The sequence below is a fragment of the Duncaniella muricolitica genome (genome assembly GCF_910574735.1).
Classification (GTDB): Bacteria; Bacteroidota; Bacteroidia; order Bacteroidales; family Muribaculaceae; genus Duncaniella; species Duncaniella muricolitica.
In genome coordinates, this window is the sequence record NZ_CAJTCF010000002.1 from 1 (window position 1) to 109,351 (window position 109,351).

Sequence of the window (109,351 nt, forward strand, 5' to 3'; positions counted from 1 at the left end):
ATCTTCCGCTCGCAAATGCGCGGTGTCCGAGACCGCGATTTCTTCATCTTCCGCCTGGTCAAACTGTACGCTTGAATATTTAACACTTCGGTCTACTCAATTTAACATATGCACTGGAATTTCGGCTTGGGCCACATTGGCTCAAGCCGAAATTCCGGTGCATGTAATTTTCAGAAAATTGTTAAATTTGCGGTATGAAAACATCGGAAGCATTCTGGATGTTCTTGCCCCAGGGGCTGGACGAACTGTTTGAGATGGTGCGCTTCGAACGTACAGAACAAGCATATGACATATGGCTTGATGAGAAAAAGAGACTGTCAGATGAAGACTATCGTAATCCGCACATAGTTGCGCGAGGCTATACAGAATACGTTACAATACAAGACTATCCGATGCGCGGACGCCCCGTATTCCTGCACATGCGCAAGAACAAATGGTGGGACAGGCAGACCAATGAAATCTTCAGTTACAACCTCGAGCTCCCCAACGAGGAAGGCACACGGCTCAGCGCAGAGTTCGTGTCTTTTTTAAAAGATGAAGGTGGAGACGACGGCACTGTCGATTAAGCACATAGCGCAGATGTACTGCGCCAACGGCAAGTATTTCGCGGATTTATACCGCAACAGGATAAGTGGTTATGCCGCCTGGTGCGAACATGAACTTTGCTGCGGCTTTTATTTCAATGCCGCCAATATTGGTCCGTACATGAGCCTTGACGAGACATGCCTGAGCAACGGCGAGGTATGGACCTTCCTGACCAACAAGGACGGCCACGGCGGCAAGGGCACGCTGGCTGCGGCCATCCCCGGCACGAAGAGCGACGAGATTATATCCATACTCATAGCAGCCATGAGTAAGTCAGTCAGGCGCAAAGTAAAAGAGGTTACCTGCGATCTGTCGCCGTCAATGATGCTGATAGCAGGTGAAGTATTCTATAACGCCCATGTGGTCAATGACCGTTTTCATGTACAACAGGTCTATAATGAGGCCGTTGACGAAATCCGTATCGACATACGCCGTCAGCTCATCGCCCGGGAGAACCACCGCGACAGATCAGAGCCGCCGGTAACGTACTCCAACGGCGAGACCATGCGTCAGATACTTGCGCGCAGCAAGCACACCCTGATGATGTCACAGAACAAATGGACTGACATCCAGCGTCATCGCGTAAACATTCTGTTCAAATATCATCCCATTCTCAAGAGTGCATATGCTCTGGCAATGGAACTGAGACGGATTTTCAACGCTAAAATGACACCGACAAAGGCCATCGGGCGGATGAACAGGTGGTATGAAAAAGTAATGACATTGGGCAACAACAACTTCCGCTCTGTCATCAAGACATTCAAGAATCATGCTCCGACCATCCTCAACTATTTCCGCCGACGTGCGACCAATGCCTCCGCCGAAGCCTTCAACTCTAAAGTCAAGATCTTCCGCTCGCAAATGCGCGGTGTCCGAGATCGCGATTTCTTCATCTTCCGCCTGGTCAAACTATACGCCTGAATATTTAACACTTCGTTCTGCTCAATTTAACATATGCACCGGAATTTCGGCTTGAGCCTTTAAATCCACACACTATAAGAGGTTGTGTTATAATCAACACAACCTCTTATATCAGCGGAGAGAACGAGATTCGAACTCGTGGATAGGATTGCTCCCATCGTCGGTTTAGCAAACCGGTGGTTTCAGCCACTCACCCATCTCTCCTTAACCAAGGAAAAACATTCCGGCCGACGCTTCGGCCTCATTTTTCGTTTTTGCTCTGCAAAGGTAGATGTTTTTAATGTCTTGACCAAATTTTTAGCGATATTTTTGACGATTCATTCAAAAAATAAATATTCCGACTGTCTGCTTTCACTAATTTATTATAATTTTTACATTTTTCGCCCGATTTATTTGCAATGTTTAAATTTTATTACAATCTTTGCAAAACGACCAATCATATACACGACTTATAATCTACAAATCATTATGTTCAGATCCATTACCTGCACTTTACGTTCAGTGGCGTGTCTCTTGACAGCACTATTTCTATGCCAGACTATCAATGCCGACGCACAATCGACCAGCCGATTCTTGAAAATAGACAAATCTATGCTTGAAACAATGATTAACTCAGGCACATTCGATTCGGCATTGCCATTTCTTATCGTCGCAGAAGATGAAGGTGTGGCATTAGGCTCAGAACTTAACAGCACATCCACATCAATACTCGCCAAAGCAGTCACCTTACGTGACGGATATGCCGAGACAGACATGGACTATAAGAGCTTTGTCTATGAACCTTATTATATAGGGACGTCCAAACGCTACGACGGTTGGGAGTTTAACCTCTTGAATCCTACAAAATATGAGCTCGGAACCTCGACCAATAAATTCATTTTCAGCACACAAGCGAAAATCATATTTACATTCATTTTTGATGACACTGACGATAGCCGATTGCAGATAAAATCACAATATTATAAAGACGGCACATACTATGGCATCAACTATGTCGGTCCTGGTGACAACGAAGGTTTCAAATTAACTGATGATGACTCAAAAAATCTCTCGCTCTATTGTATTGACTACATGAACGCCTCGTCGGTCGAACATAGCGACAATGATATTACCATAACATTTAATCCTGATAAGGATTTTAGATATAATTGCTATATAAACTACATTCTTAACGACGGTAGCGAAGTGTCCATGTCTGACCTTCTATTATCAACACATAGCGAGAAAATCGACTGGAAAGGCTATAAATCAGGACCGCTTGAAGTCTCACTGCCAAATTATGACCCTGAAGCCACTACATTATGGACTCTCCTGACACTACCTCAATCTCCCGGCCAGACAAATCTCCCATTTGGTCCCATATATCGCGCAACATACTCCGACATCAGCACCGGCCTGACCGCTCCGGCCGTGGCTGACGCTGAGGAGGCGACTCCCGTCTACTATACCCTGCAGGGCATACGCGTCTCTGAGCCATCGGCTGCCGGTGTCTATTTGTGCCGGCGCGGCGCGAATGTGACCAAAATTATTGTCAGATAACACATCGCGACTGCCATATTTGTCAGTATAGTTTAACACTATTTGTCAGTTTTGGCCTTTGGCATTGATTTTGCTATTTGTTATATAGACAACGTATAACACAAACAAAACCACAAATATAATCATGCAGAAAGGACAAATAGGAGTAACGACCGAAAACATATTCCCGGTCATCAAAAAATTCCTCTATTCCGACAATGAGATATTTCTCCGCGAACTTGTAGCCAACGCCATCGACGCCACCCAGAAGCTCAAGACCCTCTCGTCATTCGGCGAATACAAAGGCGAGCTCGGCGAAATGCGTGTCGAAGTCAAGGTCGACAAAGAAGCCGGCACACTCACCGTCACCGACCGTGGCATAGGCATGACTGCCGACGACATCAACAAATATATCAATCAGATAGCCTTCTCAGGCGCGGAAGAGTTTGTAAATAAATACAAAGACAACGCCAACTCCATCATCGGCCACTTCGGCCTCGGCTTTTACTCGGCCTTCATGGTGTCGAGCAAAGTCGAGATACGCTCGCTCTCCTACAAGGAGGGAGCCGAAGCCGTGAGTTGGACATGCGACGGCTCGCCCGAATACACCATGGAGCCGTGCGACAAATCGACACGCGGCACCGAGATAACCCTCTGGATCGACGATGACAACAAGGAATATCTCGAGCAGGCACGCATCGACCTTCTGCTTAAGAAATATTGCCGTTTCCTCCCTGTGCCCGTTGTCAGCGGCAAGGAGCAGGAGTGGAAGGACGGCAAATATGTCGACACCGACCGCGACAAAGTCATCAACGCCACCGAGCCTGCATGGACCAAAAAGCCATCTGAACTCACCGACGAGGATTACCGCAACTTCTATCACGAGTTGTATCCCGGACAGGAGGACCCGCTCTTCTGGATACACCTCAACGTCGACTATCCCTTCAACCTCACCGGCATACTCTACTTCCCCAAAATCAAGAGCAACCTCGACATACGCAAAGACCGCATCCAGCTCTACTGCAACCAGGTGTTTGTCACCGATTCGGTCGAAGGCGTTGTGCCCGAGTTCATGATGCTCCTGCAGGGAGTCATCGACTCGCCCGACATCCCCCTCAACGTATCCCGCTCCTATCTCCAGAGCGACCGCGCTGTCAAAAAAATATCGGGATATATAACCAAAAAGGTAGCTTCACGCCTCGAGGACCTCTTCAAAGCCGACCGTGCCGACTTCGAGTCAAAGTGGGACGACATCAAGATTTTCATCGAATACGGCATGCTCACCGACGAGAAATTCTGTGACGCCGCCCTCAAGTTCACACTCCTGCGCGACACCGAAGGCAAATATTTCACCCTTGAGGAATACCGCACCCTCGTCGAAGCCTCGCAGACCGACAAGGACGGCAACGTGGTCTACATCTACGCCACCGACCCCGTAGAGCAATACAGCTACATCGAGGCCGCCAACGCCAAGGGCTACAACGTCCTGCTCATGAACGGTCAGCTCGACGGCCACTTCCTGTCGATGCTTGAAAACAAGCTCGAGAAGACGACCTTCGTGCGTGTGGACAGCGACGTGGCCGACAACCTCGTGCCCAAGTCCGACAAAAAAGACTCCGGCCTGTCAGCCGACCAGATCTCACTCCTCACCACCATATTCCGCTCCCAGCTACCCAAGCTCGAGAAGAGCGAGTTTATGGTCTCGTTTGAATCACTCGACCCCGCAGCCAACCCCGTGCTCATAACCCAGAACGAGTATATGCGCCGCATGAAGGACATGGCCGCCACCCAGCCCGGCATGGGTTTCTATGCCGAACTGCCCGACAACTATAATCTCATCGTCAACACCTCGCAGCCACTCGTGGCACGCATACTCGGCGAAGCCGAAAAGGCTCTTGACGAAAAAATATCGCCCTTGCGTGCCGCCGTCAACGCTGACAACGAGCAGCTCACAGCCGTCCGCGCCGAGGTCAAGGACAACAAGCCCACTCCCGAGCAGGACGCCCGCGAGAAGCAACTCATGGAGTCAGTCGAAAAATCGCGCAAAGAGCAGGAGAGTATCATCTCCGACTACGCGCACGGCATCCCGCAGGTCAAGCAGATGATTGACCTCGCCCTCCTCGGCAACGGTCTCCTCCAGGGCCGCGAACTCAGCGACTTCATCCGTCGCTCGGTCGAGATGCTCTGACCATGTAGCCAAGCATAGAAATAATCTCTTTGAAACCCGCCTGTGTTTAATCTAATTAACACAGGTGGGCTTTATTTTTGCCCATGCCCGGATATATCTTTGCAGTGTCAACCCCATCACACCCCATCACACCTCATCACCCCCTTTACACACCCCTCTTACTCACCAACCCAACTATCTATCCGCCATGTCAACACCCGTCTACATCTCTCCGCGCGTCATCGACACCGTCACTTCACTTCCCATTGAAGACCGCATCCCCATCAGCAACGCGCTCAGCATGGAATTTATACTCGGCATCGACCCTACCGACACCCTCACACCCATGCAAGGCATGCTCTATGCCATGATAAAATTTTACGTCACACAAGACACCGAGCGCAACCGCGCCGCCACCTCATCGGCCGACCCCTCGTCATTCGAGCCATACCGCTGCGCCCTCGGCTGACAGACCCGTGTAGACACACACCGCGTAGCGGTAGCCTTTCTCCCGGCCGACCTCCATACGGGGCTCATATGTGACTCCGAGCAGAAAAGCAGCATCGATGCCGTCGCCGCTATCGTCCATGGCGTCACGCGGCAACACTTCGACAGGCACGGCATACACCGTGTAACGTCGCGCTCCGGTTGCCGGCCTCCACGACAACTCGCCGTCTCTTAAGCGCAGCCTCTCCACGCGTCCCGCCTCATCCTCCGACCCATCAGCCACACGCGGCGACAGCGACGGAAAGGCAAACGGTCCCCCGGCCAGCACCCCCTCCACCTTGGGCAGAAACTTCGCGCTATATATCATCGTGCCGAGATTACCGTCTACACTCACCCGCCTGTTACACTCTATCTGTCTCAGAAGGTCGGCACGGTGCTCGGCCAGACTCCCCTGTCCGATGCGCTCGAGCGTCACACTCGGATACATATGCGAGCCATAGAGGTTGGCCGACACGTTCCACCACCGCGACAGAGGCTCATAGGGAGCCGTGACATGCGTCGTGGGCCAATAAATCTGAGGCGACACAAAATCGACCGTTCCCTGATACATCGTCCCCAGCGGGTCGGAGTAAATCTCGCCATATTGCCAGTCGGCAGCCTTGACTCCGACATACTCCTCGCCCCATTTGCCGCCCGAAGCGTCAGCCTTGCCGGCCACACCCGCAGGCGAGATGCCAAATCGGACATAAGGCTTCGTGTCGGCAATCATACATTTCACGTCGGCCACTGTCTTATGCACATTGGCCCTGCGCCAGTCACCGAAACTCATCCACGGAGCCTCCGACATGTACAGCCCATAGTCGGGCGCACTCTTGTCCTCGGGTATGCGGTTAGGATAGAAATAGTCGTCAAAAATCAGTCCGTCAATATCATAACCCTCAACAATCTCGCGGCATATATCCACCACATGTTGCCTCGCATCCTCAAGACCGGGATTAAACACCGTATACTTGCCGTGGGTCAGCAGCCATCCCCGCTTCTTCCACTCCCGGTCGGCCGGAGTGTCATAGTCTGTGCCCGACGACCATCTGAACGGATTGACCCACGCATAACACTCCAGTCCGCGGGCATGACACTCTGCCACCACCCACTCCAGCGGATCCCATCCCGGGTCGGTGCCGCGCCGTCCGCTCACAAACGAGCTCCACGGCTCTGTCTGCGAACGATACATCACATCGGCCATCCCCCTCACCTGAAAACACACTGTCGTAAGATTGAGCCTCCGGCACCGGTCCAACAATACACTCATCTCGCGCTGTTGCCGCTCACGCACAGTCGCGTCAGCACCCTGACACGAAGGCCAGTCTATGCCCCACACCGTGGCAATCCACACACCGCGCATCTCTCTCTTGGGCGACGAGGCCGACGCCCCGATACCGACAGCCAGCAGCAACGCCGACAGCAACAACGCGCGCAGTGCGCGCAACGACCTATTCACACTAATTTTAAGCATAATCAATGCAAAATTAACACATTTTTCAACAATTATCGCCCGCATGATTGGCCTTTTTCACAAAAAATGACTAATTTTGCGAGTTGAAACGCAAACGCTCCGGCAAGCACACCATTATAATTATGTACAAATACCTCTTAATACTGCTCGCGGCAATCGCTGTGACATCCTGTGGCGAATATCAGCGCGTGCTCAAAAGCAACGACGCCGACTATCGCCTCGACTTTGCCAAACGGGCATTTGAAGAGAAAAAATACACTCAGGCCGCAACCGCGCTCGAAAACGTCCCCCAGGTATTCAAAGGCTCCGAGAAAGCCGAAGACGCCCTCTTCCTGCTCGCTCTCGCCAACTATGAAAACAAGGACTACGAGACCGCCGGCACATATTTCAAGCAATATTATACACGCTACCCCAAAGGCAAGCACACCGAGCTGGCCCGCTTCTACACAGGCTACGGCTACTATCTCGACTCGCCCGACCCTCAGCTCGACCAGTCCGGCACCATCAAAGCCATACAGGAGCTTCAGGCTTTTCTCGACTACTTCCCGCGCAGCGACAAAGTATCCATTGCCCAGAACTCCATCTTCGAGCTCCAGGACAAACTCACCCTCAAGCAGCTTGAAAACGCCCAGCTCTACTACAACCTCGGCACCTATCTCGGCAACAACTACGAAAGCTGCATCATCGTAGCCCGAAACGCCATCAAGGACTATCCCTACTCCAAATACAAGGAAGACCTCGAGCTCCTCATTCTCAAAGCCAAATATCAGGAAGCACGCGAGAGCGTAAACGAAAAAAAAGCCGACCGATACTCCGAAGTGGTCGACGAATACTACTCGTTTATCAACAACTATCCCGACACCCCCAACCGCGAGGAGGCCGACAACATCTTCAAGATTGCCAGCCGATACATCAAGGAATAGTCACTCCGCCCCCCTTGTCATAGAATAGAAAAAACATATCGTATATACCACACAATGGACTACAAGAAGACCAACGCACCTCTCAACACTCAGACCCGCGACCTCATCTCAATGAGCGAGGACACCGGCAACGTATACGAAACCGTCTGCATCATCGCCAAGCGTTCCAATCAGATAGCTGCCGAGATGAAGCACGACCTTGAGAAGAAGCTCCAGGAATTTGCATCTCTCAACGACAACCTTGAGGAAATCTCCGAAAACCGCGAGCAGATCGAAATCTCACGCTTCTACGAGCGTCTCCCCAAGCCCACCCTCATCGCGACACAGGAGTATCTCGACCACAAGATTCACTTCCGCAACCCCGCCAAAGACATCGACCAGGACTAAACACCCTGAGCTGTCGCAGTGCGACGATGAAAAAAAATCGTCACGCTGTTGCGCAAGTCAAAAATTATCACTAAATTTGCACGCTCTTTTGAGCATAATATATTCATTTTATCCACTTTTAAACATCTGTATCAATGCATTTGAATTCTGATGAAAAAGTAGAAATCTTTGAGAAGTACGGTAAGGGCAAAACTGACACTGGCTCGCCTGAAGCACAGATTGCATTATTCTCTGTCCGTATCGCTCATTTGACCGAGCACCTTCGGTCAAATCATAAAGATTATACGACCGCACGAGCACTCAAGGCTCTGGTAGGTAAGCGTCGTCGTCTTCTCGACTACCTCATCCGCAAGGACATCAACCGCTACCGCGCCATCATCGCCCAGAAGGAGCTCGGCATCAGAAAGTAAATCCCCTCAAAAGGATTCTACTTGAAGATCACACCAACCGCTGTCAAGCCACATGCCTGACAGCGGTTGTCGTATATATATATATTTCACACACATGGCTCAAGCCGAAATTCCGCTATATCATAAATTAATCCCTGAGGAGATACAAAAGTTGCATAAGCTCAATAAGAAACAAAAGTTTTTTTATTTCAGTGCATAAATCGGTTGCCCTCCGCACAGCATCCCATACTGTGACCACACCCTACCCCGCACGGGCGTCCGCGACCGTACAGACATCCCACGCATACTCCCCCCACATCCCGCACGGGCGTCCGCTGGCATTCCAAGCATGCCACATCCCGTCCCGCACGGGCATCCGCTGGCATTCCAAGCATGCCACATCCCGTCTCGCTCGGGCATCCGCTGGCATCCCACGCATACCACATCCCGTCCCGCACGGGCGTCCGCAGGACGCAGATTTGATAGTAACCAGGTACACCGAAGCGCAGCGAAGGTGTGCCTGGAATAGTATACAATAAAAATGATGTCCGACAGGACATCGGTTTACGTGAGAGGATGCTGTATAGCTATCGCACCCGATAATCGGCATCCTGTCGGACGCCATCATTGTATTGAGTCATTAGTCCGAGCACACCTCCGCTACGCTTCGGTGTACCCGGACTACGTCCCGCGGATGCATCAGTCGCTCAATTTAATCCTCAGACATATAACCGACATTTCGGCTTGCATAGTTTTATGATTTATCTGCCTCCGGCGGTCGAGCGGTCGGCATTGGCGTCGACATTAATGAGCTTGTCAGCCCCTCTTTTTTGCCGACCCCACTGCAGGTTATAGCTCACGGAGATATACGGCATACGCATATTTATACGCATATGCTGTTCATTACGATTCCACTTACTCAACGATTTGCTGCCTTGGTCATATTTGCCGAACGGCATAATTACTCCGGCTCCAAACCGCCATGACTTCATGTTATAGCTTAAATCAATAATATTAATATCCTCCCCCCATGAGATTTTCTCACCCCACAGGTCACGCTGCGACCGCTTGTATTGACCGCTGAGGACAAAGCCCCAGTGCGCGAGACCGATTTGAACATCACCGCTCCAAGCATTGCTATGCTGCGTGTATCCCGCACCGCGCATACGCTCCATTCGGAATTGTATATAACCGCTCGCCATAAGCCAATCAGGGATAATCTCGATCTGAGGAGCAAAGAATAATGAAATATTCTGCAATCCCCGGCTGTTCTCATAGGTAGTGATCAACCTGTCATCCATCCAATGCAGCACCGGAGTGATAGCATTGGGCGAGGTAAAAGCCCTGACACCGAAAGAGCCGTTGACACGTGGCAGATTAAAGCCATAGCGAAACGTCAGCATATAAGAGTTGGCGGTCTTGAGCTCCTGATTGCCCACACGCCACTGAAAACCATCAAGCTGCTGTGGCACAATATTGGTTTCGGACAGCGACGGAGAGGATTGCCATGAAGTGAAATTAAGTCGGAAATTATGGTTCTGATTGAGTGAATAGGTGATTGTGGCCTGTGGACGCGGGCTCCAGGTGTGATTGCCTTGATTGGTTTCCTTAAACAGAAAATCGGTATATTGCACACCCATTCCGGCTGTGGCTGTCCATCGGCCGAAATGATGAAAGTATTCGGCAAACAGATAGACTTTATCCTGACGCTGATGAAATATGTCACCACCGAGATTTTCATACTGCGAACGGTTGCGATTGGCCGTATACGAAGCCCCGGCGGTAAATCGGCCGTTGCGCCAGCTCTTGATATAATCAGCCTCTATGGCATAAGCCTGATTGCGGTCCTTGATATTGGTATGAATATCGGTCACATAACCTGCGGCACCATTAATCTGCTCCATATAATCCGAAAAAGAGCGGCCGAAATAAAACGAGCTGTTGAAATTGACTACAAACATCTGCCTGTTGGCAAAGTTCTGTTGCCAGTATAACGAAAGCGATGGAGTGCTGCCATTGTTGCCATGCGAGTCAGTCAACAATATGTTGTCCGAACCGTCGCTAAGCGAGAGCACCCCCCTATAGGTGGTTTTATCCGCGATATTACTGTTCAGATTAAACTCGGCCATAAAAACCGTCGTATCAGGCTTTATGTAATTATATGAAGCCCAGGCGCGGGCCTGACTATTATCCAGCGAGCCGCCTCGCGATGATTCGTTACGTGTTAGCGATGAGCCGTCGGGATAAGTGAACGTCTCGACATAGTCGCGGTGGGTTTTGATTTTATTGGTGAGCTTGTAGTTGCCGCCGACCTCCCATTGCGAACGTCCCACATTGAATTTTGCATCAGCCATATAAGCTCCCCATGCGGCATTGAGAGCCGGGCGCGCCTCAGTCTGCAAAGAGCCGCCGACTGTCGGATTGGCGACAATGAAATTCACCACACAGTTGGCACCGCCGTAACGAAGACCGGGATTGTCAATCCATTCTACACGCCTGATAGTTTCAGGCAACAATGCGCGCACTGCGTCAATTGACGATTCCCTTCCGTTGATGCGCACCTGCACGGATTGTCCGGCCGACTGGATTATGCCAAGCTGGTCACTCACGGTCAGTGAGGGTATCATCAGATTGCTCAGAAGCTGCATACCGTTTCGCGAGTTAGCCACCGCACTCTTTGACGGATGATAGACATCCATATCGGCCTTGCGTATTACCTTTGGTGCCCGGACCACGATCTCACCAAGTTCCCTGACAGCTATTGTATCCGTTGCCGACTGGGCGGATGTGATGACCGGCACCACGGCAGCCGCCATGACAATCAAGAGTTGATTTAAGAAAGTCGTTTTCATATTGCGATATATTTTTATGATTTTACACCGCAAAATTACACCCAAATCCATCTTAACGCCAAGAATAAAAATCTTAACAAGCCCCACATAACACTCTGTAAATCAACGATAGTCTTATCTAAAAGGTTAAATCCGATTCCTCACCACCCAAATATAACCTAAAACAGTGATGCCCGGACAAAAAAACGGGTATACAAAAAAACGGGACTGTATTCTTCATACGAATACAATCCCGTTTTATTCTGTGTCGTATCAGAGTGGGCTTATGCCTGAGCGGGCTCCACGTTGATAAACTTGCGACCTTCCTTGCCCTCGGTGAATACTACTACACCGTCGATGAGAGCGAAGAGAGTGTGGTCCTTACCCATACCCACGTTGAGACCGGGATGGTGAACGGTGCCACGCTGACGCTTGAGGATGTTACCGGCTTTGCAATGCTGACCGCCGAAAATCTTTACACCGAGTCGTTTGCTTTCTGACTCACGGCCGTTCTTAGAACTGCCGACACCTTTTTTATGTGCCATTTCTTTTTAACTGATTTAGGGGGTTAAGCTACAACTTCTTTGATTAACACTTTGGTGAAGCACTGGCGATGGCCGTTCTTGCGACGATAGCCTTTGCGACGCTTCTTCTTGAAGACGATTACCTTCTCGCCCTTTACAAGAGGCTCGAGAATCTGGCAAACCACCTTGGCACCCTCTACGGTGGGGGCACCTACTTTTACTGCGTTGTCGGCTTCAGCGAGGAGCACACGGTCAAATTCTACTGTGTCACCTTCTTTGTGAGCATCGCCGAGATAGTGAACATACAGGAACTTCTCAGGCTCTGCCTTGAACTGCTGTCCCTGGATTTCTACGATAGCGTACATCTGTTATTTTGTTGTATTACAGGTTATACCTTCGGGCGAACAGCCGTCTTTATTCTTTCGGCCGTTACTTAGACATGCCCAGTGAGGCTAAATCGGTTGCAAAATTAGCTATTTATGCCCAATCGGCCAAATATTTAGGCCAAAGAATTTTATTTATGTTAATTTTTTCAGTCATATGACGATTTTTTGGTTACTTTGCATAATGATTCCATAATGAAACCATAGGTGCATGAACAGTAATAATACTAAGAAACTCGAACAGTTGAGCAACGAATCAGTGGGCCGTCTCTTGTGGCGATACAGTCTGCCGGCCGTGGTGGGGATGCTCGTGATGTCGCTCTACAATATCATCGACCGCATATTCATCGGCCAGGGCGTAGGGCCCGAAGCCATCGCCGGACTCGCCATCACGTTTCCGGTGATGAACATCTCGGCCGCCCTTGGCGTACTCATCGGAGCCGGCGGTTCGGCCCGTATATCCATTCTGCTCGGAGCCAAGGACTATCACGGAGCGCGTCGCGTGCTGGGCAACGCCCTGACGCTGATGACAGCCATAGTGGTCTGCTACCTTACGGTGTTTGCCATATTCATCGACGACATTCTCACCATCTTCGGTGCGAGCGAAGTCACATTGCCCTATGCCCGCGACTATATGCTCTACATACTGCCGGGCCTGTTCATGACCAACTTCTCTCATACCTTCAACAACTTCATGCGCGTGTCGGGCTACCCTGTCAAGGCGATGGTGACGATGTTTATCGGTGCGGGAGTCAATGTAGTGCTCGACCCTCTGTTCATATTCCACTTCGGGTGGGGCATCAAGGGTGCGGCCATCGCCACCGACATATCCATGGCCGTGTCGGCACTCTTCGTGATGCGCCACTTCTTCACGTCATCCTCAGTGCTGCACTTCAGCCGCGACCCGTGGATGTATCGTCCCGACCTTAAAGTCATCGGCTCGATTGTCGCCATCGGAGCGGCACCGTCGCTCGTCAACGCGGCCGCCTGTTTCATCAACGTGATTATCAACAAGACCCTCTACACCCATGGAGGCGACATAGCCGTGGGTGCCGCGGGTATATTTACCTCCTACACCTCACTCATGACCATGGTTGTCGTAGGACTATGTCAGGGCATGCAGCCCATCATCGGCTACAACTACGGTGCCGGACTGCTGTCACGCCTCAAGCGCACCTACTGGCTGGCCGTCGGAGCCTCGACACTCATAGTGACGGCGGGCCAGTTGGCCGGACTCATATGCCCGTGGTACATAGCCCGGGCCTTCACGTCCGACCCAACGCTCATCGACCAGACCGTGAGATGTCTGCGCATATCGCTCACAGCCTTTACGGTGGTAGGATTTCAGATCATATCCACCACACTCTTTCAGTCGCTCGGCAAAGCGGGGGCATCGGTATTTCTATCACTCGCACGTCAGGTGATATTTCTAATTCCGCTGCTGTTGCTGCTGCCCGACCGCTACGGGCTCGACGGTGTGTGGATGTCGTTTCCGATGTCCGACTGCCTGGCCACAGCCGTGACGGTGATAATGGTCTCGCTCGAACTGTCGCGTCTCAACCGCGCTGTCAAAGGGCAGACTCAATCCAATCTTTGCACCGATTCTTTGGAATCATAGCGCATAATTTCTTATCTTTGCATCCGCAAAACCCATCAAATTACAATTATGCTTAAGACAATACTTTCCATATCGGGCCGTCCCGGCCTGTACAAGCTCGTCAACCGCGGTAAAGGTATGCTCATCGTCGAGGAAATCTCCACCGGCAAGCGCACACCCGCTTATGCCCGCGACAAAGTGATCTCGCTCGGCGACATCTCCATCTACACCGAGGAAGGCGACACCCCTCTCGGACTCGTACTCGACACCGTAAAGGAGAAAAACGAAGGCAAGGCCGTCGACATCAAGGCTATCGGCAATGACGCCGACCTCCGCGAATATTTCGCCGAGATACTCCCCGAGTATGACCGCGAGCGCGTCTACACCACCGACATCAAGAAACTCCTGTCGTGGTACAACCTCCTTATCGCAGCCGGCATCACCGACTTCAAGCCGGCCGAAGAGGCTTCTGAAGAAGCTTCTGAAGAAGCCTGAGTTTAAGAGAAGTTGAGAGTTTAAGAGTTTAAAAAGTTTAACCTCCCACACGTGAAGAAATCACGCACATTCAGCGAGCAGGACAGTGTCGTAGACCTCATCAACGAGGACTACGACATACTGCCCGTGCTCAGCCGTTTTTCGCTCCCGCTCGGATTCGGCTCCAAGACAATAGGCGAACTGTGCGCGCAGTCAGGCATCAACGTACAGGTATTTCTGCTTATAGTCAATTTTCTGCTGTCGGGTCATATCGACACCTCGCGTCTCTCGGCCGTCTCGGCCCGCGAAGTGGCCAGCTTTCTGCACAATTCCCACGACTACTATCTGCAATATAAATATCCTCACATCCGGGCCAATCTGCTCACCGCGCTCGACCCGGCGCATGCCGACATCAACCCGATAATAGTCAAATATTTCGACGACTATATCCACGAAGTGGAGGCCCACTTCAGATATGAGGAGCAAAAGGTGTTTCCCTACGTCGAGTCACTCTCCGAGGGCAATTACAGCGGGGCTTACAACATCGGCATGTTCACTCGCCGCCATGACCATGAGGTGGAGGGAAAACTCGCCGAACTGAAAAACATCATCCTTCGCTACTATTCCACATCAGTCCCCTACAGGATGTATGACGTGCTTGTCGACCTCTACAACTGCGAGGACGACCTCAAGCAGCACGCGCAGGTCGAGGACAATATACTGGTGCCGCTGATAAGCGAGCTCGAAAGCCGCCTGCGTAAATAACCAACCTTTATTTAGTCTTGTAAGTCATGCGAGTTCACAAAGTCGGATTACTGCTCAGTTCGCCCCTGCTCACAGCCGGGCTGCACGACACGCTGCTCCGAGCGCATGGACTGAATATTATAGACATCACCGAGCGCACCAGTCCCGAGTCATACACACAGCGCGTGTCGGCTGAATCGCCGTCACTGATGATAGTCGACCCCTTCACCGCCCACTATTGCCCGGTCGATGTGCCGTCGATGCTGCTCACCACGTGTCAGGTGCCCGACAATGTGCGCGACGGCCATGTGGCCATAGCCTCGATATATGACAGCACCGAGTCAATCGTGTCAAAGATACGCACCTTTGTCAATCCCTCCGCTACGGGGGGCGACCAGCGCGGCAGCGACCTGTCACCCCGCGAGCGCGACGTGATAATGCACATAGTCAAAGGATTGTCCAACAAAGAGATTGCCGCCCAGATGAATGTCTCGGTCAACACTGTGATGACCCATCGCCGCAACATCGCCTCAAAGCTCGAGATTCACTCGCCGGCCGGTCTGACAATTTTCGCAATCGCCACCGGCATGGTCAAAATCGACGAAGTGGCCATCTGACACCCCTCCCTTATAATAATTATCACATCATCCCCGGATAAAACGCGTCAGGTATATGCTCGAGCGTATATCCGTCGGGCGAACCTACTATAAATATCAGGTCAAAACGTGGGTCAAGCGGCTCACGGAGCGAACTCATATACATGTCGGCCGCCTGTATCATACGCTGACGCTTGCGCCTGTCAACAGCGTCACTCGGGTCGACATAGCCCGAACTGCGCGTCTTTACCTCGACAAAACACAGGTAATTGTCCTTGCGTGCAAGAAAATCGACCTCTATCCTGCCTATGCGTATGTTCACGCCGTCGATGCCATAGCCCTGTGACAGAAGATAGTCACGGGCCACGGCCTCGCCCCAGCGTCCAAGCTCGTTATGCTCCGACATCAGGGGTAACAGCGTTATTCGTCATAATCATAATCGTCCTCGTCGAGCATACGGTAGCCGTAATCCTCGCCCTCAAAGTCCTCGTCATACACATCGTCGTCATCCTCGGGCATGGCGGGAACGTTCTCGAAGATAAACTCGTCCTCCTCGCGCACACGGTGGTGGCCGTCAAGCGGACGATGCGTGATGGGACTGACCTCGATGCGGTTGCGCTCGTCAGTGATTTCACCCCACAGCATATCCTTGAGTTCGGTTATGCCCTGGCCGGTCACAGCCGAGATAAACACGTGAGGGATGCCTTCGGGCAGATGGCCCTCCATCTCGGCACGCAACTCGTCGTCAAGCATATCGCTCTTGGATATGGCCAGCACACGAGGCTTGTCGGCAAGCTGGGGGTTGAATTTCTCCAGCTCGGAGGCAAGTATCTCATACTCCTTCTTTATATCGTCGGCATCGGCCGGCACCATAAAGAGCAGCACGGCGTTACGCTCGATGTGACGGAGAAATCTCAGACCGAGACCCTTGCCTTCACTGGCACCCTCGATGATGCCGGGGATGTCGGCCATGACAAACGAGCGGTCACCGCGATATGACACGATGCCGAGCTGAGGCTCCATGGTCGTGAACGGATAGTCGGCAATCTTGGGGCGCGCGGCCGAGATAGACGAGAGCAGGGTCGACTTGCCGGCATTAGGAAAACCGACCAGACCGACATCGGCAAGGAGCTTAAGCTCCATAATGATACTCTTCTCGATGGCCGGCTCGCCGGGCTGGGCATAACGGGGGGTGCGGTTGGTGGCACTCTTGAAATGCCAGTTGCCAAGACCGCCGCGGCCGCCGCGCAGGAGCTTGATTTCCTCGCCGTCCTCGGTGACCTCGCAGAGAAACTCGCCGGTCTCTGCATCAAAAACCACAGTCCCGCAGGGCACTTCTACAACTACATCCTCGCCGTCCTTGCCAAACGAGCGTCCGCCTGAGCCTGACTGTCCGTTGCCTGCAAAGATGTGACGGCGATAGCGCAGTGGGAGGAGTGTCCACATATGTGAGTTGCCACGAAGTATGATGTGGCCTCCGCGGCCCCCGTCACCACCGTCCGGGCCACCCTTGGGCACATACTTGGCGCGGTGGAAGTGTCGCGAACCGGCTCCGCCCTTTCCCGAGCGGCAAAGCACTTTTACGTAGTCTATGAAATTGGAATCAGCCATCTTGTTGAGCTTAAAAATTTTTACTAATAATGATTAACGTAGCGCATCAGTTCACGGGCATGGGCATAGTCGGCGGGCGAACCTATGTCAATCCATGTGCCGTTGATGGGGAAATAAGAGACCTTACAGCCCGACTCCAGAGCCCGGTCTATCAGGTCGGTGGCATCAGTGCGCCCGTCGGCCGGCAATGAGCGCAGCAGACGGTTGGATATAATGTATATTCCCGCGTTGGCATAGTAGGAATATGACGGTTTCTCTTCGAGCGAAGTCACACGGTTGCCGTCGGTGGCAAGTATGGCATAGGGCACCGACACATTGTATGACACGGCTGCAATCGTGATATCGGCCTTCTCGGCCATATGGTGAAGATACATCTCCTCAAACGATACGGTGGTCAGAAGGTCGGAGTTCATCACAATGGTCTCGCCCACCTCCGGCACATCACACAGGGCCGCGGCCCCGATGGTGCCCATCGCCATAGGCTCGCGCACACATTTCACCTGCACGCCCTCGACCGGAGCGGCGAAATGCTCCTCTATCTGCCCGGCAAGATAATTGACTGTCACCGTGATGTCCGACACACCCACCGCGGCCAGAGCACGGATGTTATGGTCGATGACGGGACGGTCGCCGAGCGGCAGCAGCGGCTTGGGTGTGGTGAGCGTGAGCGGACGCAGACGTTCGCCCTTGCCTCCGGCCATGAGAATAGCACTCACGGGGAGTATCGAGCGCGTCACCGACGTGTCGATTATCCTGACCACGCGCCCCGCGGCATCAAGCACAGGGATGAGCTGAAGGCCGCGCCGGCGCATTTCGCGCAGCCGGCCCACCGACTCCTCCCCCTCGCGCAGCGCACTGTAACCGACATGCATTGCCTGTCGGACAGGAGCGTCGAGACCTACACCGCCAAGCAACGCCCGGCGCACATCGCCATCTGTGAGTGTGCCGCACATGTGCATGTCGCCGTCGGTCACGAGTAGTGTCATCCGGCCGCCCGACAGACTGTTGAGCTTGCCGAGAGCCTCGATGAGTGTGGAGTCACGTGAGATTAAATGCTTGTCCATAGTGTGTAATATCAGTCATTGGAGAGTTGGTTCATGACCTGCTCAAGCACCATCCAGTCGAGCGGCGTGTCAAGGTCGAGCGAACGGCTGCGTGGCATCTCGTAAGGTATGCGGCGGCCAAACCGTCCAAGCTCCATGGCGCGTATCGACGCTGGATTGATTACATAGACCGAGCCGTTGTATTGCCATGCGCGCGGAGCATCTTGCCTGCGGGTAATGAGTCCGTCACCCTTGCTCACACGGAGACATCCGTCCCCGGCGGTCTCGAAGCAGTCATAGTAAGGATTGCACGCTGCCTCTGTGACACTCACCACCATGTCAATATCGGGCGAATAGAGAGCCAGACACGCCTCCACATCACCGACGGTGCGCAGGGGCGAGGTGGGCTGCAACAATACTATCCGGTCATACACGATGCCCGTGCGGTCGGCATAATCCATGACATCGAGTATCACCTCGCGCGACCCCACATTGTCGGCCCCCAGGGCTGCGGGACGGCGATAGGCTACCTCCAGCCCCTCGCTCTCGACGACAGCGCGGATGGCGTCATCGTCGGTCGACACTATCACATGGCTGTCGGGCGCGAGCTGTCGGGCCACCTCGATGGAATAGTGGATGAGCGGATGTCCGGCTATCATCTTGATATTCTTGCCGGGTATGCCTTTGCTGCCTCCACGGGCAGGTATTATGTATAATGTGGAGCAGGAGGTGGTGGTCATCATCTCAGGTCATAAAATTTTTTGGTACGCATCAGCTCCACAGGAGTCTCGGCTATGGCCTTGACTGAGAGAGCGAGAGTGTCGGGACGCACATAGGGATTTTGCGCTGCACGTGCACGCGCCTGTCCCTCGTCCGACAGGGCTTCGGCGATGGCCATGGCTATGTCATCGGCCGAGTCACCGCAATGTATCACACTGTCGGAGCATAGCCGTCCGCGCTGTCTGATGCCTATGTCGACGGTTGGTATGCCCATCGACGGCACTTCTATAATGCCGCTCGACGAGTTGCCCACCACCGCGCTGACACAGCGCAACGCCGAGAGATAGCGTAGCTTGCCGAGCGAGGGGATGACCCTCACACGGTCGGGATTGCTCAAGGCGTAACTCTCTATCATGTCGATTATCACACGGCCCTGCGCGTCATTGTTGGGATAAGTGATGAGCACATGCGAGTCGGGAAACCGGTCGAGTGCTTCCAGCAAGGCACGGCAACGTGACTCGGTGTCGCAACTGTCGAGCGTGGCCGGATGATAGGTCACGAGCAACGACCCGTGAGGCAGACTGAAACCGATAGATTCCTCCAGCCGGTCGCGCGGCATCAACGGTTCGTTGAGCAGATTCCACACCCCAATCGAACCTGTGTTTATGACCCGCCCGGGCTCCTCGCCCATTGCGATGACGCGGCGGCGGTAGGGCTCGGTGGAAGTGAGGTGCAGACTTGCCATCTTGGTAATGGCATGGCGTATGGAGTCGTCAATGGCCCCTTCGGAAATCTCGCCTCCGGCTATATGCACTATCGGGATGCGCATCATCATGGCGGCGGTGGCGGTGGCAAGCATCTCGAAACGGTCGCCGAGTATCACGACAACATCGGGCTTCAATTCGCCAAACGCACGGGCCATGCCTGACATACACGCCCCCATGGCATCGACAGTGCCCGCAGGAGTGTCGCCCGTATCGGGCATCGCGACACTCACCACATCGTCAAAGCCATCGGCCTTGATTTCATTTATGGTCATGCCATAGCGTTGCTGCAGGTGCATGTTGGTAGCCAGCACCGTGACACGGCAGTCGGGCCGATCACGGAGCGCGACGGCAATGCCGCTGAGCAGACCCCAGTCGGCACGCGTACCTGTGGCTATGGCTATATTTCTCATGTTTTTCACACCGTTCGAGCAGGCTCGGCGGGAAGATATTTTTTTGTTAGAGGGTGTTTATCTCGATGGCTCAATATTCGCGTTCGCCAAAAATAGTTGTGCCCACGCGTATCATGTCGGCACCTTCGCTTACGGCTATAGGCCAGTCATGGCTCATGCCCATGCTCACAACAGTGAACGAATCGCATCGGCTCATCACACCCTTTTTCAATGTGTCAAACGTGTGACGTATCAGTCTGAAATCCTCGCGTATACGCTCCTCATCGTCCACATTGGAAGCCATGCCCATGACTCCGGCAATCTCCACATGCGACATCTCGGCGACAAGCTCAGGAGTCACAAGGTCAATAAGCTCGTCGGGCGCGAAGCCATACTTGGTCTCTTCGCGGGCCACATGCACCTGCAGAAGCACAGCCACACGGCGGTCTATGCGGGCGGCCTCACTGTTGATCAGCGACAGCAGACGGGCTGAGTCGACACTGTGGATAAGCGACACATGAGGAAGTATCTGGCGCACCTTGTTGGTCTGAAGATGTCCGATAAAATGCCACCGCACATCGGCCGGCATCACCTTGGCCTTGTCACACAGCTCGTTGGCCCGGCTTTCGCCAAACACTCGCTGACCTGTCTCATATGCCTCGAGCAGAGCCTCGACAGGATGAAACTTTGACACAGCCACGAGTTCGACTCCCGAAGGAACCGACTCGCGGAGCTGACGCAGATTTTCACTTACGCCCATGTCACGGCCTCTTATTCTCCGTCCTTTGAACCCTTGCCGCTGAGATCAGCCTCATAGACGTCCATGATGGGAGTCTCCTGGATGGTGTTGATCTCAAAGTCGGCCATTGTGCCGCTCATGCCTTCCATGAAGTTGTCATAAGCCTCCTTGAACGAGTCGGCGGCCACGAGAAACTGTGTGATCGATTTCTTCTCCACAGCGGTCTTCTCGTCGAGAGTGATGAAAGCCGCCTTGACAAGATACCACTTGTCGCCGGTCTTCTGACGGAATATCTCGGAAATCTTGGAAATCTTCACAGCCGACACATTATATTCGGATGTGAAATGCGCTATCTCCTCCGAGATGCGGGCCTCAGCCTCGGTAAACGACAGCGCGTCCACCATATATGCTTCAGTGACTTTCTTGATGGCTCCGTTCTCCATTGTCTTGTCATAACGGACCTTAGTCTCAAACCAAATTGCCATTGTAATGTATATTGTTACGAGTGATTAAAAAACAAAAATCGAGCTACAAAATTACGCAAAAAATCTCATCCAAATTCCAGATGCCTGTGTTTTTTTATTTTCCATGCCTTATTATACAATTTTCACACTTGCCGTGACGTTACAATAAGGTATAAATGTATCAATCCATTACCGTCACAAGAGATGCGAGTACTCATTGTCAATAAATTTTTCTATCCGCGCGGCGGTGACTGCGTGGTGGCCATGGGCACACGTGAACTGTTAATCGAAGCGGGCCACACGGTACAGGTCTTCGCGATGCATCATCCACTCAACATCAGTCTGCCTGAAAGCGGCTCGTTTGCATCACAGATCGACTTTTCAGGCTCACTCTCTCAGAAAGTAAAGGCCTTCGGACGTCTTGTAGGATTGGGCGACATCTCCGTCGCGTTTCGTAAAGTCCTGCTCGACTTCAAGCCCGATGTGATACATGTCCACAACATCCACTCCTACCTCTCCCCTGTAATATGCCGGATAGCCCATGACAGCGGCATCCCCGTGGTGTGGACTCTGCACGACTTCAAACTCGTCTGCCCGGCCTATACTTTCCGCAAAGGCAACGGCGAGATATGCGACTATGCAGCCACCGGCAAATGCAGCCCCGTAAGAAACAGATGTCTCAAAAACAGTCTGACGGCATCCGCCATGGCTGCGGTAGAAAAACTCCGGTGGTCTATGCCGAGGCTCAACCGCATGACCGACGCATACATAGCTCCCTCACACTTCATGAGCGAAATGATGATGCTCGGTGGAGCCGACAAAGACAAGATGAACGTGATATACAACTTTGTCGACCCCGCCAAACTACGCATTCTCGCTCGCAGTGACTCGCGAAGCGGCGGCGGTGGTGACGACAACCGATATTTTGCCTACACCGGGCGTCTGTCATTCGAGAAAGGCGTCGCCACACTGATACAGGCCGCAATACAGTCGGGCGTAAACCTGCGCATAGCCGGTGACGGACCGATGCGCGCCCAGTTGGAGGCAATGGCCGCCGGTCATAAAGGCATCACATTTCTCGGCCGGCTCGACGCCGAGGCTGTCGCGGCCCTGCAACGTGACGCCGACGCCTGTGTCTGTCCGTCGGAATGGTTTGAGAACAATCCGCTCGCTGTCATCGAGAGTCTTTGTGCCGGCACCCCCGTCATAGGAGCCGACATCGGCGGCATCCCCGAACTTATTACTCCCGGAGTAAACGGATTTCTCTACAAATCGGGTGACACAAATGCTCTCGCCCGAATATTGAATGACTTCTCACCCTCATCATTCGACAAGTGTTCAATAGCCCGCGACGCGACTGAAAAATTCTCCACACGCACACACCTCGACCGAATTCTGAATATATATCAATCCTGCATACGCTAAACTCACCCCGATTATATGAAAATCGCATTTGTGTCCACACGCGGCATCCCCAACAACTACGGCGGTTTTGAACAGTTTGCCGAATACATCTCGGTCGGGCTTGCCCGCAGAGGACATGATGTCACCGTATATTCTCCGCATTTTCATCCCTATAAAGAGAGCGAATACAAAGGTGTCAGGATTAAACACATCCATTCACCCGAGCAATGGATGGGCAGCAGCATCGGCTCGTTTTTCTATGATTTCAAGTGTCTGAAAGACGCCTTGCAAGAAGGGGATTACGATATAATATACGAAGCGGGCTACACATCCATTATCCCGGCCTACATATGGTTTGACATCAAAAAACGCAAGGATGTAATAGTCACTACCAATATGGACGGGCTTGAATACAAACGCACCAAATTTAACCCTCTGGTGCGACGGTTTGTGGAATGGGAGGAAAAAATGGCAGTGAAACACTCTCATTATCTCGTGTCAGACAACACGGGCATAGCCGACTATTTCATGCAGAAATATGGCAAGCCGTCAAAATATCTTGCCTACGGGGCTGACATACACGACAACTATAATCCCGACATTCCGGCCGAATATGGTCTGACAGCCGACGGCTATTACCTGATCATAGCCCGTATGGAGCCCGAAAACAATATCGAGATGGCCATACAGGGCTATCTCGCCTCAAAGCACAAAGGCATCTGTCCGCTCGTGCTTGTCGGAAAGACCAACACACCGTTTGCTAAAAAGCTGATAAAAAAATACGGCTCGGAAAGCGGCATACGATTTATCGGCGGGATATACGACTTCAAGAAAATCAACTCGATACGCCGATACTCTCGCGCCTATTTTCACGGCCATTCGGTCGGAGGCACAAATCCGTCGCTGCTCGAAGCCATGGCAAGCGAGGTGATGCTCCTGGCCCACGACAACATATTCAACCGCGCGGTGGCAGGCGACAATGCGATATATTACCGCGACAGCCATGATGTCACCGAGATACTTGACAACATCGACAACTCAATCTCCGACATGAAATCACGCATTGTCGAGGCCAACCTCACCACCATACGCGAGCGGTATTCATGGCAACATCTCGTTGACCTGCACGAAGACTATTTCAAATGGCTGATAGCTGACAACCGAAAGCATGCCACCAATGGGAATTAGCGTTTTTTTGACGTTAATGAAAGGCAACTTTTGGAAAAGAGGAAAAAATACGCTAACTTTGCGGTGTTTTCATAACACCGACACGGATGCTCGAATGGTGGAATGGTAGACACGAAGGACTTAAAATCCTTTGGTCATTGCGACCGTGCGGGTTCGAGTCCCGCTTCGAGCACTAAATTCAATCCCCGCCGGCCTCTTGTTTTCGAGGGGTAAGCGGGGATTTTTTCAGAAAATACACGTGCATACCAATCTCCGACATCATATCGCGCTCGCAGCTATGACGGCACTGCTGTTATTACTGCCGTCCATATCTGCCACCGCCACGACATCATCGCTGCTATCGGCCGGGCGATGGGTCAAGGTGCACACCGACACCACATCGGTCTACCGTCTGCCCCACTCCCTGCTGCGTGAATGGGGATTTGACAATCCCGACAACATAGTCATAGCCGGCTATGGCAGCGTGGAGCGCGCCCATTCGCTCGACACCGCTCCCGACGATCTGCCCGTGCTCCCTGTGTATCGCGACGACGACGCCATATACTTCTATGCCGAGGGCGACACGCGCCTTACTCTCAACACCATTCCCGGGGGCGGATACACCCCTTTTGACGCCCATTACAACTATTACTCCAAAGGCTCATATTATTTCATAGGCCAACGGGCCGGCTTTTCGTCGCCCGACATGGAGACATCCGACATAACCCCTGCCGACGACTCCACGGCTGTCACAACTCACTACGCGCTCAGCCATCACGTGTATCGCGAGAACCATCCGTCGACCCACGGCCTGCTCTCCTATTCACACAACATCGGAGCCGCCTCGCCGCGCACCATCGGTTTTGACATACCCGGCCAGTGCGGCAATGGCTTCCTGTATTACTCCTATATATGGTGGCACGACAACGCCACTCCCCAATCTGTGGGAGTAAACTTTTCCGACGCGGTAAGCTCGACAAGCGGCACTCCCGACAGACTCACGCGCAACAGCACCATACTCCACCGCCTCTACACTCATAAGGAACAGTCGCGCGTCAATCTCAGCTTTGCCGGGGAGGCCGACAGGTTTTCGGTAACATTCAGCAACCCCTCCGACCTCTTCGGAGTATTTGCCCTCTCCAACCACACGTTTATCTATGAGCGTGCCAGTCACACCTCGGCCGAGCCTTACACGCTTCACATCCCCAACGCCTCGGCCGGCCGGCCGATAACCCTGCGGGGAATCCTGCCCGGACTCGTGGCATGGGATGTCACGCAGCCGCGCTCACCCCGCAATCTCAAAGTACACAGCAGCGAAAACGGTGTCACCACCCTATGCACGGCCACCTCGTCTCCATCGCTCAGTATACACACATTTCTCCCCTCTGCCCACATCCCTGTGCCGGAATATTGCGGGATGACAGCCACACAGGACCTCACGCCGGCCTACGGAGCCGACATGCTGATTGTCACCACCGAAGCCACTTATGACGCCGCACTCCGCCTGGCCGCCGCCCACGAGCAGTGGCAGGGCATGAAGGTAAGCGTAGTCCGACAGAGTGAAATATTCAACCAATATTCGTCGGGCACGCTCCACCCCAACGGACTGCGTCACTTCGTGCGTCGGCTCGCCGCTGATACCGGACGGCCGCTGCGCTATCTGCTGCTTTTCGGCCAAGGCTCACGTGACACACGTGCCGACTTTGACATCTCCGGCACGGAATACATGGTCACCTATGGCACCGAAAGCACCTCCGAGCAGTGTGACGAGACCAAATTTTACTGTTCCGACCTATACTTCGGCACCTTGGCCGACCACATCGCTCCCTCGCTCGCATCCATGCGTGCGGATGCAAGCGTCAGTGTCGGACGCGTGCCGTCGGCCGACAGTGTCTCGGCCGAAGCCTATGTGGACAAATGCATCACCTACCTGTCGTCACCCGTCAAGGCGGGCCACTACAATCACGCCATTATCTCGGGAGGCATAGGCGACGCGAGCCAGCACCTCATGGCCTCGGAAAACATCGGCTCGCTCATAAGCAGCCACACCGCATCGCCCACTCTCAACCGCGCCCACCTCTCGCTCTTCACTCTCAGCAATCCTCAGCTCAAGGAGTCGAAGCAGCTCCACTCCTACCTCACATCGCGTTTCGGGGGAGACTCCCGCCTGTTCAGCTACACAGGCCACAGCTCGCGCGACCATATCTCGCACTATTCCCACACCATGAACCGTGAAAAGACCATGGCCTACGGCTCCCTGCCGGTGGTCTACATGTCGTCGTGCAGCACCACTCCAATCGACATCACCGACAACAGTCTCGGCTCCACGATGATACTCCACAACCCGGGACCGATAGCCGTGATAGGGGCCGGCGACGAGGTGTATCTCAACTATAACATCACGCTCAACAACCGGTTTATCGACCTCTTCTATACATCCGAGGGGGGCGAATGTCTGGGCGACGTGTTCCGCCTCGCGGTCAACAGCACCAAGTCCTCTGTCTCGCAGTTTACCAACAATCTGTGCTACAACTTTCTCGGCGACCCGGCCCTACCCCGCTATCTGCCAGAGGCCACAGTCAATGTCACCTCCATAGACGGGACTCCCCTTACGTCCGAAAATGAAAAAATATCGGTGGCCGCACTGTCAAAGACTCGCTTCTCAGGCAACGTCACCCGCCCCGACGGCTCGGTCGACACCTCGTTCTCGGGCAAACTGTATGTCGACATCTACGCCACCCCCTACATACGAAGCACCCTCAAGCACGACAACAAGGACCTGTCAAAAGAGCTGACTGTCGACGATGATCTCATATACACGTCGGTGGTCAATGTCACCGACGGCTTGTGGAGTTCCGACCTTACTCTGCCGGCCGTATCGGCCACCGGCACCAACCGTATGACTCTCAACGCTATCTCCGACTCACACGTCATCGCCTCGGGCGGATTTGACCGCCTTTCGGTCACCGATCCCGCCGATGATGCCGGCCGCGACACCGATGTAACTCCTCCGGCCATAAACCTGTGGCTCGATTCGCCGGGCACGGCCGACGGAGCCGTGGTGTCGTCATCACCTATATTATATATCGAGATTTCCGACAGCGGGTCGGGCTTAAGTCTCAACAACTCATCTGTCGGCTTGATGCCTGTAGTCGCGCTTGACGGCTCAAGCCTTCCGGCGGCCGCCGGAATCATACACCCTGAGGAGGAGGGTGTGGCACGCGGAGCCTGTCAGCTCGACAACCTCAACGACGGCCCCCACACCATCACCTTACGCGCGCGTGACATCGCCGGCAACTCGGCTTCGGAGACCATCAGCTTTACAGTCGTGACCGTCGACCACACCGCCACGCTCACACCGTCGTCCTCCCTGGTGCGCGATGACGTCACCTTCACGCTGTCACATTCGCTCCCCTTAACTCCACGCTCCGAGCGGCTCGTGATACGCGACATGGAGGGTAACACCGTGCTCTCGACCGACTCCGCACCGTTTCCATTCACCTGGGACCTCACCGCCTCCGACGGACTCGCAGTGCCTGACGGCACTTATCGAGCCTCGGTGATAATCGATGCCCACCCCTTCTACACAGCTACTCCCGAAACATTATTTACAATAGTGAAAAAACAATGACCAAAGAAAATCTCCGCATAGTGTTTCTCGGCACACCTGATTTTGCCGTAGAAAGCCTTGAGGCAATCCTCGCCAACGGTTATAACGTGGTGGGGGTCGTGACAATGCCCGACAAACCTGCCGGACGTGGCCACAAGATGTATCAGTCGCCGGTCAAACTCTGTGCCATGAGCCATGGCATCGAGGTGTTACAGCCCGTCAGGCTTAAAGACCCCGAGTTTGTCGACCGTCTGCGTGCTCTTGAGGCCGACCTGTTTATCGTCATAGCCTTCCGCATGCTCCCCGAAGTGGTGTGGACTATGCCGCGCCTGGGCACATTCAACCTCCACGCTTCTCTGCTGCCGCGCTACCGCGGTGCCGCGCCTATCAATCGCGCCGTGATGAACGGCGACACCGAGACGGGCGTCACGACATTCTTCCTGAAACACGAAATCGACACCGGCGACATTATCTCGCAGGAACGGGTGGAGATACTCCCCACCGACAACGTCGGCGATGTGCATGACCGCCTGATGCATCTCGGCGCGAAGCTCACCGTCAAGACCATCGACGACATCATTGCCGGCACGCTACGACCCATTCCGCAAGACCAGCTCATCGGCGACACCGAACCCACTCCGGCACCAAAAATTTTCAAAGAGGACTGCGAGATATGCTGGAACTCTCCGGCCGAGACAATCCACAATCATGTGCGCGGACTCTCGCCCTATCCCGCCGCGTGGTCTACACTCATATCGGATGATACAGAGCAAGGTGCCGTCAAGATATTCGAGACCGCGATTCTTCACGACATGGCTCCGCTCGCTCCCGGCGAAATAGCCATTCAGGGCGACACGCTCATCGTAGGCACCGCCACTGCTCCCGTAAGCATACTTTCGCTCCAGGCTCCCGGCAAACGTCGTGTCACCACGGCCGAATATCTCCGCGGCGCACGCCTCGTCACTCCGAGATTCAAAGTATAATATCCAGGCACCGGGGGGATACAAAAGGACAAAAGTCTCAAAAGAAACAGAAGTTTTTTATTTTACAGGCTATAAGATTTTCAGCCATGAAAAAATAAAAAACTTCTGTTTCTTTTGAGACTTTTGTCCTTTTGTATCTCCCCTGATTAGGGATTTAGAATATCTTCACGAGCTTGGATGAATAGTTGACCAAAGCCGTCTTGAGAGCTGAGATGACATCATAGTTCGTATCCTCGGTGGCATTGTCGAATGTCCACTGGAAATCACCCTTGTTGAGACGTCCGGCTCCGTAGAATCCCATCACGGTTGCAGGCACTTCGGCAGCAGGCTGTGCAGTGTAGGTGTGCATGAGTGACGGATTGGTGTCAAAGTTGCTGTAGGATGTACTACCAAACTTGGTCACATATGATGCCGGCACCTGCTCGTCGCGCGACGATGCTTCGTAGCAGTCAAAATCGTCGGCCGAGGCGGTGTGGGTGATGACAGTGTAATTGCTCGAAGCACCCTTTTCGGCATACAGGTTGCCAAAACTCTTTATCATGCCGCCATCCTCGCCCGAGAATGTGCCGTCACCCTTACCATCAGTACCCTGCCTGGATATCATCATAGGGTCTTTGGTGTGACGATAGAAATTGCTTTCCACAAATATGCTTGACCCCATGGTGGCTCCTACGCCATATTTGGCCACACCGTCATAATAGTTGTTCCATACATGTGTGGTGATGGTGCGCACGCGAGGATGACGCGAGTCGCTGTGGTCAAACCAGTTGTGATGATAATCGGCATAGTCCTCGGTCAACTCGCTCTTCATGCCGCAAAGTGATGTCTTGCCATTGTCCCAGAAATGGTTGTAGGCCACAGTTATGTAGCGTGTATTGCCTTTGATGTCTACAGTGCCGTCACCCTTGGCCTGGTCGGAGTCACCGCCTATGCTGCCGTAGAAAAAGTCCATGTGATGCACCCAGCAGTGAGCATTTTTGGTGTCAAACGACAAGGCGTCGTCCATACAGCACATATTGGCAAAGTTGCGCATCTCGACTGACGAGCAGTTGCGTATCAGGAATCCGAATCCCCATGTAGTGGCGTCGTCACCGATGCCCTCGATGGTGACATTGACAGGGGCATAAGCGTTTTTACCCTTTATCTGGAGACCTTCGGCTGAACTGGAGAATGAATCCATATCGGTATCCTTGATTGTGCCGACTATACGCACACATATGGGCTCCTTGGCGGTGCCTTTCTGCAAAGCATCCATAATGGCCTGCAGGCCTGTAAATTCCTTATAGGCCTTGTCATGAAACACCTTGCATGTCACGGTCTTGGCTGTCTCGGCTGTGACATAAATCACAGTGGCGTTATCCTTTAGCTCGCCGTTCTCCTTGTACGCACCGATACCCGATCCGTCATAGGGAGCTGTACCTGTGTTGCGCAGGAACGCAAATCCCGAGCGGTCGTGGGCCTTGACACTCATGCCTGTGGCTTCGGAGGCCGAAGCGGTGTCCTCGGTGCCGTCAATCACAGGCACTACCTTGAGGGCATAGACATTTGCGGGCAGTCCCACCATGTCGGCACGTCCATAGGAGCCGTAGTCGCGTACGAGTTCGCGGTCGATGCGTGTATAATCGGCATATTTGCCACCCTTGACATACACATTATATGATGTGGCACCCTCAAACGGGGTCCATTTCACATACGCGCTCTCGAGCCAGCCTTTGGCCTCGGTGATGTTGACACCGCGGTTGACTATCTCACCCTCCGAACCTGTAGGAATCCCCTTGGTGAAGGATATGGTGCTGACGTTTTTGAGATATTCGTCGGTCCAGTCGGCAGCCTTGGGGGTCACCGTCACTTTGCCGACAGTCTTGTCGAGGTCTACGCTCTCAAGCTCGGCTGTATTGTAATATTTCACAGAATTGTCAGCGATAGTGAGCATCATCTGATTGGCCATCGGATTCATGGCCACCGCATGGTCGGGGACAGAGGGAGTAACGGGCTTCTCGGGTTCGGTGGTATTGCCTTCCACGACTATCGTATATATCGCCATACCACCGCCGGTGGTTATGGTTACAGGGCCTGTCGCAGTGACTTTACCGACATTGGTCTGCATATCGGTGGTCGCTTTGAAACCGCTGGTTACCGTAAGATTGCTCGCGCTGACAGTACGGGCCTCGCTTGAATTGGCGGTCTCGCATGTCACGGTAACTGTAGCTCCGGCCGAAAGGCTCGGGGTGGTAATCGAAAGTTTGCCTCCGTTAAGTCTTATCGACACATTTTGGTCTATGCGGACTTTATCAGACGATCCGGCGGTAAATTTAAGGCCCTTGGTCATCTCAAGTTCACTGCCATTGGCAATGAGGGCCTCGCTCGAAAGTTTATTTTTATTGGCCCAGCGCGTAATCTGACCGTTAAGCGACTGAGTCCAGTTGGATGCATCGGCCGCAAGATTAGCCGCATCGGTGTCAGGCATATTTCTGAAATCCCATGTCTGGGCATTTGCGCCAAATGTAATAATAGCGATGGCAGCGGTCAGAAGGCCGCGGAGCGAGAGTAAAGACTTCTTCATTTCACAAGCACTTTTTGACCGTTAACGATATATACTCCCGCTTTGAGTCCCTCGGGGGTGTCGGCCACACGCTGGCCTTTGAGGTTGTAGACCCCGCTCTTTTTCACAGGGTCGGCAATGATTTGGTCAATCGCCGTCTGCTCATCATGCGTAAGATTCACAGCCACTTCCGACATGTCGGCCGACAGGGTGGTGTCGTCAGAGAAATTAAGTATCACATTATCGCCGTCAAAAGTGATACGCACAAGCTCCCTTGTCTCAGGGGTGCCGCCGACGGTGGTGACAATCTTCGAGTCGGCCCACATGGCCACTGCGCCGCCCAACAATAGTGCGCACAATGACATTCTTAAGGTGTTATTCATGGTTATTGAAAGTAAAATAAGTATCAGATTATAAGGGAAATGTACGGACAGCATGAGCCACACGCCCGACTGTCCATACATATTTTGTTTTTTGCTCTGTCCGCAGACTCGGTGTTACTTCTTCTCCTTGAGCAGATCGCGTATCTCGGTGAGCAGCACCTCTTCCTTGGTGGGAGCGGGAGCAGGGGCCGGAGCCTCCTCCTTCTTGCGTTTGAGCTGATTGATGGCCTTGATGGCTACAAATATGCAGAAAGCCACGATAATGAAGTCGACGAGAGTCTGCACCCACGAGCCCCAGTTCATTGTGACCTCGGGCGTGAGCACCTCCTGTGTCTGACTGTCGACAACGGCCTTTTGTATCACCCACTTGTAGTCGGTGAAATTCATACCGCCGGTGACTACGCCCACGAGCGGCATTATGATGTCGTCGACAAGTGATGAAATTATCTTGCCGAAAGCGGCACCTATCACAACGCCGACAGCCATGTCTATGACATTGCCGCGCATTGCAAACTCTTTAAATTCCTTGAAAAATGACATTTTAATACTGATTAAGAGAGGGTGTTGAAAAAAACGAATTTGGGAACAAATTTAGATAATAACAGGCGATTTTTATAATAAGTTTTCTAAAAAAATGTTATACCACATCAAATTCACGACAAATGGTGTGAACACATCCCCACCAATATATAATAATGTATAACGATGCTACTTTTTTCGGTGCAAATTGTTAGATGATTAAAAAATATTTAGTAATTTTGTCGCGCTTATTAGATAGGCGTTTCCAAAGGAATCAAATCAATTCTAAAAAATAAAACCCAATTTATTTTTAAATTATGACAAAAATAGGTATCAATGGCTTTGGCCGCATCGGCCGGTTCGTATTCCGTGCATCCACCAAGCGTGATGACATCGAGGTAGTTGCTATCAACGACCTCCTCCCCGTTGACTATATGGCTTACATGCTCAAGTATGACACTATGCATGGCCAGTTTGACGGCACAGTTGACTACGATTTGGAGAAGAGCCTCCTCATCGTAAACGGCAAGTCAATCCGCGTTACAGCATGCAAGAATCCCGCCGAGATCGGCTGGGGTGCAGTAGGTGCCGAGTACGTAGTTGAATCAACCGGTCTCTTCCTCACCAAAGAGAAGGCTCAGGCTCACATCGAGGCAGGTGCCAAGTATGTGGTTATGTCAGCTCCCTCTAAGGACGATACCCCCATGTTTGTCTGCGGTGTTAACGACGACACCTACGCAGGTCAGCAGTTCGTATCAAACGCTTCTTGCACCACCAACTGTCTCGCCCCCATCGCCAAGGTGCTCAACGACAAGTTTGGCATCACCGACGGCCTCATGACCACCGTACACTCTACCACCGCTACACAGAAGACTGTTGACGGTCCCTCTATGAAGGACTGGCGTGGTGGCCGTGCCGCTTCAGGCAACATCATCCCCTCTTCTACCGGTGCTGCCAAGGCTGTAGGCAAGGTTATCCCCGAACTCAACGGCAAGCTCACAGGTATGTCAATGCGCGTCCCCACTCTCGACGTGTCTGTAGTTGACCTCACCTGCAACCTCGCCAAGCCCGCTACTTACGAGGAAATCTGCGCCGCTATGAAGGAGGCTTCCGAGGGTTCACTCAAGGGTATCCTCGGCTACACTGAGGACGCTGTCGTATCAAGCGACTTCCTCGGCGACACCCGCACTTCTATCTTCGACGCCAAGGCTGGTATCCAGCTCACCCCGACCTTCGTTAAGGTTGTAAGCTGGTATGACAACGAGATCGGCTACTCTAACAAGGTGCTCGACCTCATCGCCCGCATGAAGAAGGTAAACGGCTAATAAGCCACCTCTGACAAGAGCATATGTCCCCCTCGCCCCTCCGGCGAGGGGGATTTTTTTGTTGCCGCGGCCCTATCCCGGTAGAGGGAACAATCCGCACTTCTCTGACGCAACCCGTCGCTGCATCTTTCCCTGACATTCCGCTGTATTCACCCTGCCATCCCCAAGGAGATACAAAAGTTTCATAAGCTCAATAAGAAACAAAAGTTTTTTATTTTAGTGCATAAATCGATCACTCCCGCACGGGCGTCCGTAGACACCCCCACATATGCCACACCCTCAAGGTATCCGCAGGCACACCACATATGCCACACCCTCGTCCCGCATGGGCGTCCGCAGGACGCAGATTTGCTCGTAACCTGGTACACCGAAGCGCAGCGGAGGTGTGCCAGGAGTAGCATATCACAAAGAAATGATGTCCGGCAGGACATCGGTTATCGGGAGAGGGGACTGTATAGCTATCGCGCCCGATAATCGAGGGTGTTGCAAAACGTCTATTAGTAGCCGATTTGTACCCGTCTGGGGCAAGGAAAGGCCCGTAGGGCCTGTGCGAGCTTAGGCCATGGCAAGCACCCGCGCAAGCGGTGCGCTGCCATGGTATAAAGACAGATATAAGACGGTGCGCCGCGTAGCGGTGCTACAAAATGTCATGATGGTAATTCACTGTGACTTAACGTTTTGACATGCTTGTATTGTTGTACCGCTACGCGGCACATGCTATGGATAATTGTTCTGTACCATGGCTGCGCACCGCTTGCGCGGGTGCTTGCCATGGCCTAAGTTCGCACAGGCCCTACGGGCCTTTCCTTGCTACAACAGTCAGCAAATTATCTGCTTTCGGGTGTTTTGCAACACCATCATCATTGTATTGAGTCATTGGTCCTGGCACACCTCCGCTGCGCTTCGGTGTACCAGGTTACTATCAAATCTGCGTCCTACGGACGCCCATGCGGGACGGGAATGGCATGCGTGGGGTGTCTGCGGATGCCCATGCGGGACGGGATTGGCATGCGTGGGATGCCTGTGCCCTGGAGGGTACCTGTGCAGTGGCGGATGTCTGCAAATTGTTAACAAAACTCACTCGCAACCCTATATATGTTAAATAATATTTATTACACGATGTTTTTTAGCATAAAAATTTGCAGATAGCGAAAAACTCCCTACCTTTGTATCAGTTTTTCATGGTATTAGATTTAAGGTAAGAAGATTATTCGTCGGGATGACGGATAATTTTTTTATACTTAGTCCTGAGATGCCCCTGATTCCATATATTTTCAACGACAGGCATCTCTGTTTTTTACTACCACGTTCCAAGAGGTTGCTGAGACTACTTGGAACGTTTTTTTCGCCCTCAGCAAAAAAAATCGTAACTTTGTATATTACACAACATCTCCCGACAATGAACGATAGCCTACAATATATCTCCGTGCGCGGAGCCAAGGTAAACAATCTCAAAGACATCGACGTAGACATACCCCGCGGCAGCCTCGTGGTCATCACCGGCGTGTCGGGTTCGGGCAAATCGTCGCTCGCGTTTGACACCCTCTATGCCGAGGGACAGCGACGCTACGTCGAGAGCCTCAGCAGCTACGCACGCCAGTTTATGGGCAAGATGCCCAAGCCCGAATGCAACGCCATACTCGGACTCCCGCCGGCCATAGCAATAGAGCAGAAGGTCAACACGCGCAATCCGCGAAGCACCGTCGGCACCTCGACCGAAATCTATGATTACCTGCGCCTGCTCTTCGGGCGTGTGGGCCACACTTACTCGCCCGTCAGCGGCATGGAGGTGAGGAAACACACCGTCGACGACGTGGTGGAGTTTGCCACCGGCTATCCCGACGGCACACGTCTGGCAGTGCTCGCTCCGGTCATGCTGCCCGAGGGACGTAGACTCGTGTCGCAGCTCGATGTGTTTCTCAAGGCCGGCTATGCCCGTGTGATGTGTGGCGAAGAGTTTCTGGAGCTGGAAGAGATTATCTCACAGATGCGCGACGACAAATACACCGGAAGTATGGAGCCGTCAGACTACATGCTCGTGGTCGACCGTCTGGCCGTCTCGCACGAAGGCGACGAGCTGAGCCGCCTGGCCGACTCGGCCGAGACAGCTTTCTTCGAGGGTCACGACTCGCTCACCCTGATGGTGTGGGAGCCGGAAGGCGGACGCGTGACGCGCGAATTCTCCAAGAAATTCGAGGCTGACGGCATACGCTTTGAGGAGCCCTCCGACATGATGTTCAACTTCAACAACCCCGTCGGAGCATGCCCCGTGTGCGGTGGTTTCGGGCGGGTGCTCGGCATCGACGAGCGTCTGGTCGTACCCAACACCTCGCTCTCGGTCTATGACGAGGCCGTGGCATGCTGGCGCGGAGAGAAGATGGGCGAATGGCGCAGCGTGTTTATCCACGACGCCATCCAGTTTGGTTTTCCAGTCCACACCCCCTATGCCGACCTCACGCCCGAGCAGAAATCGCTCCTGTGGCACGGCCCTACCCCCGAGCAGATGCGCACGGCCAAGCTGACCTATCCCGAGTTTCCGAGCATCGACGAGTTTTTCAAGATGGTCGACTCCAACCAATACAAGATACAATATCGCGTAATGCGCGCCCGCTATCAGGGCAAGACAGTGTGTCACGCATGTCACGGCTCGCGTCTGCGTCCCGAAGCCGACTATGTAAAGGTGGGCGGACACACCATAGGCCAGCTCGTGAGCATGCCAGTGAGCGACCTTCAGGAATTTTTCCGCACACTCACGCTCAACGACCACGACGCCGGCATAGCGCGCCGCGTGCTCGCCGAGATCAACAACCGCCTGGGCTATCTCGTGGAGGTGGGCCTCGGCTACCTCACCCTCGACCGCCTCAGCAACTCGCTCTCGGGCGGCGAGAGCCAGCGCATCAATCTGGCCACCTCGCTCGGCAGCAGTCTCGTGGGCTCGCTCTACATACTCGACGAGCCGTCCATCGGACTCCATTCGCGCGACACGGGCCGGCTCATCACAGTGCTCAAAAAGCTCCGCGACCTGGGCAACACCGTCGTGGTGGTGGAGCACGACGAGGAGATAATGCGCGAGGCCGACTATCTCATCGACGTAGGCCCCGATGCGGGACGCCTCGGTGGCGAGATAATCTTCCAGGGTGACCCCTCGAGCATCGACGACCTCACCTCGGCCCCCGGAGCCAAGACCAGCTACACAGCCCGCTATCTGAGCGGCGCGCTCACCATCCCCGTGCCCCGCGAGCGTCGCCGCTGGCGCGACTCGATAGTCATCAAGGGTGCGCGCGAGCATAATCTCAAGGATGTCGACGTCACTTTCCCGCTCGGCGTCATGACCGTGGTCACCGGCGTGTCGGGCTCGGGCAAATCAACCCTCGTGCGCGACATTCTCTATCGCGCGCTAAATCGCAAACTCGGCAATCCCGGTGACGCTCCGGCCTTTCACCGCTCGCTCTCGGGCGACATCTCGCGCATAAGTGCCGTGGAGTTTGTCGACCAGAACCCTATCGGCAAGTCGACACGCTCCAACCCCGCCACCTATCTCAAAGCCTTTGAGGAAATACGCAAGCTCTATGCCTCCACTCAGGGAGCCAAGCAGATGGGCTTCACGGCCTCGGACTTCTCGTTCAACTCCGACGGCGGACGCTGCGAGGCCTGCAAGGGCGACGGCTACATCACCATCGAGATGCAGTTTATGGCCGACATCACCATCCCCTGCGAGGAGTGTCACGGCAAGCGTTATCAGAAGGAGATTCTCGAGATAGAGTATCGCGGCAAAAACATCTATGACATCCTCGAGATGACCATCAACCAGGCCATAGAGTTTTTCTCGGAAGAGGCCGGCACGCAGGAAAAACGCATCGTCAAACGTCTCAAACCGCTCCAGGACGTGGGTCTCGGCTACATCAAGGTAGGCCAGAACTCGTCGTCGCTCTCTGGCGGCGAGAACCAGCGCGTCAAGCTCGCGTCATTCTTTGCCGACGAGTCGCGCCAGCCCACTATGTACATTTTTGACGAGCCGACCACAGGTCTGCACTTCAACGACATCGCCACGCTCATGAAATCGTTTGACCGTCTCACTGCCATGGGTCACACAGTACTGATTATCGAGCACAACATGGATGTCATCAAGTGTGCCGACTATGTCATCGACATGGGCCCCGAGGGAGGCGACCGCGGCGGCAACCTCGTCATTGCCGGCACGCCCGAACAGGTGGCGGCTTGCCCTGAATCACACACCGGCCGCTACCTCAAAGAGAAACTCCAATAGCACGGGGGAGAGGGAGATACAAAAGGACAAAAGCCTCCGATGGGGAGATACAAAAGGACATAAGTCTCAAAAGAAACAAAAGTTTTTTATTTCCTGCGCACCGTTTTGTGCCTTGAATATAAAAAACTTTTGTTTCTTTTGAGACTTATGTCCTTTTGTATCTCCTATTGAGACGAAGCTCTTGGATTAGTATACGAGTTCGAGGTCGTCGAGCCACATGGTCGAGCCGACACCACCGGTGAAGTAATCACCGTTACGGCTTGCCGATGCGACAATCATTATATATTTGAAGTCGAGCGAGCCGTTGACATCATCAAACGGTATATAGAACTCTACCATGCCGTCGCCGGATGTAGCTCCCTCAAATACTTTTTCACCATAGGCTACGACATTTGAAGCATCCTTTTTAAATAACTTTGATGTTTTTGTCCTGATGACAACAGGCCATGTATTATATTCGTCATCGCCATTCTCGCTTTTAAGATCATCCGAGAGAAGTGCCATATAGATTATACCTGTATCCATGTCGCCCTTGCTGACAGTTGACATACTTGTATGAGTAACAGCGACAGGCGCATATTTGATATAACCCCTCAGACCCTTTGGACGGACCGGTGTCTCAAACGGACGGCCAAAGCCAAGCACTCCGTCTGTACCATCTGTCTTAAGATATTGGCCAACAAATACATTACCGGCTGCAAATTTACCAATACCAAACATACTCGGATAAGCAGACTCAAGTTTAATCGAATATTTTCCGGAATGTTTGACTGTTTCATCCGGTGTTGTCACGTTTATGTTCATTTTCATAGAACCGTGGTTTCCACAATCCCAGAAGCGGCCATCCAGCTCAGGCACAGCACAAGGAAGCCACAATCCGTTTTTGTTAGACGGAGAAGCCGAACCGCTAAACCAATCCTCAAATCCGGCATTGGGGAGCTGGGGATATGCGACGGTCGAGAATGTCAGCTCATCGGCCGAGGTGTAGTCGTCGACCACGAGACGGTAGGCATATTCGGCTCCGGCCTGAAGGTCGGTGAGATTTACGGTGAGGTTTGTGCCCTCGAGTGTACCCTCGACAAATGTCCAGTCCTCATAAGAGCGAGCCTGACCTAAGAGTTTCACCTCAAAGCCCATGCGTGTTCCCGGTTTGGTCACTTCGGCGGCAATCGTGGCGGCGGTATATGACACGTCGCTCGGCTTAACCTCCACAAGCTGACCGGGAGCATCAGTAATATTGAAGGCCAAGCTCAGCACCGAAGTCTTGCCCTGCGCGTCTGTCGCCTGAATGTCGAGCTGATACTCGCCTGCGGACAGAGTGTTGGTGAGCTGCTCCTCAAGATTGAGACGGAGATTGGTCACCTCGCCCTCCACAGGCTCGTTACGGTTGTCAAACGCCTTGAAGTTGATGCCCTTTTCGGCAAGATTGGCCAGATGGGTGACATTGATATTGCTGTTGAGCAGATCGTAGTCTTTCTCAAGGCCGGCCTGTGTGAGCAGATTGCCCGAGATAATCACAGCCGAGAGGGGCGACGAACCGATAATATGTATCGAGCGGCGGCCAATGTTGCCCGGCTCGCCGAGCACGGGGCGCGAGGCGTCAAAGCCGTCAATGCCTACAATCTCGGGGGCTAGGGCTATGAGCACATCTTCGACCGTACCCTCGACAGGCTCGGGGTTGACCTCGATGTCGAAATACGCGCCGCCAATCTCTATGTCGCCGCCGGTAGCGTCATACTTGACATTGAAATGATATTCGGTGGCACGCGCGAGGTTGGGAGCCTCAGCCACGTCGGGGTCGGTGTATTCGCCCGAGCGTGTGAACTCCTTGCCTGTGTTATCTGTACCTTTGATGGTCCATGTGAAGCCCTTGGTGCGGCTGTTGATCATGAAATAGCCCTTCTCGGCCAACTTGTCACCCTCGAATGTAAGGCTGTGTGACCCGTCGGTGATACCGTCGTTGAGTCCGATGGTGAGGCTCACGTCATGAAGCACATCCTCGAGTCGCTCGCTGAGCGTAAGGCTCACGAGTGTATTGCGCACTGTACACACGATGTCGACCGGTGTGGTCGAGCCGGTGGCGATGTCAAAGGGAGTGGTGCCGTGATAGCGTATGCCGTCCCATGATGCGGGGATGGAGTCGCCCACCCATGCTTCGGCAAGATAGCTGCCCGAGGTGAGATTGAGACCCTCGGCGGGAAATGACGAGAGGCCGTTGTATTTGTACAGCAGATTTCTCTGCGAATCGCTGATCCATATCAGGGCCTTGGTGCAAAGGTCGTTGTGCTGTTCTTCGGTCAGCGAGCGCGACACCACCTTGATGTCGGACATCACCGACGTGCGGAGCGTCATTTTACCCTCGCCTGCGCCATAGCTGATAAGGCTTTCGTCACGACAGCTTGTGGCGGTGAAGCCGAGAAGCATTGCTGCGACGCTATATAATATCTTATTTTTCATTTTTTCAGGTTTTTGATACTCCGTTTTTAGTTCTGGAATTTAAGGTCCTTGATTTTGACATTTCCCATATTATCCCTTACAGTCAGACGGAATGTATGGATTCGGCCCGGCTCGTCATCAAGAGCAAGCAGAGGGATGAATGGCGAAAGGTCAAACGGTATCTCGTACTGTCCAATTACCTCACTACCTATCTTGAATCCAAATCCTGTAAGGGCTGCTGTCAAATCCATATTCTCACTATCGGGATCAGAAGGATCCATCTTGCTATTTTCAGGATATGCAAGATCAAATTTTGACGTAAGTCCGACACTGTTAAGAAATTCGGTAGTCAGATAGGGAGATATTATCTCTACTTCAATATTTGCAAGTGGTTCTTTCGACTTGATTGTAAGTATATACTCTCCGTCTACCGCAGGCGTGACTGCATCCTTATCAAATGTTGCATCTATTTTGATATTCTCATCCGACGGGTTTTCGGGCTGATCGGGGCCGGGCTGGTCAGGACCGGGGCCGGGCTCTTCGGGCCACTCCTCGGTGTCGGGATGCTTGTCGGGGTCGGTCGAGGGTGTCTCGCCGGGACGCACTGTCGAGTTGACATTGCTCTCGATAACCTCAAAGTCGATTTTGATGCCGCTGTCAGCTCCGGTGATGTCGCCAAACTCGTCGGGAAGTATCGGGTTGCCGGTATTGAGCGAGAACGAGAAGATGTAATAGTTGCCGCGCTTGGCATCGGTGACATTCTTTGTGGCCGAGACGGTCTGCCCCTTCACAGTGCCGATGAATGTGGCAATGATTGTGGGATTGTCCTCGGCGGGATAGAAGTAGCCGTAGCGGGTCTCGTTGGCCGCCCAGGTGAGCGAAGTGCCGGCCACACCGGCCACCACGTCGACATGCGAGTCGTCGCTCATGGCCTTGGCGAGCTCTTCGGAGAAACGTATCTCCACCTTGACCGAAGCAAAGTCGCAGGTCACGGTGCCGATATAGGTCACATTGTTGTTGACCACAGTGAAGTCGGCCGAACCCTCATAGTAAGGTTCGCTCCACGCAGCGTCGGCGGGCTCATGACTGCGCACTCTCACGGTGTAGTCGCCTACGGGGAGGGTGAATATCTGGGGCATTGTCGAGTAGGTCCACGAGCACGGTTTGCCCTCATAAGTTGCTATCACGTCCGAGCCTTTCTCGGTCACGGTGACGAGATAGTCGGAGGTGTCGACGATAGCGCGGCCTATGGCTGTGACTTCATCGTTGACTGTCACATCCATTTTTGAGCGTGACACTCCGCCGGTGTTGGCGGGATATGCTCCCTGCTCCGCAGGAGTCCAGTCGTCACACGCGCTAAACGCCACGACTGACATCAATGCCACTAAGAGCGAATATATTCTGGTTTTCATTGTTTCTTATAGATTTAATAGTTAAGCACGATGTCGTCTACTGTCAGAACTGAGCCTACATATTTAGAATCGCTATATCCATTTAATGCGTTTTTGGATCCTTGCACCGATAAAACAGTAGGTGTAGAAGCTGTTGACGAGACAAATACTGTATAAATATGTGTAGCTTTTAGATTATTATCAGTATAAGTCAAAGGAACAGTGACGTCTGTAAATGAATTTTTAGCCTCTCCGGATATTATTTCTCCGCGCGCAATCTCAACGGACTCATTTCCATTTCGATTTTCAACTACAATATAAGCTTTAAATGACTCGCCGGAAACAGGCGCGAACTTATATTTAAACGATAGTGAAACTGGTCGAGAATTAAATGGAATACCATACTCAATAGCTTCATCATCACCTGAACAAGAGTAGGTGCCATTGAATAGCATCCCGGATATCTTCTTTTTAGGAGATCCTGTTTTACCTGATGACGTATGTGTATAAGTTGTTCCTTCACCAAAACCAAGAGTCGAAATTTCAGCAGCCTGGCCGGAAGCACCAGACACAGGAAGGGTTCCACTGAATGATGTATAATAACAAGTGACTCCACTGGTTTGTCCTGTGGTCATTGGATTACGAGTAGCCCAAGCTGTCTCATTTTCAGATTTATTTGCATGCCACCGTTTGATATCAGTCATACCTGTTGTTCCAAAGCTCCACATTGTCTTAGTATAAACATCCGTCGTATACCACTCCTCCATACCGCTATTAGGCAACTGCGCGGCCTCCTCGGTGGTGAGGCTGGCGGTGGCTGAAAACTCGTCGGCAAGTCGTGCACGGAACAAATAATCCGTGGCAGGGTTAAGACCGGAGAATTTGTAGACAGCCGAGCGTTCACCCGCACGTGACGAACTGGCCGAGAAAGTGGCCGATACAAGTTCGGAGGCAACCTCGCTGTAAGTGTTGCCATTGTCGGTCGAGACCTCAAACTTCACATTGTCCTTACCCGCGGCGGCTTCGTCATTGGTAAAAATAATCGAAGCATAGGCCGATTTGGCAAACGCATTGGTCTCCGCATCAATGAGACGAAGCGAGGGCACACGGAGCACATAATCGTCCGACTGCTCATCGCCGGCCTTGGCATAAAGTCTGAGATTGGAATTAAGGGTGATATTGCGTGACTCAACCGAAAGGTCATATGTCCCGGCAAGCGAACCGGGCTTCACGCCTGTGACAGTAAGCTCATCGGTCGTGCCGCGGTCATTATAGGCGGTAAGCACAATGTCAGAGGCCGATGTTCTGTTGTAACGCACCTTGACTGTGGCATGACCGTCAGAGATGATTTCCGAGCCGTCAAGTATCTCGAGGACGAGACGCTCGACGCTGACGCTGAAGAGGTCGAGGGTCTTCTCCTTGCCCTGGAGGTCGGTGACGGTGAGCGCGAACGACGAGGTGTTGTCGGCACCGTCGACATAGAGCAGCTTGGACACAAGACCGCTGAAATCAACGACGGCAAACACCGACTTGTTGCCTGTCAGACCGAGGGTCTTTACGCCATAGCTTTCGAGCAGCGACTGTGCGGCTCCGGGATTGGCGAGGTCGATGCTCTCGGGCCAGCCCTTGGAGCGGAGATAAGCCGAGCCGACATTAAGCACGGCGGTGTCGATCTTGCCGCGGGCCACGATGGTAGTCTTGAGCGAGCCGTCATACGCGCTGCCCGAGACATTGGCTATGACGTCGCCGGCCTCAAAGCCGTCGGTGAGTATCTCGGGAGCGGCTGCAAGCATGGGCAGATTGGCGTCGGTGATGTCAATCTCCACATCCTTGACTTCGGCGATAGTGTCGTCAAAAGTGAGTCGGAGTGTCTCGGCCGATCCGGCTTCGACATCTATATTTATATTGTAGCAGTGACGCGCCTCGGCGGTGAAGGGGTCGACCTGTGCGGTGGCCTGCTTGCCGTTGGGCTTGGTGAAAGCCACACTGACCATTACGCTGCCGGGCTTGACATAGAGACGGCGTGTCTCGTCAGCGGCCCACACATAGTCGGTGCCCGAGGCGGTGGTGACTGTCACGGTGTAGTCAGTCATATAATCGGTGAAGCCTTTGGAGAGTGTCACATTGACCATGGCATTGGACAGGCGCACGGGCAGATTGACAGGTGTGGACGACTCGTTTTTCACAGTGAGCTGCTGCGAGCCGTAATACCAGGGGCTGTCCCAGCCTTCCGAGTCGGCCGAGCCATAAGCGGCCTCGAGTGTGTACTGGCCGGTGTTGACACGCTGCTGCGAGCCAAACTCCGCCACTGTGTAGATCTTTGGGGGGATGGCTCCCGAGGCATGGGTAAGCGTGAGGGTCAGATCGTCAGGGGTGATTTCCAATGAAGTCGCGCGTGAGCGGTCTCCGCGAGGTCCCGTGAGGGGACTTGGGTCAAAGTCGAGGGCGAGCGCGATGTATCCTGCATCGCTCCCCGAGGCGAGTTGGGTCTCCTCGCTACATCCCGTTGTCACAGACCACAGGAGTGTGGCGCAGGCTACGCCCGCCAAAATGTTCTTTTTCATAAATATTTTATGTTGCGCTAACGTGAAGTTAGGATTGGTTTTACGGTATAGCTGGTTTGCTCTAAGCTATGACAAAATTAGTAAAAATTTCCACAATCAACAATCTTTTTAACATTCCGCTGACAAATTATTGGACATTCTGACCAATAAAAGTGGTATACAAAAGTTTCAAAAGGGCAGAAGAAACATAAGTTTTTTCAATATACAAAGACAGGAGTGCGGGTATGCACTCCTGTCCTTATTATTGAGAAAAACTTATGTTTCTTCTGTCCTTATGAGACTTTTGTATCTTTAGGACTTTTGTGTCTTAGAGATTCTGGGCGAGTTCCTTGAACTTGTCGAGCGATACGGTCTCTTTGTCGAGAGTAACGAGCTTCTCGATCTCGGCATAGAGCTTGGATGCGAGTATCTGCTGGGCGAGCTGGTTGCGTATCTCCTCCTTCTCAAGCTGCTCCTTGGCATACTTGGTGATGATTTCGTCGTCTACGCCGGCGAGACCATACTGGGCAAACTGGCGTGCGGTGAGCATCTTGGCTGTGTCGAGCATCTCATTACCCTCGATCTTGATGTCGAGAGCCTTGAGAAGATTGTTCTCGATGATCTCGTGCTTGATGGCAGCCTCCTGAGCGGCATAAGCCTCGTCAGCGTTCTCGGCGTCGGCAAAGAAGAGCTTCTTGATGGTGGCTGCGGGGAGAGTCATGTCGCCATACTTCTCCATCATGGCCTTGTCGAAGGTGTTGCGGAAGAGGATGTGGGTGTTCTGCGAAAGCTCGTTGGAGATAAGCTCCTTGATGGCTGCGCGATACTCCTCCTCGTTGTGTACCTTGTCGGGACCGAAGACGTTGTTGTAATACTCCTCGCCAAGCTCGGCGGGGATGTTGACGATAATCTCGGAGATGGTCATCTCAAAGTCGCTGGTGATGTCGGCGGCGATGGCCTTGTCGACATGGAGCATCGAGGCGAGCTCGCCTGCGTCGCCACCGGCTGCCTTGTTGGGGTTGAACACCACCTTGTCGCCGGGCTTCTTGCCGTCAAACTTGGCTGTCTCCTCCTTGTCCTTGAAGTAGAGGGGGAATACGATGCCGTCGGTCACCTGGATGGCACCTTCGTTGGTGCTGACCTCACCGTTCTCGTTGAGCTGCATGAGCGTACCCTTAACCACGCCGTCGGCAGTCATCTCCTCGCCGGGCTTCTGTGAGCCGAAACGCTTGCGCATGGCGGTGTCCTGCTCGTTGATCATCTCGTCGGTAACCTCGATCTCATAGTAGGGATAGTGATCGTCGGCGGTGGGCTTGATGTCGAGCTGGGGGATGAGCGCGAGGTCATACTTGAACTCCTGGTCGCCTTCCTCAAATGCTTCCTTAACCTCTACGGGCAGGGGATGACCCATTACGTTGAGCTTGTTTTCGGTGATGAAGTCGATAACGGCGCGATATACAGTGTCGTTGATTACGTCGCTGGTCACCTGCTTGCCGAAACGACGCTTGAGTTCACCGAAGGGCACGTGGCCTTTGCGGAAACCGGGTATTGCATGGGTGCGGCCAATCTCCTTGATTTTCTTGGTCACTTCGTCCTTATAGTCATTCTCTGCGATGGCTACCGTGAGACGAAGCTCCACGGGAGAGAGTTCTTCCTTTGAAATGTTCATTTTTATAAGATAATTATCTGAAATATTAATATTTGTCTTCTTTATCCGGCTATCGGCGCGATGAAATATGTAACCACCGCGCCCGTTCAGCGTGCAAAATTAGCATTTTTTTTTAACTTTAGCAAACCAAAGTCAAAGGTTATGAGACAGTTTTAAAATTGAGAATAGCCGACGGCCATAAACTCTAAACTTCTTTCATCTCCGGCAGATGCCAGCCGTAGCGGAGCGCGCCCCAGCGCAGCACAAGTATGGTGACAGCACACACAAGCTGACATACCCATCCGGGACTGCCCAAGGCTCCGGCTATCCAATACATGCCGCCACCGGCCAGACATGCCGTGGCATAGATGTCCTTGCGGAAGAAGAGCGGCTCCTCGTTGATGAGCACATCGCGCAGCACTCCGCCAAACGAACCGGTGATAACACCCATGATTATGGCCACCCACATGGGGTAGTCATAGGCAAGACTTTTCTGTATGCCGGTTATCACGAAGAGTGTCAGACCGATGGCGTCAAACATAAAGAGCGACCTGGAGTCGGAGGTGAGCACCTTTTTAAATGTCATCACTATGATAAAACCAAGCCCGGTCACGGCAAGATACATCCACGACAGCATCCAGAAAGGCGGAGCGTCAAGCAGCAGGTCGCGTATGGTGCCGCCGCCGATAGCCGTGACCACTCCGATGGTATATGCGCCAAACCAGTCGAAGTGTTTGCGCGCCGCCAGACGTATGCCGCTGACGGCAAACGCAAGCGTGCCTATAACCTCTATTATAAACAGCAATGTTGCTTCCAATTTCTATCCTGTGAGTGTGTTAAGATTATCAGTTCTTCTGATTGCGGGCATAGTAGCGACACACCGTGGTGAGGGCACAGTCGAGACATTCGGGCCGGCGGGCCTTGCACACATAGCGGCCGTGGAGTATGAGCCAATGGTGGGCTTTGGGCACTATCTCGGCCGGGATGTGACGCATGAGTGCCTTTTCGGTCGAGAGCGGGGTCTTGCTGTTGGTGGTGAGCCCGAGCCGTTCGCTCACTCTGAACACATGCGTGTCGACCGCCATGGCCGCGCGGTTATAGACCACGGCGAGTATCACATTGGCCGTCTTGCGTCCCACCCCGGGCAGCGACATGAGACTGTCGATGTCGGCCGGCACCTCTCCGCCATATTCCTCCACAAGCCGGCGAGCCATGCCTGCGAGCGAACGGGCCTTGTTGTTGGGATACGAGACACTTTTGATGTAGGGATATATGTCGTCGGCCGTGGCTCCGGCCATTGACTCGGGTGTCGGGAAGGCCTCGAAAAGAGCCGGCGTGACCATATTGACACGCTTGTCGGTACACTGGGCCGACAATATCACGGCCACAAGCAGTTGATAAGGGTTGTCATAGTGCAGCTCGGTCTCGGCCACAGGCATGGTGGCCTCGAATATCTCCATTACTCTGCGGTAACGCTCCTTGACCGTCATAGTATCTTTTGTGCTGAAAATTGTCCTATCAGAAACGCGCCGTAACCGCCTGCAAGCGTCACGGCCATATATGCAAATGCTTTCATCACCTCGCCCCCTCTCACGAGTGTGGCTGTGTCGAGGGCAAAAGTGGAATAGGTGGTGAATCCGCCGAGAAATCCCGTGACAGCCATGAGGCGCAATGTGCGGTAGCCTCCGTGAGTGTCGATGAGCGTCGCCACCAGTCCGATGAGCAGACATCCGAGCAGATTGACTGCAAGCGTGGGCAGTATGCGGTCGGCCGACAGTGCGGACATCTGCTGCACCGCATAGCGGCTCATGCAGCCAAGGGCTCCTCCGACTGCCACGGCAAGATAATCAGTCATCTATGGATTGCCTGGGGTTATTTTGTTGAATGTCGGATTACGGACCATAGTGTCCGTAATCCGACATTCTATTATTTTCAGAACTGTTCGAGGAATCGCTTGTCGTTCTCGGAGAACATGCGCAGGTCGCTGATCTGATATTTCAGATTGGTGATGCGCTCCACGCCCATGCCGAGAGCAAAGCCTGTATATTTCTTCGAGTCGATGCCGCATGCCTCAAGCACGTTGGGGTCTACCATGCCGCAGCCGAGTATCTCCACCCATCCTGTGTGCTTGCAGAATCCGCATCCCTTGCCGCCGCAGAGGTTGCAGGAGATATCCATCTCGGCCGACGGTTCGGTGAAGGGGAAGTAGCTGGGACGCAGACGTATCTTGGTCTCGGGGCCAAACATCTCGCGGGCAAAGTAGAGGAGCGTCTGACGCAGGTCGGCAAACGATACATTCTCATCCACATACAGTGCCTCGACCTGATGGAAGAAGCAGTGGGCGCGGGCCGAGATGGCCTCGTTGCGATACACGCGGCCCGGGCAGATGATGCGGATGGGGGGCTGAGTGTTCTCCATGACGCGGCTCTGCACCGACGAGGTGTGGGTGCGCAGGAGCACGTCGGGGTTGCGCTGTATGAAGAATGTGTCCTGCATGTCGCGCGCGGGATGGTCTTCGGCAAAGTTGAGCGACGAGAACACGTGCCAGTCGTCTTCGATCTCAGGGCCTTCGGCTATGGTGAAGCCGAGACGCGAGAATATGGAGATGATTTCGTCCTTGACAAGCGACAGCGGATGACGCGAACCCAGCGGCATCGGTATGGCGGTGCGGCTCAGGTCGAGATTGTCCTCGACAGTGTCGGTGTTTTCGAGAGCCTCGCGCAGAGCGGCCAGGCGGTCGGTGGCCACGGTCTTGAGCTCGTTGAGCTTCTGTCCGAGCTCACGCTTCTGCTCGGCGGGCACGTTGCGGAAATCCTGCATGAGAGCTGTGATGGCTCCCTTTTTGCTCAGATATTTGATGCGGAGAGCCTCGACCTCCTCCGGTCCGGAGGCTGTCATGGCCTCGATCTCAGCCTTGAGCTGATTTATCTTATCAATCATATTTGATGCGTTTTTGCGTATTTTTTGGGTGCAAATTTAGCAAAAAAATAGTTATTTTTAATGCTATCCGTTATTTATGTGGAGTCTCGTCGGCAAAACGGTTGGGGAAATCTATCTTGACACGCGGACGCTTCAGCGCGTACACCACAAGCGCGATGCCTATGAGTATGAACGGTATGCTGAGCCACTGTCCCATATTGAGAGCCATGGTGGCCTCAAAGTCCACCTGATCGTTTTTGATAAACTCTATGAGGAATCGAGGCAGGAATATTCCGATGAAGAACACGCCGAATATCAGCCCCGGACGCTCCTCGGCATTCTTCTTCCAATACATCCACATGAGCAGTCCGAACAGGGCGAAATAACACAACGCTTCATATATCTGGGTCGGGTGGCATGCCTGACCGTAATATAGCTCGTGCCACTCGCGCGAACGCAGAAACATGAATCCCCATGGCAGTGTGGTGGCGTGGCCGAATATCTCCGAGTTCATCAGGTTGCCGAGACGTATGAGGCCGCCCACCAGCGCGATAGGTATCACCAGTCGGTCAAATGTCCACAGCGGATTGCGCTTGGTGGTGATGAGCGAGTAGAGCAGCACTCCGATGATGATGCCGATAGTGCCGCCGTGGCTGGCGAGACCGCCGTGCCACACGTAGAGAATGCTTATGGGATTTTGCTTATACACGTCCCATTCGTAGAAAAACACGTGGCCCAGACGCGCGCCGATGATGGTGCCGGCGACGGTCCACATGAGCAGGATGCCGAGCCACTTCTCGGGAGCACCCTCGTGACGGTAGATACGCGATTCGATTTCGTAGCCTACAAGAAAACCCACCATAAAGGCGAGACTGTACCAACGTATGGCGAGCGGCCCGATGTGAAACCACACAGGGTCGGCCGTCCATGTGATGAAGTCAAGCATTGTCAAGAAATTCTTAAATTGATTTTTTATGTGTATTATCGTATAACGCGGGATTGACCGGACTGACATGAGTTGTTTTCACAGGTCATGACACCCCCCTCGCGCTAAATTTTCCACAAAATTACTCACATTCGCGGTTATATCAAAAAACTTGAGTAATTTTGCTTATACTAAATATAATGTATATGGAAAAAGACTCATGGTGGACGGCTCCGGCCGAGAGCGAGGACGGACGCCTCATAATGGTCACCGGCCGCAGAGATGTGGAGAAATTTCGCTCCAACCCGCGATTTGGCATACGCATCGAAGTGACCTGGAAATATGACGGCGACAGCTCCGGCATGCCCGACACAGCCACATCGCAGCTCATGGAGCAAGCCCAGGATGCACTCCAGGCTATCCTGCACAAAGACCCCGTAGCCGTGCTCACAGGCATATTCACCGGCGACGACCGACGCGAATGGATATTCTATTCGCTCTCCACCAACATCTTCGGCAAGAAACTCAACGAGGCACTCGCTCCGTTTCCGCTCCTGCCGATTACGGTCTACTGCGAGAACGACCCCGGATGGGAGCAGTATGACGAGATGTCGCAGGCCGAAATCAAGATGGACTGAACCTCTTGGCTGTCTTGCGAAAAAAAGCTAACTTTGCACTCCAAAAGAAATCAAAACATTACACTATATGAGCACCCATGTTTCAGAGCGCGTACAGTCGCTCGCACCCTCGGCCACACTGGCCATGTCGCAAAAGAGCAACGAGCTTAAAGCTCAAGGCGTTGATGTAATCAATCTCTCCGTCGGAGAGCCCGACTTCGAGACCCCGGCCCACATCAAGGAGGCCGCCAAAAAGGCCATCGACGACAACTTTACATTCTACACCCCGGTGCCCGGCTACATGTCGCTGCGCCGCGCCATCAGCGACAAGCTGCGCAATGAGAACGGTGTGGACTACGCTCCCGAGCAGATCACCGTGTCAAACGGTGCAAAGCAGGCCCTCTGCAACGTAATCCTCGCCTCCATCAACAAGGGCGACGAGGTGATTATCCCCATGCCCGCATGGGTAAGCTACGTCGAGATGGTTAAGCTCGCCGAGGGCACTCCCGTAGCTGTCAATGCCGACATCTCACAGGATTTCAAGATCACACCCGCACAGCTCGAGGCCGCCATAACTCCGGCCACCCGCATGATACTCATATGCTCTCCCTCCAACCCCACCGGCAGCGTCTACACCCGTGAGGAGCTCCAGGGGCTGGTAGACGTTCTGGCCAAGCATCCCGAAATCATCGTGCTTGCCGACGAAATCTATGAGCACATCAACTTCACCGGCTCGTTCACATCGCTGGCCTCGTTCCCCGAGATAGCCGACCGCACCGTCATCATCAACGGTGTGTCGAAAGCCTATGCCATGACTGGCTGGCGCATCGGTTACAGCGCGTCCCCCCTGTGGCTGGCCAAAGCTGTCAACAAGCTCCAGGGCCAGTACACCTCCAACGCATCGTCGATAGCACAGAAGGCCGCCGAGGCTGCCTACACCGGTTCGCAGGAGTGTGTGCGCGAGATGAACAAGGCTTTCGAGCGTCGCCGCGACCTCGTGGTAGAGCTCGCCTCGCAGATACCCGGACTTAAGGTCAACCGTCCCACCGGCGCGTTCTACCTCTTCCCCGAAGTCAGCGCGTATGTAGGCACCACCACACCCGAAGGCAACGTCATAGCCTCGTCGGCCGACCTCGCCATGTATCTTCTCGAGAAGGGCCACGTAGCCACCGTCGACGGTGGTGCTTTCGGCATGGAAGGTTACATCCGCCTGAGCTACGCCACAAGCGACGACAACATCCGCGAAGCCATGCGCCGCATCGCCGAGACTCTCGCCACCCTCAAGAAATAATAACCATAAGTTTACTGCAATACATCGCCGGCAATTATCGATTGCTTTATGTAATTGCCGATTACTCTAATTAAAATAAATGGATTTTATTGAAGAACTTACCTGGCGTGGCATGATCCACCAGATGATGCCGGGTACAGACGAACAGCTCAAAAAAGAAATGACCGTGGCATACCTCGGTATCGACCCCACGGCCGACTCACTCCATATAGGCCACCTCGTAGGCGTGATGATGCTCAAGCACTTCCAGCGTTCGGGCCACAAGCCCATCGCCCTCGTGGGCGGCGCGACAGGCATGATAGGCGACCCCTCGATGAAGAGCCAGGAGCGCAAACTCCTGAGCGAAGAGACTCTCCGCCACAATCAGGAGGCCATCAAGCGTCAGCTCAGCAAGTTTCTTGACTTTGACTCCGACGCTCCCAATGCCGCCGAGATGGTCAACAACTATGACTGGATGAAAAACTTCTCCTTCCTCGACTTCATCCGCGATGTCGGCAAGCACATCACCGTCAACTACATGATGGCCAAGGATTCGGTCAAGAAGCGTCTGAGCGGCGAGTCACAGCAGGGCATGTCGTTCACCGAGTTCTCCTACCAGCTCTGCCAGGGCTACGACTTCCTCCACCTCTATAAAGAGAAAGGCTGCCGCCTGCAGCTCGGAGGTTCTGACCAGTGGGGCAACATCACCACCGGCACCGAACTCATACGCCGCACAGTCGGAGGCGAGGCCTATGCCCTCACCTGCCCCCTCATCACCAAGGCCGACGGCGGAAAGTTTGGCAAGACCGAGAGTGGCAACGTATGGCTCGACCCGCGCTACACCTCCCCCTATAAGTTCTATCAGTTCTGGCTCAACGTCTCCGACGCCGACGCCGAGAAGTACATCAAGATTTTCACCTCGCTCACCCGCGAGGAGATTGAGGCTCTCGTAGAGGAGCAGGCCAAAGACCCCGGACTCCGTCCCCTCCAGAAGCGTCTCGCCAAAGAGATTACCACCATGGTACACTCGGCCGAGGACTACGAGATGGCCGTCGAGGCTTCGCAGATACTCTTCAGCAACAAGGCCGGAGAGACCCTGCGCAAGATTGACGAGTCCACACTTCTCGCCGTGATGGAGGGCGTGCCCCAGTTTGAGGTTTCGCGCTCGCTCATCACCGAGGGCGTCAAGCTCGCCGACCTCCTCACCGACCATGCGGCCGTCTTCCCCTCCAAGGGCGAGATGCGCAAGATGGTACAGGGCGGCGGCGTGTCGATCAACAAAGAAAAGATTTCCGACCCCTATGCTCCCGCCACAGAAGATATGCTCCTCAACGGCCGATATATCCTCGTGCAGCGCGGCAAGAAGAACTATTTCCTCATCAAAGTAACTGAATAAACCTTAACCGAATGTTGGATTTTGACTGTCGGTCAGCTTCAGAGGGCTGATTTTGACATTCATAATCCAACATTCTATATTCTAAAACATGCGTAACGATTCAGAGCTTGACGGCGTGACCCTTCTGGGCGACACCCGCGTGAAATATCCCGACCAATACGCACCCGAGGTGCTCGAGACGTTTGTCAACAAACATCCCGGCAACGACTATCTCGTCACATTCACCTGTCCCGAGTTCACATCGCTCTGTCCCAAGACCGGACAGCCCGACTTTGCACGGATACTCATCTCCTACATCCCGCGCGAGCGCATGGTCGAGAGCAAGAGCCTCAAACTGTATCTTTTCAGTTTCCGCAACCACGGCGACTTTCACGAGGACTGCGTGAATATAATAATGAAAGACCTCATCAGCCTCATGGACCCGAAATACATCGAGGTCAAAGGCATCTTCACACCCCGCGGCGGCATAGCCATACACCCGTTTGCCAACTGGGGCGACCCCGACCATCAGCACATCGTCGCGGCCCGCATGCTTGCCAACATGCCATGTGACTTTTAGGTCTCATTTTTCACACCTTTCCTCACACCATTTTTCTACACCGGTTTGTTACATTAAAAAAAGTATAATGAGCAGATATCTACTTGTACTCTCCGGAGGCATGGACTCCGTGACGATGCTCCACGAGTATCGCGACAGCATAGCTGCCGCCGTGACATTTCAGTATGGCTCCAACCACAACAAGCGCGAGGCCCGATGCGCGCGCATCAACTGCGAGAAGCTCGGCATCGAGTGGATAGAGATTGACCTCTCGTTTATGGGACGCCACTTCGAGAGCTCGCTCCTGCAGGGTGCCGACGCCATCCCCGAAGGACACTATGCCGATGACAACATGCGCTCGACAGTGGTGCCGTTTCGCAACGGCATCATGCTCGCCGTGGCCGCCGGACTCGCCGAAAGCCGCAAGCTCGACGGTGTGATGATAGCCAACCATTCGGGCGACCATGCCATATATCCCGACTGCCGCCCCGACTTCATCGCCTCGATGGGCCGGGCCATAGCCGACGGCACCTACGACCATCTGCAACTGCTTGCCCCCTACACTTCACTGTCCAAGGGCGAGATTGCCCTTCGCGGCAAGAACCTCGGCGTAGACTATTCGCTCACATATTCATGCTACAAAGGCGGAGAGCACCACTGCGGCAAATGCGGCACTTGTGTGGAGCGCGCCGAGGCACTCCGATATGCAGGCATAACTCTCACCGACGACTGATCACTCCCATCACCACCTACTCAGCATGACTCCACAGCAACCCACAGCCTCACCCACCCGACATAAACGCAAGAAACGCCGCCGCAAAATCAACCCGCTCAAAGTGCTCAGGTTGCTGTTGCCCGTCATACTTTTCATATTCCTATGTGTGGTGATGTGTGTGCCTTCGCCCGGACATGACACCTCATCCGAGTCAGCCGAAGAGATTGCGGCCGAGCAGGCTCCCATAGTCGAATTGTTCTCCGGGGCCAACGTCTATGACCTCGAGAAACTCGACACCGTGAGCTTCTACCGACGCCATCTCGAGAAGATGCCCGAACCGACCCAACGCATCAAGGTCAACTATTTCGGCAATCTGCGCCCCTATTTCAACGACTCCAACTATGTCCATTGGCAGGAGGCCGAGAGTTACGGACTGCAGCCGCTCTCCGACACCCGCTCTCACTGGCAGCTCAACCGTCCGATAGTCAAGGTCACCACCTGCGCCGACTATTTTCTCGACACGCTCATATTCTCGCGCCCCTATCTCGTGCCCGAAGCGGCCGCCACGCTGCGTGAGATAGGCCACCGTTTCCGCGACACCATAGCCGCCCGCGGCGGAGGCGACTACCGCATCAAGGTCACAAGCGTGCTCCGCACGCCGCAGACCGTAAGACGGCTGAGACGGCGCAACCGCAACGCCATCGACTCGTCGGTCCATCAGCTCGGCACTACTTTCGACATCTCCTATGCTTCTTTCGTAGCATCATCCCCGGCTCCGGCACGAAGCGTCGACGACCTCAAAGGCATACTGGCCGAAGTGCTCAAGGCCATGCGCGAGGAAAACAAAATCTGGGTGAAATATGAAGTAGGCCAGCCCTGTTTCCATATCACCGCCCGCAACCCCGACTCGAAATGACAGACCGTCCCTCCCCCTCACCCGACACTGAAAACACTCCCGCCCCGACACGCAGGAAGTCATCGTTGCCCGTAAAGCTGCTCAAAGTCATCGGCTTCGCGGCCCTTGCGGTCATACTGCTCGTGGCCGCGCTCATCACTGTGGCCGTAAGCTATCTTCAGCCCGAAAAACTGACTCCGCTCGCCGTCAGATATGCCAACGAATATCTCGACGCCGACCTCGAGGCCGACCACATAGAGATCAGCTTCTGGAGCACTTTTCCACGCTTTGACCTCGACATACGCGGTCTGAAACTTCGCTCCAAGGCATTTGACTCACTGCCCGACTCCGTAAGGACACGGCTCCCCGAGTATGCCGACTCGCTCCTCTCGCTTGCCCGCTTCAACGCCTCCATCAACATCCCTCGTCTCATGGTTGGCGGCATAGCCCTCTATGACATCACTATCGACTCGCCCCGGGTCAATCTCGTCAGAGCCACACCCGAGGTGTGGAACTTTGACATCTTCCCTCCATCGGCCGACAAGCCCGAGGAAGACAAGCCGCTGAGCATCCCCGACTTCTCGATGGGCACGTTTCGCATCGACGGTGGTTTCCCTCTGCGCTATCTATCGCTCCCCGACTCCATCGACGCCTCACTGCGGCTCACCACGACCGAACTTCAGGGCGGCGGTGCCCCGGTCTATAAGCTCGACATCGCAGGGCTCACCTCGGCCTCCGTTCCCTCGCTCACCGTCAACCGTCTGCAACTGGGACTCGGAGGCGACATCAACTGGTCGGCCTCTCGCCCGATGCACGCCTCACTGTGCGACTTCCGTCTCACTGTCGGACAGGTAGAAGCCACACTGAACACATCGCTCGACTTTGAGCACGACTTCCGCGTCGAGACACTCGCTTTCGACATGCCTCTTACGCCGCTCGACCGCTTTATCGCGCTCATACCCGTCTCCATGCGCGGCGAACTCGCCAAGGTCGACGCCGACCTCTCGCTCTCATGCGCCATGCGTCTCACTCGCCCCTATTGTCCGGCCGAGGATTCCATCCCGTCGTTTGAGATGCTGCTCAATGTGCCCGAAGGCTCGGCACGCTATGACGGCATGAGCCTCGACCGCTTCGAGCTCCTGGCCACCGCCAAAGTCGACGGCTCTGACCTCGACCGTTCGACCATCGACATCTCGCGTCTCACAGCCATAGGCGAGGGTATGGGCTTCGGACTCACAGGCCACATCACCGACATTATATCCGACCCCGAGGTCAACGGCTCGTTCAAGGGAGGGCTCAACGTGCAGCATCTCCCCAAAAGCCTCCTGGCCATGCTCCCCTGCAAGGTGCAGGGCAATCTCAGGGCCGACTGCAACTTTGACCTGCGCAAAAGCTATCTTGACAAGGAGGATTTCCACAAGATTCAGCTCAATGGCCGGGCCACACTCTCGGGGCTACTTGTGGAGATGCCCCAACTGCCCGCCCACATCTACTCACGCGAGATGGAGCTGCATCTCGGCACAAGTTCGTCATTCAGCAACGATAACGTCAGCGTCGACTCGCTGCTCACGGCCTCGCTACGCATCGACACACTCTCATGTATAATCGAAGGCTACGACATGCGCGGCCGCGGACTCAGCATAGGTGTAGGATGCCGCAACACCATGTCGAGTGCCGACACCACACAGATCAATCCCATAGGCGGACGTCTGCACGCCGACCGCTTCACGCTTCGCACCGACGTTGACTCCACCCGTCTCCACCTCCGCGACGCTACGGTCGGAGGCGCGCTCACACGCTTTCGCGGCAATGCCCGCCAGCCACAGGCCCGGCTAAACATATCCACAGGCTCAGCCCTGTATGCCGACCGCATCAACCGCGCGATGCTCTCCGATGCCAAAGCCTCACTCACCGTCCACCCCTCGGCCTCCGAGCAGGCCCAGCGGCGTTTTGCCCGCTATGACTCCCTGCGCCGCGCCCATCCGGGGCTTCCGGCCGACTCTCTGCGCGCCATGCTCTCGGCCATCACCCGTGCCGAGCGTGCCGCCCGTCGCGCCTCATCATCCGCGGCCGCACCCCGACGCTCCGATGTGACCGCCGAGACCTCGGCCGACATCACGGTCGACCGTCCGCTGCGTCGTCTGCTGCGCAACTGGCAGGCCCAAGGCTCGCTCCACGCCGCACGCATGCGCCTGTTCACTCCTCTCTTCCCTCTGCGCAACCGCATCACCGACCTTGACGTCGACTTCTCGACCGATTCGATACACATCCATGAGACTCACGCACGGGTCGGACACAGCGACTTCGCGCTCAGCGGCTCGATTACCAACATCTCGCGCGCGCTGACCTCGCGCAACGGGTCGCAACCGCTGGTGGCCAACTTCAATCTCAACTGCGACACCATAAATGTCAACGAACTGGCCGGTGCCATCTTTGCCGGCGCGGCCTTTGCCGAACGCGACTCCACCTCGGCCATAGCCATCGTGCCTGTCGACGACAATGCCGACGAGAGTGCACTCCAGTCGTCGGTCGACAAGGCTGCCGCCATCGACTCGACCGCAGTGCTCATCATCCCCTCCAATCTCGAGGCCACCTTTGACATCAGGGCACAGCACATCGTATATTCCGACCTCATGTTTCACGACTTCAAAGGCACTCTCAATGCCTTTGGCGGCGCGCTCAATCTTGCTCAGCTCGGTGCGCGCTCCGACATCGGCTCGCTCAACCTCAACGCTCTCTACACGGCCCCGACAAAACATGACGCCTCGTTTGCCTTCGGACTGAGAGTCGACGGATTTCACATCGCCGAATTTCTCGACCTTGTGCCGGCCATCGACTCGCTCATGCCGCTGCTCAACGACTTCGGCGGTGTCATCAACGCCGACATAGCTGCCACCACGGGACTCGACTCGGCCATGAACATCGACATTCCCTCGCTCAGAGCCGCCGTAAAACTCTCGGGCGACTCGCTCGTGGTGATGGATGACGAGACCTTCCGAACAATAGGCAAGTGGCTCCTCTTCAAGGACAAAGGACACAATATGATCGACAGCATGACTGTCGAGATGATAGTCGACAACTCGCAGATGCAGATGTTTCCCTTCATGTTCAACCTCGACCGCTACAAACTCGGCGTGATGGGCAGCAATGACATGGCCATGAACCTCAACTATCACATAGCCGTGCTCAAGTCTCCGCTTCCGTTCAAGTTTGGCATCAACATCTCGGGCAACCCCGACAACATGAAGATAAGGCTCGGCAAAGCCAAGTTTAACGAGAAAAACATGGCCCGCACCGTCTCTATCGCCGACACCACGCGCATCAATCTCGTGCAGGAAATACGCAACGTCTTCAGCCGCGGAGTGCGCAACGGCAAGCTCAAGAAACTCGAGTTTAACAAAGTCTCCGATGCGATTATCGACATCGACGCCGCCTCCGACACCATCTCGGCCTCCGACTCACTCTACTTCATACGCGAAGGTCTGCTCCCGCCCAAGGAGTGAAACACAACATTTTAAATATTTTTATTTTGACACCCTACCACTCACATATAGTCCGCTTCCTACAGCGTCATCACTACACCGCGGTCAAACCCAAGGCCGCGCTCATCGACATGGACGGCACTCTCTATGACTCGATGAAAAACCACACCGCCGCCTGGCACCGTCTCATCACCGAGGCCGGCATCCCATGCACCCGCGAGGAGTTTTATCTCTACGAGGGACGCACCGGAGCCTCGACCATCAACCATCTTGTCAACCGTGCCTGGGGACGCGACGCCACCGACGAGGAAAAGGCGCGCCTCTATCAGCTCAAGACAGTTTATTTCAACGAACTCCCTCCCGTACAGCCCATGCCGGGTGCCGCCACGATGCTCAGTCTGCTTAAAGAAGTGGGCATGCGGCGCGTGCTTGTCACAGGCTCGGGACAAAACAGTCTCATCTCGCGCATCGACACCGACTTTCCCGGCATCTTCGAGCCCGGCATGCGTGTAACCTCGCGCGACGTGACCCACGGCAAACCTCACCCCGAACCTTTCATCCGCGCCATGCAACTGGCCCGGGTAAGCCCCTCCCAGTCAATCGTCATAGAGAACGCGCCGCTCGGCATCGAGGCCGGCGACCGTGCGGGAGCCTTCACCATAGGCGTCACAACCGGCCCCATACCCGTCGAGGAGATGGAGCGTGCAGGCGCGGCCGTGGTATTCCCCTCGATGGAGGCCTTTGCCGAAGCTCTCCCGGTACTGCTCTACTCTTTGTTGCTCACCCGCATAGACATATAACGCCATGCAAAAAATCCTCTATACCAACGACATTTCCCGCGCCGTAGTCTCGCTTGTCGACGAGATGCACCCGGCGTCGGTCCACATCATCACCGACACCAACGTCCGGGACAAGGTGCTCCCCTCGCTCTCTCTCCCCTATCCCGTCATCCCGACTCCGCCGGGCGACGTGGCCAAAAACATCGACACACTCTCCGGCATATGGGGCAGTCTCATACGCGGCGGTGCCACCCGCAAATCGGTCGTTATTAATATAGGTGGCGGCGTAGTGACCGACATGGGCGGATTTGCCGCCGCCACTTTCAAGCGCGGCATCCGCTTCATCAATGTCCCCACCACACTCCTCTCGGCTGTCGACGCGGCTGTCGGAGGCAAGACCGGCATCAACTTCGAGGGCTATAAAAACGAAATCGGAGCCTTCGCCCCGGCCGACGCGGTGGTCATTTCCACCTCTACATTCTCGACACTTCCGGTCACCGAACTTCTGTCGGGCTATGCCGAGATGCTCAAGCACGGCCTGCTGTCATCGGCCGAGACCTATGACGAACTGCTCGGATTTGACATTGTCAACGCCGACCTCGACCGCCTGCTTCCCCTGCTCGAGAAGAGTGTACGCGTAAAGGAACGCATAGTCACCGAAGACCCCACCGAGAAGGGTATACGCCGCGCGCTCAACCTCGGCCACACTGCCGGTCACGCCTTCGAGTCGCTCGCTCTCGAGCGCGACAACCCCGTGCCCCACGGCTATGCGGTGGCCTGGGGCATTCTCGTCGAGATGATATTGTCACACATGACAGAACGTTTCCCCTCGGCCGAGCTTTACCGCTACGCCACCTATCTCAAGGAGCACTCCTACGGCACGCCCGACTTCACCTGTGACGACTATCCGCGTCTGCTCGCCCTAATGAGCCATGACAAGAAAAACGATACCCCCGACCACATCAACTTCACCCTCCTCTCCGCCCCGGGCTCGCCTCTCATCGACCGCACTGCCGACAATACCCTCATCACCGAAGCCCTCGACATATTCCGCGACCTCATGCAATAATCGCATCTTATCATATGTAAAAAAGGAAAATTCAACGCTGCTCCCGGCAACGTTGAATTTTCCTTTTTTCAGAGATTATCTATCCGTCAGAACTGCCAACCCACCGTGGCCATGAAATCCATCGTATGGGAGTCAGGTCTCACAAGACCTATTGAATTGGCAAGATTCGACATGCCTATATGCGCGCGTATGCCTACCCTCAGATGTCCCGAGAAAGTAAGACCGGTAGCCAGATGCAGGCCTATGTCACCACGGTCATATGAATTGATAAATGCCCTGTGGTCCTTATAGAAATCGGCATCATATTGAGTCACCGACATCATGAGCTGGCCCAACTCATTGCTGCGCGTATCATATATAGTGCTTTTCTGCTTGCCGGCTATTCCGTAACCGTAATACAGACCGCTGTCGACATTCCATCTCACGGCGTCGGACAGATTAAACAAAAAGGTCACATATACGGGAAAGTCCACCTTATAATATGTGTTGCGCTGAAACACGTTCGACACACTCTGTCCTCCGCTACCTATAACAGCCATATCCATATTAAAACCGTTGGAGGTAAAATTTATCTCCGTGCCCAGCCCGATAAAATTGCGGATATTGAAGCGCGCGCCCACACCCGCACCGAAAGCCGGACGCATCGAGGTGTTGAGATCGGAAATGTCGGGATAACACGTCGTGTAATTTTCCGTCATATAGCTTCCGCCCGCAAGCAGGTGGACATCTATATCCAGAAATTTTTCCGCACGTCCGCGGTCCACCATCTCGGGGCCGGAGGCCTTGGCCACACTCCCCCCAAACAAAATTACCAGTATCGGCAATAAAATTTTGTGCATAGTCATAACTTTTTTCATCAGGCTCCACAGGCGAGAATAGCCCGTTTTGGCCCTTTCGACAGCTCAAAATTACGCGTTTTCGGCCCATTTTCCAAAAAAATGCATTTTTTTCAAAAATTTTCGTCCAAAAATTTGCACAGTCTAAAAAAAGTCCCTAACTTTGCAACGCAAAAGAAAAAAAGACGGCTCCTTAGCTCAACTGAATAGAGCATCTGACTACGGATCAGAAGGTTACAGGTTTGAATCCTGTAGGAGTCACCACTAAGAAAAGAGACTTATCAGCCCGGCTGACGAGTCTCTTGCTCTATATAGACATTCCATCAGAAATGACACAACAGGAACTCGACGAAAAATACATGCGCCTCGCTCTCGACGAGGCCCGTCAGGCCTACGAAGCCGATGAAGTGCCCATCGGAGCGGTAATCATATCGCCACGGGGCATGGTGGTAGGGCGCGGCCACAACCTCACCGAAGCACTCGGCGACGTCTCGGCCCATGCCGAAATGCAGGCCATCACAGCCGCCGCATCGACACTCGGAGGAAAATACCTTGACGGATGCACGCTATATGTCACCGTAGAGCCTTGTCTCATGTGTGCCGGCACAATAGGCTGGTCACAGCTCTCGCGCATAGTCTACGGCGCAGCCGACACCAAGCGAGGCTATCGCTCCTTTCTCCCCTCGCGCTCACCGTTCCATCCCAAAGCCACCGTCACCGCCGGCATACTTCAGGAAGAATGTGCCGACCTCATGCGCTCATTCTTCAAATCCAAACGGCCCTGACAAAGCCCCACGGCGCGACCGACAGTGCTAAAAATTACTTATCGGCAAAAAAATAAGTCTATAAATTGTTTATTATAGATAGGTATATAGATTGTTTATTATAGATAATAAAACAGTCCGTCTATAATTACTAATTACTAATTACTAATTACTAATTGAAATGAAGCGTCTCGTAATCTCAACCGGCGCAGGCATCAGTGCGGAAAGCGGCATCTCGACCTTTCGCGACGCAGGTGGCCTGTGGGAAAACTATCCCGTAATGGATGTATGCAGTGCCGACGGATTCGCGCGCAACCCCGCGCTGGTCCACCGCTTTTACAGCGAGCGGCGCAAAAGCCTCCTCAACTGCATGCCCAACGCAGCCCATAAAGCACTCGTACAACTCGAAAAATGGTATGACGTATATGTCATCACCCAGAATGTCGATGACCTCCACGAGCGCGCCGGCAGCAGCAACGTACTCCATCTCCACGGCGAACTAATGAAAATACGCTCGCTCCGACACCCCGAACGTGTCTACACCCTCGACTCCGACAGCATAGTCACCACCCCCGAGACACGTGACCCCTACGGAGACCCCGTGCGGCCCCACATCGTATTTTTCCAGGAAGCCGTGCCTAATATCGAGCCAGCCATAAGACTGGCACAGGAAGCCGACATATTTGTAGTCATAGGCACATCGCTCGTAGTATATCCCGCCGCAAGTCTGCTCCATTACGTGCGCCCCGGCGTGCCCGTCTACTACATCGACCCCAATCCTGCCGCTGTCCCCGACAACGTCACCGTCATCAAGGACAAAGCTACAGCCGGAGTCGAAAAACTCGTCAGCCTGCTTCGGCCCGAGTAACCACTATTATTCCCTTCACCCGTTAAAGAGTGCCACATGTCACCAAATATGGCGGAGACCGATTATATTTAACACTTTTTCACAATCGGGGGGGGGAAATTTGCAAGTTTATATTTACCTTTGCACTCAGTAGGAGAAGGCTGTTTGGATAACAATCTTCTTTTACCGCAAAAGACAAGAATAAGCAATTATTAAAGTCAACAAAAGTTAGGTTAAAAACGAAAGAGCCGACTGTGAAGTTAGCTCTTTTTTTATGCCCATCTCTCCCATACATTCACGATGCTGTCGTAGATAAGTATGGGCAAGTTGAAATGTTACAAATGTACATGCATATACAACACAGGCCGTTTGCATATACCTCTCTTTTTGCGTAATTTTGTCTGACCAACCCGTTCATCATAATTACTAATTGCTAATTACTAATTACTAATTGAAATAAATGTCTCTGAAATCAACCTTAACTCTACTACTCACACTCTCGCTGTCATCGGCCGCCACATGGGCCTCACAGTTGAAACTATGGTATGACGCCCCCGCATCCGAATGGGTCGAAGCCCTGCCGCTCGGCAACTCCCGTCTCGGCATGATGGTCTACGGCTCTCCGGCCCATGAAGAAATCCAGCTCAACGAAGAAACACTCTGGGGAGGCTCGCCCCACACCAATCACTCGGCCCGCGCGCTCAAAGCCCTGCCCGAAGTGCGCCGTCTCGTCTTTGCCGGCCGCAACGCCGAAGCCCAGGCCCTCATCGACACCACCTTTCTGACCGGTGTCAACGGTATGCCCTACCAGACCGTAGGCTCGCTCCGCCTCAACTTCCCCGGCCACGAAAACGCCACAGCCTACTATCGTGACCTCGACCTCGACAGCGCGCTGACCACCGTCACCTACACTGTAGGCAACGTCGACTATCGTCGCGAAGCCTTCTCATCGTTTACCGACGACGTATCCATAATACGCCTCACAGCCTCGGCTCCCGACGCGCTCACATTCTCGGCATCGTTCACCTCACCGATGGCCCGCTATGAAGTGTCGCGCAAAGGCAAGACTCTCATCCTCACCACTTATGGCGGTGATCACGAAGGCATCAAGGGTGCCGTCAAAGCCGAGACACGCCTCGAAATCGTGCCTCAGGGCGGACGTCTCACCGCCGCCGGCGACTCACTGACACTCACGGGAGCATCGGCCGCCACATTATATATAAGCACAGCCACCAACTTTGTCAACTACAAAGACCTCTCGGCCAACCCCTCACGACGCGCCGCCTCGCTGTTGGCCACCGCACGCAAGAAACCCTATGACCGCGCACGCCGCGAACACATCGACCGCTACCGCACGCAGTTTGCCCGCATGTCGCTCACGCTCGGCGACACTGACAAGGAGACCCTCGCTATGCCTACCGACAAACGCATCCGACAGTTTGCCGACAAGGCCGACCCTCAACTGGCCGCCCTCCTGTTCCAGTATGGCCGCTATCTGCTCATATCCTCCTCGCAGCCCGGCGGGCAGGCCGCCAATCTCCAGGGCATATGGAATGACAAACCCAACGCTCCGTGGGACGGCAAATACACCATCAACATCAACACCGAGATGAACTACTGGCCCGCCGAGGTGACAAATCTCTCCGAATGTCACGAGCCGCTCTTCACCCTCGTCGACGACCTCTCCGACAATGCCCGCACGACAGCCCGCGAAATGTACGGATGTCCCGGATGGGTCACCCACCACAACACTGATATATGGCGCACATCGGGCGTAGTCGACAAGGCCAATTACGGCACATGGCCCAACGGAGGCGCATGGCTCACATCTCACCTGTGGGAACACTATCTCCACACGGCCGACCGCGACTTCCTCGCACGCCACTATCCCGCCCTCAAGGGTTCGGCCGACTTTTTCCTCTCATTCCTGACCGAACACCCCGACAACGGATGGATGGTGACAGTGCCCTCCATGTCGCCCGAACACGGCCCCTCGGCCCACCCCAAGGCATGGATTGTGGCCGGATGCACGATGGACAACCAGATAGTCCACCAACTGCTGACCAACACCCTAAGTGCAGCCCGCGTGCTGGGCGAACGACAGTCCTACATCGACTCGCTCTCGGCCACCATAGCCAAGCTCCCGCCCATGCACGTAGGACGCCATCACCAGCTCCAGGAGTGGCTCGGCGACTATGACAAACCCAAGGACGGCCACCGCCACATATCGCACGCCTTCGGTCTCTATCCCGCGGCACAGATATCGCCCTACACCACCCCGGAACTTTTCGAGGCCGTGCGCAACACCATGATACAGCGCGGCGACGAGGCCACCGGCTGGTCGATAGGCTGGAAAATCAATCTCTGGGCACGTCTGCAGGACGGCAATCACGCCTACACCATCATCAACAATATGCTGCGCGGCCGCATCTATCCCAACCTTTTCGACGCCCATCCGCCGTTTCAGATCGACGGCAACTTCGGCTACACGGCCGGCGTGGCCGAGATGCTCATGCAGAGTCACGACCGAGCTCTCCACCTGCTCCCCGCACTCCCCGACCAGTGGAGCCAAGGCAGTGTCAAGGGACTCGTGAGCCGCGGAGGCTTTGTGGTCGACATGACTTGGGACGGCTCACAGCTCAACACCGCCACCATCACCTCACGCCTCGGCGGCAACCTGCGTCTGCGCTCCTACGTTCCCCTCAAGGGCGAAGGACTCACTCCGGCCAAGGGCGACAATCCCAATCCACTCTTTGAGGTCGCGCCTGTCAAGACTCCGGTCATCTCATCCGAAATCACCCCGCGCCACCCGATCATACGCAAGGTCTACGAATATGACCTGCCCACCGTCCCAGGCGGCGTCTACACTATCACACGATAGTTACGATACATAATCAGAAACACCCCGTCGGGCATAAGACCTTTTCAGGAGCCTTTTGCCCGACGGGGTATTTTTATCCCTTATTGCGGCTATAATACTATGTGGCTTCCGCTTGACGAGGAGACCCGCGGCCGTTACATAAAAGCGTTTACCGATTTCAGGCATATCTCCATGCGAGACGTTCTCGCACATCTTTTTGTAGCTTTTTTTGGTCTGATTTACCAAAAACTTAGCTCATCGGATGTTTTTTGTAGAAAAATTGACTAACTTTGCGATAACAGCATGACAGACCTCCTCCGACATTCGCCATGGGAAATATCGTAAACCTTAATCAGCTAACATCACTCGCACGCATATCGTCAGAGTTTTCCAACCTCAGCGACGACTATCTCTTCACACGCATCACAGCCGACACCATCGCCAAAGCACTCCGGTTTGACGACATGAAACGCACCGACCGCATCGACGGCCCGATACGTATCGACGGCATGTCATGGATACTCTGTTTCAGCGGCCGCCTCGATCTCGAGATCAATCTCACTCCGATGACTCTGACCGCCAACTGCATCACAGTCACAACGCCCGGCTCTATGATCGAAATCAAGGACATCGACCGCGAAGAGCTCGACTGCTATCTGCTGTTTGTGTCGACCGACTTCATGCACGACATCAACTTTGACCTCAATGTCGTCGGCTCCATAAGCCGGTTCAGCAACCATGCCTCGCACGACCATATGATGAACATCACCGATGACGAGGCCGCCACTCTGCGCGAATTTTTCCATCTGCTCTACCGCAACTCCTCATCGGCCGAAAGCGACAGCCTGTTCACCAAATCCATAGCCCGCAATCTCATAGCGGCCCTCACCTATCAGGTCATAAGCATGGTGAGCAAACGGCTCAAGACAAGCACCGAGACCAATCCTCCCCGCTCGCGTCGCTCCACGTATGTCAGCGAATTCATGCGGCTCGTTCACGAGCACCACAGCCGCGAACGTTCGGTGGCCTTCTATGCCGGCAAACTCTTCATCTCGCCCAAATATCTCTCACTCATCATCAAGGAGCATACCGGCCGCTCGGCCACCGAAGTCATCGACTCATTCGTGATACTCGAGGCCAAAAACCTGCTCCGCTTCTCGGGCAAGAACATACAGCAAGTGGCCTACGAGCTCAACTTCCCCAACCAGTCATCTTTCGGCAAATATTTCAAGCATCTCACAGGCATGTCACCGTCGGAATATCAGCGTTCCTGACCCAACATTCACGCCGGCGGCATTGTTTTTTATACAATATGCCACATCTCTGCGCCCGACATATCATAGCCATCGCGGCCCTCACGCTGCTCGTCATCGTCACGGGGCCGCTACACGCGGCCACTGCGGCAGCCGACAGCCTCGCGCGCCGGCAGCGTCCATGGACCGGAATGGCAGTCGGAGCCGGAATGCTGGCCACATCGGCAATCGCCCGTCAAGCCTATCCGGCCGTTCCAGCCGACATCACCGTAGGCAAAAACACCGACCGCGGGACCGACTGGCTGCAATATGCCCCTCTGGCCGCACCCTGGATACTCAAAGCCGCAGGATTGCCGACCCGCTCGGGCTGGGGTCGCATGGCCGTGTCGCAAGGCATAGCCACAATGCTCATGGCCGGCTCGGTCAAGACACTCAAAGAGACCGTCAGCTCCACCCGTCCCGACGGTTCCGACACCCACTCGTTTCCCTCGGGCCACACCGCCTGGGCATTTATGGGTGCCACCATGATGGCCCGCGAGCTGGCCGACGTCTCACCCTGGTATGCCGTCGGGGCTTATGCCGTAGCCACAGGCATAGCCGTCGAGCGCGCTGTCGACAGCCATCACTATCCTACCGATATTGTGGCCGGAGCCGGCATAGGCATACTCTCGGCACAGCTCGGCTATTGGCTCGGCGACATAATATTCGGCAACCGCAATCTCGACATTCGTGCCGAAGACCTGCGGCTCAACACCAATGTCTCATATCTCTCCCTCCAGACAGGCCTTGCCCTCCCGCTCGGTCCCGTCAAAGCCGGCGACACCCGTCTGCAACGCCTCCCAGCACTCTCCGCCGCCCTGCGCGGAGGATGGGCCATCAGCGATCACTGGGGCCTCGCTCTCGAACTCGGCCTCCTCTCCACGCCACTCATCACCGACGTGCACCACGACCGCACATATGTCAAATCACTCTCCTCGCTCAGTGCGGTCATCGCGCCCTACTATCAATGTCCGCTGAGCGACCGCGTCAGCTTCACCGCCGAGGTCGCCGCCGGCTATCGTCACAACCTGCCGCTCAATCTCGACGACTCATCCATCGAGACAGGCACATCCTCACCGGTCGGACGCATCAACATAGGATGCGTATTGCGATTCAGCTCCAACTTCAGCGCACGCGCCTCCATCGGCTACGAAATGTCGCGCTACCGGTTCACCGTCCGACCATCAGCCGCCTACAGCATCCCCGCACCAGCGACTGCCCGCGGCATCGCCTCAGCCCTGCTCGTCAACATCTCGTCACGATATGAATTCTGACCCTAAACTCTATACTCAATATGCTCATCACACTCCCTCCACGCACAGGTTCCCGACCGCTTGAGATCGACACCACAGGCATGCGCCACATGGTGATAATCGGAGCCAACGGTTCAGGCAAGACACGCTTCGCCAACCGTCTCGCCGCCGACCTCGGCACACGCTCTTTCAGGCTGTCGGCACTCAAAGCCCTGTATAAACACAGCGAAGACCCGTCCGAGACATCAATCGATGCCCTTTATAACAAAGCTGTAAGCGGAGCCTCGCTGCTGAGACCCGACCTCAAGGGCGAGTTTGAACGCGTCATCGGACTCATGGTCAACGAAGAGATGCTAAGCCTCATACAGTTCAAATACTCCACCGACCGCTCCACCCCACCCTCCACACGGCTCGACTACGTGATGCAGCAATGGCAGAAAGTGTTTCCCGGCAACCGCGTGCTCGTCGAGAGCGGGCGCATGCTTTTCAGCCGTGACTCCGACTCCGACCCCTACTCGCCCTCCAAACTATCTGACGGAGAGAAAACCGTGCTCTACTATCTCGCCGCCGTCACCTTCGCCCCTAAAGGAGCCACCATACTCGTCGACTCGCCCGAGATGTTTCTCCACCCCTCATCCACGGCATCGCTCTGGAACAGCATCGAGAACTCACGTCCCGACTGTACATTCATCTACGTCACCCACGACCTCCAGTTTGCCTCCACGCGAGGCGAAGGATGCACCATATGGGTCAAAAACTGCGACTATTCGCGCGGCGAATGGGACTATGACCTCCTCACGCCGGCCGACGGTCTCAGCGACGAAGTATTCTTCGCCATAATCGGAGCACGCAAACCGGTACTCTTCATCGAAGGCGACGGCATACATTCCATCGACGCCAAACTCTACCCGCTCATATTTGACGACTACACCGTAAAATCGCTCGGCGGATGTGACCGCGTAATCGAATCGACACGTACATTCAACTCACTGCGCTCATTCCACAACCTCAACGCCTTCGGCATCGTCGACCGCGACCGGCGCGACGAAGGAGAAGTAGCCTATCTCCGCAAGAAACAGGTATTCGTCCCCGACGTGGCCGAGATTGAAAACATATTCATGCTCGAACCCGTCATACGCACCATGGCCCGCATCAACCACCGCGACCCTGACGAAGCCTTCCAGAAAGTCAAGCGAGCCATCATACGCCTCTTCGAGACCGACCTGCGGCAACAGGCTCTCCAGCACACCCGACACCGCATAAAAAAAGGAGTCGAACACCGCATAGACGGACGCTTCGCCAACATCAACCAGCTCCAGACCCACATAGCCAACCTCGCCAACGAGCTACGCCCCACAGCTCTCTACGAAGAACTGTGCCGCACATTCCGCCGCTACGTCCGCGACAAAGACTACGCCTCCATACTGCGCGTATACAACCGCAAGACCATGCTATCCGAAAGCCACGTAGCCCGACACTGCGGACTGCGTCGCGACGATAAAGACTCATATATCAACACTATAATCAACATCCTCGCCCACAACCGTCCCGGAGCCGACGACATCCGCACAGCCATACGCTCCACATTCACACTCAACACCCGGGAATAATCAAAAATTGCCCCCTCTCTATAATCTATACTTAACCCCTCTACACTCAACCATGAATATTCTCATCATCGGAGCGACATCAGGCATCGGGCGTGAACTATGGCAACACTATGTCACCGACGGCAACACCGTAGCCATAACGGCCCGGCGCGCCGACCTGCTCAACGACATGGCAGAGTCATATCCTGACAACACAATAGCAGCAGCCGGCGACATAGCCGACACCATTGCCTTCACAGCGACCCTCGACTCCATAATCACCCGATTGGGCAAAATCGATCTGGCAATAGTATGTGCAGGCATAGGCGAACTCAATCCCGGACTCGACACAGCCACCGAACTCTCCACCGTAGCCGTCAACGTGACCGGATGGACCAACGCCGTCGACACCCTCTATCAGCTCTTCACCCGGCAAAACCACGGCCATCTCGTGACAATCACTTCGGTCGGCGGACTCCAGCCGACCCCCGTCGCTCCTGCCTACAGTGCGACAAAAGCCTATCAGATCAACTACACACGATCACTCCAAGGCAAATCCAAAGGCACCCCGGTCACCGTCACCGAGATACGTCCAGGCCTTGTGGACACCCGCATGGCCAAAGGCGAAGGTCTCTTCTGGGTAATGCCTCTCGACAAAGTTGTCCCTCGCATCATCCGCGCCATCGACCGCAAAAAACGGCTCTGCATAGTCACCCGCCGATGGCGCATCATCAACTACCTGCTCCGCCACTTCCTATAATCCACGCTGCCACAAGACGCATTGGCAATTAGAGAGTGAGCGTATGTCGTGATTTTTGTGTAATTTCGGGGGCATATTAGACATACGACATGAGCTGGATTATACTCATATTGGCCGGACAATACATCGGAATACAAAAGTCCCGGAGGACACAATTGCTTGCTGTCCTTCGGGACTTCAGATAGATATTTCTTTTCCCTCGCTGTCGGAGGAATGAGGGTTAAAGTTCGTGGTAGTTTTCGGTATCGTTTACGCGATACATTGATGATGTGTTTTCACCATACCAGTCTAAAATCTTGTGCATAAATTCTGTAATCTTCATAATTCTGCGTTTTTTACAATTTATGGTTCAACTTTATAACGCCGTAAAAAGTAAAAAAGTTCAGATTTTATGCCGAAAAATCATGCTGAGCAGCACAAAAACCATACTAAAACGGAGCCACCGCCACATGCTTGATGCGCTGACGACGCCAGGTATAGACGATGTGGATGGAATATAACAGGGGCTATGTGTGAACTTGACAAAATACGTATCAACCGTATCAACAATGACGTTTACAGACCGCTTGAAAATAACGTGACAACTAAGGATGAGGCTATCAAGTATCTAAAAATGACATGTCACGGAGAGTATGTATATACAATGTGGAACTTCTTTACTCGAAAACGCTGGACTCTGCTTGACGATTATAAGGAAACCTTTACGCGCGAACTATGCGGTGAAACTTTCACTCTGACTCCTGAATCAGACCTCTGGGTATTCCCGATACCTCGAAACATTATACAACAAAATCCCAATCTGCATCACAATTATCCAACAAGATAGAATAGCCGATTGACATACCAAAAATCAGGCGTTGCGGAATCTGATATCCGCAACGCCTGATTTAATTTTCAGAGCTAAACTTTAAACTTTTCTGCTTTAAACTCTTATTTGGGAAGGTTGAAGGCAACGGTCATTTCGCGCATCTGGTCGTCCGACATGCCGTCGGGTTCGAAGCCCATATTTTTGGCCGAGATGTATATCTGGGCCGATTTGTTGAGGACATCTACCTGGTCGAAAGCCTGCATGATGTCGGTATCGACAGCAAAGACGCCATGTTTCTCCCAAAGGGTTACGTCATAATCGCCGAGCTCACGGATGGTCGACTCAGCGAGGATGTTGGAGCCGGGGAGCTGATAAGGGATGATGCCGAGTCCGCGGGGGCAGAAAGCCTTGGTCTCGGGTATCATGCTCCAGAGCAGACGTGTGGCCACATCCTTCTCGAGATATTTCTTGCAGTGCGACATTGCCACGAGCTCGATGGGATGGGTGTGGAGCGAGGCCTTGTAGTTGGAACCCTTGCCGATGAGATAGTTGTGCACGGCCAGGTGAGAGGGGAGCTCCGAGGTCGGCATTACGGGGAGGTCGGCAATGATTTCATAATGCGCACAGTCGTCGAGGATGCGTATCACCGAACCGTTCTCCATAGGCCGGCGTGCGAGGTCGCGCATGCGTTTGTTGGTGCCTTTGCAGTAGAAGTAGCAACCCTTGAGGTTGGTAAGGGTAGCTCCGATGGCTTTGGGTTCGCTGATGGCGGGGAGGGCGCGTATAGCGTCATCGATATGTTCGGTAATGTTGACGGTAATGTTGCCGCCGTTGCGTTCGGCCCACCCTTTCTGCCAGAGATAGCCGGCCACTTCGGCCACCTGCTCTACCTTGCGGGCCAGGGCAGGACGATTATCAAGTATAGACATCTTTTTTAATTAGTAATTAGTAATTAGTAATTAGTAATTATTAATTAGTGATTGGCTTATATAAGCTGTGGTAGGAATGAGGAGATTATCAACACGATGATGCCGGCTGTCAGCACCGCCATTGTCGAGCGCGAGCAGCCCTTCCATTCTTTGAGGATAATGCCCCACACGTTGGAGAAGACCACGTTGAGTGCCATGAGTATGCACCACGAGAAGGCCAGTAGTGTAGGCGAGTCGGTGAGGAAGCCTTTGCCGAGCGAGAGTCCGAAAAACTGGCTGTACCACAGGGCTCCGGCCAGGGCGCAGTAGAGGAGATTGTTGGCATAGAGCGAGGTGCGGCCATAGTCGCCGAAGGTGTGGTTGCGCGAGTTCTGATAGAGACAGTAGACGGCGTTGGTGATGAAGCCGCCGAGCGTCACGAGAAATGTGGCGGGGAGGGTGGCATACATGGGGTTGGACTCACTGAAGGAGATGTTGCCGCCAAACTCGAGTCCGACGTTGAAACATCCGCTCATGACGCCTGCCAGCAAGGCTATGGCTATGCCTTTGGGGAAGTTGAAGTCTTTGACGGCTTCGCGCTTCTGCTCTTCCGACATTGTGCGCGATTTCATGCTTCCGGCAACACCGATGATGCCGATGCCTATGAGGGTCACGACTACTCCGATGAGCACGGCAGCGGTGAGCTGGGCAAGGTAGTGGCCTTCGGGGAAGAAGATGTTGAGCATCACGGGGCCGAGCACGGTGCCGAGTCCGGCGCAGGTGCCGAGGGCTATGCTCTGGCCGAGGGCTACGCCGAGATAGCGCATGGAGAGGCCGAAGGTGAGACCGCCAACGCCCCAGAGGGCTCCGAAGAGGATGGTCATCCAGATGCGGAATGAGTTGTCGGCGGTGAAGAGTTCGCAGAGGCTGTGTCCGTCAGGAACAGCAAGCATAGCTCCCAGAAACGGGAACAATAGCCATGCGAAGATGCCTTGCACGAGCCAGTAGCTTTCCCAGCTCCATGATTTGATCCTGTTGATGGGCACATAGCAGCTCGACTGGCAGAAGGCTCCGACGGCTATGATAAGTAATCCGAGTAATATCATATGGGGGAGTATAGAGTGGCAAGGGGATACAAAAGGACAAAAGTCTCATAAGAAACAAAAGGGTAGATTATGAGACTTTTGTCTTTTTTATTCCATTACCGGACTGATTTTAACGTTTGGAAGTTACGTCGGCTTCGTATTTTTCCACCGCGGGGATGAATGACTCGCCTACGGGGACATTGTTGCGGAGGCAGAACATGTCGTAGACAGCGTTCCAGGGGAGATTCTTGCACTCTTCGAGGAGAGCGAGACGCTGGAACTTCTTGTCGGCGAGCTCATAGCCGCGGAGTGTGGTGATAGGCTCGAGAAGAGCGCGGAGCATGCACTTCTGGGCGGCACGGCTGCCGATTACGTAGGCACCGATACGGTTGAGTGTGCCGTCGAAGTAGTCGAGACCATAGTGCACGCGGTTGAGTGCGCCAGCACGTACAATCTCGCTGAAAAGATCCATGGTGGGGTCATCCATGATGGTCACGTGGTCAGAGTCCCAGCGGATGGGGCGGCTCACGTGGAGCATCAGTTCGGGCACGAAGAGGAGCATCGCCGACACCTTGTCAGCCACGCTTTCGGTGGGATGGAAGTGCCCCGTGTCGAGAGTGATCATCATGTCATTCTTGGACGCATAGGCGGTGTAGAAGTCGTTGGAGCCTACGGTGTAGCTCTCGAGACCGATACCGAATACTTTTGACTCCACGCAGTCCTTCATCCAGTCATACTTGTGCTCGAATATCTGGTCGAGCGAGTCTTTGAGAAGCTCGCGATACATGTAGCGGTTGACAGTGATGTCCTTGCTGCCGTCATGCACCCAGGTGTTCATGATACAGGGGTCCTGCTGAGCCTCGCCGATGGCCTGGGAGATGGCGCGGCAACGCTTGGAGTGCTCGATCCAGAAGTCGCGGATGCCCTTGTCGGGGTTGGCGAGCGAGAGGTCACCGCTCTTGGGGTGAGAGAATGAAGTGGAGTTGAAGTCGAGTTTGATATTGTTGGCTTTACCCCAGTCGATCCAGCTCTGGAAATGCTCTACCGAGCACTGGTCGCGGTCAACAAACTTGCCGCCGAAGTCACCGTAGATCTCATGGAGATTGAGACGATGCTTGCCGGGGATAAGCGACATGGCATAGAGAATGTCGGCACGGAGCTCGTCGATATTGCGGGCCTTGCCGGGATAGTTGCCGTTTACCTGGATACCGCCGGTGAGCGAGCCGCCCTGATTTTCAAAGCCGGCTACATCGTCGGCCTGCCAGCAGTGCATGCTGAGGTGAAAATCCTGCATCTGGTCGAGCACCTTGTCGGTGTCGACACCTACTGCGGCATAACGTTCACGGGCTATCTCATAAGCCTTGCGGATGAGTTCTTCTTTCATGGCTTTAAAGGTTATTTGTTTGGATTATAAGTGATTGTTTCGGTTGAGTTGGACGCTATGGCGCGCATTGCGGGGAGTGATAGCGATGAGTCGCATCCGCGTAGCTGCACGAGTATGTTGCCGAGGGCTGTACATTCGGCGGGACCGGCCACCACGGGGAGCGCAGTCTCGTCGGCAAGCATCTGCATGAGGTGCGAGTTGCGCGAACCGCCGCCTATGACGTGAAGGCGCGACACCTCGGCGGGCGAGAGCTCCTTGAGCCATCCGAGCACCACAGCCACGCGGCGCGCGAGGCTGCGATAGATGACGCGGATATAGTCGGCCGGAGTGACAGGCACTTCGAGATTATGCGCTATGCAATAGTCGTTGATGGCTGTGACCATCGAGGCGGGATTGGCAAACGAGGGGTCGTCGGAGTTAATGATTGTGTCGCACTGCGAGTCGTGACACGAAGCCGCAAGCGCGGAGATGTCGGCGTCGCGCAGACCCAGCTCTTCGCGCACTCGCTCGAAAATCCACAGTCCGCAGATGTTTTTGAGCAGACGTGTGGTGCCGTCGATGCCCCCTTCGTTGGTAAAATTGTATTCCAGAGCCTTGGGCCCGGAATTTGACTTGGCCGACTCGACTCCGAGCAGAGCCCATGTGCCACAACTGAGATAGGCATAGGCATCGTCGGTCGTGGGTATGCCTATGACGGCCGAAGCGGTGTCATGACCGGCGACGGCTATGACTTTAACGTCGTCACCGAGACCCGTATGGCGCATCACCTCGGGAGTGAGAGTGCCGATGACGGTGGCGGGGCTTACCATAGGGCCAAACTTGTCGCGCTCCAGCCCGAGGCTGAGGAGCAGCACGGGGTCAAAGTCGCCGGTGGCGAGATTGAGCATCTGGGAAGTTGAGGCCACGGTAAACTCGGTGACTGCGCGTCCTGTGAGCATATACACGAGCGCGTCGGGCATGAAAAGTATCTTGTCGGCGGCATCGAGCACTTCGGCACCGGTGCGGCGCAGTGTGTCGAGCTGAAAGAGAGTGTTGAAGTCCATAAACTGTATGCCGGTGCGCTCATACAGCTCCTCGCGGCCCATGCGTGAGGCATAATCATCGACAGCACCTGTCGTGTGGGGGTCGCGGTAACAGTAGGGAAGCCCGGCCGGAGTGCCGTCGGCATAGAAATAGGCTACGTCACATCCCCAGGTGTCTATACCGACCGACGTGAGCGACACGCCCTGAGCCTCGAGACGTATGCGTGCCTCACGGAGCGAATTGAGCACTTCCTGATATATCAGCGGCAGATTCCAGAAGAGGTGTCCGCTCATCGGCAGCATGGGATAATGAAAACGTGTGAGCTCGGTCATCTCGACGCGTGAGCCGTCATAGGATGCGAGTACCGACCGGCCGGAAGTGGCTCCAAGGTCGAGAGCAAGATGATATGTCTTATCCATGGATATATTAAAATAAGGTGTCAGAGCCGGGTGAGGAGTATACGACTCTTTTCATGGTTATATTTAAGGTGTGACAAAGTTACAAAAAATATCGCTATCTTTGTAAAAAAATTCTACCGTTACATGAAACCGCCTGCAATATTGTCAGAGCTCCCCGTCGGACGCTATGCTCCGTCGCCAACCGGACGCATGCATCTGGGCAACCTTTATTCAGCCCTGCTCTCATGGCTGTCAGTGCGCTCGCGCGGAGGCCGGTGGGTGCTCCGCATCGAGGACCTCGACCCGCAACGCTCCAAGGCCGAATATGCCCGGCTCATCGAGGACGACCTTGAATGGCTCGGTCTCGACTATGACGAGGGAGGCACAGCCGACACCGGTCCCCGCGGCCCCTACAGCCAGAGCCGCCGCGGAGCTATCTACGAGGAGTATCTCCACCGACTTCACGCGACCGGTTACACCTATCCCTGCACCTGCACGCGGGCCGACATCATGGCCACCCAAGCACCTCATCAGAGCGACGGACGCGTGATATATGGCGGACGATGCCGCCCGGCCGACATGCCTTGCATGACCGAGGCTCCCATCGGAGTGAGACACTCCACCAGGCTCTATGTGCCCGACGAAGAGATAAAGTATACCGACAGAGTCTACGGTCAGCAGAGCGTCAATCTATCACACGAGTGTGGCGACTTCATACTCCGGCGTGCCGACGGAGCGTGGGCCTACCAGCTTGCCGTAGTGGTGGACGACGCCCTTATGGGGGTCAACGAAGTGGTGCGCGGAAGCGACCTGCTGCTCTCAGCGGCACAGCAGGTCTATCTCTACCGTCTGCTCGGACTGACCGCACCGGTTTATGCCCACGTCCCTCTGATATGCAACAGCGAAGGAGTGAGACTGTCTAAACGCGACCGGTCGCTCAACATGGAATATCTGCGCGGACATTTTTCATCACGCGAAATCATCGGCCGACTGGCCCATATGGCCGGACTTATACCCGAGCCGTCACCCTGCACGGCCCGCGAGCTTATCGGCATATTCGACTGGGCGAAAGTGCCACGGACTCCCGAGTACCTCATAGAAACCTCATAACCTGCACGGGAGGGAGATACAAAAGGACAAAAGTTTCAGAAGAAACAAAAGTTTTTTATTATACAGGCTACATAATTTTTCAGCCTAAAAAAATAAAAACTTTTGTTTCTTCTGAAACTTTTGTCCTTTTGTATCTCCCACCCGTGTCTCCTTAGTGTAGGTTATTGCATAGCCTCGAGCAACTGGTCGGCGATAGCGGTCATGCCGGCACGTGACGGATGGCCCGAGATTTTGTCTATATCATGAAGCTGGATATATCTGACCGAATAATGGTCACACACCTCACGGATTGACTGAGTGATGTCATCGCGCAGCTCACTGTTGATTATAAAATATATCTCGGTGCCGGGATAACGGTTTACAGCCTCCGAGAGCAGACGTGCCATAGCCGGACGAAACTCATAAAGCTGCGGCCCCGACAGCGGCTCGGCATAGGAATACTCACCCACCTTGACCCCGGCCCAACTGTCGTTGGTGGCCCCGAATATGAGCAGAATGTCGGGCGAGCCCAGACGGGGCAGACGTGTGATGAACGAACGGTCGGAATAGTCGGCTCCGTTATATCCCGTGTATGACACAGTGGCTCCGCTGTAGGAGTCGTTGACACCGAGTATATACCCCCCACGGCTTATGAACTGCCACCACCAGGTGTGTTTCACATCGCTGACGTCGGTCTTTTTGGGATTGGGACGCGTGTCATACCACACGGCATTACCCACGGGAATATACCCCTCGAAAGTCGAATAGGAGTCACCGAGTATCGACACCACGGGCTTGGCCGCATGACGCGCCTGTGCCGCAACGGGCTGCCCGATAAATAACACACACATCAAAGCGATGGCGAGCTGCAAAAATCGTAATTTAGTCATGGCTGAGAATGAGTCTTATGGTTTTTATCGGCAAAGATAGCGAGATTCTGAGCCAATGACTAACGGTTTTTATACAACTTTCCACACAGTTTGATTTATTTTTCATTAAGAAACATTAAAATTTAAAAATATTTAATTTATAGTTAATTTGCGTTAACACCTTGAGAGATGTAATGTAATATCTTTTAACTTTGGGGAAAGGTACTGCAATCTGCTACAACCAATAGTCTAAACCAATCATTATAATCCAAAAAATCTTAACGCATGAAACAATGTAATGCACTAAGGCTTCTTTTATGCGCGTTAGTCATGTCCATGCTATCTGTAGACTCTTCACAGATATATGCACAGGACAACACCACACAGGCATCGGGAAGACTTATCATGGGGCAAGTCCTCGATGAAGAAGGCGAACCGCTACCTGGTGCGACAGTCCGCATCAAAGGCTCCAAGGGGATAGGAGCCGCCACAACCACCTCGGGCAACGGCACATTCTCTCTACGCTACACAGGCGGCAGCAACCGTCCCGAAATCTCCGTGTCATACATCGGCATGGTGACCAAAGAATTGCCTGTCGACTTCAAGAAAACCATGAAGGTGACTCTCGAGTCGGACGCACTCAAACTCTCGGAAGTGACCGTAGTGGATGACGGCTACAACCGTCTGCCGCGCCGCGACATGGTGGGTGCATACACCACCATCAAGGCCGAAGACATACTTATGCCCGGCATCCAGTCAATAGACCAGATGCTCCAGGGACGTGTGGCCGGCATGATTGTGAGCAACTCTTCAGCTCGTGTGGGAAGCAACCCCTCAATCAAAATACGCGGCACATCGACTATTCTCGGCAACACCGATCCGCTGTGGGTAGTGGACGGTGTGATACAGCCAGACCCAATACATCTTGAAGCGAGCGATATGCTCACCCAGGACATGGCCACGCTGGTGGGCAACCAGGTGTCATGGCTCAACCCGCTTGACATCGAAAACATCACCGTGCTCAAGGACGCATCTGCAACAGCCATCTACGGCTCAAAGGCTTCAAATGGCGTTATTGTCATCACTACAAAAAAAGGCTCCAGCGAACGTATAGCCGTGCGATACTCAGGCAACGTGAGCATACGCGAGAAAAAGGGTTATGAACACTATAACCTCATGAACTCGCTCGAGCGCATACAGTTCTCCAAAGAGGCATATGACGCCGGCGCCCGCTATCAGAGCTCGCCGCTCCCGCAGAAATACACCTACGAGGGACTCATGGAGATGTTCAACAAACGTATGATTACCGAAGCTGAGTTTGCTCAGAACATGCAGCGTCTCGAGACAGTCAACACTGACTGGTTTGACCTGCTGACACGTAACTCGGTGTCCAACAGCCACAACCTCAGTGTGTCTGGCGGTACGGAAAAAATCACCTACAACGCCTCGTTCGGCTACTCCAAAAACAGCGGCACAGAGAAAGGTAACGACAACGACCAGTTCACATCGCGACTCAACGTAGGCATACAGTTCAACAGACGTCTGCGCGTCAATGTCAACATGAACGGCTCCTACCGCAACTCCTATGACTTCTATGGCGTAAGCCCGCAAAATTACGCACTCACCACAAGCCGTGCGCTCCCATGCTTTGAAGAAAACGGCGAACTGGCTTATTACAATACCTATTATAAGTATCCCTACAACGCCAACCAGCTTGAGTATGGCTACAACATACTCAACGAGATGGCCAACACGGCGACCAAAAATATCAACAAGATGTTTTCCGTATCTGCCAACCTTGACTTCAAGATCGCCGACTGGCTCACCTATCAGTTTGTGGGCAGCATACAACAGTCGACCAACACCGGAGAATCATACGCAGGCGAAAACAGCTCGTATATAGAACGCAACTACCGTGGTTATCCTGCCGGAACGGAAGAGTATGGCTCGGCCAAATATAACGCCGCTCTGCTGCCCGTAGGCGGCATGCTCTGTACCAACACTTCGGGAAGCACAAGCTACTCGATGTCACACAAGCTGCAATACTCCCAGACCCTCATGGACAAACACCGTATCAACGCTCTTGCGGGCATTGAGCTACGCTCCATCGAAAACTCCAGCAACTCCAATACCGTGTGGGGATACATCCCCGAACGCGGCCAGATGCTGGTCATACCAACCGCGCCCGGCAACATCGTACCCATCGGCATGTCGCCCCCGGCATGGGGTGTGCTCGAGAGCTTCTACCGATATGGAACGGGATGGAAGAAGTATGACCGTACCGACAACTACCTGTCGGTGTTCGGCGTACTGGCCTACTCGTTCAGAAACACCCACGTAGTCAACGCCAACTTCCGCTGGGACGCCTCCAACCGTTTCGGTCAGGACACCAACCACAAGTTCAACCCCACCTACTCGTTCGGCTACTCATGGCGCATAGCCCAGGAGAGCATCATACAGGACAACGTGTGGTGGCTCAACCAGATGAACCTGCGCGTCACCTACGGCATACAGGGTAATGTGGTCAACTCTGTGAGCCCCGAACTCATAGCGCAATACGGCACAGGCGGTATACTAAATCCCTACAACCAATATTACGCCAAAATCTCAAGCATCCCCAACCCCCTTCTCAACTGGGAAAGCACCAAGAGCTGGAATTTAGGTCTCGACCTACAGCTTTTCAACAAGGTGACACTCAACCTGGAGTATTATACACGTGCGTCAAACATCATTCTCTCGCAGACCATCGCAGAGGAATACGGCATGAAGACCATGCGCCTCAACGGTGGCAAGCTCCACAACCACGGTGTGGAGGTGACAGTCAACTATACACCCATCTCAACCAAGGATTTCGCCTGGACAGTAGGATTCAATGCCTCCAAAAACTGGGACCGCTCCGACAGCCCCGACTCTTTCACACAGGCCAACCAACTGCAGGTATCCAACTACATAGCCGGCAGCTCTGACCGCCCCATCAAGGAGGGCTATCCCCTCAGCTCGTTCTGGTCCTACTCCTTTGCCGGGCTCAACCCCGAGACAGGCTACCCGATGTTTAACTACATCGACTTTGATGGCGACCCCGACAACACCATTGACCCGACGACATTCCTCGTCTACTCGGGTCAGAGAGACGCATACTTCACAGGCGGCTTCAACACCCGCGTGCGCTACAAGAACATATCGCTCGGAGCATCGTTCTCGGCACTGATCGGCTCCAAGAAACGTCTGCCCAACCCATATTCAAGCTTTACTAACGGCAAGATACCCGATCCGCTCGTCAACCTTGACCGCAACCTCAACAACCGCTGGAAACAACCGGGCGACGAAAAGTATACAATCATTCCCGCACTGTGGACATCGACCTCCGAAAACATCAACAAGATGTTGCCCACTGGCACCTCAGCCTCAATCTACGCCATGTGGGCCAACTCGGACGCCATGGTGGCTGACGCATCGTTCCTGCGCTGCAACAACATCACCGCCACATATTATCTGCCGACTTCATGGTGCAACAAGTTTGGAGCACAGAGCCTCAACCTCTCGGCTTCGGTCAACAATATATTTGTCATCGCCAGCAAACGCTGGAACGGCTTTGATCCGGAGCTCAACAACAGTGTGATGCCTCACATGTACTCACTCGGTCTCTCTGTAAGTTTCTAACATCACCCCCACTCCATCTTAACACAAATGAAAATACAATCTTATATCACAACCTTGGCCGCATGTCTCACGGGGCTTGTCATGAGCGGATGCGGTGACTTTCTCGATCCAAAGGCCAAGAGCGAATTCGTGCCAAAAGACGCCACTTCGCTCAACGAGCTGCTGCTGGGCGAAGCCTATCCGCTGAGAAGTTCAAACAACCAGCTCACAAGCTTCATATATCTCTTTGACGACGACCTCACCGCAGCCCCCTACCAGACTCCCCCAGAAGGTTTTGACCCAGAAGCCTACTACATCGCATACACTTGGCAGCCCGACCTCTGGACACGCCTTGACATGGCCAGCACGAAATATGGCGAAAACCAGTATTTCTCCAACTACAAATACATCCTTGGCTGCAACGCCATACTCGACTACATCGGACAGGCCGAGGGTGACACTAAAGAGAATATCGACAATGTCCTGGCCCAGGCCCATGCACTGAGAGGATTCTACTATCTTCAGCTCGTCAACCTGTTTGGCGCACCATATTACAGCGACGGCAACGACACCTACAATCCGGCCGTGTCACTCGGAGTGCCCCTGAAGCTGGCTTCAAACATCGAAGACAAACCCCTGACACGCAGCACCGTCAAGGAAGTCTACGACCTTATAGTGTCAGATCTTACGACAGCCGTCGAACTCTATGAAGGCCTCTCGGCCCAACGCCAGTGGAAAGCCGACTACCGCACGAGCCTCCCCATGGCCCAACTGATACTCTCTCGCACATATCTCTATATGGGCGAATGGGACAAAGCAGCCGAGTATGCCGAAAAGGTGATGAACAACCCGGCCTTCACACTGCTCGACCTCAACACTATCCCTGAAATTGACCCCGCCACATCATCCTGGCCCGTAGCCAACCAAAGGCCCAACTATGTCGACTATCTTAGCTATGCCATATCGCCCGAAGTAATATGGGTCTACAGCTCGGTAGGCGACGCGGCCATGTGGCTCTCCGACGCCAAAACCTCGAATGACGGACGCATCATACACCCCTACTTCATGGCCTCGCCCGAACTCATGACGACATTCGGCGAAAAAGACCTCCGCAAATCGCGCTATGTGGTCACAACCCCGCGATGCATGATCGATGGCAAGAGAATGCCCCAGGCCTTTGGTAAGATGAACATCAACGTCAACAACAACATGTATATCCCCAACGGCGGCATCAACGACTTCGGACGCGCCTTGCGCCTGCCCGAGGCTTACCTCAACTACGCCGAGGCCAAAGCCATGACCGGTGACTCAGGCAGCGCGCTCGACGCTCTCAACACCCTGCGTAAATGTCGCTTCAAGGCCGAGGACTACGAGCCGCTTCAGTCGCTCGCAGGCGAGGAGCTGAAACAGGCCGTGCGCGACGAACGTCGCCGCGAGCTTTGCTTTGAGGGACACAGGTGGTTTGACCTGCGCCGCTGGGGCATGAAGGAAATCAAGCACGTATGGTATCCCGACGCCAACACAACCGAAGAATACACCCTCAAGGCCGGCGACCTCCAGTATATCATGCCCATCCCGACAACCTCACTCGAGCTCAATCCCGAACTCAGCCAGAACCCCAGCGAGAGCGCGCCACGCAATGGCGAGACTGTCTATAATTAACCCAACCATTAAACTGCTAAAGATGAAAAAAGCCTTGTTATATACAACTCTCGGACTGCTCGCCTTCACTGGCTGCAATAACGATGAGGACCCCATTCAGCCTACAGGCAACTACTCGGTGCTGCGATTTGAATTTCCACAGGGCAACAATCCCTTTGACGAAGAAATCAAAGAAATACATGACAAATATGACGTGTATCTGCTCTACAAAGACATCACCGACACCGACCTCAACCGCCAGTGGCAGTCGCTCGGCACAGGCAAACTGCTGACAGGCGACCCGGTGCCCGACGAATACGTACCTTTCTATATAAACTTTATCAAAAACCACGTATTTCAATATCTCAGCCCCGAAGTCGTGCGCGCCGGACTCCCCGTGAAAATCTACATGCTCGAGAATTTCGGCGAGGTAAATACCCCGGGGTCAGGAACAGGCACCGGAACGGGCGGCATAGGCACACCCAACACAAGTATCGTCACCACCAAGACCGACGGATTTGACTACTGGGCCATAAGTTTCAAACGAGAGGGCATTGAGGAAAACGACCCCGACGCAATGCGCCAGGCCCGCTGTCAGTTTATCTATCAGATGATACTGCCGCAATATAAGAGCGGAAAGATTGTGGAGTCGCAGACCATACACGACAAGCTCGACTTTGAGACATCGTTCAGCACAGATGTCGACGACCCCGACTATCGACTCAACCGCGGATTTCCCCATCGCGTAACCAATAATTTCCAGTTATCGACAGGGACCTATTATGCGTCGCAGATACACCCCAGCAACCCGGCCTATCATGTGGATTATGACTACTTCCTCACATGGATACGCATCTGCATGTTCATGTCGCGCGCCGAAATCGAAGAAATGTATGCCGACTATCCCCTCATCCGCGAGATCTACAACGATGTCATCGAATATATGCTCGACACATACCAAATAGACCTCGAAGGCATATACAAGGGCCCTGATAACAACTGATAACAACTGATACCGACAGCTCTGTAGAGTCATGAGAATATTACAATCAGCATTACTCATACTTAATATCCTCGTGTCATGCGCCATACCGGCGCATGGCGAGGGTATTTTGTTTCACGACCTCACGCTGCCAGAGGCCGGAGCCAAGGCAGCCGAAGAAGGCAAACTGGTATTTGTCGACTGCTACACTCCATCGTGCGGGCCATGCAAATATATGGCACGGCACATCTTCCCGATGGATTCGTGCGGAGTGTTCATGAATCCCCGCTTTGTCAGCGTGATGAAAGACCTCGAGGCCGAAGACAACACATATATAGCAAAAAAATATGGTGTACGCATCTATCCGACCTTCCTGCTGCTGCGTCCCGACGGCTCGCTTTATGCCAAGCTCGAGGGTGGAGCCACCAAGCAGGCCGCAAAGTTTATCAAACGCGTGGAGGAAGCTCTCCAACTTGGTGCCATGGAGGAACGCTACGAAGCAGGTGAACGTGACATCAAGCTCCTGACCGACTATGTCAACGCCCTGCATCGTCCCGCACCCGGCAAGGCCCGCGCCGTCATCAGCGATTACATGGTGACCCTCTCGGCCGAAGAGATTGCCGACCCTGACATACTCTGTCTGATAGGTCAGCTTGGCGATATGGACTGCCCAGGATTTGCCCACCTGATGGACAACCGCAAAGGCATAGCGGCCATCGTAGGCCGCATAAGGCTCGGACAAATCTTGACCACTATCCACCGCTCCTACACAGGCCGCCTCAAGATGATGCGCCGCACACCCTCTGACACTGCCTCAGCCTACGAAGCCATCCTCCGGTCGGAAGGTCTGCTCGAGGAATGACAGCTCTCTGACATAAAATATAACAGAGGCCTCGGAAGAAACGTTTCTTCCGAGGCCTCTGTTATATTTTATGTCTGTTAACAAACACCTCACTTGGGCAACTCGAGCCCGCGGAGTATAGCCTGCTTGTTGACCGGCAGCAGATGGTGGTGACGCTCGGGCAGAGTCTTCTTGAGTCCGCGCATCACAGCGTCGACACTCACGAGCGGACGCACCTTGAGCAGCGCGCCGAGCAGCACCATGTTGTAACTCTTGGACGACGACAGCTCAAACGTCGCCTCCATTGCGTCGACCGGCACGACAGTGATGTCGGTGCGGGCGGGAGCATGGTGTATGCTGTAAGGATCATATATGAGTGTGCCCCCGGGCTTGACTTTACACTCAAACTTGTCGAGACTCTGCTGATTGAGTATCACGGCAGTGTCATAACTGTTGAGCACAGGGCTTGAGATGGGCGAGTCGGAGAGGATTACGGTCACATTGGCCGTGCCGCCGCGCTGCTCGGGCCCGTAGGCCGGCATCCAGGTCACTTCCAGATTGTCCATCAGTCCGGCATAAGCCAGTATCTTGCCCATGGAGAGCACGCCCTGTCCGCCGAAGCCGGCTATAATGATTTCTTCTTTCATAGCTCTTTTGATTCAGACGTTTTTGAGATCACCCAGAGGATAGTGCTCAAACATATGTTCGGCCATCCATTCGTTGGCCTTCTCGGGGGTCATCTTCCAGCCCGACACGCATGTCGATACAATCTCGACCACCGAAGTGCCTTTGCCGGCCATGGAGTTTTCAAAAGCCTGTCGTATGGCCTTCTTGGCCTTCTTGACAGCGGGAGCGGTGTGTACGCTCTGGCGTGTCACCAGACAGGTGCCCGGCAACTGGGCCAACAACCGAGAGATGTTGAGCGGATAACCGTTTATGTCTACACGGCGGCCGTAAGGAGTGGTCGATGTCACCATGCCCTCGAGCGTGGTGGGGGCCATCTGACCGCCCGTCATACCATAGATGCCGTTGTTGATGAAGATTATGGCGATATTCTCGCCTCGGTTGGCCGCATGGATAGTCTCGGCGGTGCCTATGGCGGCGAGGTCACCGTCACCCTGATAAGTAAACACCAGGCGCGAGGGATTGAGCCTCTTAACAGCCGACGCCACAGCCGGCGCACGTCCGTGGGCAGCCTCGATCCAGTCAATGTCGATATAGTTGTAGGCCATGACCGCACATCCCACCGGGGCGATGGCTATGGCGATATTCTCGGCACCCATCTCCTCGATGACCTCGGCCACAAGTTTGTGCACCACACCGTGGGAGCAACCCGGGCAATAGTGCATGGTATTATCGTTGAGCAGATGTGGCTTGCATGCCACAACACTGCCGGCCTGAATGATTTCTTCCTTTGTCATAACTCAAACTTTTCTTTAAGCGCGACGAGCACCTCGTCGGGATCCATGACTATGCCGCCCATGCGTCCGAAGTGGTGGACGGGAATGATGCGGTCGAGGCTCAGACGCACATCCTCGATCATCTGGCCGGCGTTGAGCTCAACGACAAGTATGCCCTTGACCTGACGGCTCAGCCGCTTTATCTCCTCGGCCGGATAGGGCCAAAGGGTGATGGGTCGCAGCAGTCCGACCTTGATACCTTGGGCGCGGGCATCCTCCACAGCCTTATGACAGATGCGGGCCACACATCCGAAGGCCACGATAAGATACTCGGCATCATCGGTGAAATGCTCCTCGGCACGGGTCTCGTTCTGCTCGATGAGGCGATATTTTTCCTGAAGATGCAGATTGTGCTCCTCCATAGCCTGCGGCACGAGCTCAAGTGTAGTCATGATGTTGGGTTTGCGTCCGCCGGTGCGTCCGGTGACAGCCCATGGACACTGGCGGGCTATCTCCTCGTCGGTGCGTCGCGGACGCGGAGCCGGGAGCTTGACACGCTCCATCATCTGGCCCACCACGCCGTCGGCGAGCATCATCACGGGGTTGCGGTATTTGTAAGCCAGCTCAAAACCGAGTCCTACAAAATCAGCCATCTCCTGCACCGAAGCCGGTGCGAGCACTATCATATGATAGTCGCCATGACCGCCGCCCTTGCAGGCCTGAAAATAGTCGCTCTGCGAGGGTTGTATGGTGCCCAGTCCGGGGCCACCGCGCATGCAGTTGATTATGAGTGCGGGCAGCTCGCCGGCGGCTATATAGGATATGCCTTCCTGCTTGAGACTGACGCCCGGGCTTGACGATGAGGTCATACAGGCTTTGCCGGTGGCGGCTCCGCCATATACCATATTAATGGCTGCGATTTCGCTCTCGGCCTGCATCACAACCATGCCGGTGGTCTCCCAGGGCATGAGTTCTTCGAGGGTCTCGAGTATTTCGCTCTGCGGCGTGATGGGATAGCCGAAATAGCCGTCCACGCCATAGCGCACGGCCGCATGGGCTATCGCCTCGTTGCCTTTCATCAATGTTACTTCTTCTTCCATATCGCGTCGTATGGGGTTTTGGGGATGGGGGATGAGGTTATGATTTCTCAACTACGCGATACACCGTGATGCACCCGTCGGGACAGACGGTCGCACATGCGGCACATCCTATGCAGGCCTCAGGCTCGACATCGGTAGCATAGTGATAGCCCCGGTCATTGACATCCTTGGTCTGCAGCTTGAGCACATTGCACGGACACGCCACCACACAAAGGTCGCAACCCTTGCATCTCTCGCGGTCTATGTCCACTGCACCTGATATTCTTGCCATAGTTATAGTGTTTCAGCGTTGTGATTGCAGGAATGTCGTCGGTGATGAATGTCCTTAAAATCGCAACCTTAATTTATGTTATACAACACAAATATACGCAAAATTCCTCTTACGCATGTAAGTTTAATGGAAATTTAACCATTGGCACAATTTTCAGGCCCTTGCGCAAATATTATAATAAGTTATGCAATAGAATGTTGGAGCCATACAGAAGTCAGAGCCCCTTGGCAAATGTGAAAATTTGTTTATCAAGGTTACTGTTTGCCACATGCAGCCTTATACCCTCGGTCGATGGACGCGACCACACTTCGCTTATATCAAACGACGCATAATAGGCGCGGTCATGATTGTCGACATCTCCGTCGATAACATGCACAAGATACACCTCGGGCCACGCCGAATTGAGCGTAGCAGGGTCGGCCGCAAGGCAGAATATGCGGGGCTCGGCCGAATAGGTAAGCCGGACATGCACATTGAGGTATGGACCTGTGCGCCACGCGCTGTACACATACACCTTGTCCTTGTCCCAGGCATCATACTCGTCGCGCCATTCGGCAGTGATGGCCGACTGAGTGACCACACGTCCGCCAAGCAGCGTCACAGGGCCCGAGACATAAGCCTGATTCCCTTCGGGTATATAACTGATAAGCAGACGTGTACCGGCCTCTATATCATCTGAGGCAAGAGTCGATTGAGCCGTAAGAGTTATCTCTGGCGAATCGTCCATCTTCTGAAACGTGAAAGTCGCACGCTCGCCGACATTTCCGGAAAAAGTGACCAGGTCGGTACACGTCATCTTTACCGGCCCGTCAACGCCATCCTCTCCACACGAACAGAGCGAAAGCAACACGACAGCCGATGCTGCCAGACGATATTTGATAGCTGATGATAAAATAATCATTTACTGGAAATTTTATAAAACTATTCGTCCGTCAGCCATATGCACCACACGGTCAGAATTACCCGCCAGCGACTCATCGTGAGTCACAATGATAAAAGTCTTGCCCGTCGACTCCCGCAACTGAAAAAACAACCGGTAGAGCTCCTCGCGGTTATGCGAATCAAGGCTTCCCGAAGGCTCGTCAGCCAGAATGACGCGCGCATCATTGACAAGAGCGCGGGCCACCGCCGCACGCTGGCGTTCACCCCCCGAAAGCTGATTGGGGCGATGCTCCAGACGGTTGCCCAGACCGAGAGTTTCGAGCAGACCGGCAGCCTTGGCCATGGCCTCCTTGCGACCCATGCCCCCTATCATAGCCGGCATGGCCACATTTTCAGCCATAGTAAACTCGGGCAACAACTGATGAAACTGAAACACAAATCCCATATTACGGTTGCGGAATGCCGCGAGCCGTCCCTCCTTCATCGTAACGATGTCAGTGCCGTCATACAACACTTTACCGCTGTCGGGAGACTCAAGCGAACCGATTATCTGCAACAATGTAGTCTTGCCCGCACCGCTCGGACCGACGATAGAGAGAAACTCCCCGTCGGCAATAGTCAGGCTCACATCATTCAGCACTTTAAGCCCGTCGTAGCTCTTATTAATATTACAGACTTCAATCATAAGACTCCGCTACGCGGAAGGTTATAAGGTTATGAGGTTATGAGGTTATTTTCCGCTTCGCGGAAGGTTTTGAGGTTATAAGGGTTAGAGGTCGAAGTTTTTTTGAATTATCAGAGAATACCCCCCATAACCCTCCGCGCAGCGGAAAATAACCTTATAACCTCATAACCTTATAACCTTCCGCGTAGCGGAATTAAATAGATAAGCGTCTCAGAGTGTCAACAAGTTCGCGCTTGACAGGCTTGTCATTCTTGATAGCCTTGGAGAAAGGCACATAAGTGATTTCATCGTTGCGGACACCGATCATCACATTGCGCTGATCCTCGAGCAGAGCATCTATGGCCGCCGCACCCATGCGCGAAGCAAGGATACGGTCATAGGCAGTAGGCGAACCACCGCGCTGCAGGTGACCGAGTATCGACACTCGCACGTCATAGCCGGGATACTCATTCTTGACACGTTCGGCAAGACCCATTGCTCCGCCGGTCACAGGGCTCTCGGCCACAAGCACTATCGACGAATTTTTACTCTTGCGGAAACCATGCTCTATAAGCTCGGCCAACTGGTCGACCTCAGTCGAAATCTCCGGGATAATCGCAGCCTCCGCACCCGAAGCGATGGCTCCGTTGAGAGCGAGAAAACCGGCGTCGCGACCCATGACCTCGATAAAAAACAGCCGCTCGTGACTGGTAGCCGTGTCGCGTATCTTGTCGACACACTCCATGATGGTGTTGAGCGCAGTGTCATAACCTATGGTCGAGTCAGTGCCGTAGAGGTCATTGTCGATGGTGCCGGGCAGACCGATGATAGGGATATTGAACTCGTTGGCAAATATGCGTGCGCCCGTGAGCGAGCCGTCGCCGCCTATGACCACCAGCGCGTCGATTTCCTGACGCTTGAGATTGTCATAAGCCAACTGACGCCCCTCGGGCGTGGTAAATTCCTTACAGCGGGCAGTCTTGAGTATAGTGCCGCCGGCCTGAATGATGTTTGACACATTCTGAGTCTTGAACTCAACTATTTCGTCGGTAATCAGACCCTTGTATCCGCGATAGATGCCTTTGACTTTAAGACCGCCATAGATGGCCGCACGGGTCACCGCGCGGATGGCTGCATTCATTCCGGGGGCGTCACCTCCTGAGGTGAGTATGCCCACACATTTAATTGCTGACATAATAATCTCTATATATAATTTTAGTCTCGCAAGCCCAACTCAAGTGTTATATCTTTTTACCTTTTCTTACCTATTTTATAACTTTCAAAATTTGAGCCTGTGAAAGTTTTATTTAAGCCACAAATTTAACCAAAACTTTTCATACTTTCAGCCGCGCGGGCGAAAAAATATGCCATTTATAAAACTTAACATTTATATACACAAGTTTGGTCGGCATATTGTTGGTGGATTACGGAATTTTTTCCTTAATTTTGCGACGATTATATATTGTATATAGAAAAATCAACCATAAATCAATAATACTAAACAATGGACATTTCGCATATCGAACACGTCGGCATCGCTGTCCCCAACCTGGAGGAAGCCATCGCATTTTATGAAAACACTCTCGGCATCAAGTGCTTTGCCATAGAGGAAGTAGAAGATCAGAAGGTGCGTACAGCATTCTTCCGCATCGGTCAGACAAAGATCGAGCTTCTTGAGGGCACAGCTCCCGAGAGCGCGATCAGCAAGTTTATCGCCAACAACGGCGGCCGCGGCGGCATCCAGCACATCGCACTTGCCATCGAGGACGGCGTAGCCAACGCTCTTGCCGAAGTTGAGGAGAAAGGCTGCAAGCTCATCGACAAGGCTCCACGCAAGGGTGCCGAGGGCCTCAACATAGCTTTCCTTCACCCCAAATCGACCTGCGGCACGCTCATTGAGCTTTGCGAGGGCCCCAAAAAATAAAATTTAAAATCCAAAATGTAAAATTTAAAATTTAGAATTTTATATCATCACCCTTGCGGCCTCTCTGCGGCCGCGGTGATTTTACGTTTTAAATTTTAAATTTTAATTTCTAAAACTATATTATGAGCAATCAGCTTGAAAAAGTAAAAGAGCTTATCGCCTTGCGCGAGGAGGCTCGTCTGGGCGGTGGCGAGAAAGCCATCCAGAAGCAGCACGAACGTGGCAAGTATACTGCCCGCGAGCGTATCGCACAGCTACTCGACGAGGGCTCCTTTGAGGAAATCGACATGTTTGTGCGTCACCGTTGCCACAACTTCGGTCAGGAGAAGAAGAGCTATCTCGGCGACGGCGTTGTCACCGGCTACGGCACCATCGACGGACGTCTCGTCTATGTGTTCGCACAGGACTTCACCGTCTTTGGCGGCTCGCTCAGCGAGACCATGGCTCTCAAGATATGCAAGATTATGGATATGGCCATGAAGATGGGTGCCCCCGTCATCGGCCTCAACGACTCGGGCGGCGCACGCATCCAGGAGGGCATCAACGCTCTCGCAGGCTATGCCGAGATATTCCAGCGCAACATCCTTGCATCGGGTGTGATTCCCCAGATTTCGGGTATCCTCGGCCCCTGCGCCGGCGGTGCCGTATACTCCCCCGCGCTCACCGACTTCACCATCATGACCAAGGGCATTTCCTACATGTTCCTCACAGGTCCCAAGGTAGTCAAGACCGTCACCGGTGAGGATGTTACCCAGGAGGCTCTCGGCGGTGCCGAAGTACACTCACAGAAGAGCGGCGTGGCCCACTTCGCAGCCGAGGACGGCGAGGAGACTCTCGCTATCATCCGCAAGCTCTTCAGCTTCATCCCCCAGAACAACCTCGAAGAGCCGCCGTTGGTGGAGTGCAACGACCCCATCGACCGTCTCGAGGATTCGCTCAACGAGATTATTCCCGACTCGGCCAACCGTCCATACGACATGTATGAGGTCATCGGTGCCATCATCGACAACGGTGAGTTCCTCGAGATACAGCGCGACTACGCCAAGAATATCATCATCGGCTTTGCCCGCTTCAACGGCCAGGCCGTCGGCATCGTGGCCAACCAGCCCAAATATCTCGCCGGTGTGCTCGACAGCAACGCATCGCGCAAGGGCGCGCGCTTCGTACGCTTCTGCGACGCCTTCAACATCCCCCTCGTGACCCTCGTCGACGTTCCCGGCTTCCTCCCCGGCACAGGCCAGGAATACAACGGCGTGATCCTCCACGGAGCCAAGCTGCTCTATGCCTACGGCGAAGCCACCGTGCCCAAGGTCACCGTCACACTCCGCAAGAGCTACGGCGGCAGCCACATCGTGATGTCGTGCAAGCAGCTCCGCGGCGACATGAACTACGCTTGGCCCACCGCCGAGATTGCCGTGATGGGTGGCGCAGGTGCCGTCGAGGTGCTCTATGCCAAGGAGGCCAAGGCTTCCGACGACCCCGCCAAGGTGCTCAGGGAGAAGGAAGAGGAATACAACAAGCTGTTCTGCAACCCCTACAATGCAGCTCGCTACGGCTACATCGACGACGTCATCGAGCCGCGCAACACCCGCTTCCGCATCATCCGCGCTCTCCAGCAGCTTGCCACCAAGAAAGTGGTCAACCCTGCCAAGAAACACGGTAACATACCCCTCTAAGACACCGTTTCACAGATATGAAAAAGAGAATATTAACCCTCTTGGTGGTCGCTCTCGCCGGCGTCATCGCCATCTCGGCCCAGGGGCGTCGCGGCCTCAGGATCAACGAGGTGATGATTGTCAACGACTCCACCAGCGTGGTCGACGACTTCGGTCAGTACTCAGCCTGGGTCGAGCTCTTCAACTCCACCTTCGGCCCGCTTGAGATCTCAAGCGTGTTTCTGACCAACGACCCCGCATGCCCCACTCTCTATCCGGTGCCCCTCGGTGACGTAAACACCGAGATTCCCACCCGTCAGCACATACTTTTCTGGGCCGACGGACAGCCCAACAAAGGCACATTCCACACTTCGTTCACCTTCACTCCCGGCCAGGACAACTATATCGCCATCTATGATGCCGACGGCAAGTCGCTCATCGATGAGATTACAGTGCCCGCGTCGCTAAAGCCCGGCCAGACCTACGCCCGCAAGATTGACGGCGAAGGCGGCACAGGCAACCCCGACGCATGGGAAGTGCGCGACGGCTCTGACGCCAAATACATCACTCCCTCGAGCAACAACATCATCAAGAGCACCAACTCCAAGGTGGATATGTTTGCCGAGCAGGACGCCCGTGGCGGCGGCATGGCTGTAATGGCCATGTGTATCGTATTCTCGGCTCTGCTCGTGCTGGCCACATGCTTCTACATCATCAGCCGCATCGGAGCCACCATGTCGGCCCGCCGCAAGGAGAAAGCTCTGGCCGAGACCCGTCCCGACACAGTGTCCGAAGGTCACACCGAGCATGACTCGGGCGAGGAAATCGCAGCCATCGCCATGGCTCTTCATGACCACCTCGACGCTCACGACCGCGAGAGCACAATCCTCACCATCAACAAGGTGCGTCGTGCCTACTCGCCATGGAGCTCTAAAATCTACTCACTGCGCGAGCTTCCGCGCCGTTAATCATCACCCCTCAATCTCTATTCATTAGCATCAAATCATGAAAGAATACAAGTATCGCATCAACGGCAACCTCTACACGGTGAAAGTGGGCGACATAGACAACAATCTCGCCAAGGTGGAAGTGAACGGTGTCCCCTACAAGGTTGAGCTCGAAAAGACCGACAAGCCCGTCACCATCGTGACCAAGCCCCGTCCGTCAGCCGCACCTCGCACCGACTCCGGCGCAAAGGTCATCGCCAAGCCCCAGGCTGCTCCCGTCGGAGGCTATCAGGTCAAGGCCCCACTCCCCGGTGTGGTCGTAGGCCTGAATGTAAAGGTTGGCGACACCGTAAAAGCTGCCGACACCGTAGTAATGCTCGAAGCCATGAAGATGGAAAACGCCATCCACGCCGGCCGCGACGGCAAGGTGGCTTCCATAGCCGTGTCCGTGGGCGACTCGGTGCTCGACGGTGCCGTTCTCATTACTCTCGAATAATCTCTTAACTGCATGTAATTATGACTTTTGGAGATTTCATTATGCAGAACCTTCAGGAGTTTTGGCACCTGACTGGTTTCTATAACGCCACATGGGAGCATCTCGTGATGCTTGTCGTGGGTCTGTTCTTCATATGGCTCGCCATCAAGAAGAACTTCGAGCCCATGCTCCTCGTGCCCATCGGCTTCGGTATACTCATCGGCAACATCCCCTTCAACACCACCGCCGGACTCGAAATCGGCATCTATGAGGAGGGCTCCGTGCTCAACATCCTCTACAACGGTGTGAGCGCAGGATGGTATCCGCCGCTGATATTCCTCGGCATCGGTGCCATGACCGACTTCTCGGCCCTGATCGCCAACCCCAAACTCATGCTCATCGGTGCGGCCGCTCAGTTTGGCATCTTCGGTGCCTACATGGTGGCCCTCCTGCTCGGCTTTGCCCCCGACCAGGCCGGCGCGATAGCCATCATCGGCGGTGCCGACGGCCCCACGGCCATCTTCCTGTCGTCCAAGCTCGCGCCTAACCTCATGGGTGCCATCGCCGTGTCGGCCTACTCCTACATGGCCCTCGTGCCCGTGATACAGCCGCCGCTCATGCGACTCTTCACCACCAAAAACGAGCGTCTCATCAAGATGAAGCCCGCACGTGCAGTGTCGCAGAACGAGAAGATTATCTTCCCCATCGTCGGCATGATACTCACATGCTTCGTAGTGCCATCGGGCATACCCCTCCTTGGCATGCTCTTCTTCGGCAACCTGCTCCGCGAGTGTGGCGTCACCAACCGTCTTGCCAAGACTGCAAGCAATGCCCTCACCGACATTGTGACCATACTCCTCGGCATGACTGTCGGCGCGTCCACCCAGGCCTCCGAATTCCTCACCTCCGAGACCATCCGCATCTTCCTTCTCGGATTCATGGCCTTCGTGATTGCCTCGACAAGCGGTGTGCTCTTCGTCAAGCTCTTCAATCTCTTTTTGCCCGCCAACAAGAAGATCAACCCCCTCATCGGCAACGCCGGAGTTTCGGCCGTGCCAATGTCGGCCCGTATCTCCAACAATCTCGGTCTCGAGTATGACCCCTCCAACTATCTGCTCATGCACGCCATGGGCCCCAACGTAGCCGGCGTGATCGGCTCGGCTGTTGCTGCTGGTGTCCTCCTCGGATTCCTGGCATAAAAGAGCCTTCCTACAGGGTGTTGCGTCGGTTGATGACTAACGGGCGCAACACCCATTCTTATTTTTCCAACATTTTTAAGAACTTTACACAACTGTTTAGCGTTTTAATACCAGATACATCGTTCTTTGCACTTGACCCTTTAAATAAAGTTCATCACCCCCCCGATATCCCTTACAAGGTGATTTGGGTTACATCTTTTTCTACCCCCTCACGGCCATTAAGTAAAGACGTGCATAGCCCCCCCCTCACTTAATCAATGGATGATATGGTAACAAAGAAAGTAATACAGACGCTCTACCGTCAGTTCAAGAAGCCGCCAAAAAGCCCCGACGAACTCAACATCGGCCACCTCTTTGACTATGCTCTCGATAATCACGGCATATTTATCGACGAGGAAAACATCTACATCGGCAGCGTCGAGCCCTCATCGCCGTTTGCATCCATAGCACTCAAACGCATCCATGAGATTGTGGAGTTTGAGACAGTCATAGCTATCGTACTCCCGGCGGCCATAGTGTTTCTCAACAAAGAAGACTCCGAAGTCAACATCCACCTTCGCCTTGAGGACGACAGACCATCCATGTGGCAACGCTTACGCGAAGCGATTGCCAATTAAGGACAGTATAATTTTAAAACCTCACAGTATTAGTAAGAGTGTCAGGCATTGACAAGAGCGAGACCCTTAGAGGGTGATTCTTCGCAAATGTTAAGCCAAAGTGGATCAATTTTAATTTAGAGGCTGTTTAAACACGACTCATGACATTGATTTGTTGTGAAACACACCTCTTATTCCCAATTCTAACCTCATTCTAACCTCCCCACCCCAAAAACACGTGTTTTCTGAAACTTTCGACCGCACGGCACGTCTCATAGGCAATGAAGCGTTGGATCGTATGTCACAGGCCCGCGTCATCCTATTTGGCGTCGGGGGCGTCGGTTCATGGGCCGCCGAGACACTCGTGCGCACAGGTATCGCACGTCTCACCATCGTGGACGCCGACCGCGTGGCCGAGTCAAATATCAACCGTCAGCTTCCGGCACTGACATCGACCGTCGGACAGGTCAAGGTCGACGTGCTAAGGCAACGTCTGCTCGACATCAATCCTCAGGCCGAAATCACCGCCGTCCACGGCCTGTATAACGCCGACACAGCCTCGTCATGGCAGCTCGGCGACTACGACTACATCATCGACGCCATCGACTCGCTGGCCGACAAAGCCCTGCTCATACTCAACGCCACCCAAGCCATGCGCGGCGGCCACACCCGGTTTTATTCATCAATGGGAGCAGCCCTCAAGATTGACCCCTCACGCATCGCTGTTGCCGAGTTCTGGAAAGTCAAAGGATGTCCGCTCGCAGCCGCCCTACGACGCAAATTTAAAAAGTCGGGCATATTCCCAGCCCACAAATTCAAGTGTGTCTATTCCGACGAGCTCATCCCCAACCATCCCGGTTACGAGCCCCCTGCAACTCCGACCCACACCACAGCCCCGATGACATTCAACAAAGTCGCCACCAACGGCTCACTGATGCACATCACAGCCATCTTCGGCATAACCCTCGCCTCGCTCGTCATACAGGATATAAGTAAACAATAAGAGGGTTTGCAGAACTTATGATTTAATCAGTTACCGCCAGGAAAGGCCCGTAGGGCCTGTGCGAGTTTAGGCCATGGCAAGCATCCGCGCAAGCGGTGCGCAGCCATGGTACAGAACAATTATCCACAGAATGTGCCGCGTAGCGGTACAACAATACAAGCGTATCAAAACGTTAAGTCGCAGTGAATTACCTTCATGACACTTTGTAGCACCGCTACGCGGCGCATCGTTTATATCTGTCTTTATACCATGGCTGCGCACCGCTTACGCGGGTGCTTGCCATGGCCTAAACTCGCACAGGCCCTACGGGCCTTTCCTGGCTACAACAGTCTACAAATTATCTGCTTTCGGGTGTTTTGCCCCCCTCTAAGTAACACCCTCATAATATTAAAGGACTCAAAAGCTCCATTGGCTTTTGAGTCCTTTATGATTGCTTACGAAACAAATTCCTTATCGTGTGCCTCCGAATACCCACACAGGCTCTGTGAACACATAGAGTCCGTCACCGTAGGCTGCGCGCACATTGGGGTTGGACGACACGCCCGAGTTGCCATAGGGCAGACGCAGCGGCCAGCGGTTGGACGAACCGTTGACATTCTTGGGATTGGTCATGACCACATACTCCTTGCCCAGAGCCTTGCAGCGGCGCAGGTCATTGTAAGTCTCGGCCTGCTCGTCGCGACACTGCGAGAGATACTTCTGCACCATCACCTCGCCCACCGCGTCGGCCGACAGGCGCGACGAGAGCGAAGCCACATAGTCGGCGGCGGTCATGCCGATTGTGCCGAATGAACGCGAGTCGGCAAAACTTGCCTCGACGGCATCGGTCAGTGCGTCGGTACAGTCGTCGCCATTGCGTGCCTGAAGCTCGGCTATGATAAAGTTGACCTCGGCGAGCGACACGATGTGGGTCGTGGCCGCAGGATAGAGCGGATAGTCACTCGCCATATTATAGGCTATCCATCTTGGCGCGCTCAGATCCCATGCGCCCGAAGCCGTAGCCTGTGACTCATCGCCGGGAGTGCCACACACGGGAGCATAATAATCAGGGTCGGAAGGGTCGAGAGCATCACCCGCGCTATAATAATATATGTATATATTCTCGCGGGGGTCCTGACGCTCCTTAAGCAGCGACTGCACGGTGGTCGAGCACGCGCAATAGTCGCGGCTATACTGGAAAGCCGGCCAGGGCGACATCAGCGACTCGGTGCCGTCATAAATGTCGAGCGTCATACCCTCAAATCCCGCGGCAAGCGCGGCCTTGGCCTCGGCGAGAGCCTCGGCGGCAGCATTGGTGTCGCGCACAGTCATGTGGAGCTTATAGCGGGCCTTGACAGCATGAGCCGCAGCGAGCCACGCGGCATTATCGTTGCCATAAAGTATGTCCTGCTCGCCCACATTGGCCATACCCTCGGCCTGAGCGTCGGTGAGATTGGCTATGGCACTGTCGAGAAGAGTGAATATGTAGTCATACACATCCTTCTGCGCATCGAGTTTAGGCTGCTTGAGCGCGCCGCCCTGCAGAGCCTCCGAGCAAGGGATGTCACCGTGCATATCGGTGAGTATACCCCAGTTGACAGCAGCAAGCACCTGAGCCATACCCAGGAGGTCTTTCTGACCCTCATTGAGTCCGCCCTCGCCACACTTGGCCATGATATATTTGAGATTGAGAAGATTGGCATAGGTGCTGTTCCACACGTTATTGAATGTCGATGACCCGGCCACTTCCGAAATCTGTCTCAGCTCGGCATTCTTCAACTGGTTATTACCCGTACCGAATATCTGCTCATTATACACCGAAGTATAATAGGCATAGTCACCGCTCGCGGTCGAAAAACCGGTCGAAGTGATGGCATCCGTAATCATCAGTCGGCCATTGATGACACTGACCGGCGGATTGCCATAATCAGTGTTGATGCGGTCCATCTCATCCTCCGAGCACGAAGCAAAAAGCAGAGCCACGGCAGGAATCAGTCTGTATAATTTCATAATTGTTATAGCGATTTTATAAATTATATATTATCAACCAATTACTAATTATTAATTACTAATTGCTAATTGATCAAAAGGTGAGCTTGAGGCCTCCGCCAAACGATGCTGTGTTGGGCAGCGAGAAACGCTCGAAATAACCGCCGGCATTGTTGTTGCCCACCGACGACTCGGGGTCGAAATCGTTCATCTTGGCCCACACAAGCACATTGCGTGCAAAACCGTAGACACTGATGTCAAACACTCCCAGACGGGGCAACTGATAAGTCAGCGTGACATCGCGCAGCTTGACAAAATCAGTGTCGACAATCATCGACTCCGAGCAGTCATAATAAATCTGGTTCCAACTGAAGCGGTCTACGTCATGCTCCACATACTGGCCCGTCTCATAGTCGATGCCGCTGACATGGAGAGGCATATCGCGGTCGGTCGACTCGGTGGTCGCGCCAAACATCTGCATGGTGCCATAAGTGCCGTGATACATCTGTCCGCCCTTCTGCCAGCTCCAGGTGGAGGAGAGATTGAAACGCTTGTAACGTATATTGGTGCTCCAGCCCATATTGAAGTCGGGGGTACACTTGCCGATCACGGTCGACTCACCCGAAGTCATCGGCATGCCGTCCGAATCAAGAAGCATCAGACCGGTGGCCTCGTCGCGCATGAACGATTTGCCGAAGATTACCGGATAGGCATAACCCGTATAGGCACGCACCTGAGGCTCCACAAAACCGCCGAGCATGATATTGTCTACGCCGGGAGCGAGCTCCTTGACCATCGACTCATACTTCGTCCAGTTCAGACCGAGGTCTATGTCAAAATCCTTGGAGGTATAGGCAGTGACCGAAGCATTGATTTCGTGAGTGTTGGTAGTGATGCGTCCGCCGTTCGACACGATGCTCTGATAGCCGGTCGAGCCGTCCATGGGTATCTCGAATATCTGGTCGCGCACATCCTGATAGGAGTAGGTATACTCCAGCTTCACGCGGTCATCCCAGAAACGCAGGTCGAGACCCACCTCATAGTTCTTGGTGGTCTGAGGCTTGAGCGCGGGGTCATACTCCTTCCAATAGGGCACAAACGATGTCTGCCCCTTGATGGGATAGTTGACAGGATAGAAACCATAGAATCCGCTTCCATAGGTCGGAGTGTAGGCAAAGTTGTTTAGATATGTGCCGGCCTGGCCTACCTCGGCATACGATGTGCGCAGCTTGCCGAAGGTCAGTACACGGTTGCCCTTAAGAGCCTCAAGCTCGGTGAAAACCCACGCGAGCGACACCGAAGGATAGAAGAACGAGCGGTTGCCGTTGGGCATCGTCGACACCCAGTCGTTACGGCCGGTCACATTGAAGAAGAGCATGTCGCGCCACGAAGCCGAGGCGTTGAAGAAGAGACCCACAGTGCGATCCTGTGAGGGTGCCTCGTAGCCATAGGTGAACGATGCGCAGTTGCCGATGGTCGGCTGGCCGTAAAACGCGAGTCCCGAACCGATATAGTCCGTAGCGGTGAGATGGTCGTTGTTGACCTCATTGCCGAGCATGAGACCGAGAGTCCACTCGCGGTCGGCACCGAGCTCGGCGGTAAAGTTGGCCGTGATGAGGTTGTTGAATATCTGGCGTGTATAGCTCTCGTTCTCTATATAACCCGAGGAATTGCCGGCCGAGCCCACCTCCTGTATGTTGGAGTAGCGTGAGGTATAGGCGTCGATGCCGAGCTGCTCCTTGATCACGAGGTCAAGATTGTCGCCCCAGTTGATGGCGGGACGATACTCCACATAGGCGTTGCCGAAGAATCGCTGTGTCGACTGTGTGTAGGCATTGTTCTCGGCCCACCAGTAGGGGTTGTTGAAAGTGGTGGAGCGAAACGAGATCTGCTGCGAGGGATTGCCCGGCACTGACGAGGGGATCCCCTTGAGGTCATACTCCGCCGGAGCCGAGTAGACCACGTTGACTATACCCGAGTTGGCCTGCGGAGCCGTGCGGATATTGGTGTGCACATAGTTGGCGGTAAATCCGAGCTTCCACTCGTTGTTGATGTGCCAGTCGAGCGCGCCGCGTGCGCCCCAGCGGTCGAGGCCTGTGTTGCGCACCACGCCCTCCTGGTGAGAGTTGTTCAGACCGAAGGCATACGAGGTGCGGTCGGTGCGCTGCGAGATGGAGAAGTTGGCGTTTTCGGTAAATCCGTTTGAGAAGAAGTCGCCCGTATTGTCATAAATCTGCGGGGTAGTCCATCCGTCCAGACCGGCCTGGGCACGTTTGGGGTTGTAATACATTCCCTCGTGCTTGCCATAGAGGCGGGTATACTGGTTGTCGGTATTGCCGCCATATCGGGCATCGTTGGGAAGCTCTGAGATCTTCGGACCCCATGTCATTGAAGCGGTGGGGTCATAGACACCCCCCATACCCTGGGCATACACGTCCTGATGCTTGAATTTGCGCGACACGCGCTCCGAAGCGAGGTCGGTCGACACGGTGATGACCGGCTTGGACGACGAGAGTCCCGAGCCGCGCTTGGTGGTGATGACAATCACACCGTTGGTGGCGCGTATGCCGTAGAGGGCGGCAGCGGCCTGGCCCTTGAGCACGTTGATCGACTCGATGTCGTCGGGGTTGATGTCGATGGAGCGGTCGGCATAGCTTGCGTTGCTCACCATGGAGTTGGCCGTCTGCACCACGTCGGGGGTCGACTCTACGGGCATGCCGTCGATTACATAGAGCGGGGCGTTATTGCCCGAGAATGAGCGGACACCGCGTATAGTGATGTTGCTCGACGCGCCGGGAGCACCCGACGAGGGACGTATCTCTACGCCCGAGAGTTTGCCCTGCATCGCGCTCGAGAGCGACGTGGTGCCTGAGGTGTTGAGGTCCTCGGCCTTGAGGTCCTGCACGGCATATCCGAGACCCTTGCGGTCGCGCTTCATGCCGAAGGCGGTCACCACCACCTCGTCGAGCGAGGTGTCGCTCTGGAGTGTCACCACCATCTCCTTGTCGGGTGTGATGTCAAACTCCTGTGGTTTCATGCCCACATAGGAGACAAGGATTTTCTTCACTGACTCGGGAAGTGTGATGTCAAACACTCCGTTGATGTCGGTAGTTACTCCGATGTTGGTCCCTACTCCCATCACGGTAGCACCGACCAGAGGGTCGGTCCCGTTGTAAACACCAAACACTATGCCCCTGACTGTGCGGTTCTGTGCCGACAGAGACAGGCTCATAGTGATGGCTGCCACAAGTAGAAGAACGATTCTTTTCATACTTGATTAAAATAAATAACGGTTAAATAATAGATTGTGATATGTTGTAATCCTATTCTTATAAGCCGTCTCCCGATGGCCCGAAATACATATACTCATATGTATATAAGGCGCATTATCGGAAGTTAGGTAAACCGAAAAGGCGCATTATCCGCACGTGAAAATTATATAATCTTCACTCAAAATAGCTTTCATAATTTTATGCTTGTTTACAGCTTTAACTCATGGCATTATGTCAGCCGCAAAATATATTATGCAGTATTTTTGCAAGTAAAATAACACATATTTAACATTTCTTCACACAACATCCTTTAAAGTCAGCTTAAAAAGTGTTACTTTTGCGCTGTAATTTTTAAGAAAATGCAATTCTTAGCCAAAGGTACAATATAAATTTCCATAAGAGTTTCACCAACTTCCGATAATGCGCCTTATCGACATATGCCCATATGAGATCAGGCCATCGGGAGGACGGCTTATATACGACAACACCATTATCAAACTATAATTAATCTAAATCTCAAGTATGAAAAAACTGTTTCTTCTACTTGTTACCATCTTCGCGATAAGCGTCACCGCTTTGGCCCAGAGCCAGAGAGTAACAGGCATCGTGTTTGGTGAAGACAGCGGTGAACCCTTGGTGGGTGCTACCGTAATGGGTGTCGGCACCCAGACAGGTACAGTCACAAACATCGACGGCGTCTTCGACATGCTCCTCCCCGAGTCGGTCAAGAAGATCTCCGTTTCCTACGTGGGCATGCGCACACAGGAGTTTGACATCACCCCCGGCTCACAGATGGTCATCAACCTCGTGAGTGACAACAAACTCGACGAAGTAATCGCTGTAGCATTCGGTACAGCTAAAAAATCAGCCTTTACCGGTTCGGCTTCAGTAGTAAGTGCCGAAGAGCTTAACAAACGTGTCGCCACCAACGTGGCCGAAGCTCTTGTCGGTACAGTCCCCGGCCTCCAGATGCGTGGCTCGAGCGGCGCACCAGGCTCTAACGACGGAAAAATCAACATCCGCGGTATCGCCTCGCTCTATGCCGAGACCGATCCCCTCGTGATTGTAGACGGTTCTCCCTACACAGCCTCGCTCAGCAACATCCCCCAGGGCGACATCGAGTCAATCTCCGTGCTCAAGGATGCCGCTTCGGCTGCTCTCTACGGTGCCCGTGGTGCGGCAGGTGTGATCATCATCACCACCAAGCGCGGCAACTCCGAGCACGCCAAAGTGTCGGTCGACATGAAATGGGGTGCCAACACCCGCGCCGACCAGGACTATGACGTCATCGACTCTCCCGCCGAATACTACGAGGCCGGCTACGCTACCCTCAACAACTACTTCCTGAGCACAGGACAGGCTGCCGACCGCGCCAACCTGCTCGCCAACAACAACATGACTCGCTTCCTCGGCAACTACAACATCTACAACGTGCCCGACGGCGAGCAGCTCGTGGGCCTCGACGGCAAAATCAACCCCAACGCCACCCTCGGCCGCACCTATACCGCCACCAACGGACAGCAGTATTACCTCATCAACGACGACTGGACCGATCTTGCCTACAAGACAGCTCTGCGTCAGGAATACAACGTCAGCGTCAACGGCGGCACCGACAAATCCTCGTTCTACGCTTCCGTAGGCTATCTTGACGAAGGCGGCATCATCGAATACTCAAGCTACAAGCGTCTCTCAGCTCGCCTCAAGGCCGACTATCAGGCCAAGCCCTGGCTCAAGCTCGGTGCCAACGTGGCCTATCTCCACTCCGACACCGAGTCCAACCCCAACATGGACCAGACCCTCGGCAGCACCAACATAATGTATTTCTGCAACAGCATCGCCCCCATCTTCCCCGTGTTTGTACGCGGCGTCGATGCCAACGGCAACCCCTACATCATGAGCAACGAGTACGGACAGCTCTATGACTTCGGTGTGGGCAACCGCGAGAACGGATTCGGCAACCTCCCCGGCAACGTGACTCTCAACCGTCCCTTCCTCGCCAACAGCAACCCCCTCGGTGCCAACCGTTACAACAACAACTCTCAGTCAGGCAACCAGTTCAACGGCACTTTCACAGCCGACTTCATGCTCACCCCCTGGCTCAAGGCCAACATCTCGAGCAACGTCATCTGGGGCAACACTATCCAGAGCAAGTATGACAACCCCTACTTCGGTCCCTCGACCAACGTAAACGGCCGCATCCAGAAAATCAACACCGAGTCGATGCGTACCAACAATGTGCAGACCCTTACCTACACCAACTCGTTTGGCGAGCACAATGTCAACGCCATGATCGGTCACGAATACTACAAGACCACTACCAAATATCTCTCCGCAACAGCCACCGGCGGATTCTCCCCCGACATTCAGGAAATCAACGCCTTCGCCACCAAACTGACATCCGCCGGCTACAAGCAGGCCTACAACGTCGAGGGTTACTTCCTCAGCGGACAGTATGACTACGCCGGCAAATACTTCGGCAGCGTGTCCTACCGTCGCGACGCATCCTCCCGCTTCGCCAAGGATCACCGCTGGGGCAACTTCTGGTCGGTAGGCGGCGCATGGATTATCAACAAAGACTTCCTCCAGGACAAAGGATGGGTCAACATGCTCAAGCTCAAAGCCTCTCTCGGCCAGCAGGGCAACGACAACATCGGCAACTGGAACTATATCAACACCTACGACATCGCACCCTCGTCGCCCACCGACATGGCCCCCTCATTCCGCAACTTCGGCAACGAGGAAATCACCTGGGAGACCACTACCAACCTCAACATCGGCGTAGAGTTTGGTCTCTTCGGCAACCGCCTCAACGGTAGCGTCGACTTCTACAACAAGAAGACCACCGACCTCCTCTTCTGGATCTCGATACCCGAGTCGATGGGCGCACGCGGCTACTACGGCAACCTCGGCGACATCCGCAACACAGGTGTAGAAGTACAGCTCAACGGCGGCATCATACGCAACAAGCTCGTAAGCTGGGACATCAACCTCAACTTCACACACAACCAGAACCGCATCCTCAAGCTCCCCGAGTCCAAGACCCTCTACCTCGGCGGCTTCTCTCAGTCCGACGCCTCCCGCACCGTCACCTCATGGTATCACGAAAGCGGCTCTATGTATGAGCTCTTCCTCCCCGAAGTAGCAGGCCTCACCGAAGACGGACGTCAGCTCTACTGGATGGACTCCGACCTCTGCACCGAGAGCAACGGCGTGTACACCTCCGTGACCAACCGTCCCGGCACCAAGCGCGACCTCACCACCACCGACCCCAACAACGCCACCAAGTATGTCCAGGGCTCATGTCTGCCAAAACTCTACGGCGGCTTCAGCTCCACACTCAAGGTCGGCCCCGTCGACATGTCGGTAGCCTTCGACTATCAGATCGGCGGCAAGATGTTCGACACCCGCTACATGAACTATATGGACCCCAACAGCGGCCCCAACGGCAGTAACTGGCACAAGGACTGGGCCAACTCCTGGTCAGCCACCAACACCACCAGCGACATCCCCCGCTGGCAGTATGGCGACTCCTACACCGTCTACAAGTCCAACCGCTTCCTCACCGACGCAAGCTACCTCAACTTCGCCTCATTTAACGTAGGCTACACTCTCCCCTCCTTCTGGAAAGAGATCTCCAACCTCCGCGTGTATGTTCAGGGCGAAAACCTCTGCTACTGGTCAAAGCGCAAGGGCTTCGATCCCCGCTACTCCTACACCTCGGCGGCATCCGTATCGGCCTACAACCCCATACGCAACATCTCGGGCGGTATTCAGGTTAACTTCTAATCTTTACAACTCATGACCAAAATGAAATTACTATATATTCCTTTCGTAGCAGCCTCGCTTCTTGCCACCGGCTGCATCGAGGAGATTGATCCCATGACCAGCGTGGTCACTCAGGATCAGCTCAACAAGGCTCCCAACTCGGCCGAAAAGCTCGCTACCGGTATCACAAGCAGCATGAGCGGACAGTTTATCTATCAGCCCTCCAGCACCGACGCTGACGACTATGGCTATACATCGACCATACTGTTTCGTGACACACAGGGCATGGACATGGTCAACGGTGACGGCAACTCCAACTGGTACACCACCTGGGAATTCTGCGGTGTAGCTCTCGGCCCCGGTTATGCCAAATGTCAGTTGCCATGGACATACTACTACGGCTGGATCAAAAACTGCGACAACACCCTCGAGGTTACTGGCGACAATCCCACTGACGAGGACGACCGCGTGTATGCCGGCATAGCACGCGCCATGCGCGCATTCTACTACATGGACCTTGCCCGCATGTATGCACCCGAGACCTACGGCATCAACAGTCAGGCTCCCACCGTGCCCATCATCACAGAGAAAACCACCATCCCCGAATCGATCAACAACCCCCGCGCCACCAACGAGCAGATGTGGGCGTTCATCATCAGCGACCTCGACGCTGCCGAGACTCTTCTCGCCAACTACTCGCGTCCCGACAACACCACTCCCGACGTGTCGGTGGTCTACGGACTCAAAGCCCGCGCCTATCTCGTGATGGAGGATTGGACCAACGCCGCCGAGTATGCCCGCAAAGCCCAGGCCGGCTACACTGCCATGACCGCAGCGCAGTACACCGACCGCACCACCGGCTTCAACACCCCCAACAGCGCGTGGATGCTCTCGACCAAATTCAACTCTGACGACAAGAACATCACCGAAAACGACGCCGACTCCTCATGGGGCTCATGGATGATCACCGAGCTGACCGCCGAGAACGGTTGCGGATACGCCTCCAACTACGGCTACCCCTTCCACATCGACCGTCATCTCTTCGAGACGATCCCCGCAAGCGACGCCCGCAAAAACTGCTTCATCGACTTCAAGATCCAGGAAGACCTCAACGAAGCCTATGCCACCGAAGACGACGAAGTAATTAATGCAGCCATCGACGCAGCCATCGAGTATGTGCGTGAACACAACTCCGACTTCCCCGAAAACATGGTGCTCAAAAACATCGGCTCAGAATACGAGCAGGGTGTAGGCGGCGTATCGGTGAAATTCCGTCCCGCAGGAGGCCCCGCCGGTTATGACAACCAGCACATCGGCTTCTGCGTGTCAGTACCCCTGATGCGTGTCGAGGAAATGATGCTCATCGAAGCCGAGGCAGCAGGTATGCTCAGCGAACCCAAGGGCGTAGAGCTCCTCACCGCTTTCGCCAAGCTCCGTGACCCCGACTACGTATACGGCACACACAACGAGACCTATCAGAGCGACTACGCCACAGCCTTCCAGAACGAAGTATGGTGGCAGCGTCGTGTAGAGTTCTGGGGCGAAGGCCTTGCCACATTCGACATCAAACGTCTCAACAAAGGCATCATACGTTCTTACCCCAACACCAACCACGGCATGCAGACCCGCTGGAACACCACCACACCACCCCAGTGGATGACATGGTGTATCATCGGCACCGAGGCTGACTACAACCTCGCACTCTCGGGCAAGAACAACCCCACCCCCATCCGCCCCTCAAGCGACTCTCCCGAATACATCTTCGGCAACTGATAATCACACATATCATTAAAGCCCCAAAAGGCACCCCAAAAAGGGTGCCAAAAAAGGCACAAAAAAGCCCCAAAAAGGCACAAAAAAAGACACCAAAATCCAAAAGTCTCAAAAGAAACCCCCGGTTTCTTTTGAGACTTTTGTCACATCCCCCCCTCATCCACCCCCATAGGCATCCACCCCATCCTCCACATTCGGCCCATTTGGCCCATCTGCCTCATCCATCCCATCTCCCCCCTCCCCCTCATCCACCCCATCCACCCCATCAGCCCCATTCGGCCCATTTGGCCCATCCCCTCGCCAGCCATCCCATCGCCATCCCATCACCCGACAGCGCGCAGCTTTGTCCCCCGCTCGCGAGCTTCAGCTCGCCCTTCCCCATTTGAAAAAGTGTGAGCGCGGAAGCGCGAAAAGCAGCCCACAAGCCCCATTTGACTTTAATCTCCATAATATCCCTATTTTTAGCTAACTTTGCCCCCGGTTTCACACCTATTATTATACACCTTTTATAAACCCTTTTAAGAAATGGACACACTACCCCGCGACCCCTTCATGCTATACAGCTACATCAACATGAAACTCCGCGACCAATACCCCACCCTCGACGAACTCTGCGCATCAGAGGACATCGACAAAGCCACCCTCATCAACACCCTCACCGCCGCCGGCTTCACCTACGACAAAACCCGCGACCAATTTACAATGTAAAATCCCCTCGAGCCAGTCACAACAAAACAATCATCGAAAGGCCAATGGACCAATGCAAACTCAGTCCAAGTCACCCCAGCAGCCCCATCTGCCTCATCCGCCCCATCTGCCCCATTCGCCCCATTCGGCCCATCCACCCCATCCACCCCATTCGGCATCCCCCTTCCCGCCCAGGGGCAACAGGAGGGTGTTGCAGAACTCCTCTGATTAAAGCCTCTGAGAATTGAATATTTTAGAATAATCTGGAATTTTTCGAGATTAGTTCGTATATTCGATTCTCAGGAAGTTGAAAACCGGGCATACACTAAAAAAACAGCGAAAATCGG

At 54.1% G+C, this 109,351-nt stretch carries 89 protein-coding genes and 3 tRNA genes; 52 read left to right on the forward strand and 40 right to left on the reverse strand.

Annotation, left to right across the window (positions count from 1 at the left end):
• Positions 1-194: 194 nt before the first annotated feature.
• Both QGT73_RS00440 and QGT73_RS00445 read left to right on the forward strand, forming a co-directional pair.
• A complete protein-coding gene (locus QGT73_RS00440) occupies positions 195-566 on the forward strand; it encodes an ISAon1 family transposase N-terminal region protein (protein ID WP_280120996.1) in 372 nt (123 codons plus the stop codon).
• Entirely contained in the window at positions 535-1,506 is a 972-nt protein-coding gene (locus QGT73_RS00445; RefSeq protein WP_280120997.1) for an ISAon1 family transposase, read from the forward strand. Before QGT73_RS00440 ends, QGT73_RS00445 begins: the two co-directional genes overlap by 32 nt.
• A gap of 115 nt (positions 1,507-1,621) precedes the next feature.
• On the opposite strand, the gene QGT73_RS00450 is transcribed toward QGT73_RS00445, so the two are convergent.
• Positions 1,622-1,710, reverse strand: a tRNA-Ser gene (locus tag QGT73_RS00450).
• A 399-nt stretch (positions 1,711-2,109) separates the two neighbouring features.
• Here QGT73_RS00450 and QGT73_RS00455 point away from each other — a divergent pair.
• The 3 genes from QGT73_RS00455 to QGT73_RS00465 all read left to right on the forward strand — a co-directional run bounded on the left by QGT73_RS00455 (position 2,110) and on the right by QGT73_RS00465 (position 5,660).
• On the forward strand, positions 2,110-3,045 hold the full coding sequence (locus QGT73_RS00455; protein WP_280120998.1) for a hypothetical protein: 936 nt from the start codon (positions 2,110-2,112) through the stop codon (positions 3,043-3,045).
• A gap of 124 nt (positions 3,046-3,169) precedes the next feature.
• A complete protein-coding gene (htpG, locus tag QGT73_RS00460) occupies positions 3,170-5,212 on the forward strand; it encodes a molecular chaperone HtpG (protein ID WP_280120999.1) in 2,043 nt (680 codons plus the stop codon).
• 187 nt (positions 5,213-5,399) lie between these two features.
• Positions 5,400-5,660: a hypothetical protein gene (locus QGT73_RS00465; RefSeq protein WP_280121000.1), complete on the forward strand. Its 261-nt coding sequence runs from the start codon at positions 5,400-5,402 to the stop codon at positions 5,658-5,660.
• On the opposite strand, the gene QGT73_RS00470 is transcribed toward QGT73_RS00465, so the two are convergent.
• On the reverse strand, positions 5,628-7,151 hold the full coding sequence (locus tag QGT73_RS00470) for a glycoside hydrolase family 10-like protein (RefSeq protein ID WP_280121001.1): 1,524 nt from the start codon (positions 7,149-7,151) through the stop codon (positions 5,628-5,630). The two genes, QGT73_RS00465 and QGT73_RS00470, sit on opposite strands and share 33 nt — an antisense overlap.
• A 122-nt stretch (positions 7,152-7,273) precedes the next feature.
• Between QGT73_RS00470 and QGT73_RS00475 the strand changes: the two genes are divergently transcribed.
• The 3 genes from QGT73_RS00475 (at position 7,274) to rpsO (ending at position 8,871) form a co-directional block, all read left to right on the forward strand.
• Positions 7,274-8,074, forward strand: coding sequence for an outer membrane protein assembly factor BamD (locus tag QGT73_RS00475; RefSeq protein ID WP_280121002.1), 801 nt, complete (start codon positions 7,274-7,276; stop codon positions 8,072-8,074).
• A gap of 54 nt (positions 8,075-8,128) precedes the next feature.
• Positions 8,129-8,461, forward strand: a complete 333-nt coding sequence (locus QGT73_RS00480; RefSeq protein ID WP_123618141.1) for a DNA-directed RNA polymerase subunit omega — start codon at positions 8,129-8,131, stop codon at positions 8,459-8,461.
• A gap of 134 nt (positions 8,462-8,595) precedes the next feature.
• The gene (rpsO, locus tag QGT73_RS00485; protein ID WP_123618142.1) at positions 8,596-8,871 is read left to right on the forward strand and encodes a 30S ribosomal protein S15; all 276 of its coding nucleotides are present in this window, start codon (positions 8,596-8,598) and stop codon (positions 8,869-8,871) included.
• Between the two features lie 740 nt (positions 8,872-9,611).
• On the opposite strand, the gene QGT73_RS00490 is transcribed toward rpsO, so the two are convergent.
• The 3 genes from QGT73_RS00490 to rplU all read right to left on the reverse strand — a co-directional run bounded on the left by QGT73_RS00490 (position 9,612) and on the right by rplU (position 12,570).
• Positions 9,612-11,702 carry a TonB-dependent receptor plug domain-containing protein gene (locus QGT73_RS00490; RefSeq protein WP_280121003.1) on the reverse strand — a complete coding sequence of 697 codons (2,091 nt, stop codon included), beginning with the start codon at positions 11,700-11,702 and terminating at the stop codon, positions 9,612-9,614.
• 263 nt (positions 11,703-11,965) lie between these two features.
• Complete coding sequence (gene rpmA / locus QGT73_RS00495) at positions 11,966-12,226, reverse strand: 50S ribosomal protein L27 (RefSeq protein WP_123618144.1); 261 nt, start codon at positions 12,224-12,226, stop codon at positions 11,966-11,968.
• A gap of 23 nt (positions 12,227-12,249) precedes the next feature.
• Complete coding sequence (rplU, locus tag QGT73_RS00500) at positions 12,250-12,570, reverse strand: 50S ribosomal protein L21 (protein ID WP_123618145.1); 321 nt, start codon at positions 12,568-12,570, stop codon at positions 12,250-12,252.
• A 229-nt stretch (positions 12,571-12,799) separates the two neighbouring features.
• On the opposite strand from rplU, the gene QGT73_RS00505 reads away from it, so the two are divergent.
• The 4 genes from QGT73_RS00505 to QGT73_RS00520 are packed head-to-tail and all read left to right on the forward strand — an operon-like array spanning position 12,800 to position 16,020.
• Positions 12,800-14,206 (forward strand): MATE family efflux transporter, encoded by a 1,407-nt coding sequence (locus tag QGT73_RS00505; protein WP_280121004.1) that lies wholly within the window; start codon positions 12,800-12,802, stop codon positions 14,204-14,206.
• A 48-nt stretch (positions 14,207-14,254) separates the two neighbouring features.
• The gene (locus QGT73_RS00510) at positions 14,255-14,680 is read left to right on the forward strand and encodes a DUF5606 family protein (RefSeq protein WP_280121005.1); all 426 of its coding nucleotides are present in this window, start codon (positions 14,255-14,257) and stop codon (positions 14,678-14,680) included.
• A gap of 51 nt (positions 14,681-14,731) precedes the next feature.
• Positions 14,732-15,424 (forward strand): hemerythrin domain-containing protein, encoded by a 693-nt coding sequence (locus QGT73_RS00515; RefSeq protein WP_280121006.1) that lies wholly within the window; start codon positions 14,732-14,734, stop codon positions 15,422-15,424.
• Positions 15,425-15,450: 26 nt separating this feature from the next.
• Positions 15,451-16,020 carry a LuxR C-terminal-related transcriptional regulator gene (locus QGT73_RS00520; RefSeq protein WP_280121007.1) on the forward strand — a complete coding sequence of 190 codons (570 nt, stop codon included), beginning with the start codon at positions 15,451-15,453 and terminating at the stop codon, positions 16,018-16,020.
• A 22-nt stretch (positions 16,021-16,042) separates the two neighbouring features.
• Here the strand turns inward: QGT73_RS00520 and QGT73_RS00525 are convergent, their stop codons facing one another.
• The 7 genes from QGT73_RS00525 to QGT73_RS00555 all read right to left on the reverse strand — a co-directional run bounded on the left by QGT73_RS00525 (position 16,043) and on the right by QGT73_RS00555 (position 21,759).
• Positions 16,043-16,405, reverse strand: coding sequence for a YraN family protein (locus QGT73_RS00525; protein ID WP_280121008.1), 363 nt, complete (start codon positions 16,403-16,405; stop codon positions 16,043-16,045).
• A 14-nt stretch (positions 16,406-16,419) separates the two neighbouring features.
• Positions 16,420-17,610 (reverse strand): GTPase ObgE, encoded by a 1,191-nt coding sequence (gene obgE / locus QGT73_RS00530; protein WP_280121009.1) that lies wholly within the window; start codon positions 17,608-17,610, stop codon positions 16,420-16,422.
• Positions 17,611-17,633: 23 nt separating this feature from the next.
• Positions 17,634-18,674 carry a sugar phosphate nucleotidyltransferase gene (locus QGT73_RS00535; protein ID WP_280121010.1) on the reverse strand — a complete coding sequence of 347 codons (1,041 nt, stop codon included), beginning with the start codon at positions 18,672-18,674 and terminating at the stop codon, positions 17,634-17,636.
• Positions 18,675-18,685: 11 nt separating this feature from the next.
• Positions 18,686-19,396, reverse strand: a complete 711-nt coding sequence (locus tag QGT73_RS00540) for an acylneuraminate cytidylyltransferase family protein (protein ID WP_280121011.1) — start codon at positions 19,394-19,396, stop codon at positions 18,686-18,688.
• Positions 19,393-20,550: a UDP-N-acetylglucosamine 2-epimerase gene (neuC, locus tag QGT73_RS00545; protein WP_280121012.1), complete on the reverse strand. Its 1,158-nt coding sequence runs from the start codon at positions 20,548-20,550 to the stop codon at positions 19,393-19,395. Before neuC ends, QGT73_RS00540 begins: the two co-directional genes overlap by 4 nt.
• Positions 20,551-20,620: 70 nt before the next feature.
• On the reverse strand, positions 20,621-21,289 hold the full coding sequence (locus QGT73_RS00550; RefSeq protein ID WP_280121013.1) for a YggS family pyridoxal phosphate-dependent enzyme: 669 nt from the start codon (positions 21,287-21,289) through the stop codon (positions 20,621-20,623).
• An 11-nt stretch (positions 21,290-21,300) separates the two neighbouring features.
• Positions 21,301-21,759 carry a DUF4494 domain-containing protein gene (locus tag QGT73_RS00555; RefSeq protein ID WP_123618155.1) on the reverse strand — a complete coding sequence of 153 codons (459 nt, stop codon included), beginning with the start codon at positions 21,757-21,759 and terminating at the stop codon, positions 21,301-21,303.
• 177 nt (positions 21,760-21,936) lie between these two features.
• On the opposite strand from QGT73_RS00555, the gene QGT73_RS00560 reads away from it, so the two are divergent.
• From QGT73_RS00560 to fmt, 5 genes are all read left to right on the forward strand, one after another.
• Complete coding sequence (locus QGT73_RS00560; RefSeq protein WP_280121014.1) at positions 21,937-23,157, forward strand: glycosyltransferase family 4 protein; 1,221 nt, start codon at positions 21,937-21,939, stop codon at positions 23,155-23,157.
• 15 nt (positions 23,158-23,172) lie between these two features.
• Entirely contained in the window at positions 23,173-24,324 is a 1,152-nt protein-coding gene (locus QGT73_RS00565; RefSeq protein WP_280121015.1) for a DUF1972 domain-containing protein, read from the forward strand.
• Positions 24,325-24,412: 88 nt separating this feature from the next.
• Positions 24,413-24,496, forward strand: a tRNA-Leu gene (locus QGT73_RS00570).
• 66 nt (positions 24,497-24,562) lie between these two features.
• Positions 24,563-27,934, forward strand: coding sequence for a type IX secretion system sortase PorU (gene porU / locus QGT73_RS00575; protein WP_280121016.1), 3,372 nt, complete (start codon positions 24,563-24,565; stop codon positions 27,932-27,934).
• Positions 27,931-28,896: a methionyl-tRNA formyltransferase gene (gene fmt / locus QGT73_RS00580; RefSeq protein ID WP_280121017.1), complete on the forward strand. Its 966-nt coding sequence runs from the start codon at positions 27,931-27,933 to the stop codon at positions 28,894-28,896. The genes porU and fmt overlap by 4 nt, the downstream gene beginning before the upstream one ends.
• 154 nt (positions 28,897-29,050) lie before the next feature.
• Here the strand turns inward: fmt and QGT73_RS00585 are convergent, their stop codons facing one another.
• The 3 genes from QGT73_RS00585 to mscL all read right to left on the reverse strand — a co-directional run bounded on the left by QGT73_RS00585 (position 29,051) and on the right by mscL (position 32,361).
• Positions 29,051-31,459 carry a pectate lyase family protein gene (locus tag QGT73_RS00585; RefSeq protein ID WP_280121018.1) on the reverse strand — a complete coding sequence of 803 codons (2,409 nt, stop codon included), beginning with the start codon at positions 31,457-31,459 and terminating at the stop codon, positions 29,051-29,053.
• Positions 31,456-31,821 carry a hypothetical protein gene (locus tag QGT73_RS00590; RefSeq protein WP_280121019.1) on the reverse strand — a complete coding sequence of 122 codons (366 nt, stop codon included), beginning with the start codon at positions 31,819-31,821 and terminating at the stop codon, positions 31,456-31,458. The genes QGT73_RS00585 and QGT73_RS00590 overlap by 4 nt, the downstream gene beginning before the upstream one ends.
• Positions 31,822-31,935: 114 nt before the next feature.
• Positions 31,936-32,361, reverse strand: a complete 426-nt coding sequence (gene mscL, locus QGT73_RS00595; RefSeq protein ID WP_280121020.1) for a large-conductance mechanosensitive channel protein MscL — start codon at positions 32,359-32,361, stop codon at positions 31,936-31,938.
• Between the two features lie 296 nt (positions 32,362-32,657).
• Between mscL and gap the strand changes: the two genes are divergently transcribed.
• Both gap and uvrA read left to right on the forward strand, forming a co-directional pair.
• Positions 32,658-33,665: a type I glyceraldehyde-3-phosphate dehydrogenase gene (gene gap, locus QGT73_RS00600; protein ID WP_123618163.1), complete on the forward strand. Its 1,008-nt coding sequence runs from the start codon at positions 32,658-32,660 to the stop codon at positions 33,663-33,665.
• 1,399 nt (positions 33,666-35,064) lie between these two features.
• Positions 35,065-37,932, forward strand: coding sequence for an excinuclease ABC subunit UvrA (uvrA, locus tag QGT73_RS00605; protein WP_280121021.1), 2,868 nt, complete (start codon positions 35,065-35,067; stop codon positions 37,930-37,932).
• Positions 37,933-38,118: 186 nt separating this feature from the next.
• Here the strand turns inward: uvrA and QGT73_RS00610 are convergent, their stop codons facing one another.
• From QGT73_RS00610 to lgt, 9 genes are all read right to left on the reverse strand, one after another.
• Positions 38,119-40,389, reverse strand: coding sequence for a DUF4493 domain-containing protein (locus tag QGT73_RS00610; RefSeq protein ID WP_123618165.1), 2,271 nt, complete (start codon positions 40,387-40,389; stop codon positions 38,119-38,121).
• A gap of 26 nt (positions 40,390-40,415) precedes the next feature.
• Positions 40,416-41,780, reverse strand: coding sequence for a DUF4493 domain-containing protein (locus tag QGT73_RS00615; RefSeq protein WP_280121022.1), 1,365 nt, complete (start codon positions 41,778-41,780; stop codon positions 40,416-40,418).
• Positions 41,781-41,794: 14 nt separating this feature from the next.
• The gene (locus QGT73_RS00620) at positions 41,795-44,323 is read right to left on the reverse strand and encodes a DUF4493 domain-containing protein (protein WP_280121023.1); all 2,529 of its coding nucleotides are present in this window, start codon (positions 44,321-44,323) and stop codon (positions 41,795-41,797) included.
• 307 nt (positions 44,324-44,630) lie between these two features.
• Positions 44,631-45,971 carry a trigger factor gene (locus QGT73_RS00625; RefSeq protein ID WP_280121024.1) on the reverse strand — a complete coding sequence of 447 codons (1,341 nt, stop codon included), beginning with the start codon at positions 45,969-45,971 and terminating at the stop codon, positions 44,631-44,633.
• Between the two features lie 184 nt (positions 45,972-46,155).
• Positions 46,156-46,755 (reverse strand): trimeric intracellular cation channel family protein, encoded by a 600-nt coding sequence (locus tag QGT73_RS00630; protein ID WP_280121025.1) that lies wholly within the window; start codon positions 46,753-46,755, stop codon positions 46,156-46,158.
• 40 nt (positions 46,756-46,795) lie between these two features.
• Positions 46,796-47,440 carry an endonuclease III gene (gene nth / locus QGT73_RS00635; RefSeq protein WP_280121026.1) on the reverse strand — a complete coding sequence of 215 codons (645 nt, stop codon included), beginning with the start codon at positions 47,438-47,440 and terminating at the stop codon, positions 46,796-46,798.
• Positions 47,437-47,805 carry a fluoride efflux transporter CrcB gene (crcB, locus tag QGT73_RS00640; RefSeq protein ID WP_280121027.1) on the reverse strand — a complete coding sequence of 123 codons (369 nt, stop codon included), beginning with the start codon at positions 47,803-47,805 and terminating at the stop codon, positions 47,437-47,439. The genes nth and crcB overlap by 4 nt, the downstream gene beginning before the upstream one ends.
• Positions 47,806-47,882: 77 nt before the next feature.
• Complete coding sequence (pheS, locus tag QGT73_RS00645; protein ID WP_280121028.1) at positions 47,883-48,890, reverse strand: phenylalanine--tRNA ligase subunit alpha; 1,008 nt, start codon at positions 48,888-48,890, stop codon at positions 47,883-47,885.
• Between the two features lie 70 nt (positions 48,891-48,960).
• The gene (gene lgt, locus QGT73_RS00650) at positions 48,961-49,815 is read right to left on the reverse strand and encodes a prolipoprotein diacylglyceryl transferase (RefSeq protein ID WP_280121029.1); all 855 of its coding nucleotides are present in this window, start codon (positions 49,813-49,815) and stop codon (positions 48,961-48,963) included.
• A gap of 185 nt (positions 49,816-50,000) precedes the next feature.
• Between lgt and QGT73_RS00655 the strand changes: the two genes are divergently transcribed.
• The 9 genes from QGT73_RS00655 (at position 50,001) to QGT73_RS00695 (ending at position 60,555) form a co-directional block, all read left to right on the forward strand.
• The gene (locus QGT73_RS00655; protein WP_280121030.1) at positions 50,001-50,432 is read left to right on the forward strand and encodes a DUF695 domain-containing protein; all 432 of its coding nucleotides are present in this window, start codon (positions 50,001-50,003) and stop codon (positions 50,430-50,432) included.
• 67 nt (positions 50,433-50,499) lie between these two features.
• On the forward strand, positions 50,500-51,702 hold the full coding sequence (locus QGT73_RS00660; RefSeq protein ID WP_280121031.1) for a pyridoxal phosphate-dependent aminotransferase: 1,203 nt from the start codon (positions 50,500-50,502) through the stop codon (positions 51,700-51,702).
• A gap of 79 nt (positions 51,703-51,781) precedes the next feature.
• Positions 51,782-53,077: a tyrosine--tRNA ligase gene (tyrS, locus tag QGT73_RS00665; RefSeq protein WP_280121032.1), complete on the forward strand. Its 1,296-nt coding sequence runs from the start codon at positions 51,782-51,784 to the stop codon at positions 53,075-53,077.
• Positions 53,078-53,165: 88 nt separating this feature from the next.
• Positions 53,166-53,636 (forward strand): preQ(1) synthase, encoded by a 471-nt coding sequence (gene queF, locus QGT73_RS00670; protein WP_280121033.1) that lies wholly within the window; start codon positions 53,166-53,168, stop codon positions 53,634-53,636.
• A 67-nt stretch (positions 53,637-53,703) separates the two neighbouring features.
• A complete protein-coding gene (gene queC, locus QGT73_RS00675; protein ID WP_123618369.1) occupies positions 53,704-54,348 on the forward strand; it encodes a 7-cyano-7-deazaguanine synthase QueC in 645 nt (214 codons plus the stop codon).
• A 25-nt stretch (positions 54,349-54,373) separates the two neighbouring features.
• Positions 54,374-55,246 carry a DUF5715 family protein gene (locus QGT73_RS00680; protein ID WP_280121034.1) on the forward strand — a complete coding sequence of 291 codons (873 nt, stop codon included), beginning with the start codon at positions 54,374-54,376 and terminating at the stop codon, positions 55,244-55,246.
• Entirely contained in the window at positions 55,243-58,728 is a 3,486-nt protein-coding gene (locus QGT73_RS00685; RefSeq protein WP_280121035.1) for an AsmA family protein, read from the forward strand. The genes QGT73_RS00680 and QGT73_RS00685 overlap by 4 nt, the downstream gene beginning before the upstream one ends.
• 26 nt (positions 58,729-58,754) lie before the next feature.
• Positions 58,755-59,507: an inorganic diphosphatase gene (locus tag QGT73_RS00690; RefSeq protein WP_280121036.1), complete on the forward strand. Its 753-nt coding sequence runs from the start codon at positions 58,755-58,757 to the stop codon at positions 59,505-59,507.
• A gap of 4 nt (positions 59,508-59,511) precedes the next feature.
• Entirely contained in the window at positions 59,512-60,555 is a 1,044-nt protein-coding gene (locus QGT73_RS00695) for a 3-dehydroquinate synthase (RefSeq protein WP_280121037.1), read from the forward strand.
• 86 nt (positions 60,556-60,641) lie between these two features.
• On the opposite strand, the gene QGT73_RS00700 is transcribed toward QGT73_RS00695, so the two are convergent.
• The gene (locus QGT73_RS00700; RefSeq protein WP_280121038.1) at positions 60,642-61,400 is read right to left on the reverse strand and encodes an outer membrane beta-barrel protein; all 759 of its coding nucleotides are present in this window, start codon (positions 61,398-61,400) and stop codon (positions 60,642-60,644) included.
• A gap of 178 nt (positions 61,401-61,578) precedes the next feature.
• Here QGT73_RS00700 and QGT73_RS00705 point away from each other — a divergent pair.
• The 9 genes from QGT73_RS00705 to QGT73_RS00745 all read left to right on the forward strand — a co-directional run bounded on the left by QGT73_RS00705 (position 61,579) and on the right by QGT73_RS00745 (position 71,582).
• Positions 61,579-61,655 (forward strand) — tRNA-Arg (locus QGT73_RS00705).
• 65 nt (positions 61,656-61,720) lie between these two features.
• Positions 61,721-62,176, forward strand: coding sequence for a nucleoside deaminase (locus tag QGT73_RS00710; RefSeq protein WP_123618364.1), 456 nt, complete (start codon positions 61,721-61,723; stop codon positions 62,174-62,176).
• Positions 62,177-62,336: 160 nt separating this feature from the next.
• The gene (locus QGT73_RS00715) at positions 62,337-63,023 is read left to right on the forward strand and encodes an SIR2 family NAD-dependent protein deacylase (protein WP_280121039.1); all 687 of its coding nucleotides are present in this window, start codon (positions 62,337-62,339) and stop codon (positions 63,021-63,023) included.
• Positions 63,024-63,462: 439 nt separating this feature from the next.
• The gene (locus QGT73_RS00720) at positions 63,463-65,883 is read left to right on the forward strand and encodes a glycoside hydrolase family 95 protein (protein WP_280121040.1); all 2,421 of its coding nucleotides are present in this window, start codon (positions 63,463-63,465) and stop codon (positions 65,881-65,883) included.
• A gap of 308 nt (positions 65,884-66,191) precedes the next feature.
• Entirely contained in the window at positions 66,192-67,136 is a 945-nt protein-coding gene (locus QGT73_RS00725; protein ID WP_280121041.1) for a helix-turn-helix domain-containing protein, read from the forward strand.
• 38 nt (positions 67,137-67,174) lie between these two features.
• Entirely contained in the window at positions 67,175-68,428 is a 1,254-nt protein-coding gene (locus QGT73_RS00730; RefSeq protein ID WP_280121042.1) for a phosphatase PAP2 family protein, read from the forward strand.
• A 20-nt stretch (positions 68,429-68,448) separates the two neighbouring features.
• Positions 68,449-70,017, forward strand: a complete 1,569-nt coding sequence (locus tag QGT73_RS00735; RefSeq protein WP_280121043.1) for a DUF4435 domain-containing protein — start codon at positions 68,449-68,451, stop codon at positions 70,015-70,017.
• A gap of 52 nt (positions 70,018-70,069) precedes the next feature.
• Positions 70,070-70,756 carry an SDR family NAD(P)-dependent oxidoreductase gene (locus QGT73_RS00740; RefSeq protein ID WP_280121044.1) on the forward strand — a complete coding sequence of 229 codons (687 nt, stop codon included), beginning with the start codon at positions 70,070-70,072 and terminating at the stop codon, positions 70,754-70,756.
• Positions 70,757-71,264: 508 nt separating this feature from the next.
• Entirely contained in the window at positions 71,265-71,582 is a 318-nt protein-coding gene (locus tag QGT73_RS00745; protein ID WP_280121045.1) for a hypothetical protein, read from the forward strand.
• A gap of 104 nt (positions 71,583-71,686) precedes the next feature.
• Here the strand turns inward: QGT73_RS00745 and rhaD are convergent, their stop codons facing one another.
• The 4 genes from rhaD to QGT73_RS00765 form a co-directional block, all read right to left on the reverse strand.
• Entirely contained in the window at positions 71,687-72,493 is an 807-nt protein-coding gene (gene rhaD / locus QGT73_RS00750) for a rhamnulose-1-phosphate aldolase (RefSeq protein WP_280121046.1), read from the reverse strand.
• A gap of 56 nt (positions 72,494-72,549) precedes the next feature.
• The gene (locus QGT73_RS00755; RefSeq protein WP_280121047.1) at positions 72,550-73,578 is read right to left on the reverse strand and encodes an L-rhamnose/proton symporter RhaT; all 1,029 of its coding nucleotides are present in this window, start codon (positions 73,576-73,578) and stop codon (positions 72,550-72,552) included.
• Between the two features lie 109 nt (positions 73,579-73,687).
• Positions 73,688-74,941: an L-rhamnose isomerase gene (locus tag QGT73_RS00760; protein ID WP_280121048.1), complete on the reverse strand. Its 1,254-nt coding sequence runs from the start codon at positions 74,939-74,941 to the stop codon at positions 73,688-73,690.
• An 11-nt stretch (positions 74,942-74,952) separates the two neighbouring features.
• Complete coding sequence (locus QGT73_RS00765) at positions 74,953-76,383, reverse strand: rhamnulokinase (RefSeq protein WP_280121049.1); 1,431 nt, start codon at positions 76,381-76,383, stop codon at positions 74,953-74,955.
• Positions 76,384-76,506: 123 nt separating this feature from the next.
• Between QGT73_RS00765 and gluQRS the strand changes: the two genes are divergently transcribed.
• On the forward strand, positions 76,507-77,472 hold the full coding sequence (gene gluQRS / locus QGT73_RS00770) for a tRNA glutamyl-Q(34) synthetase GluQRS (RefSeq protein ID WP_280121050.1): 966 nt from the start codon (positions 76,507-76,509) through the stop codon (positions 77,470-77,472).
• A gap of 161 nt (positions 77,473-77,633) precedes the next feature.
• Here gluQRS and QGT73_RS00775 read toward each other — a convergent pair whose 3' ends face one another.
• Complete coding sequence (locus QGT73_RS00775) at positions 77,634-78,341, reverse strand: SGNH/GDSL hydrolase family protein (protein ID WP_280121051.1); 708 nt, start codon at positions 78,339-78,341, stop codon at positions 77,634-77,636.
• A 309-nt stretch (positions 78,342-78,650) separates the two neighbouring features.
• Between QGT73_RS00775 and QGT73_RS00780 the strand changes: the two genes are divergently transcribed.
• From QGT73_RS00780 to QGT73_RS00795, 4 genes are read left to right on the forward strand one after another with little or no spacing between them, the layout of a single operon-like run.
• Complete coding sequence (locus tag QGT73_RS00780) at positions 78,651-81,980, forward strand: SusC/RagA family TonB-linked outer membrane protein (protein WP_280121052.1); 3,330 nt, start codon at positions 78,651-78,653, stop codon at positions 81,978-81,980.
• Between the two features lie 27 nt (positions 81,981-82,007).
• Positions 82,008-83,621 (forward strand): RagB/SusD family nutrient uptake outer membrane protein, encoded by a 1,614-nt coding sequence (locus tag QGT73_RS00785; RefSeq protein WP_280121053.1) that lies wholly within the window; start codon positions 82,008-82,010, stop codon positions 83,619-83,621.
• A gap of 22 nt (positions 83,622-83,643) precedes the next feature.
• Positions 83,644-84,603 carry a hypothetical protein gene (locus QGT73_RS00790; protein ID WP_280121054.1) on the forward strand — a complete coding sequence of 320 codons (960 nt, stop codon included), beginning with the start codon at positions 83,644-83,646 and terminating at the stop codon, positions 84,601-84,603.
• A 31-nt stretch (positions 84,604-84,634) separates the two neighbouring features.
• Positions 84,635-85,444 (forward strand): thioredoxin family protein, encoded by an 810-nt coding sequence (locus tag QGT73_RS00795; protein ID WP_123617020.1) that lies wholly within the window; start codon positions 84,635-84,637, stop codon positions 85,442-85,444.
• Positions 85,445-85,533: 89 nt separating this feature from the next.
• On the opposite strand, the gene QGT73_RS00800 is transcribed toward QGT73_RS00795, so the two are convergent.
• The 7 genes from QGT73_RS00800 to pfkA form a co-directional block, all read right to left on the reverse strand.
• Positions 85,534-86,070 (reverse strand): 2-oxoacid:acceptor oxidoreductase family protein, encoded by a 537-nt coding sequence (locus QGT73_RS00800; RefSeq protein ID WP_123617019.1) that lies wholly within the window; start codon positions 86,068-86,070, stop codon positions 85,534-85,536.
• A gap of 12 nt (positions 86,071-86,082) precedes the next feature.
• Positions 86,083-86,844, reverse strand: coding sequence for a thiamine pyrophosphate-dependent enzyme (locus QGT73_RS00805; protein WP_280121055.1), 762 nt, complete (start codon positions 86,842-86,844; stop codon positions 86,083-86,085).
• Positions 86,841-87,923 carry a 3-methyl-2-oxobutanoate dehydrogenase subunit VorB gene (locus QGT73_RS00810; protein WP_280121056.1) on the reverse strand — a complete coding sequence of 361 codons (1,083 nt, stop codon included), beginning with the start codon at positions 87,921-87,923 and terminating at the stop codon, positions 86,841-86,843. The genes QGT73_RS00805 and QGT73_RS00810 overlap by 4 nt, the downstream gene beginning before the upstream one ends.
• Positions 87,924-87,960: 37 nt before the next feature.
• Entirely contained in the window at positions 87,961-88,194 is a 234-nt protein-coding gene (locus tag QGT73_RS00815) for a 4Fe-4S binding protein (RefSeq protein WP_123617016.1), read from the reverse strand.
• A gap of 214 nt (positions 88,195-88,408) precedes the next feature.
• Positions 88,409-89,095, reverse strand: a complete 687-nt coding sequence (locus tag QGT73_RS00820) for a hypothetical protein (RefSeq protein ID WP_280121057.1) — start codon at positions 89,093-89,095, stop codon at positions 88,409-88,411.
• 12 nt (positions 89,096-89,107) lie between these two features.
• Positions 89,108-89,761: an ABC transporter ATP-binding protein gene (locus QGT73_RS00825; protein ID WP_280121058.1), complete on the reverse strand. Its 654-nt coding sequence runs from the start codon at positions 89,759-89,761 to the stop codon at positions 89,108-89,110.
• Positions 89,762-89,954: 193 nt separating this feature from the next.
• On the reverse strand, positions 89,955-90,935 hold the full coding sequence (gene pfkA, locus QGT73_RS00830) for a 6-phosphofructokinase (protein WP_280121059.1): 981 nt from the start codon (positions 90,933-90,935) through the stop codon (positions 89,955-89,957).
• Between the two features lie 309 nt (positions 90,936-91,244).
• Between pfkA and mce the strand changes: the two genes are divergently transcribed.
• From mce to QGT73_RS00865, 7 genes are all read left to right on the forward strand, one after another.
• Positions 91,245-91,664, forward strand: a complete 420-nt coding sequence (gene mce / locus QGT73_RS00835) for a methylmalonyl-CoA epimerase (protein WP_280121060.1) — start codon at positions 91,245-91,247, stop codon at positions 91,662-91,664.
• 122 nt (positions 91,665-91,786) lie between these two features.
• Positions 91,787-93,340 carry an acyl-CoA carboxylase subunit beta gene (locus QGT73_RS00840; protein WP_280121061.1) on the forward strand — a complete coding sequence of 518 codons (1,554 nt, stop codon included), beginning with the start codon at positions 91,787-91,789 and terminating at the stop codon, positions 93,338-93,340.
• Between the two features lie 17 nt (positions 93,341-93,357).
• Entirely contained in the window at positions 93,358-94,287 is a 930-nt protein-coding gene (locus tag QGT73_RS00845) for an OadG family transporter subunit (protein ID WP_123617009.1), read from the forward strand.
• A gap of 37 nt (positions 94,288-94,324) precedes the next feature.
• A complete protein-coding gene (locus QGT73_RS00850; RefSeq protein ID WP_280121062.1) occupies positions 94,325-94,762 on the forward strand; it encodes a biotin/lipoyl-containing protein in 438 nt (145 codons plus the stop codon).
• Between the two features lie 20 nt (positions 94,763-94,782).
• The gene (locus QGT73_RS00855) at positions 94,783-95,940 is read left to right on the forward strand and encodes a sodium ion-translocating decarboxylase subunit beta (RefSeq protein WP_280121063.1); all 1,158 of its coding nucleotides are present in this window, start codon (positions 94,783-94,785) and stop codon (positions 95,938-95,940) included.
• A 266-nt stretch (positions 95,941-96,206) separates the two neighbouring features.
• Positions 96,207-96,557, forward strand: coding sequence for a hypothetical protein (locus QGT73_RS00860; protein ID WP_280121064.1), 351 nt, complete (start codon positions 96,207-96,209; stop codon positions 96,555-96,557).
• A 217-nt stretch (positions 96,558-96,774) separates the two neighbouring features.
• The gene (locus tag QGT73_RS00865; RefSeq protein WP_280121065.1) at positions 96,775-97,539 is read left to right on the forward strand and encodes a tRNA threonylcarbamoyladenosine dehydratase; all 765 of its coding nucleotides are present in this window, start codon (positions 96,775-96,777) and stop codon (positions 97,537-97,539) included.
• A gap of 450 nt (positions 97,540-97,989) precedes the next feature.
• On the opposite strand, the gene QGT73_RS00870 is transcribed toward QGT73_RS00865, so the two are convergent.
• Entirely contained in the window at positions 97,990-99,528 is a 1,539-nt protein-coding gene (locus tag QGT73_RS00870; protein WP_280121066.1) for a SusD/RagB family nutrient-binding outer membrane lipoprotein, read from the reverse strand.
• Positions 99,529-99,601: 73 nt separating this feature from the next.
• A complete protein-coding gene (locus tag QGT73_RS00875) occupies positions 99,602-102,778 on the reverse strand; it encodes a SusC/RagA family TonB-linked outer membrane protein (protein WP_280121067.1) in 3,177 nt (1,058 codons plus the stop codon).
• Between the two features lie 523 nt (positions 102,779-103,301).
• Here QGT73_RS00875 and QGT73_RS00880 point away from each other — a divergent pair.
• Both QGT73_RS00880 and QGT73_RS00885 read left to right on the forward strand, forming a co-directional pair.
• Positions 103,302-106,565 (forward strand): SusC/RagA family TonB-linked outer membrane protein, encoded by a 3,264-nt coding sequence (locus QGT73_RS00880; RefSeq protein ID WP_280121068.1) that lies wholly within the window; start codon positions 103,302-103,304, stop codon positions 106,563-106,565.
• Between the two features lie 21 nt (positions 106,566-106,586).
• Positions 106,587-108,317, forward strand: a complete 1,731-nt coding sequence (locus QGT73_RS00885; RefSeq protein ID WP_280121069.1) for a RagB/SusD family nutrient uptake outer membrane protein — start codon at positions 106,587-106,589, stop codon at positions 108,315-108,317.
• A gap of 265 nt (positions 108,318-108,582) precedes the next feature.
• Here the strand turns inward: QGT73_RS00885 and QGT73_RS00890 are convergent, their stop codons facing one another.
• Positions 108,583-108,765, reverse strand: a complete 183-nt coding sequence (locus QGT73_RS00890; protein WP_280121070.1) for a hypothetical protein — start codon at positions 108,763-108,765, stop codon at positions 108,583-108,585.
• 77 nt (positions 108,766-108,842) lie between these two features.
• On the opposite strand from QGT73_RS00890, the gene QGT73_RS00895 reads away from it, so the two are divergent.
• Positions 108,843-109,025 carry a DUF4250 domain-containing protein gene (locus QGT73_RS00895; RefSeq protein ID WP_123617001.1) on the forward strand — a complete coding sequence of 61 codons (183 nt, stop codon included), beginning with the start codon at positions 108,843-108,845 and terminating at the stop codon, positions 109,023-109,025.
• Positions 109,026-109,351 lie beyond the last annotated feature (326 nt).

Excerpts from the sequence above, each read along its gene's own strand:
- QGT73_RS00535 (WP_280121010.1), bottom strand. The coding sequence starts at position 18,674 with ATGGACAAGCATTTAATCTCACGTGACTCCACACTCATCGAGGCTCTC.
- QGT73_RS00870 (WP_280121066.1), bottom strand. The coding sequence starts at position 99,528 with ATGAAATTATACAGACTGATTCCTGCCGTGGCTCTGCTTTTTGCTTCG.
- QGT73_RS00740 (WP_280121044.1), top strand. The coding sequence starts at position 70,070 with ATGAATATTCTCATCATCGGAGCGACATCAGGCATCGGGCGTGAACTA.
- rplU (WP_123618145.1), bottom strand. The coding sequence starts at position 12,570 with ATGTACGCTATCGTAGAAATCCAGGGACAGCAGTTCAAGGCAGAGCCT.
- QGT73_RS00885 (WP_280121069.1), top strand. The coding sequence starts at position 106,587 with ATGAAATTACTATATATTCCTTTCGTAGCAGCCTCGCTTCTTGCCACC.
- QGT73_RS00815 (WP_123617016.1), bottom strand. The coding sequence starts at position 88,194 with ATGGCAAGAATATCAGGTGCAGTGGACATAGACCGCGAGAGATGCAAG.
- QGT73_RS00820 (WP_280121057.1), bottom strand. The coding sequence starts at position 89,095 with ATGATTATTTTATCATCAGCTATCAAATATCGTCTGGCAGCATCGGCT.
- pfkA (WP_280121059.1), bottom strand. The coding sequence starts at position 90,935 with ATGTCAGCAATTAAATGTGTGGGCATACTCACCTCAGGAGGTGACGCC.
- QGT73_RS00470 (WP_280121001.1), bottom strand. The coding sequence starts at position 7,151 with ATGCTTAAAATTAGTGTGAATAGGTCGTTGCGCGCACTGCGCGCGTTG.
- QGT73_RS00685 (WP_280121035.1), top strand. The coding sequence starts at position 55,243 with ATGACAGACCGTCCCTCCCCCTCACCCGACACTGAAAACACTCCCGCC.
- uvrA (WP_280121021.1), top strand. The coding sequence starts at position 35,065 with ATGAACGATAGCCTACAATATATCTCCGTGCGCGGAGCCAAGGTAAAC.
- nth (WP_280121026.1), bottom strand. The coding sequence starts at position 47,440 with ATGACGGTCAAGGAGCGTTACCGCAGAGTAATGGAGATATTCGAGGCC.
- QGT73_RS00720 (WP_280121040.1), top strand. The coding sequence starts at position 63,463 with ATGTCTCTGAAATCAACCTTAACTCTACTACTCACACTCTCGCTGTCA.
- QGT73_RS00520 (WP_280121007.1), top strand. The coding sequence starts at position 15,451 with ATGCGAGTTCACAAAGTCGGATTACTGCTCAGTTCGCCCCTGCTCACA.
- neuC (WP_280121012.1), bottom strand. The coding sequence starts at position 20,550 with ATGAGAAATATAGCCATAGCCACAGGTACGCGTGCCGACTGGGGTCTG.
- QGT73_RS00725 (WP_280121041.1), top strand. The coding sequence starts at position 66,192 with ATGGGAAATATCGTAAACCTTAATCAGCTAACATCACTCGCACGCATA.
- tyrS (WP_280121032.1), top strand. The coding sequence starts at position 51,782 with ATGGATTTTATTGAAGAACTTACCTGGCGTGGCATGATCCACCAGATG.
- QGT73_RS00735 (WP_280121043.1), top strand. The coding sequence starts at position 68,449 with ATGCTCATCACACTCCCTCCACGCACAGGTTCCCGACCGCTTGAGATC.
- QGT73_RS00755 (WP_280121047.1), bottom strand. The coding sequence starts at position 73,578 with ATGATATTACTCGGATTACTTATCATAGCCGTCGGAGCCTTCTGCCAG.
- QGT73_RS00730 (WP_280121042.1), top strand. The coding sequence starts at position 67,175 with ATGCCACATCTCTGCGCCCGACATATCATAGCCATCGCGGCCCTCACG.
- mscL (WP_280121020.1), bottom strand. The coding sequence starts at position 32,361 with ATGTCATTTTTCAAGGAATTTAAAGAGTTTGCAATGCGCGGCAATGTC.
- QGT73_RS00850 (WP_280121062.1), top strand. The coding sequence starts at position 94,325 with ATGAAAGAATACAAGTATCGCATCAACGGCAACCTCTACACGGTGAAA.
- QGT73_RS00795 (WP_123617020.1), top strand. The coding sequence starts at position 84,635 with ATGAGAATATTACAATCAGCATTACTCATACTTAATATCCTCGTGTCA.
- rpmA (WP_123618144.1), bottom strand. The coding sequence starts at position 12,226 with ATGGCACATAAAAAAGGTGTCGGCAGTTCTAAGAACGGCCGTGAGTCA.
- QGT73_RS00775 (WP_280121051.1), bottom strand. The coding sequence starts at position 78,341 with ATGACTAAATTACGATTTTTGCAGCTCGCCATCGCTTTGATGTGTGTG.
- QGT73_RS00680 (WP_280121034.1), top strand. The coding sequence starts at position 54,374 with ATGACTCCACAGCAACCCACAGCCTCACCCACCCGACATAAACGCAAG.
- QGT73_RS00860 (WP_280121064.1), top strand. The coding sequence starts at position 96,207 with ATGGTAACAAAGAAAGTAATACAGACGCTCTACCGTCAGTTCAAGAAG.
- QGT73_RS00560 (WP_280121014.1), top strand. The coding sequence starts at position 21,937 with ATGCGAGTACTCATTGTCAATAAATTTTTCTATCCGCGCGGCGGTGAC.
- QGT73_RS00620 (WP_280121023.1), bottom strand. The coding sequence starts at position 44,323 with ATGAAAAAGAACATTTTGGCGGGCGTAGCCTGCGCCACACTCCTGTGG.
- QGT73_RS00440 (WP_280120996.1), top strand. The coding sequence starts at position 195 with ATGAAAACATCGGAAGCATTCTGGATGTTCTTGCCCCAGGGGCTGGAC.
- obgE (WP_280121009.1), bottom strand. The coding sequence starts at position 17,610 with ATGGCTGATTCCAATTTCATAGACTACGTAAAAGTGCTTTGCCGCTCG.
- mce (WP_280121060.1), top strand. The coding sequence starts at position 91,245 with ATGGACATTTCGCATATCGAACACGTCGGCATCGCTGTCCCCAACCTG.
- QGT73_RS00625 (WP_280121024.1), bottom strand. The coding sequence starts at position 45,971 with ATGAACATTTCAAAGGAAGAACTCTCTCCCGTGGAGCTTCGTCTCACG.
- QGT73_RS00790 (WP_280121054.1), top strand. The coding sequence starts at position 83,644 with ATGAAAAAAGCCTTGTTATATACAACTCTCGGACTGCTCGCCTTCACT.
- QGT73_RS00700 (WP_280121038.1), bottom strand. The coding sequence starts at position 61,400 with ATGACTATGCACAAAATTTTATTGCCGATACTGGTAATTTTGTTTGGG.
- QGT73_RS00805 (WP_280121055.1), bottom strand. The coding sequence starts at position 86,844 with ATGACAAAGGAAGAAATCATTCAGGCCGGCAGTGTTGTGGCATGCAAG.
- QGT73_RS00490 (WP_280121003.1), bottom strand. The coding sequence starts at position 11,702 with ATGAAAACGACTTTCTTAAATCAACTCTTGATTGTCATGGCGGCTGCC.
- QGT73_RS00810 (WP_280121056.1), bottom strand. The coding sequence starts at position 87,923 with ATGGAAGAAGAAGTAACATTGATGAAAGGCAACGAGGCGATAGCCCAT.
- QGT73_RS00455 (WP_280120998.1), top strand. The coding sequence starts at position 2,110 with ATGATTAACTCAGGCACATTCGATTCGGCATTGCCATTTCTTATCGTC.
- QGT73_RS00765 (WP_280121049.1), bottom strand. The coding sequence starts at position 76,383 with ATGGATAAGACATATCATCTTGCTCTCGACCTTGGAGCCACTTCCGGC.
- QGT73_RS00745 (WP_280121045.1), top strand. The coding sequence starts at position 71,265 with ATGTGTGAACTTGACAAAATACGTATCAACCGTATCAACAATGACGTT.
- QGT73_RS00525 (WP_280121008.1), bottom strand. The coding sequence starts at position 16,405 with ATGTCGGAGCATAACGAGCTTGGACGCTGGGGCGAGGCCGTGGCCCGT.
- QGT73_RS00760 (WP_280121048.1), bottom strand. The coding sequence starts at position 74,941 with ATGAAAGAAGAACTCATCCGCAAGGCTTATGAGATAGCCCGTGAACGT.
- QGT73_RS00875 (WP_280121067.1), bottom strand. The coding sequence starts at position 102,778 with ATGAAAAGAATCGTTCTTCTACTTGTGGCAGCCATCACTATGAGCCTG.
- QGT73_RS00655 (WP_280121030.1), top strand. The coding sequence starts at position 50,001 with ATGGAAAAAGACTCATGGTGGACGGCTCCGGCCGAGAGCGAGGACGGA.
- QGT73_RS00510 (WP_280121005.1), top strand. The coding sequence starts at position 14,255 with ATGCTTAAGACAATACTTTCCATATCGGGCCGTCCCGGCCTGTACAAG.
- QGT73_RS00880 (WP_280121068.1), top strand. The coding sequence starts at position 103,302 with ATGAAAAAACTGTTTCTTCTACTTGTTACCATCTTCGCGATAAGCGTC.
- QGT73_RS00610 (WP_123618165.1), bottom strand. The coding sequence starts at position 40,389 with ATGAAAAATAAGATATTATATAGCGTCGCAGCAATGCTTCTCGGCTTC.
- QGT73_RS00855 (WP_280121063.1), top strand. The coding sequence starts at position 94,783 with ATGACTTTTGGAGATTTCATTATGCAGAACCTTCAGGAGTTTTGGCAC.
- QGT73_RS00585 (WP_280121018.1), bottom strand. The coding sequence starts at position 31,459 with ATGAAGAAGTCTTTACTCTCGCTCCGCGGCCTTCTGACCGCTGCCATC.
- pheS (WP_280121028.1), bottom strand. The coding sequence starts at position 48,890 with ATGATTGATAAGATAAATCAGCTCAAGGCTGAGATCGAGGCCATGACA.
- QGT73_RS00695 (WP_280121037.1), top strand. The coding sequence starts at position 59,512 with ATGCAAAAAATCCTCTATACCAACGACATTTCCCGCGCCGTAGTCTCG.
- htpG (WP_280120999.1), top strand. The coding sequence starts at position 3,170 with ATGCAGAAAGGACAAATAGGAGTAACGACCGAAAACATATTCCCGGTC.
- QGT73_RS00445 (WP_280120997.1), top strand. The coding sequence starts at position 535 with ATGAAGGTGGAGACGACGGCACTGTCGATTAAGCACATAGCGCAGATG.
- QGT73_RS00840 (WP_280121061.1), top strand. The coding sequence starts at position 91,787 with ATGAGCAATCAGCTTGAAAAAGTAAAAGAGCTTATCGCCTTGCGCGAG.
- QGT73_RS00505 (WP_280121004.1), top strand. The coding sequence starts at position 12,800 with ATGAACAGTAATAATACTAAGAAACTCGAACAGTTGAGCAACGAATCA.
- QGT73_RS00710 (WP_123618364.1), top strand. The coding sequence starts at position 61,721 with ATGACACAACAGGAACTCGACGAAAAATACATGCGCCTCGCTCTCGAC.
- queC (WP_123618369.1), top strand. The coding sequence starts at position 53,704 with ATGAGCAGATATCTACTTGTACTCTCCGGAGGCATGGACTCCGTGACG.
- QGT73_RS00800 (WP_123617019.1), bottom strand. The coding sequence starts at position 86,070 with ATGAAAGAAGAAATCATTATAGCCGGCTTCGGCGGACAGGGCGTGCTC.
- queF (WP_280121033.1), top strand. The coding sequence starts at position 53,166 with ATGCGTAACGATTCAGAGCTTGACGGCGTGACCCTTCTGGGCGACACC.
- QGT73_RS00785 (WP_280121053.1), top strand. The coding sequence starts at position 82,008 with ATGAAAATACAATCTTATATCACAACCTTGGCCGCATGTCTCACGGGG.
- gap (WP_123618163.1), top strand. The coding sequence starts at position 32,658 with ATGACAAAAATAGGTATCAATGGCTTTGGCCGCATCGGCCGGTTCGTA.
- QGT73_RS00615 (WP_280121022.1), bottom strand. The coding sequence starts at position 41,780 with ATGAAAACCAGAATATATTCGCTCTTAGTGGCATTGATGTCAGTCGTG.
- rhaD (WP_280121046.1), bottom strand. The coding sequence starts at position 72,493 with ATGTCTATACTTGATAATCGTCCTGCCCTGGCCCGCAAGGTAGAGCAG.
- QGT73_RS00845 (WP_123617009.1), top strand. The coding sequence starts at position 93,358 with ATGAAAAAGAGAATATTAACCCTCTTGGTGGTCGCTCTCGCCGGCGTC.
- QGT73_RS00465 (WP_280121000.1), top strand. The coding sequence starts at position 5,400 with ATGTCAACACCCGTCTACATCTCTCCGCGCGTCATCGACACCGTCACT.
- fmt (WP_280121017.1), top strand. The coding sequence starts at position 27,931 with ATGACCAAAGAAAATCTCCGCATAGTGTTTCTCGGCACACCTGATTTT.
- rpsO (WP_123618142.1), top strand. The coding sequence starts at position 8,596 with ATGCATTTGAATTCTGATGAAAAAGTAGAAATCTTTGAGAAGTACGGT.
- QGT73_RS00780 (WP_280121052.1), top strand. The coding sequence starts at position 78,651 with ATGTCCATGCTATCTGTAGACTCTTCACAGATATATGCACAGGACAAC.
- QGT73_RS00825 (WP_280121058.1), bottom strand. The coding sequence starts at position 89,761 with ATGATTGAAGTCTGTAATATTAATAAGAGCTACGACGGGCTTAAAGTG.
- crcB (WP_280121027.1), bottom strand. The coding sequence starts at position 47,805 with ATGACTGATTATCTTGCCGTGGCAGTCGGAGGAGCCCTTGGCTGCATG.
- QGT73_RS00590 (WP_280121019.1), bottom strand. The coding sequence starts at position 31,821 with ATGAATAACACCTTAAGAATGTCATTGTGCGCACTATTGTTGGGCGGC.
- lgt (WP_280121029.1), bottom strand. The coding sequence starts at position 49,815 with ATGCTTGACTTCATCACATGGACGGCCGACCCTGTGTGGTTTCACATC.
- QGT73_RS00480 (WP_123618141.1), top strand. The coding sequence starts at position 8,129 with ATGGACTACAAGAAGACCAACGCACCTCTCAACACTCAGACCCGCGAC.
- QGT73_RS00475 (WP_280121002.1), top strand. The coding sequence starts at position 7,274 with ATGTACAAATACCTCTTAATACTGCTCGCGGCAATCGCTGTGACATCC.
- QGT73_RS00565 (WP_280121015.1), top strand. The coding sequence starts at position 23,173 with ATGAAAATCGCATTTGTGTCCACACGCGGCATCCCCAACAACTACGGC.
- QGT73_RS00550 (WP_280121013.1), bottom strand. The coding sequence starts at position 21,289 with ATGGGCGTAAGTGAAAATCTGCGTCAGCTCCGCGAGTCGGTTCCTTCG.
- gluQRS (WP_280121050.1), top strand. The coding sequence starts at position 76,507 with ATGAAACCGCCTGCAATATTGTCAGAGCTCCCCGTCGGACGCTATGCT.
- QGT73_RS00890 (WP_280121070.1), bottom strand. The coding sequence starts at position 108,765 with ATGGAGATTAAAGTCAAATGGGGCTTGTGGGCTGCTTTTCGCGCTTCC.
- QGT73_RS00540 (WP_280121011.1), bottom strand. The coding sequence starts at position 19,396 with ATGATGACCACCACCTCCTGCTCCACATTATACATAATACCTGCCCGT.
- QGT73_RS00895 (WP_123617001.1), top strand. The coding sequence starts at position 108,843 with ATGGACACACTACCCCGCGACCCCTTCATGCTATACAGCTACATCAAC.
- QGT73_RS00715 (WP_280121039.1), top strand. The coding sequence starts at position 62,337 with ATGAAGCGTCTCGTAATCTCAACCGGCGCAGGCATCAGTGCGGAAAGC.
- QGT73_RS00660 (WP_280121031.1), top strand. The coding sequence starts at position 50,500 with ATGAGCACCCATGTTTCAGAGCGCGTACAGTCGCTCGCACCCTCGGCC.